110 protein-coding genes and 1 pseudogene (1 of these 111 only partly in view) are annotated in these 110543 nt (G+C 68.9%); 58 read left to right on the top strand and 53 right to left on the bottom strand.

The annotated features are described in order from the left end of the window. Positions 1-187: 187 nt before the first annotated feature. Positions 188-886, bottom strand: coding sequence for a DUF1003 domain-containing protein (locus PARN5_RS0108225; protein ID WP_017999299.1), 699 nt, complete (start codon positions 884-886; stop codon positions 188-190). 132 nt (positions 887-1018) lie between these two features. Then, the gene (locus PARN5_RS0108220) at positions 1019-2200 is read right to left on the bottom strand and encodes an acetyl-CoA C-acyltransferase family protein (protein WP_017999298.1); all 1182 of its coding nucleotides are present in this window, start codon (positions 2198-2200) and stop codon (positions 1019-1021) included. A 106-nt stretch (positions 2201-2306) separates the two neighbouring features. On the opposite strand from PARN5_RS0108220, the gene PARN5_RS0108215 reads away from it, so the two are divergent. The 5 genes from PARN5_RS0108215 to PARN5_RS0108195 all read left to right on the top strand — a co-directional run bounded on the left by PARN5_RS0108215 (position 2307) and on the right by PARN5_RS0108195 (position 5866). After that, on the top strand, positions 2307-2663 hold the full coding sequence (locus tag PARN5_RS0108215; protein ID WP_017999297.1) for a LysR family transcriptional regulator: 357 nt from the start codon (positions 2307-2309) through the stop codon (positions 2661-2663). Between the two features lie 65 nt (positions 2664-2728). Then, positions 2729-3472: a molybdate ABC transporter substrate-binding protein gene (gene modA / locus PARN5_RS0108210; protein WP_085999852.1), complete on the top strand. Its 744-nt coding sequence runs from the start codon at positions 2729-2731 to the stop codon at positions 3470-3472. Next, positions 3469-4173 (top strand): molybdate ABC transporter permease subunit, encoded by a 705-nt coding sequence (modB, locus tag PARN5_RS0108205; RefSeq protein ID WP_017999295.1) that lies wholly within the window; start codon positions 3469-3471, stop codon positions 4171-4173. Before modA ends, modB begins: the two co-directional genes overlap by 4 nt. Continuing rightward, complete coding sequence (gene modC / locus PARN5_RS0108200; protein ID WP_017999294.1) at positions 4173-5213, top strand: molybdenum ABC transporter ATP-binding protein; 1041 nt, start codon at positions 4173-4175, stop codon at positions 5211-5213. The genes modB and modC overlap by 1 nt, the downstream gene beginning before the upstream one ends. Before the next feature lie 74 nt (positions 5214-5287). Then, the gene (locus PARN5_RS0108195; protein ID WP_017999293.1) at positions 5288-5866 is read left to right on the top strand and encodes a lytic transglycosylase; all 579 of its coding nucleotides are present in this window, start codon (positions 5288-5290) and stop codon (positions 5864-5866) included. A 33-nt stretch (positions 5867-5899) separates the two neighbouring features. On the opposite strand, the gene PARN5_RS0108190 is transcribed toward PARN5_RS0108195, so the two are convergent. Further along, positions 5900-6496, bottom strand: coding sequence for an outer membrane lipoprotein carrier protein LolA (locus PARN5_RS0108190; RefSeq protein WP_017999292.1), 597 nt, complete (start codon positions 6494-6496; stop codon positions 5900-5902). A 90-nt stretch (positions 6497-6586) separates the two neighbouring features. Next, positions 6587-7810 (bottom strand): UbiH/UbiF/VisC/COQ6 family ubiquinone biosynthesis hydroxylase, encoded by a 1224-nt coding sequence (locus PARN5_RS0108185; protein WP_026155277.1) that lies wholly within the window; start codon positions 7808-7810, stop codon positions 6587-6589. A 128-nt stretch (positions 7811-7938) separates the two neighbouring features. On the opposite strand from PARN5_RS0108185, the gene PARN5_RS0108180 reads away from it, so the two are divergent. The 3 genes from PARN5_RS0108180 (at position 7939) to PARN5_RS0108170 (ending at position 13251) form a co-directional block, all read left to right on the top strand. Next, positions 7939-9261, top strand: coding sequence for an amidase (locus tag PARN5_RS0108180; protein ID WP_017999290.1), 1323 nt, complete (start codon positions 7939-7941; stop codon positions 9259-9261). Between the two features lie 129 nt (positions 9262-9390). Further along, on the top strand, positions 9391-10584 hold the full coding sequence (locus PARN5_RS0108175) for an aminotransferase class I/II-fold pyridoxal phosphate-dependent enzyme (RefSeq protein WP_017999289.1): 1194 nt from the start codon (positions 9391-9393) through the stop codon (positions 10582-10584). Between the two features lie 3 nt (positions 10585-10587). Beyond that, positions 10588-13251, top strand: coding sequence for a DNA translocase FtsK (locus PARN5_RS0108170; protein ID WP_017999288.1), 2664 nt, complete (start codon positions 10588-10590; stop codon positions 13249-13251). Positions 13252-13433: 182 nt separating this feature from the next. On the opposite strand, the gene PARN5_RS0108165 is transcribed toward PARN5_RS0108170, so the two are convergent. From PARN5_RS0108165 to PARN5_RS0108135, 7 genes are all read right to left on the bottom strand, one after another. Continuing rightward, positions 13434-14312 carry an alpha/beta hydrolase-fold protein gene (locus PARN5_RS0108165; protein WP_017999287.1) on the bottom strand — a complete coding sequence of 293 codons (879 nt, stop codon included), beginning with the start codon at positions 14310-14312 and terminating at the stop codon, positions 13434-13436. Positions 14313-14598: 286 nt separating this feature from the next. Next, complete coding sequence (locus PARN5_RS0108160) at positions 14599-15681, bottom strand: HlyD family secretion protein (protein WP_017999286.1); 1083 nt, start codon at positions 15679-15681, stop codon at positions 14599-14601. Further along, positions 15678-17360 (bottom strand): MFS transporter, encoded by a 1683-nt coding sequence (locus PARN5_RS0108155; protein ID WP_017999285.1) that lies wholly within the window; start codon positions 17358-17360, stop codon positions 15678-15680. The genes PARN5_RS0108160 and PARN5_RS0108155 overlap by 4 nt, the downstream gene beginning before the upstream one ends. After that, positions 17357-17782: a MarR family transcriptional regulator gene (locus PARN5_RS0108150; protein ID WP_017999284.1), complete on the bottom strand. Its 426-nt coding sequence runs from the start codon at positions 17780-17782 to the stop codon at positions 17357-17359. Before PARN5_RS0108150 ends, PARN5_RS0108155 begins: the two co-directional genes overlap by 4 nt. 133 nt (positions 17783-17915) lie before the next feature. Next, positions 17916-22418 (bottom strand): translocation/assembly module TamB domain-containing protein, encoded by a 4503-nt coding sequence (locus tag PARN5_RS0108145; protein WP_017999283.1) that lies wholly within the window; start codon positions 22416-22418, stop codon positions 17916-17918. Beyond that, positions 22418-24304 (bottom strand): autotransporter assembly complex family protein, encoded by a 1887-nt coding sequence (locus PARN5_RS0108140; RefSeq protein ID WP_026155276.1) that lies wholly within the window; start codon positions 24302-24304, stop codon positions 22418-22420. Before PARN5_RS0108140 ends, PARN5_RS0108145 begins: the two co-directional genes overlap by 1 nt. Before the next feature lie 91 nt (positions 24305-24395). Further along, the gene (locus PARN5_RS0108135; protein ID WP_017999281.1) at positions 24396-25319 is read right to left on the bottom strand and encodes a glucokinase; all 924 of its coding nucleotides are present in this window, start codon (positions 25317-25319) and stop codon (positions 24396-24398) included. Between the two features lie 138 nt (positions 25320-25457). Here PARN5_RS0108135 and PARN5_RS0108130 point away from each other — a divergent pair, with 138 nt between their 5' ends. The 3 genes from PARN5_RS0108130 to PARN5_RS0108120 are packed head-to-tail and all read left to right on the top strand — an operon-like array spanning position 25458 to position 27845. Continuing rightward, positions 25458-25910 carry a hypothetical protein gene (locus tag PARN5_RS0108130; protein WP_017999280.1) on the top strand — a complete coding sequence of 151 codons (453 nt, stop codon included), beginning with the start codon at positions 25458-25460 and terminating at the stop codon, positions 25908-25910. Between the two features lie 57 nt (positions 25911-25967). Beyond that, complete coding sequence (gene ahcY, locus PARN5_RS0108125; protein WP_017999279.1) at positions 25968-27359, top strand: adenosylhomocysteinase; 1392 nt, start codon at positions 25968-25970, stop codon at positions 27357-27359. A gap of 48 nt (positions 27360-27407) precedes the next feature. Continuing rightward, positions 27408-27845, top strand: coding sequence for an HIT domain-containing protein (locus PARN5_RS0108120; RefSeq protein ID WP_017999278.1), 438 nt, complete (start codon positions 27408-27410; stop codon positions 27843-27845). A 6-nt stretch (positions 27846-27851) separates the two neighbouring features. Here the strand turns inward: PARN5_RS0108120 and PARN5_RS24130 are convergent. The 6 genes and pseudogenes from PARN5_RS24130 to PARN5_RS0108095 form a co-directional block, all read right to left on the bottom strand. Beyond that, positions 27852-28068: pseudogene (locus PARN5_RS24130) on the bottom strand (transposase); the annotation flags it as partial. 106 nt (positions 28069-28174) lie between these two features. After that, positions 28175-29275, bottom strand: a complete 1101-nt coding sequence (locus tag PARN5_RS23410) for a flagellar basal body P-ring protein FlgI (RefSeq protein ID WP_081614948.1) — start codon at positions 29273-29275, stop codon at positions 28175-28177. After that, positions 29272-30291, bottom strand: coding sequence for a flagellin (locus PARN5_RS0108110; RefSeq protein WP_017999276.1), 1020 nt, complete (start codon positions 30289-30291; stop codon positions 29272-29274). Before PARN5_RS0108110 ends, PARN5_RS23410 begins: the two co-directional genes overlap by 4 nt. Continuing rightward, entirely contained in the window at positions 30288-31745 is a 1458-nt protein-coding gene (flgK, locus tag PARN5_RS0108105) for a flagellar hook-associated protein FlgK (protein ID WP_026155275.1), read from the bottom strand. The genes PARN5_RS0108110 and flgK overlap by 4 nt, the downstream gene beginning before the upstream one ends. 57 nt (positions 31746-31802) lie before the next feature. Continuing rightward, entirely contained in the window at positions 31803-33143 is a 1341-nt protein-coding gene (locus PARN5_RS0108100) for a flagellar hook protein FlgE (protein ID WP_017999274.1), read from the bottom strand. Positions 33144-33228: 85 nt separating this feature from the next. After that, positions 33229-34029 (bottom strand): flagellar motor protein MotB, encoded by an 801-nt coding sequence (locus PARN5_RS0108095; RefSeq protein WP_017999273.1) that lies wholly within the window; start codon positions 34027-34029, stop codon positions 33229-33231. Here PARN5_RS0108095 and PARN5_RS24125 point away from each other — a divergent pair. From PARN5_RS24125 to PARN5_RS0108075, 5 genes are read left to right on the top strand one after another with little or no spacing between them, the layout of a single operon-like run. After that, entirely contained in the window at positions 34028-34297 is a 270-nt protein-coding gene (locus PARN5_RS24125) for a hypothetical protein (RefSeq protein WP_157403955.1), read from the top strand. The two genes, PARN5_RS0108095 and PARN5_RS24125, sit on opposite strands and share 2 nt — an antisense overlap. Then, positions 34291-34971 carry a paraquat-inducible protein A gene (locus PARN5_RS0108090; RefSeq protein ID WP_017999272.1) on the top strand — a complete coding sequence of 227 codons (681 nt, stop codon included), beginning with the start codon at positions 34291-34293 and terminating at the stop codon, positions 34969-34971. Before PARN5_RS24125 ends, PARN5_RS0108090 begins: the two co-directional genes overlap by 7 nt. After that, a complete protein-coding gene (locus tag PARN5_RS0108085) occupies positions 34968-35630 on the top strand; it encodes a paraquat-inducible protein A (protein WP_017999271.1) in 663 nt (220 codons plus the stop codon). Before PARN5_RS0108090 ends, PARN5_RS0108085 begins: the two co-directional genes overlap by 4 nt. Further along, positions 35627-37687, top strand: coding sequence for an MlaD family protein (locus PARN5_RS0108080; RefSeq protein ID WP_017999270.1), 2061 nt, complete (start codon positions 35627-35629; stop codon positions 37685-37687). The genes PARN5_RS0108085 and PARN5_RS0108080 overlap by 4 nt, the downstream gene beginning before the upstream one ends. A gap of 1 nt (position 37688) precedes the next feature. Beyond that, positions 37689-38339, top strand: coding sequence for a PqiC family protein (locus tag PARN5_RS0108075; RefSeq protein ID WP_017999269.1), 651 nt, complete (start codon positions 37689-37691; stop codon positions 38337-38339). 93 nt (positions 38340-38432) lie between these two features. Here PARN5_RS0108075 and PARN5_RS0108070 read toward each other — a convergent pair whose 3' ends face one another. The 4 genes from PARN5_RS0108070 to PARN5_RS0108055 all read right to left on the bottom strand — a co-directional run bounded on the left by PARN5_RS0108070 (position 38433) and on the right by PARN5_RS0108055 (position 42902). Continuing rightward, positions 38433-38981, bottom strand: coding sequence for a flavin reductase family protein (locus PARN5_RS0108070; protein WP_017999268.1), 549 nt, complete (start codon positions 38979-38981; stop codon positions 38433-38435). A gap of 69 nt (positions 38982-39050) precedes the next feature. Then, a complete protein-coding gene (locus tag PARN5_RS0108065) occupies positions 39051-39848 on the bottom strand; it encodes a 3'(2'),5'-bisphosphate nucleotidase CysQ (RefSeq protein WP_017999267.1) in 798 nt (265 codons plus the stop codon). Further along, positions 39835-41187, bottom strand: coding sequence for a metallopeptidase TldD-related protein (locus PARN5_RS0108060; RefSeq protein ID WP_017999266.1), 1353 nt, complete (start codon positions 41185-41187; stop codon positions 39835-39837). The genes PARN5_RS0108065 and PARN5_RS0108060 overlap by 14 nt, the downstream gene beginning before the upstream one ends. Before the next feature lie 92 nt (positions 41188-41279). Further along, complete coding sequence (locus tag PARN5_RS0108055; protein WP_017999265.1) at positions 41280-42902, bottom strand: DUF2125 domain-containing protein; 1623 nt, start codon at positions 42900-42902, stop codon at positions 41280-41282. An 81-nt stretch (positions 42903-42983) separates the two neighbouring features. On the opposite strand from PARN5_RS0108055, the gene PARN5_RS0108050 reads away from it, so the two are divergent. Next, complete coding sequence (locus PARN5_RS0108050; protein WP_017999264.1) at positions 42984-43601, top strand: enoyl-CoA hydratase/isomerase family protein; 618 nt, start codon at positions 42984-42986, stop codon at positions 43599-43601. A gap of 111 nt (positions 43602-43712) precedes the next feature. Here the strand turns inward: PARN5_RS0108050 and PARN5_RS0108045 are convergent, their stop codons facing one another. Next, positions 43713-44054, bottom strand: coding sequence for a DUF2853 family protein (locus PARN5_RS0108045; RefSeq protein WP_017999263.1), 342 nt, complete (start codon positions 44052-44054; stop codon positions 43713-43715). A 217-nt stretch (positions 44055-44271) separates the two neighbouring features. On the opposite strand from PARN5_RS0108045, the gene PARN5_RS0108040 reads away from it, so the two are divergent. From PARN5_RS0108040 to PARN5_RS0108005, 8 genes are all read left to right on the top strand, one after another. Further along, on the top strand, positions 44272-45447 hold the full coding sequence (locus PARN5_RS0108040) for an FAD-dependent oxidoreductase (RefSeq protein ID WP_017999262.1): 1176 nt from the start codon (positions 44272-44274) through the stop codon (positions 45445-45447). A 130-nt stretch (positions 45448-45577) separates the two neighbouring features. Continuing rightward, positions 45578-46900: a hypothetical protein gene (locus tag PARN5_RS21830; RefSeq protein ID WP_157403954.1), complete on the top strand. Its 1323-nt coding sequence runs from the start codon at positions 45578-45580 to the stop codon at positions 46898-46900. A gap of 17 nt (positions 46901-46917) precedes the next feature. Next, positions 46918-47439, top strand: a complete 522-nt coding sequence (locus tag PARN5_RS0108030; RefSeq protein ID WP_017999260.1) for a DUF2249 domain-containing protein — start codon at positions 46918-46920, stop codon at positions 47437-47439. Next, positions 47432-47716, top strand: coding sequence for a metal-sulfur cluster assembly factor (locus PARN5_RS0108025; protein ID WP_017999259.1), 285 nt, complete (start codon positions 47432-47434; stop codon positions 47714-47716). The genes PARN5_RS0108030 and PARN5_RS0108025 overlap by 8 nt, the downstream gene beginning before the upstream one ends. A 346-nt stretch (positions 47717-48062) precedes the next feature. After that, complete coding sequence (gene nirK, locus PARN5_RS0108020) at positions 48063-49139, top strand: copper-containing nitrite reductase (protein WP_232419376.1); 1077 nt, start codon at positions 48063-48065, stop codon at positions 49137-49139. Positions 49140-49202: 63 nt separating this feature from the next. After that, a complete protein-coding gene (locus PARN5_RS21825; protein ID WP_017999257.1) occupies positions 49203-50015 on the top strand; it encodes an SUMF1/EgtB/PvdO family nonheme iron enzyme in 813 nt (270 codons plus the stop codon). 92 nt (positions 50016-50107) lie between these two features. Beyond that, a complete protein-coding gene (locus PARN5_RS0108010) occupies positions 50108-50797 on the top strand; it encodes a Crp/Fnr family transcriptional regulator (protein WP_232419320.1) in 690 nt (229 codons plus the stop codon). 105 nt (positions 50798-50902) lie between these two features. Beyond that, positions 50903-51613, top strand: a complete 711-nt coding sequence (locus PARN5_RS0108005; protein ID WP_017999255.1) for a Crp/Fnr family transcriptional regulator — start codon at positions 50903-50905, stop codon at positions 51611-51613. A gap of 35 nt (positions 51614-51648) precedes the next feature. On the opposite strand, the gene ric is transcribed toward PARN5_RS0108005, so the two are convergent. Genes ric through PARN5_RS0107990 form a run of 3 tightly spaced genes read right to left on the bottom strand, consistent with a single transcriptional unit; the run spans position 51649 to position 54373 of the window. Then, positions 51649-52314 (bottom strand): iron-sulfur cluster repair di-iron protein, encoded by a 666-nt coding sequence (ric, locus tag PARN5_RS0108000; RefSeq protein WP_017999254.1) that lies wholly within the window; start codon positions 52312-52314, stop codon positions 51649-51651. Next, complete coding sequence (locus tag PARN5_RS21820) at positions 52311-52907, bottom strand: UbiX family flavin prenyltransferase (RefSeq protein WP_017999253.1); 597 nt, start codon at positions 52905-52907, stop codon at positions 52311-52313. Before PARN5_RS21820 ends, ric begins: the two co-directional genes overlap by 4 nt. Next, positions 52904-54373 (bottom strand): UbiD family decarboxylase, encoded by a 1470-nt coding sequence (locus PARN5_RS0107990; protein WP_026155272.1) that lies wholly within the window; start codon positions 54371-54373, stop codon positions 52904-52906. The genes PARN5_RS21820 and PARN5_RS0107990 overlap by 4 nt, the downstream gene beginning before the upstream one ends. A 103-nt stretch (positions 54374-54476) precedes the next feature. On the opposite strand from PARN5_RS0107990, the gene PARN5_RS0107985 reads away from it, so the two are divergent. The 4 genes from PARN5_RS0107985 to PARN5_RS0107970 all read left to right on the top strand — a co-directional run bounded on the left by PARN5_RS0107985 (position 54477) and on the right by PARN5_RS0107970 (position 58337). After that, on the top strand, positions 54477-55010 hold the full coding sequence (locus PARN5_RS0107985; RefSeq protein ID WP_026155271.1) for an SCP2 sterol-binding domain-containing protein: 534 nt from the start codon (positions 54477-54479) through the stop codon (positions 55008-55010). Then, positions 55010-56005 carry a peptidase U32 family protein gene (locus tag PARN5_RS0107980; RefSeq protein ID WP_026155270.1) on the top strand — a complete coding sequence of 332 codons (996 nt, stop codon included), beginning with the start codon at positions 55010-55012 and terminating at the stop codon, positions 56003-56005. Before PARN5_RS0107985 ends, PARN5_RS0107980 begins: the two co-directional genes overlap by 1 nt. 3 nt (positions 56006-56008) lie before the next feature. Next, a complete protein-coding gene (locus PARN5_RS0107975; RefSeq protein WP_017999249.1) occupies positions 56009-56899 on the top strand; it encodes a U32 family peptidase in 891 nt (296 codons plus the stop codon). A 334-nt stretch (positions 56900-57233) separates the two neighbouring features. Beyond that, on the top strand, positions 57234-58337 hold the full coding sequence (locus PARN5_RS0107970) for a pyridoxal phosphate-dependent aminotransferase (RefSeq protein ID WP_017999248.1): 1104 nt from the start codon (positions 57234-57236) through the stop codon (positions 58335-58337). Between the two features lie 48 nt (positions 58338-58385). Here PARN5_RS0107970 and PARN5_RS0107965 read toward each other — a convergent pair whose 3' ends face one another. Next, positions 58386-58868, bottom strand: a complete 483-nt coding sequence (locus PARN5_RS0107965; RefSeq protein WP_017999247.1) for an Lrp/AsnC family transcriptional regulator — start codon at positions 58866-58868, stop codon at positions 58386-58388. Between the two features lie 122 nt (positions 58869-58990). Between PARN5_RS0107965 and PARN5_RS0107960 the strand changes: the two genes are divergently transcribed. The 6 genes from PARN5_RS0107960 (at position 58991) to topA (ending at position 65645) form a co-directional block, all read left to right on the top strand. Next, positions 58991-59317, top strand: a complete 327-nt coding sequence (locus tag PARN5_RS0107960) for a DUF2849 domain-containing protein (RefSeq protein WP_017999246.1) — start codon at positions 58991-58993, stop codon at positions 59315-59317. Beyond that, positions 59310-60974, top strand: coding sequence for a nitrite/sulfite reductase (locus PARN5_RS0107955; protein ID WP_017999245.1), 1665 nt, complete (start codon positions 59310-59312; stop codon positions 60972-60974). The genes PARN5_RS0107960 and PARN5_RS0107955 overlap by 8 nt, the downstream gene beginning before the upstream one ends. Then, a complete protein-coding gene (locus PARN5_RS0107950) occupies positions 60967-61698 on the top strand; it encodes a phosphoadenylyl-sulfate reductase (RefSeq protein WP_017999244.1) in 732 nt (243 codons plus the stop codon). The genes PARN5_RS0107955 and PARN5_RS0107950 overlap by 8 nt, the downstream gene beginning before the upstream one ends. Next, positions 61695-62066: a DUF934 domain-containing protein gene (locus PARN5_RS0107945; RefSeq protein ID WP_017999243.1), complete on the top strand. Its 372-nt coding sequence runs from the start codon at positions 61695-61697 to the stop codon at positions 62064-62066. The genes PARN5_RS0107950 and PARN5_RS0107945 overlap by 4 nt, the downstream gene beginning before the upstream one ends. Before the next feature lie 52 nt (positions 62067-62118). Beyond that, on the top strand, positions 62119-62958 hold the full coding sequence (locus tag PARN5_RS0107940) for a ferredoxin--NADP reductase (protein ID WP_017999242.1): 840 nt from the start codon (positions 62119-62121) through the stop codon (positions 62956-62958). A gap of 125 nt (positions 62959-63083) precedes the next feature. Further along, entirely contained in the window at positions 63084-65645 is a 2562-nt protein-coding gene (gene topA, locus PARN5_RS0107935; RefSeq protein WP_017999241.1) for a type I DNA topoisomerase, read from the top strand. On the opposite strand, the gene PARN5_RS0107930 is transcribed toward topA, so the two are convergent. From PARN5_RS0107930 to PARN5_RS0107920, 3 genes are all read right to left on the bottom strand, one after another. Further along, positions 65646-66221 (bottom strand): hypothetical protein, encoded by a 576-nt coding sequence (locus PARN5_RS0107930; RefSeq protein WP_017999240.1) that lies wholly within the window; start codon positions 66219-66221, stop codon positions 65646-65648. Between the two features lie 78 nt (positions 66222-66299). Further along, on the bottom strand, positions 66300-66944 hold the full coding sequence (locus PARN5_RS0107925; RefSeq protein WP_017999239.1) for a 3-oxoacid CoA-transferase subunit B: 645 nt from the start codon (positions 66942-66944) through the stop codon (positions 66300-66302). Then, the gene (locus PARN5_RS0107920) at positions 66944-67672 is read right to left on the bottom strand and encodes a CoA transferase subunit A (RefSeq protein WP_017999238.1); all 729 of its coding nucleotides are present in this window, start codon (positions 67670-67672) and stop codon (positions 66944-66946) included. The genes PARN5_RS0107925 and PARN5_RS0107920 overlap by 1 nt, the downstream gene beginning before the upstream one ends. 110 nt (positions 67673-67782) lie before the next feature. Here PARN5_RS0107920 and PARN5_RS0107915 point away from each other — a divergent pair, with 110 nt between their 5' ends. Beyond that, entirely contained in the window at positions 67783-68133 is a 351-nt protein-coding gene (locus PARN5_RS0107915) for a DUF488 domain-containing protein (RefSeq protein WP_017999237.1), read from the top strand. A gap of 3 nt (positions 68134-68136) precedes the next feature. Here PARN5_RS0107915 and PARN5_RS0107910 read toward each other — a convergent pair whose 3' ends face one another. Genes PARN5_RS0107910 through rpe form a run of 3 tightly spaced genes read right to left on the bottom strand, consistent with a single transcriptional unit; the run spans position 68137 to position 70468 of the window. Further along, positions 68137-68553: a DUF1178 family protein gene (locus PARN5_RS0107910; RefSeq protein ID WP_017999236.1), complete on the bottom strand. Its 417-nt coding sequence runs from the start codon at positions 68551-68553 to the stop codon at positions 68137-68139. 17 nt (positions 68554-68570) lie between these two features. Further along, positions 68571-69779: a glycosyltransferase N-terminal domain-containing protein gene (locus PARN5_RS0107905; RefSeq protein ID WP_017999235.1), complete on the bottom strand. Its 1209-nt coding sequence runs from the start codon at positions 69777-69779 to the stop codon at positions 68571-68573. After that, a complete protein-coding gene (gene rpe, locus PARN5_RS0107900; protein ID WP_017999234.1) occupies positions 69776-70468 on the bottom strand; it encodes a ribulose-phosphate 3-epimerase in 693 nt (230 codons plus the stop codon). The genes PARN5_RS0107905 and rpe overlap by 4 nt, the downstream gene beginning before the upstream one ends. A 223-nt stretch (positions 70469-70691) precedes the next feature. On the opposite strand from rpe, the gene PARN5_RS0107895 reads away from it, so the two are divergent. From PARN5_RS0107895 to PARN5_RS0107870, 6 genes are all read left to right on the top strand, one after another. Continuing rightward, positions 70692-71735, top strand: a complete 1044-nt coding sequence (locus PARN5_RS0107895) for an Hsp33 family molecular chaperone HslO (RefSeq protein WP_017999233.1) — start codon at positions 70692-70694, stop codon at positions 71733-71735. Continuing rightward, complete coding sequence (locus tag PARN5_RS0107890; RefSeq protein WP_017999232.1) at positions 71732-72316, top strand: CoA pyrophosphatase; 585 nt, start codon at positions 71732-71734, stop codon at positions 72314-72316. Before PARN5_RS0107895 ends, PARN5_RS0107890 begins: the two co-directional genes overlap by 4 nt. Then, entirely contained in the window at positions 72313-73473 is a 1161-nt protein-coding gene (locus PARN5_RS0107885) for a CCA tRNA nucleotidyltransferase (protein ID WP_017999231.1), read from the top strand. The genes PARN5_RS0107890 and PARN5_RS0107885 overlap by 4 nt, the downstream gene beginning before the upstream one ends. Then, positions 73473-75329: an ABC transporter ATP-binding protein gene (locus tag PARN5_RS0107880; RefSeq protein WP_017999230.1), complete on the top strand. Its 1857-nt coding sequence runs from the start codon at positions 73473-73475 to the stop codon at positions 75327-75329. The genes PARN5_RS0107885 and PARN5_RS0107880 overlap by 1 nt, the downstream gene beginning before the upstream one ends. Beyond that, a complete protein-coding gene (locus tag PARN5_RS0107875; RefSeq protein ID WP_017999229.1) occupies positions 75326-76543 on the top strand; it encodes a class I SAM-dependent RNA methyltransferase in 1218 nt (405 codons plus the stop codon). Before PARN5_RS0107880 ends, PARN5_RS0107875 begins: the two co-directional genes overlap by 4 nt. 65 nt (positions 76544-76608) lie before the next feature. Further along, a complete protein-coding gene (locus PARN5_RS0107870) occupies positions 76609-77139 on the top strand; it encodes a L,D-transpeptidase family protein (RefSeq protein ID WP_026155269.1) in 531 nt (176 codons plus the stop codon). A gap of 213 nt (positions 77140-77352) precedes the next feature. Here PARN5_RS0107870 and PARN5_RS0107865 read toward each other — a convergent pair whose 3' ends face one another. Continuing rightward, on the bottom strand, positions 77353-77745 hold the full coding sequence (locus PARN5_RS0107865) for a GFA family protein (protein ID WP_017999227.1): 393 nt from the start codon (positions 77743-77745) through the stop codon (positions 77353-77355). Between the two features lie 221 nt (positions 77746-77966). Continuing rightward, positions 77967-78548, bottom strand: coding sequence for a CAP domain-containing protein (locus PARN5_RS0107855; RefSeq protein ID WP_036744794.1), 582 nt, complete (start codon positions 78546-78548; stop codon positions 77967-77969). Between the two features lie 225 nt (positions 78549-78773). On the opposite strand from PARN5_RS0107855, the gene PARN5_RS0107850 reads away from it, so the two are divergent. Further along, positions 78774-79430 (top strand): L,D-transpeptidase, encoded by a 657-nt coding sequence (locus PARN5_RS0107850; RefSeq protein WP_017999224.1) that lies wholly within the window; start codon positions 78774-78776, stop codon positions 79428-79430. A gap of 155 nt (positions 79431-79585) precedes the next feature. Here PARN5_RS0107850 and hemH read toward each other — a convergent pair whose 3' ends face one another. Together hemH and PARN5_RS0107840 are read right to left on the bottom strand one after the other, a co-directional pair. Then, positions 79586-80617, bottom strand: a complete 1032-nt coding sequence (gene hemH, locus PARN5_RS0107845; protein WP_017999223.1) for a ferrochelatase — start codon at positions 80615-80617, stop codon at positions 79586-79588. Next, entirely contained in the window at positions 80614-81453 is an 840-nt protein-coding gene (locus tag PARN5_RS0107840) for a methyltransferase domain-containing protein (RefSeq protein WP_017999222.1), read from the bottom strand. The genes hemH and PARN5_RS0107840 overlap by 4 nt, the downstream gene beginning before the upstream one ends. Before the next feature lie 31 nt (positions 81454-81484). On the opposite strand from PARN5_RS0107840, the gene PARN5_RS0107835 reads away from it, so the two are divergent. Genes PARN5_RS0107835 through PARN5_RS0107820 form a run of 4 tightly spaced genes read left to right on the top strand, consistent with a single transcriptional unit; the run spans position 81485 to position 83886 of the window. Continuing rightward, on the top strand, positions 81485-82222 hold the full coding sequence (locus PARN5_RS0107835) for a double zinc ribbon domain-containing protein (protein WP_026155268.1): 738 nt from the start codon (positions 81485-81487) through the stop codon (positions 82220-82222). Between the two features lie 34 nt (positions 82223-82256). Further along, a complete protein-coding gene (gene grxC, locus PARN5_RS0107830) occupies positions 82257-82514 on the top strand; it encodes a glutaredoxin 3 (protein ID WP_026155267.1) in 258 nt (85 codons plus the stop codon). A 38-nt stretch (positions 82515-82552) separates the two neighbouring features. After that, the gene (locus PARN5_RS0107825; protein WP_026155266.1) at positions 82553-83392 is read left to right on the top strand and encodes a carbon-nitrogen hydrolase family protein; all 840 of its coding nucleotides are present in this window, start codon (positions 82553-82555) and stop codon (positions 83390-83392) included. Next, entirely contained in the window at positions 83389-83886 is a 498-nt protein-coding gene (locus PARN5_RS0107820) for a helix-turn-helix domain-containing protein (RefSeq protein ID WP_017999218.1), read from the top strand. The genes PARN5_RS0107825 and PARN5_RS0107820 overlap by 4 nt, the downstream gene beginning before the upstream one ends. Before the next feature lie 46 nt (positions 83887-83932). Here PARN5_RS0107820 and ubiG read toward each other — a convergent pair whose 3' ends face one another. Beyond that, positions 83933-84685 carry a bifunctional 2-polyprenyl-6-hydroxyphenol methylase/3-demethylubiquinol 3-O-methyltransferase UbiG gene (gene ubiG, locus PARN5_RS0107815; RefSeq protein WP_017999217.1) on the bottom strand — a complete coding sequence of 251 codons (753 nt, stop codon included), beginning with the start codon at positions 84683-84685 and terminating at the stop codon, positions 83933-83935. A 108-nt stretch (positions 84686-84793) separates the two neighbouring features. Here ubiG and pip point away from each other — a divergent pair, with 108 nt between their 5' ends. The 6 genes from pip (at position 84794) to infB (ending at position 91818) form a co-directional block, all read left to right on the top strand. Then, positions 84794-85732: a prolyl aminopeptidase gene (gene pip, locus PARN5_RS0107810; protein ID WP_017999216.1), complete on the top strand. Its 939-nt coding sequence runs from the start codon at positions 84794-84796 to the stop codon at positions 85730-85732. An 84-nt stretch (positions 85733-85816) separates the two neighbouring features. Then, positions 85817-86197 (top strand): TspO/MBR family protein, encoded by a 381-nt coding sequence (locus tag PARN5_RS21815; RefSeq protein WP_346420481.1) that lies wholly within the window; start codon positions 85817-85819, stop codon positions 86195-86197. Between the two features lie 142 nt (positions 86198-86339). Next, on the top strand, positions 86340-86948 hold the full coding sequence (gene rimP / locus PARN5_RS0107800; RefSeq protein WP_017999214.1) for a ribosome maturation factor RimP: 609 nt from the start codon (positions 86340-86342) through the stop codon (positions 86946-86948). Between the two features lie 3 nt (positions 86949-86951). Beyond that, positions 86952-88628, top strand: a complete 1677-nt coding sequence (gene nusA, locus PARN5_RS0107795) for a transcription termination factor NusA (RefSeq protein WP_017999213.1) — start codon at positions 86952-86954, stop codon at positions 88626-88628. Between the two features lie 15 nt (positions 88629-88643). Beyond that, positions 88644-89264, top strand: coding sequence for an RNA-binding protein (locus PARN5_RS0107790; protein WP_017999212.1), 621 nt, complete (start codon positions 88644-88646; stop codon positions 89262-89264). A 7-nt stretch (positions 89265-89271) separates the two neighbouring features. Then, positions 89272-91818 carry a translation initiation factor IF-2 gene (gene infB / locus PARN5_RS0107785; protein WP_017999211.1) on the top strand — a complete coding sequence of 849 codons (2547 nt, stop codon included), beginning with the start codon at positions 89272-89274 and terminating at the stop codon, positions 91816-91818. Between the two features lie 132 nt (positions 91819-91950). Here the strand turns inward: infB and PARN5_RS25095 are convergent, their stop codons facing one another. The 4 genes from PARN5_RS25095 to PARN5_RS0107765 all read right to left on the bottom strand — a co-directional run bounded on the left by PARN5_RS25095 (position 91951) and on the right by PARN5_RS0107765 (position 94853). Continuing rightward, a complete protein-coding gene (locus tag PARN5_RS25095) occupies positions 91951-92082 on the bottom strand; it encodes a hypothetical protein (RefSeq protein WP_017999210.1) in 132 nt (43 codons plus the stop codon). Positions 92083-92205: 123 nt separating this feature from the next. Continuing rightward, positions 92206-92604, bottom strand: a complete 399-nt coding sequence (locus PARN5_RS0107775; RefSeq protein ID WP_017999209.1) for a (deoxy)nucleoside triphosphate pyrophosphohydrolase — start codon at positions 92602-92604, stop codon at positions 92206-92208. Then, positions 92601-94010: a bifunctional glutamate N-acetyltransferase/amino-acid acetyltransferase ArgJ gene (gene argJ, locus PARN5_RS0107770; RefSeq protein WP_017999208.1), complete on the bottom strand. Its 1410-nt coding sequence runs from the start codon at positions 94008-94010 to the stop codon at positions 92601-92603. The genes PARN5_RS0107775 and argJ overlap by 4 nt, the downstream gene beginning before the upstream one ends. Positions 94011-94013: 3 nt before the next feature. Continuing rightward, positions 94014-94853 (bottom strand): peptidylprolyl isomerase, encoded by an 840-nt coding sequence (locus PARN5_RS0107765; RefSeq protein ID WP_017999207.1) that lies wholly within the window; start codon positions 94851-94853, stop codon positions 94014-94016. Between the two features lie 207 nt (positions 94854-95060). Here PARN5_RS0107765 and secA point away from each other — a divergent pair, with 207 nt between their 5' ends. Further along, entirely contained in the window at positions 95061-97766 is a 2706-nt protein-coding gene (secA, locus tag PARN5_RS0107760; protein ID WP_017999206.1) for a preprotein translocase subunit SecA, read from the top strand. Positions 97767-97915: 149 nt separating this feature from the next. Here secA and PARN5_RS0107755 read toward each other — a convergent pair whose 3' ends face one another. After that, positions 97916-98632 (bottom strand): response regulator, encoded by a 717-nt coding sequence (locus PARN5_RS0107755; RefSeq protein WP_017999205.1) that lies wholly within the window; start codon positions 98630-98632, stop codon positions 97916-97918. Beyond that, complete coding sequence (locus tag PARN5_RS0107750; protein ID WP_026155263.1) at positions 98629-99147, bottom strand: MarR family transcriptional regulator; 519 nt, start codon at positions 99145-99147, stop codon at positions 98629-98631. Before PARN5_RS0107750 ends, PARN5_RS0107755 begins: the two co-directional genes overlap by 4 nt. A 151-nt stretch (positions 99148-99298) precedes the next feature. On the opposite strand from PARN5_RS0107750, the gene PARN5_RS0107745 reads away from it, so the two are divergent. Continuing rightward, a complete protein-coding gene (locus tag PARN5_RS0107745) occupies positions 99299-100168 on the top strand; it encodes a branched-chain amino acid aminotransferase (protein WP_017999203.1) in 870 nt (289 codons plus the stop codon). Positions 100169-100240: 72 nt separating this feature from the next. On the opposite strand, the gene PARN5_RS0107740 is transcribed toward PARN5_RS0107745, so the two are convergent. The 8 genes from PARN5_RS0107740 to PARN5_RS0107705 form a co-directional block, all read right to left on the bottom strand. Next, complete coding sequence (locus PARN5_RS0107740; protein WP_017999202.1) at positions 100241-100432, bottom strand: hypothetical protein; 192 nt, start codon at positions 100430-100432, stop codon at positions 100241-100243. A 62-nt stretch (positions 100433-100494) separates the two neighbouring features. After that, a complete protein-coding gene (locus PARN5_RS0107735; RefSeq protein ID WP_017999201.1) occupies positions 100495-100959 on the bottom strand; it encodes a PTS sugar transporter subunit IIA in 465 nt (154 codons plus the stop codon). 79 nt (positions 100960-101038) lie between these two features. Then, entirely contained in the window at positions 101039-101614 is a 576-nt protein-coding gene (gene raiA / locus PARN5_RS0107730; RefSeq protein WP_017999200.1) for a ribosome-associated translation inhibitor RaiA, read from the bottom strand. A 158-nt stretch (positions 101615-101772) separates the two neighbouring features. Beyond that, positions 101773-102510, bottom strand: a complete 738-nt coding sequence (gene lptB, locus PARN5_RS0107725; RefSeq protein WP_017999199.1) for an LPS export ABC transporter ATP-binding protein — start codon at positions 102508-102510, stop codon at positions 101773-101775. Next, entirely contained in the window at positions 102507-103010 is a 504-nt protein-coding gene (gene lptA / locus PARN5_RS0107720) for a lipopolysaccharide transport periplasmic protein LptA (protein ID WP_017999198.1), read from the bottom strand. Before lptA ends, lptB begins: the two co-directional genes overlap by 4 nt. A gap of 56 nt (positions 103011-103066) precedes the next feature. Beyond that, a complete protein-coding gene (locus PARN5_RS0107715) occupies positions 103067-103642 on the bottom strand; it encodes a hypothetical protein (protein WP_017999197.1) in 576 nt (191 codons plus the stop codon). A gap of 3 nt (positions 103643-103645) precedes the next feature. Further along, entirely contained in the window at positions 103646-104593 is a 948-nt protein-coding gene (locus PARN5_RS0107710; RefSeq protein WP_017999196.1) for a KpsF/GutQ family sugar-phosphate isomerase, read from the bottom strand. Between the two features lie 10 nt (positions 104594-104603). Further along, complete coding sequence (locus tag PARN5_RS0107705; RefSeq protein ID WP_017999195.1) at positions 104604-105218, bottom strand: ribonuclease H-like domain-containing protein; 615 nt, start codon at positions 105216-105218, stop codon at positions 104604-104606. A 222-nt stretch (positions 105219-105440) separates the two neighbouring features. Between PARN5_RS0107705 and PARN5_RS0107700 the strand changes: the two genes are divergently transcribed. After that, positions 105441-107462 carry a TonB-dependent receptor gene (locus PARN5_RS0107700; protein WP_026155262.1) on the top strand — a complete coding sequence of 674 codons (2022 nt, stop codon included), beginning with the start codon at positions 105441-105443 and terminating at the stop codon, positions 107460-107462. 112 nt (positions 107463-107574) lie between these two features. Here PARN5_RS0107700 and PARN5_RS25090 read toward each other — a convergent pair whose 3' ends face one another. Beyond that, positions 107575-107703 carry a hypothetical protein gene (locus PARN5_RS25090; RefSeq protein WP_276269676.1) on the bottom strand — a complete coding sequence of 43 codons (129 nt, stop codon included), beginning with the start codon at positions 107701-107703 and terminating at the stop codon, positions 107575-107577. A 194-nt stretch (positions 107704-107897) separates the two neighbouring features. Between PARN5_RS25090 and PARN5_RS0107695 the strand changes: the two genes are divergently transcribed. After that, complete coding sequence (locus PARN5_RS0107695; protein WP_017999193.1) at positions 107898-108155, top strand: helix-turn-helix domain-containing protein; 258 nt, start codon at positions 107898-107900, stop codon at positions 108153-108155. 66 nt (positions 108156-108221) lie between these two features. Beyond that, on the top strand, positions 108222-109892 hold the full coding sequence (locus PARN5_RS0107690; protein WP_017999192.1) for a SulP family inorganic anion transporter: 1671 nt from the start codon (positions 108222-108224) through the stop codon (positions 109890-109892). Between the two features lie 96 nt (positions 109893-109988). Here PARN5_RS0107690 and purU read toward each other — a convergent pair whose 3' ends face one another. After that, on the bottom strand, positions 109989-110543 hold the 3' portion of the coding sequence (purU, locus tag PARN5_RS0107685; RefSeq protein WP_017999191.1) for a formyltetrahydrofolate deformylase. 330 nt of this gene lie beyond the right edge of the window; 555 of the gene's 885 nt are visible here — the last part of the coding sequence; its start codon lies beyond the right edge, outside the window; the stop codon is at positions 109989-109991.

Below are 110543 nucleotides of genomic sequence, written 5' to 3'. Positions count from 1 at the left end.
CGCTTCATCGTAGCGGGTGGCGTAGCGGCGCGGGCATACGCCGGAACGCGGATTGCGCGCCTGATCGCTAAGCCAACTTGACGGGCCGCGCCTCGACTTTGAGCTCGGCCGTTTCTTGCCGGCAGGCTTCGCTTTCGCCCGCAACCACCGCATGTCGGCCGGTTATGCGCAGCTTTCGCCCGGGTCGTTATTGCTGCGCGCGCCGCATCTCGTGCAGCAGATAGACCTGGATGCGCTGGATCTCCAGCAGGCGCCGCCATTGATGCGTCAACTGGTGGCCGATCTTTTCATGCAGCTGGCGCAATTCCAGTTCGGCTTTCAGGTTGATCTGATAGTCGTTCTCGGCCCGGCGGCGATCCTGCGCCTCTTGCCGGCGCTGGCTCATCATGATGATCGGTGCCTGCAACGCGGCGATGCAGGACAGCACCAGGTTCAACAGGATGAAGGGATAGGGGTCGAAGGATCCGAACAGCAATCCCGACACATTGCCCGCCATCCAGAGCGCCAGCACCGCGACGAAGATCAGGATGAAGCTCCAGGAGCCGCCCCAATCGGCGACGCGATCGGCCATGCGCTCGCCGAAGCGCAACGCGCGGTCCCGCTCGACCGGCGCCGTCGAGGGCGTCAGCAGCGCGCCGCGCGACAGCACCTGCGCCACCTCGGCCTCGAGTTCGCCCAGTTCTCCGGTTTCGTCGGCCAGAAGCTGGGTCAGGTAAAGCTGCCGGTATTTCTGCAGGCAATCGGTGCAGATCCGCCCGCCCTCCTCCCAATCCCGCACATCCTCGCGGACGAGCCGCGACAGGGCCGGCCGCAGGTCCGCCGCCTCGGCAAGATCACTGGCATCCTTCGGCTTGCCGCAGACCTGACAGGGATGGGTTTCGGACATCACGCGCCCTCCAATTCCACCCGGCGGGCAAAGGCAGCGCCCCGCCGGGATGGTGCGGGGGTATTTGTCAAACGGTGAAACGGGGCGCCCTCTTCTGTCCTTTCACCGTTTTCCAAATACCCCCGCGGTATGTCAGATCCGCTCGATCGCCAGCGCAATGCCCTGGCCGCCGCCGATGCACATGGTGATCAGCGCCTTGCGGCCGCCGGTCCGCATGAGCTCATACATCGCCTTGACGGTGACGATGGCGCCGGTGGCGCCGACCGGATGGCCAAGCGCGATGGCGCCGCCGTTCGGGTTCACCCGGGCGGGGTCGAAGCCCAGGCCCTTGTTCACCGCCAGCGCCTGCGCCGCGAAAGCTTCGTTCGATTCGATCACGTCGAAATCGCCGGCCTTCAGGCCGGTGCGTTGCAGCAGCGCCTGGACCGCGGGCACCGGACCGATGCCCATGACGTCGGGGCGCACGCCGGCGACCGCATAGCCCAGCACGCGGAACAGCGGTGTCGCACCGGCCGCCCTGGCCGCATCGGCGCGGGCCAGCACCAGCGCCGCCGCACCGTCGTTGATGCCCGAGGCATTGCCCGCCGTGACCGTGCCATCCTTCTGGAACACGGTCTTCAGCGCCGCCAGCTTTTCCAGGTCGGTGGCCTTGGGATGCTCGTCGGTGTCGAAGGCCACCACGCCCTTGCGGGTCTTGATCTCGACCGGGACGATCTGCTCCTTGAACCAGCCCTGCGCGATGGCATGTGCGGCGCGGCGCTGGCTTTCCAGCGCGAATTCGTCCTGCGCCTGGCGCGAGATGTCATACTCGCGCGCGACATTCTCGGCGGTGACGCCCATGTGGCCGGTGCCCATCGGGCAGGTCAGCGCGCCGACCATCATGTCCAGCATCTGCACGTCGCCCATCTTGGCGCCGAACCGGGCCGCCGGTACCGCATAGGGCGCGCGGCTCATGGATTCCGCGCCGCCCGCGACGGCGAAATCGGCATCGCCCAGCATCAGCGCCTGCGTGGCCGAGACGATGGCCTGCGCGCCCGAACCGCAAAGCCGGTTCACGTTCATCGCCGGCGTCGTGTCCGGCACCCCGGCCTCCAGCATCGCGACGCGGGACAGATACATATCGCGCGGCTCGGTGTTCAGCACATGCCCGAAGACCACGGCACCGATGCGGTCCGCACCCAGGCCGGCGCGCGCGATGGCGGCACGGGTCACGGTGGCGGCCAGCTGGATCGGCGGCACGCCCGCCAGGCTGCCGCCGAAGGTGCCGATGGCGGTGCGGGCCCCCGACAGGATGACGATCTCGTTCGCGGACATGATTCCCCCCTTCGCTTTGGCGATTCCTGTCATTGGTAGCCGCGCTCCGGAACCTCGGAAAGCCCGATGCTCTTGCGACGCGGCGGAATCCGGGCAAGATGCGGGCATGAGCGACGATCCCCGGCTGAGCCTCCGCCTGCATTTCGACTCCGGCCTGACCTTCGGGCGCGGCAAGGCCGATCTCTTGCAATTCATCGACGAGGAGGGCTCGATCTCGGCCGCCGGGCGGCGGATGAAGATGAGCTATCGCCGCGCCTGGTCGCTGGTCGAGGAGATGAACGGCCATTTCGACGCGCCGCTGGTCGACAGTAGCCGGGGCGGCGCCAAGGGGGGCGGCGCGCAATTGACCGCGCGCGGGCGCGAGGTGCTGGCCGATTACCGGGGACTCGAGACGCTGCTGCGCGACCAGGGCGCCGAGGCGCTGGCTCGGCTGCGCGCCGGGCAGCGATCTGTTTCAACGTAAATAACGGTTGCCAGCGCCGGCAGGCGGCGGTTATGTCCGTTCGGACACATTGAATGGAGCTTTCCATGCGCCTGCCCCTGATTGCCGCCGCGCTGGTCGCGCTGGCCCCCGCTGCCCATGCCGACGAAATCACCATCTTCGCCGCCGCCAGCCTGAAGGACGCGCTGGACGGCATTGCCGCGCAATGGCAGGAAAGCCACAAGGACGACACCGTGGTGATCTCCTATGCCGGCAGTTCGCAACTGGCCAAGCAGATCCAGCAGGGCGCGCCGGCCGATCTGTTCATCTCGGCCTCGACGGAATGGATGGATGCGGTGCAGGAATCGGGCGACATCGACGCCGCCACGCGCAAGGACCTGCTGGGCAACACGCTGGTTCTGGTCGGCACCGGCACGCCCGCCGCGGCGCCGGTGACGGAACTGCCGACGCTTCTGGGTGACCACAAGCTGGCCATGGCGCTGGTCGATTCCGTGCCCGCCGGGCAATATGGCAAGCAGGCCCTGACCAAGCTGGGCCTGTGGGACAAGGTCGAGGGCCAGGTCGCCCAGGCCGACAACGTCCGCGCCGCCTTGAAGCTGGTCGCGACCGGAGAGGCGCCGCTGGGCATCGTCTATGGCAGCGACGCCGTGGCCGAAAAGGGCGTGGGCGTGATCGCCACCTTCCCCGAGGACAGCCACGAAAAGATCACCTATCCCGCCGCCGTGACCAAATCGGCCGACACGCCGCAGGCGAGCGCCTTCCTTGACAGCCTGTCGCAGGAGCCGGCAAAGTCGATCTTTGAATCGCAAGGCTTTACCGTCACGCAATGAACCCGACCGACTGGCTTGGCCCTCAGGAATGGCAGGCCGTGCGCCTGTCCCTGCGGGTGGCCAGCGTGGCGACGCTTGCCAGCCTGCCCCTTGCCGTGGCCGTCGCCTGGCTGCTGGCCCGGCGCCGGTTTCCGGGGCACGGGCTGCTCAGCGGCGTCGTGCACCTGCCGCTGATCCTGCCGCCGGTGGTCACCGGCTATCTGCTGCTGGTCAGCTTCGGCACCCAGGGCCCGATCGGCAGCCTGCTGAAGCCCTTGGGCATCGTCTTTGCCTTTCGCTGGACCGGCGCCGCGCTGGCCTGCGCCATCATGAGCTTTCCGCTGGTCGTCCGCGCCATCCGGCTGGGGTTCGAGGCGGTGGACCCCAAGCTGGAACAGGCGGCCGCCACCCTGGGCGCGCCGCGGGCCTGGATCTTCCTGACCGTGACCCTGCCGCTGATCCTGCCCGCGATCCTGGCGGGCGCCACGCTGGGCTTTGCCAAGGCGATGGGCGAATTCGGCGCCACCATCACCTTCGTCAGCAATATCCCGGGCCAGACCCAGACCCTGCCTTCAGCCATCTATGCGCTGCTGCAAACACCAACCGGCGATGCGGCGGCCTTGCGGCTGGTCGTGGTCTCGGTGGTGATCGCCATGGCGGCGGTGCTGGTCTCGGAAGGACTGGCGCGACGCATGGCCGCACGCATCGCCGGGGCGCGCTGATGCTGGAGGTCGATTTTCGCCGCGATTTTCCCGGCCTGGCGCTGGAGGTGGCCTTTCAGGCGCCGGTCGGGGTGACGGCTCTGTTCGGGCCGTCCGGCTGCGGCAAGACCACGACCATCAATGCCGTCGCCGGGCTGCTGCGGCCCGATTCGGGACGCATCGCGCTGGACGGGCGGGTGCTTTACGACGCCACGACCGACCTGCCCCCGCAAGCGCGACGCATCGGCTATGTGTTTCAGGACGCGCGGCTTTTTCCGCATCTGACGGTGGCGGCGAACCTGCGCTACCCCGCGCGCTGGCGGCGCGGCGCGGCGCGCGACTTCGACCGCATCGTCGAGATGCTGGCGCTGGGGCCCTTGCTGAAGCGCCGTCCCGCCACCCTGTCGGGGGGCGAGCGTCAGCGCACCGCCATCGGCCGCGCCCTGCTGTCGGACCCGGCGCTTCTGGTCCTGGACGAGCCGCTGGCCGCGCTGGACGATGCCCGCAAGGCCGAGATCATGCCCTGGCTGGAGCGGCTGCGGGACGAGATCCGCCTGCCGATGCTCTACGTCAGCCATTCGGTGCCCGAGGTGCTGCGGCTGGCCAATACCGTGGTGCTGATGGACCGCGGCCGGGTCGGCCATGCCGGGCCGCTGGCCGAAATCCTGGCCGATCCCGCGCTGGCGCCGCGCCTGGGCGCGCGCGAGGCCGGCGCCCTGATCCGGGCCCGCGTCGAGGGCACCGAGCCGGACGGCATGATCCGCGTCGCCACCGCCGCCGGGCCGATGCTGCTGCCCGGCCCGCTGCCGCAGGGAGCCGAGATGCGGCTGCGAATCCTGGCGCATGAGGTGATCCTGTCGCGGCATGTGCCGCAGGGGCTGTCGGCGCTGAACGTGCTGCCGGTCCGGGTGACGCGCATCGACGGCGGGCTGGTGCAACTGGCCGCGGGCGATGAGCGGATGCTTGCGCAGGTCACCGAACGCTCGGTCAAGGCCTTGGAATTGCAGCCCGGGCTTGTCTGCCACGCCATCGTGAAATCGGTCTCGGTCCTGCCCAGCTAGGGCGCGCGCGGCTTTGTCATTTGCGCGCCCGCCGCGAATCCGCTTATGCTGGCCGCAAAAAACATGAGGGCAGTATGAACAGGTTTCTCAAGCTCGCCATCGTCGGGCTGGTCGCCTCGTGCGGGGGCGGCGGGAACTACAAGGCACCGCGCAATCTGGAAAACGCCTGCCTGCTCGCCAGCGAGCGTCCGGCCTATATGCGCGCCATGAAGCAGACCGAGCGGCGCTGGGGCGTTCCGATCAACGTGCAGATGGCGACGATCCACCAGGAATCGAAATTCATCGGCGACGCCCGCACCCCGCATCGCTATGCGCTGGGAATCATCCCGATGGGGCGGCAGAGCTCGGCCTATGGCTATAGCCAGGCGCTGGACGGCACCTGGGACGAATACCGCAAGGAAACCGGCAACCGCGGCGCGCGGCGCGACAATATCAGGGACGCGACCGATTTCATGGGCTGGTACATGGACGGGACAGCCAAGCGGCTGGGCGTCTCGAAACAGGACGCCGGCGCGCAATACCTGGCCTATCACGAAGGGCGGAACGGCTTCGCCAATGGCTCGCATCAAGGCAAGCCCTGGCTGATGAGCGTCGCCGGCAAGGTCCAGGCCCGGTCCGAGCTTTACCGGATGCAACTGGCGACGTGCCGCTGATCCGGGGCCGCTGATCCGGGTCGCCCGCGCGCCCTAGCGGCGGCGGGCGATCTCGTTCTCGATGGCGAAGGTCGAGGGCTTGAATGACACGCCGGTCTTCATGTCGCCCAGGATCACCGTGGTGCGCTTGCCGGCCTGGTCGGTGACCACCCATTGCCGCAGCTGCGTCGGGTTGGCGGTGAACACCATCTGGATATTGCCGTATTCCGGATGCTGCGGATCCTGCGCGGTGACCACGGTGCTGTTCTTCTTCTCGCTGTAGCCGGTGACCATGCGGGCCTGGCCCAGGTTGATGTTCGGCGCCAGGATCAGCGACAGCGGCGTTTTTGACAGCGGATATTGCTGCGGCCCGCCGCGCGACTTGCCGTCGAAGACCGCGACCTGCCCGGCCGAGGCCAGCACCAGCGTGCGGTCGCCCTTGTATTCGAAGCGCACCCGGTTCGGGCGCTGGATATAGACCGTCCCGGTCGTGATGCTGCCATCGGCGTTGACCTGGGTGAAGTCCGACATGGCGGTCTTCAGGCCATTGAGATAGCGCGAGATCTCGTTCAGCGGGATCTTCTCGGCCATGGCGGGGAAGGCCATGGCAAGGGCAAGGACGGGCGCGAGGGCGAGCGATTTCAGTTTCATGCCGGGGATGATAGCGGTTCTCCAAGGACTTGCACATCACGATCGCCGGATGCGCGCCCGGCCCAACGCTGACGCCGGCGTGAGCGTTCCCTAAAGCGGCCGCCCGGTCAGCAGGCGCGGCATCGGCTCCAGCGACAGGCCCGCCGCCTGGCGCATGAAGCCGCGCCGCAAGGGCGGCAGCGCGTCGACCAGCCCCATGCCGATTTCCCGCGCCGCCCGCAGCAGCGGATTGCCGTTCGAAAACAGCGTGTTCACCCCGTCCATGCCCAGCGCCAGCAATGTCGCATCGGGCCGGCGCCAGTCCTGGTAGCGCGCCAGCACCGGCTCTGTGCCGATATCCTCGCCGCGGCGGCGGGCGGCGACCAGCACCTCGGCCAGGGCGGCCACGTCGCGCAGCCCCAGGTTCAGCCCCTGCCCGGCCACCGGATGCACGCCATGCGCCGCGTCGCCGACCAGCGCGATGCGCGGCGCGACATAGCGCTCGGCCAGGGTCAGGTTCAGCGGATAGCAGAATCGGGGACCGGCCAGCCGGATCTCGCCCAGGAAATCGCCGAAGCGCGGGCGCAGGACAGCAAGGAATTGCTCATCGGGCAGCGCCAGGATCTCGCGCGCGCTGGCCTCGGGCTCGGACCAGACGATCGAGCTGCGGTTGCCGGGCAGCGGCAGAATCGCCAGCGGCCCGCCCGGCATGAAGAACTGATGCGCGGTGCCCTGGTGCGGCAGGTCGTGATCGACCGCCGCGACCAGCGCGATCTGGCCATAGTCGCGGCCCAGCCGCTTGATCCCGGCCCGCCGCGCCACGCCGGATTGCCGCCCGTCGGCGCCCACCAGCAGGCGCGAGACCAGCGCGCGCCCATCAGACAGCGTGCTGCGGATCGCCGCCGCCCCGGGCTGCTGGCCGGTCACCGAAACGCCCGGCAGATGCGTGACCCGCCCCGCCATCGCCGCCAGCAGGGCGCGATAAAGGAACCTGTCTTCAAGCATATAGCCCAGGCGGCCTTCCTCGATCTCGGCGCCGTCGAAATGCAGGCCAAAGGGGCCGGGACCGCTGCCCGGAACGCCCTGCGTCGCCTCGACCCTGCGGATCTCCTGCGCATGGCGGGCAAGGTCCGGCCACAGCCCCAGCGCCGCCAGCAGCCGCTGCGAGGCCAGCGCCAGCGCATAGGCCCGGCCGTCGAAGGCGTCGCCGGCGCGGGCATCGGCGGGCCGGGCATCGGCCACGGCCACGCTGAGCCCGGCATCGGCCAGGGCCAGCGCCAGGGCCGGGCCGTTCAGCCCGCCGCCGGCGATCACGATGTCGAAATCCGTCGTCATGGCGCGCATAATGCTGCTTGGCCGGGCAATGTCCATCGGTCATTGCGCCCATGTCTGCGGCATTGCGGCAAGCCCCTGGCCGGGCTAGCTTGTGCCATATTGCAAACGGGTTTTTCAGGGGTAATGGCATGGACTGGCTCAAGGCATCGGCGGCGGAACAGGGGCGGGCGATCCTGGCCGGGCTCATCAGCCCGCTGGGGCAGGTCGAAGCCTATCTCGATGCCATCAGCCGCCATCCCTATGGCCGGCGGATCTATGCCCGGCTGACCCCCGAACGTGCCCGGGCCGAGGCCGTGGCCGCCCATGACCGCGCCCGCGCCGGGCTGCGGCGCGGGCTGCTGGACGGCGTCGCGATCAGCTGGAAGGACAATATCGACAGCGCCGGCACCGCGACCGAGGCCGGCTCGCGCCTGCTCGCGGGCCGCATCCCCGAACGCGACGCCGCCATCCTGGCCGGCGCCACGCTGGACGGGCTGGTGTGCCTGGGCAAGACCCACATGACCGAGCTGGCCTTTTCCGGGCTGGGCGTGAACCCGATGACGGCGACGCCGCCGAACAGCATCGACCCCGCGCTGGCACCGGGCGGCTCCAGTTCCGGGGCGGCGGTCTCGGTGGCGCTGGGGCTGGCGGCGGCGGCCATCGGCAGCGACACCGGCGGCTCGATCCGGGTGCCGGCGGCCTGGAACGGGCTGGTGGGTTTCAAGCCGACCACCGGCGCGGTGCGCGCGGACGGCGTGCTGCCGCTGTGCCGGCAATTCGACGTTGCCGGCCCCATCGCCCGCACCGTCGAGGATTGCGCCGAGCTTTTCGCCGTCCTGCGCGGCGAGCCCGCCCCCGACCTTTCGGAACCGCCGCGCGGCCTGCGGCTGATGGTGCTGGAAGGCGTGCCCTTCGACGACGCGCGCGAGGCGCCGGTCGCGGGCTTCGAGGACGCGCTGCGCCGCCTTGCCGCCGCGGGCATGCGCATCACCCATGCCGCGCCGCCCTGCGTGGCCGAGGCGATGGCGCTGTCGCCCACGCTTTTCGCCCCCGAGGCCTATGGCATCTGGCGCGACCAGATCGAGGACGCGCCCGAGCTGATGTATCCGCCGATCCTGGAACGGTTCCGCGGCGGCAAGGACGTGCTGGCCGCCGATTACGTCGCCGGCTGGGAAGAGCTGCACCGCCTGCGCGCCGACTGGCAGCGGCTGGTCGCGGGTTTCGACGCCGTGGTCCTGCCCACTGCACCGATCCTGCCGCCGGCGGTGGACCGGCTGCTGGCCGAGCCCGAGTTCTTCGCGCGCGAAAACCTGCTGACGCTGCGCAACACCCGGATCGGCAACCTGCTGGGCCTGCCGGCGATCAGCCTGCCCACCGGCCATCACGCCTGCGGCATCATGCTGATGGGGCGCGCCGGGGGCGACCGCGCGCTCTTGGTCGCGGCCAGCGCCGCCGAGGCCGCGCTGCGCTAGCGACCCGGATTTTCCGGGCAAATCCGGGCAAAACACCCGGGCGCGGCCCGCGAAACTCTGGACGCATCCGGGGAATGCCGGTAGTCTTGCCGCAAACGGGGCGCAACGACCCCGACGAGAGAGGCAGTCATGGCAATACCCGAGCGGTTCTCGAACCTGCCGGATTACGCGTTTCCGCGCCTGCGGAAACTGCTCGCCGGGATCGAACCCGGCGGCGATCCCCTGATCCTGACCATCGGCGAGCCGCGCCACGACATGCCCGCTTTCGTCGGGCCGATCCTGCAGGACAGCCTGGCGGAATTCGGCAAATATCCCGCGAACGAGGGCACGCCGGAACTGCTGGCAGCGATCTCGGGCTGGCTTGCACGCCGGCACGGGCTGGATGTCGTGCCCGAGCGGATCATGGCGCTGAACGGCACGCGCGAGGGGCTGTTCAACGCCGGCTTGGCGCTGTCGCCCGAGACGAAGAACGGCCAGCGCCCGGCGATCCTGATCCCGAACCCGTTCTACCAGGTCTATGCCGTCGCCGCCGCCGCCGTGGGCGCCGAGCCGGTGTTCGTGCCGGCCACCGCCGCGACCGGCCACATGCCGCGTTTCGCCGACCTGGCCCCCGAGGTGCTGGACCGCACGACCATCGCCTATCTGTGCTCGCCCGCCAATCCGCAAGGCGCCATCGCCGGCGAGGACTATCTTCAGGAACTGATCGCGCTGGCGGATCGCCATGATTTCCTGGTGTTTTCCGACGAATGCTATTCCGAGATCTGGCGCGATGCCCCGCCGCCCGGCGCGCTGGCCGTGGCCACGCGCATGGGGCTGGCCGACCGGGTCGTGATGTTCAACTCGCTGTCGAAACGCTCGAACCTGCCGGGTCTGCGCTCGGGCTTTGCCGCCGGCGGCGCGGGGCAGATCGCCCAGATGCGCCGGCTGCGCAGCTATGCCGGCGCGCCGCTGCCGCTGCCGCTGCAGCGCGTCAGCGCCGCCGCCTGGGGCGACGAGGGCCATGTCGAGGAAAGCCGCGCGCTCTATCAGCAGAAATACGCCATCGCCGACCGGGTGCTGGGCAATGTGCCGGGCTATCAGCCGGTCGCGGGCGGGTTCTTCCTGTGGCTGCCGGTGCCCGAAAGCGTCGGCGACAGCGAGGATGCGGCCAGGAAGCTCTGGGCCGAGGCCGGCATCCAGGTCCTGCCCGGCGCCTATCTGGCGCGGGACGGCGCGGGTGGAAATCCGGGGCGGAATTTCATCCGCGTCGCATTGGTGGCTGCGGCCGACCAGACCGAGGCGGCGCTGAACCGCCTGAAAAATTGTTTGTATCAAGGGGGTTAACGCATGGCGAGCTGGCAGGCGAAACACCGCGATCCGCTGTTTGACCAAAGCACGCAGGCCGCGCTGGAGCGGCGCGGCAAGGAATTGCTGGGTGCGGGCCTGGTGATCCTGGGCGTGCTGATCGCGATGATGCTGCTCAGCTATTCGCCGGACGACCCCAGCTTCATGTCAGCGACCGACCAGCCGGCGCAGAACTACCTGGGCCGCTTCGGGGCCTATGTCGCCTCGGCGCTGTTCATGATTACCGGCTATGGCACCTGGGTGCTGGTCGTCGGCGCCGTGGCCTGGGGCCTGCGGCTGATGCTGCACCGGGGCGAAGAGCGGCTGATGCGCGGCATCTTCCTGCCCATCGCCATGGTGCTGGTCTCGATCTACGCCACCTCGCTGACGCCGCCCGCCGGTTGGACGCAGAGCTTTGGCCTGGGCGGGCACCTGGGCGACATGCTGATGGGCGGCATGCTGTCGGCCATGCCGATGAAGGCCTCGATCGCCATCAAGTTCCTGGCGCTGCTGACGGCGACCGGCGCCGCGGCCTTTCTGGCCTTCGTGCTGGGCTTCGACCGCAAGGAGCTGACGGTCATCGGGAATTTCCTGCGCGAGGGGCTCTCGACCGCGCGCATCCTGGCGCTGCATGCCGTGGATCGCGGCGCGCGGCTGTCCTCGGGCGCGGCGCAGCAGATCAAGACCCGCGCCGAGGCCCGCCGCGACCGCGTCAGCCGCGCCGGCTCGGCCGCGCTGCCGCAGGCGGCTGCCGGACGCTCGGCCATTCCGGCGCCGGCGCCGCATATCGCGCCCTATCGCGATGATTTCGCGCCGGAATCCGAGCTGATCGAGCCCGAAACCCATTATGCCGAGGATGACGAGCCGCCGCCGGCCGAGGAGATCAGTGCCCGCATCAGCGACGCGATCCGCAGCCGCAGCGAGGGCAAGGCCTCGCTGCTGTCGGCCGTGACCGCGCGCCTGACAGGGGCCCGGGCGCCCCTGCCCCGGGCCGAGCCGCCGCTGAGCGCCGAAGACGACGAGCTGCCCGAGCCGGTCACCGCCAACCCCTTTGGCGCCGAGACGCCGCGCGTGGTGGTGCCGCCGAAGAAGCCCGCGCCCTCGCGTCAGGCGCAGGCCGAGGCCGAGCCCTCGATGCGTTTCGACGAGGTCTCGAATCCCTATGAGCACCCGCCGCTGTCGCTGCTGGCCGCGGCCGAAACCGTGCAGCGCCATCAGCTGAGCCAGGAGGCGCTGATGGAAAACGCCCGCATGCTGGAGGCGGTGCTGGACGATTACGGCGTCAAGGGCCAGGTGACCGAGGTGCGGCCGGGTCCGGTGGTGACGCTGTACGAGCTGGAGCCGGCGCCGGGGCTGAAGGCCAGCCGGGTGATCGGGCTCGCCGACGACATCGCGCGGTCCATGTCGGCGCTGTCGGCGCGGGTCTCGACCGTGCCGGGGCGTAGCGTCATCGGCATCGAGCTGCCGAATGCGCGGCGCGAAAAGGTCGTTCTGCGCGAGATCCTTGCCTCGAAGGCCTATGGCGACGGCACCCAGCCGCTGCCGCTGGCGCTGGGCAAGGACATCGGCGGCGGGCCGGTGGTGGCGAACCTGGCCAAGATGCCGCATCTGCTGATCGCCGGGACCACCGGCTCGGGCAAGTCGGTCGCCATCAATACCATGATCCTGAGCCTGCTCTACAAGCTTTCGCCCGAGGAATGCCGGCTGATCATGATCGACCCCAAGATGCTGGAACTGTCTGTTTATGATGGGATTCCGCATCTGCTGAGCCCGGTCGTCACCGATCCCAAGAAGGCGGTCGTCGCCCTGAAATGGGTCGTGGGCGAGATGGAGGAACGCTATCGCAAGATGTCCAAGATGGGCGTGCGCAACATCGAGGGCTACAACGGCCGCGTGCGCGAGGCGCTGGACAAGGGCGAGCTGTTCAAGCGCACGGTGCAGACCGGCTTCGACGAGGATACCGGCGAGCCGGTGTTCGAGACCGAGGAGTTCCAGCCCGAAACCTTCCCCTATATCGTTGTGATCGTTGACGAAATGGCCGACCTGATGATGGTGGCGGGGAAAGAAATCGAGGCCTGCATCCAGCGGCTGGCGCAGATGGCGCGGGCCAGCGGCATCCACCTGATCATGGCGACGCAGCGGCCCTCGGTCGATGTGATCACAGGCACGATCAAGGCGAACTTCCCGACCCGGATCTCGTTCCAGGTCACGTCCAAGATCGACAGCCGCACCATCCTGGGTGAGCAGGGCGCCGAGCAGTTGCTGGGCCAGGGCGACATGCTCTACATGGCCGGCGGCTCCAAGATCACCCGTGTGCATGGGCCTTTCGTTTCCGACGAGGAGGTCGAGGAAGTCGTCAATCATCTCAAGAGCTTCGGCCCGCCCAGCTATATGTCGGGCGTGGTCGAGGGACCGGACGAGGAGCGCGCCGACAGCATCGACATGGTGCTGGGGCTGTCGACCGGCGAGGGCGGCGATGCCGAGCTTTACGACATGGCCGTGGCCATCGTGGCCAAGGATCGCAAATGCTCGACGAGCTATATCCAGAGGAAACTGGCCATCGGCTACAACAAGGCGGCGCGGCTGGTCGAGCAGATGGAGGAGCAGGGCGTCGTCAGCCCGGCGAACCATGTCGGCAAGCGCGAGGTGCTGGTGCCGGAAGTGTGATCACAGATTTCGCGGAAATGGGGGCCGGGCATTTTGCCCGGCCTTTTTCATGGCGCAACGGCAGCGTGCGTTGCGCGGTGCACGGGGGCGCTGCCATGTCGGGAAAAACCAGCAAATGCTGGGGTTTTCGCTGTGATATGCGTACACGGGGCGTACACCGCGCGTACACAGGACGTATGCCGTCAGGGGGTCAGCCGGCCGAGATGCAGCGCCAGGGCCTCGGCCGCGGCGGGGCGGATCAGCGAGCCGTGGGTTTCGCCCGGATGCGGACGGTGGATCAGATCGAGCCCCGGCAGATCGGCGAGCGCGTCGAGGATCGGCGGGCGGCGGTCGCCGGAGTTGGCGACCAGCAGCGGCCGCGCCGGGTCGAGCCGGCCGCCCGCCGCCAGCACGCCGCCGCGAAAGGCCGCCGCCTCGCGCAGGGGCTCGCCGGCGTTCCACCAGGTCGAGGGATCGGCCGCGGCATAGCGCGCGAAAAGCCCCGGCCGGGTGAAGAGCGTGTGCAGCACGAAAAGCCCGCCCAGCGAATGGCCGAAAAGCGTCAGCGCCGACAGGTCGACGAGGTGGTCGCGCCGGAGGCGCGGCAGCAGGTCGTCTGCGATCAGGGCGAGGAAGGCATCCTGCCCGCCGGTCGGCCGCTCGCCCGGGCCACGCAGGCCGGGTTGCGCCGGCACCGGCGCCTTGCCGGGCGAGGTCAGGTCGAACCAGCGCCGGGTGGTATCGTTGCGGGTCTCGACCGGATAGCCGATGCCGACCAGCATCACCGGATCATGCGCGGCGGTCTCCTCGCGCAGGTGCCACAGGGCGGGGAAACTGGCGTTGCCGTCCAGCGCCAGGATGGCGGAATAGCCGGCGGCGGGCGGCGGCACGGCGGGCAGGCCCAGGAAGATGCGCCAGGGATTGCCCGCGGGACCGATCTCGAACTGGATGGCGCGGGGATCGACGATGCGCTCGGCCGGCTGCTGGCCGCGCGGGCGCCGGTCCTGCGCCCGCGCCATGCCGGCGGCAAGCGCGGCGGCAAGGACGCCGGCGATCACGCTGCGGCGGGGAATTCGGGTCATCTTGGCCTCCGTTGCTTCGGTCGCCGGGCTGGCGGAAGCGGAGGCTGGCACCGGGCAGGATTGGTTAACCAGCCCTGCGGCCGGGCACAAGCCGAAGGGCGTGGGGCCGCTGTTGCGGGGACCGGGCGGGCCGAGGCGGGCTGCGCCGCGTAGGGTTGGTGAACCGGCTGCGGCGGCCGGTCCGACCGGAAGGCGTGGGTAAACCCTGCTGTTGCGGGCACCGGCAGGCCGAGGCGGGCTGGCGCCGGGCAGGGTTGGTTAACCGGCCCGGCAGCCGACGGGCGGATCAGCCCTCATGCCCCATGACCAGCGCGCCGGCGTTGGCGGAACGCTCGCCCGAGCCCTCGTCCACCGTCACCACCACGGACAGCCCGGGCTCCAGATATTCCGACATTTCCTGCCCCGGGTCGATCGCGATCCGCACCGGCAGGCGCTGCGCCACCTTGGTGAAGTTGCCGGTGGCGTTCGAGCCCGAGAGCAGGCTGAATTCCGAGGCGGTGGCGGGCGAGAAGGCCTCGACCCGGCCGGTGAAGCTGCGGTGCTGCATGGCGTCGACGGTGAATGTCGCGCGGTCGCCGATGCGGACGCCGTGCAGCTGGGTTTCCTTGAAGTTCGCGATCACCCAGACGTCGGGGCCGACATGGCTGACCAGCGCGGTGCCGGCGGTGACATATTGCCCCTGCCGCACGCCGAGCTGGCCCAGCCGGCCGTCCGAGGGCGCGCGGATCACCGTGTTGTCGAGGTCGATCTGCGCCAGTTCCACCGCCGCCCTGGCCGAGGCGATCTCGGCGCGCTTGGCGGCCAGCCCGACCTCGGCGCCGTTGACGGTCTCGCGCGCGACGGCGATGGCGCTTTCCGCTTGCGTCACGCCGGCCTCGGCCTGGCGCAGCGCCAGTTCGGACTGGTCGGCCGAGCTTTGCGCGGTGACACCGCGCGATTGCAGGGCGCTCGCCCGGTCCCAGGTCGATGTCGCGGTGTCGCGGGCGGCCTCGGCGGCGGAAAGCGCGGCCTCGGCCGATTGCAGGCTGGCCTGGGCGGAATGCACCGATTGCTGCTGGATCTTCAGCGCCGCCTCGGCGCCCTCCAGCGCGGCCTGGGCCTGCGCCAGCTTCTGGCGGTATTGCCGGTCGTCGATGCGGGCGACGACCTGGCCCTGGCGCACGGTCTGGAAGTCCTGCACCTCGACCGCGGCGACATAGCCCGAGAGCTGCGGCGCGACGGTGGTGATCTTGCCGCGGATATAGGCGTTCTCGGTCTGCGGATGCGCGGACTGGAACGGCGGCAGGTGCCAGGCGTAGAGCACGATCAGAAGGCCGGCGAGGCCGGCGACGAGGGCGATCAGCGTGGGGATCAGGTGGTTCTTGGTCATTTCGCGGGCTCGGGGTTGGCGGGCGGGACGGCGGGCTGAGGCGCGGGCTGGCGGCGCGCGACCAGCCAGTCGCGGAAGATGTGCAGCAGCAGCGCCGAAAGCGCCATGGCCGCCACCAGGAAGGTCAGGAAATAGGCGTCGTTATAGGCCATGACATAGGCCTGGTTGCTGGCGTCCTGGGCGATCAGCGCCACCGCCTGCGCCTTGCGCGCGGCCGCGTCGGGGATCTGCGCCGCCAGCGCCGCCATGTTCTGTGCAATGGCGGCGGTGGTCTGGGGATCGGCCGCCGTCAGCTCTTCGCGCAGGACCTGCAGGTGCAGGGCCTGGCGGTGGTTGATGAAGGTCGTGAACAGGCCCGAGCCCATGGCCCCGCCCAGCGACTGGGTCGAGATGAAGATCACCACGAAGGAAAGCAGGTAGTTCGGCCCCTTGGCCAGCGCCACGACCAGCCCCTGCATCATCGCCGGCGCCAGGTAGAAGCTGCCGGAAAAGGCGATCAGCGCCTGGCTCAGCATCATCTGCGCCGGCCTCGTGTCGATGGTCGAATGGCTGTCCATGAAGGCGCCGGTGCAGAACAGCGCCAGCGCGATCAGGTGCAGCACCGGCACGCGCTCGGGCTTGATCACCGGGATCAGCGCCAGGCCGCCCAGCACGGTGGCGGCGGTGATCATGGCGAACAGCGGCGCCAGCTGGCCCTGGGTCACGCCGAGGATCTGGAACATGCGCGGCGCGCCCGAGCTTTGCTCGGACAGCACCAGGCGAAAGATCAGCAGGGTGACGGTCAGGTGCACCATGGCCGGGCTGGCGAGCCAGCGGATGTCGAGAAGCGGCGTCTTGCGGTGCAGCTCGATCACCACGACGCCGGTCAGGGTGACGGCGGCCAGGGCCAGCACCCAGCCGATCCAGGGCGTGTCGGTCCACCAGAAGGTGGCGCCCATGGTGAAGGCCGCGGTCAGGCTGCCGAAGCCGATGGAGATCAGCACCCAGCTGACCAGGTCCATGGCCGCGATCACCTTGACGCGCGGCAGCGAGCCCAGCGGCAGCGCATAGACCACCGCCAGCGACACCGCCGCCAGCCCCAGCGACATCAGGTGCAGGGGACCCCAGCCCAGGTCTCCCATCAGGCTGGGCGAGATCACGCGGGCGAGCGACGGCCCGGCCGAGAGCATGGCCATGACCATGGGCAGGCCGAGCCGCATCTTCCAGGCCGGGGGCAGCGGTTCCAGCATATACATGAAGGCGAGCGTGGACAGCGGCGCGGCGGCGGCGCCGGCGAAGAACTGCACCACGATGGCCGAGCGCAGGTCCGAGATCGCCAGCGCCGCCAGCGAGACCAGCAGGTAGAGCACGATGGCCACCTCGGCAAAGCGGCGCAGGCCGAATTGCGTGCGGATCTTGATGAGCATCAAGGGCAGCGAGGCGCGCGGGATCAGGAAGGCCGCCATGAGCCAGGCGGCCTGGGTCTGGGTGGCGCCGAGATCGCCGGCGATCTGCGGGATGTTGCTGCTGACGAAGCCCGGCGCCAGCCCCTGGGTCATGCCGATGGTCAGCGAGGCGCCGATATAGCCCAGCGTCATGGGCAGGGATTTCGGCACGAAGGGCGGCGGGGCGGCCGGCGTGGCAGAGGCGGTGGTGGCCGGAGTGCCCGGGGCAGCGGCCGGGGTGGCGGCGTCGCTCATGACTGGCGCAGCTTTTCGGCGTTCTCGGCCATGCGGGCCAGCGTGCGGCGCGTGGCGGCGAGATCGTCCTCGGGGATGCCCTCGGAGAGCGCGGCATCGACCTCGGCGCGGAAGCCGAGCAGGGGCTCGATGCGGGCGGCCTCGGTCAGGTGGACGGCATGCTTGCGCGCGTCGCCCGGCAAGGCGCGCCGCTCGGCCAGGCCCTGCTGTTCCAGCGCGTCCAAGAGCCGCTTCAGCGTCGGCGTCTCGATGCCCAGCGTGGCGGCGAGCTTGGCCTGGCTTGCGCCCTCGTCGCGGCCGATGGCGGTCAGCAGGCGGGCGCGGGCGAAGGTCAGGCCGTAACGCTCGACCCGCATGTCGAAGGCGGCGCGGATGCTGCGGGTCAGCGCGGTGAGCGTGTCGAAGATCATGGTTTCGGGCATGGCAGGATCCGGCCCCCGGGGTGAGTCGTTTTCATTAGTTAGCTAACTAATGAAAACCGCCGCCAAGATCAAGGCCCCGCCTGCGGATTTCGCGGGCGGGGCCTTCTCTGGCCGAACGGGCGCGGAGCGCGCGTCAGTAGTCGCGTTCGTAGAACAGGCCGATCGCGCTTTCGCCCTCGCTGTCCACCGAGCCGCGCGCGGTCAGCGCCTTGTTGATGTCGAGGTTCAGGTTCAGCTCCGTCTTGCCGTCGCCGCCGACCTGCACGTCGGTATAGAGGTTTTCCGACAGATACTTGCCGGCACGGACCGAGACATTGCCCTCGTCGTCGGTGGCGAGGTCGAGGTCGTCGAGCCCGGTCGAGGCGCGCAGCCGGCCGATGATGCCCTCGCCGCCCTTGCCGGCCAGGGTCGCCACGGCGCTGGCGAGCTGCGCCGCCTGCAAGGCGCTGATATTGTCGAGCCCGCGCCCGAACAGCAGCTGCGACAGCACCTCTTCCTGCGGCATCTCGGGCGAGGATTCGAAGGTGATCTCGGGGTCATAGGCCTCGCCGTCGATGATGATGCGGGTGGTGATGTCGTCCTGCTGCGTCTCGGCCACCAGGCGGATCACCGGGATCAGGCTGCCCTGCAACTCGATGATGCCCTCGGTCATGTCGAAACGCTTGCCGAGCAGGTCGACGCGGCCGCGGATCAGCTCCAGCTTGCCGATGGGGATCGGCTGGCGGGCGTTGCCGGTCAGGCGGATCTCGCCGCCCAGTTCGGCATCGACGCCGCGGCCGCGCACGAAGACCTGGTCGGGGGCCGAGATCAGCAGGTCGAAGCGCGCCGGATTGGCCGGCGGGATCGCCGGCGGCGAGGTCATGCCGGCGGCGGTCGCGTCGGGGCTGGGGAATTCCAGCAGCCCGGCCTTGGCCCGGGTCTGGCGCTGCGGCGGCCGTTCCGAGCGGTGGATGATGTCGGGGATCGCCCGCGCGCCGCCCAGGCCCGTCGAGGGGATGCGCAGTTCCGTATGGCCGACGTCGATGCGGCCCGAGACCAGCGGCCCCTGCCCCACCGTGCCGGCGACGCTGATCGCGCCATTGACCCGGGTTTCATAGAGGTTCGGGTCGCGCAGCACGACATTGGCCAGCCGCACGTCCAGGTCCATCTGCCGGCTGCCGGTCAGGTTGACCGGGCCGGTGACGGTGATGCTGCCCCCGGCTTCGACCGCGCCGCGCACGTCCACGTCGATACGGCCGGCGTTGAAATCGGCATTGGCGTTCAGGCTGCCCACGGCCAGGCCGAAGCGCGGCTCGGCCAGCCGGCCGCCCGTCAGCGCCACCCGGCCCGAAAGCGATTCCAGCGCCGGCTTGCCGTTCAGCCGCAGGTCGAAGCTCAGCGGCCCCTCGACCGAGCGGGTGCGCAGGAAGGGGTTGGCGGCGGCGGCATTGCTGGTGCCCTCGATGCGGATGTCGGCGGTCGCCAGGCTGGTCGCGGCGGTGCCAGTGACGCGGGCCTGGGTATCGCCCGGCCCGGTCGCGGTCAGATTCACGTCGTAGGTCGGACCGGTGTTGCGGATGGTACCCGTGACCGTCGCCGGCCCCGGGAAGCCCTGCACCAGCAGGCCAAGGTCGGCGAGCCGGGCGTCGAGGTTCAGCCCCTCGGACGGGCTGCCGTCGCCGGTGACCGAGAGCTGCGGGTTCTGCGCCCGCAGCCGGCTGACGGTCAGGCTGCCGTCGGCGCGCTGGGTCGCGGCCAGCTCGATCCGGGTCTGGCCGGCCAGCACGGCATCGGCCTGGGCATTGCCGACGGCAAGGTTGCTGGCATCGCCGGTGGCGGTGATGGCGCGGGTGCCATCCGGCTGGTCCTGCACCCGGCCCTGGGCCTGCACCGCGCCGCGGAAGCCGCGGCCGAGGAAGCGCAGGTCGTCGGCGCGCAGGTTGGCGGTCAGGTCGGTGGCGCCCTTGCCGAGCTTGCCGGCGGCGTCCACGTTCAGGCGCGGGTTCTCGACCGTCGCGGTGTCGATGGTGAAGACGCCGCCGCGCTCGGTCCCCTGCACGGCGAGCCGGGTCTGGCCGGCCAACGCGCCATCGACCTGGGCCTGGCCAAAGGACAGGTCGGTGCCGGTGCCGGTCACGTCCAGCCGCCGCGCGCCGTCGCCCGCGTCCCTGAAACTGCCCTGCGCCTGCAGCGAGCCGCGCCAGCCGCGGCCGAAGCTGGCCAGCGACTTGATGCTGACCGCGCCGGTCATGTCGGTCGCCTGGCCGATGGTGCCCTGCGCCGTGGCCTGCATCTGCTGGTTCTGCAGGTTGAAGCTGTCGATGGTGAATTCGCCGCCCTGCTCGCGCGCGGAGAGCTTCAGGTCGGTGACGCCGGTCAGCGCCCCGTCCACGTCCTGCTGGCCGAAGCGCAGGTCGGTGCCGCGCCCGGTCAATTCCAGCCGGCGGGCATTGCCCTGTTTCGAGGCGGTGCCTTGCAGCGTGACCCCGCCCGAGAAGCCGCGGCCCAGCACCGAAAGGTCGGGCATGGCGACGGAAAGCTCGCCGTCCAGCGTCTGCATCGAGAAGCTGCCCTTGCCCTGGGCGTCGAGCTGCGGGTTTTGCAGGCTGAATTGCTGCAACTGATAGGCGCCGTCGCTTTCCAGCAGTTCGATCACCAGGTCGGTCTCGCCCTTGAAGGCGCCGTCGATCTCGGGCCGGCCCAGGGCCAGGTCCTGCGCCTTGCCCTCGAGCGCCAGCTTGCGGCCGCCCTGCGGGCCGGTCAGATGCGCCCGGGTCTGCACCGCGCCCGCATAGCGCGGGTCGGCGACGGACAGGTCGGGCATCGAAATCGTCGCCGTCACGTCGCTGGCATTGCTGTTCAGGTAGCCCTGCGCCTCGGCCGTCAGGTTCCGGGCGTTGACGGTCAGGTTGCGCAGCTGGATGCCGGTGCCGTCGCGTTTGGCCGACAGGTTGATCGCCGATTCGCCGGCCAGCATGCGGTCGGCCTGGTCCTGGCCGATGCGGATGTCATGGCCCTTGACCTGGGTGTCCAGGTCGAAGGCCTTGCCCAGCAGGACATAGCGGCCCCTGATCGCCGCCTCGGCCCGTCCGCCCAGGGCGCGCCCGGCCAAGCGCGAGAAATGTGACAGGTCGTCATGCGTGGCGGTGATGTCGCCGGCGATGGCAAGGCCGCTTTTCAGGCCCGAGACCTCGGCCTCGCCCTTGAAGCCATAGCCCCTGCCGTTGATGTTCATGCCCCAGAATTTCAGCGCATTGCCGGGGGTGAAGGCGAAGTTCAGGCCGCCGTTCAGCGTGTCGCCCAGCGCCTCGGCCAGGCCGGGGTCGGTGGGCTTCACCGCGTCCATGCCGAAGGCGACCCAGCCGCGCACCTCGGACAGCGCCTGGGCGTCGGTCAGCACCACCCGGCCGCGGCCGTCGAGCCGCAGCTCGGACAGCGTGAGGTCGGGCCGGGTCATGTCGCCGACGCGGCCTTTCAAGACCCAGCCCGCGCCCTGCGCCGCGTCATAGTCCAGCCGCAGGTTGCCCGAGGTCACCGTCATCGGCTTGTCGCCGAAGGGCACCGCGACCGGCAGCTGCGTGGCGCCAGCGTCCTGGCCCAGAAGCAGCGTCAGATGCGCGCTTTCCGGCGCCCCCTGGGCGGTGGTCGCGACCGAGCCCGCCAGGTCCAGCGCCCCGGTGGTGACCTTGAGTTCCGGCACCAAGAGCCGGCCGTCGGCGCCGCGCCAGCCCTCGGCGCGGATCTGCGAGGTGCCCGCGAAGAACTGCTGGTTCTGCGGCGCGGTCAGCGAGGCGATGTCGCCGTCGAGCTGCGCCAGGAAGGCCGTGCCGGCGGCGCCGTCGCGCTGTTCGGAACGCACCGCGACGGTGCCCTGCACCCGCGGCTCTCCGTCGGTCATCAGCGCGATCTTCGCGGTGTAATCCGACAGCGGCCCGGTGCCCGAGATCTGCGCCTGCACGGCCGGGCGGCCGTTCATCTTGACGATATTGGTGAAAAGGCCGTTCCTGTCCTCGTCCAGCCGCAGGTCCAGCGCCAGCACCCGGGTTTCGTTGGAAAAGCCCGCGTCCAGCAGGAACTGGCCGCGCGGGCCGTCGACGCGGTCGATGGTCAGCTTGGTCTGGCCCTCGCCGTTTTCCAGGTTCATGGCGCCGTCGATGGCGATCACCGCCTCTTGCCCGATGATCGGCTGGCCCAGTTCGACCCGGCCGACCTGGATCTTGTCGATGTTCACGCTGACCGGCAGTTGCGGCAGCGAGAATTCCCGCGCCTCGGCCTTGGGCGCGCTGTCGCCGCCGCCGGGCAGGCGGGGCAGGATGATGCGTTCGGCCGACAGCTCGTCGATCTGGATGCGGCGCGACAGCAGCGCCGAGCGGCTCCAGCTCATGGCGCCGTTTTCCAGGGTGATCCAGACGCCGTCATCGTCGGCGATGGTCATGCGGTCGAAGGTCGCGCGGGACGACAGCGCGCCGCGGAAGCCGTCGATCTGCACGTCGCGGCCGGCGCCGGACAGCTTTTCCTGCAGGAAGCGGGTGATGAAGCCCTTGTCGTCCTCGACCTGCTGCGAGATCTCGGCGGCGCTGTCCTGCGCCACGGCGACCAGAGGCGCGGCCAGCGCGAGGCAAAGGGCGAGGAAGAGACGGTAAGCCAGATCGCGCATCAGAATGCCTGCCCCAGACCGATATAGACCTGCACCCCGCCGTCGTCGCCATCGCCGCCGCCGACCGGCGTGGCGAGGTCGAAGCGCAGCGGGCCGATCGGCGTCTTGTAGCGGATGCCCGCGCCGGCGCCGGCCTGCCAGCCGCTGGCGCCGGACCAGGTGCTGTCCTCCCACACCCGGCCGGCGTCGGCAAAGATGGCAAGGCCGATCTTTTCGCGGACCTGGATGCGGGTTTCGGCGGTCAGGGTGACGATGGACATGCCGCCGGTCTTGACCGGGCCGTCGGGGCCTTCGATCACCTCGACGCCCAGCGATTCATAGGAATGGCCGCGCACGGTGCCGCCGCCGCCCGACCAGAACAGATAGTCGCGCGGGGTTTCCTCGATGTCCGGCCCGGCGACGGTGCCCAGCCGGGCGCGGCCGGCCAGCGTGAAGCGGTCGTCCTGGCCGAAGCTGTAATAGGCCCGGCCCTCGGCGGTGATCTGCGCGCCCGAGCCGGTCTCGTCCTGCAAGCCCACGAAGGAGGTCACGCCGCCCGACAGCCAATAGCCGCGCTTGGCGTCGTTCTGGTCGTCGCGCTTGTCCCAGGTGATCGAGGCCGGCAGCGCGAAGAGCCGGAAATCGGTCTGGCCCGAATCGTCGTCCACCCGCAGCGCGCGATATTGCAGCGCCACGTCGGCGGTCAGCTCGTCGCTGGGCAGCCAGGTGAAGCCCAGGCCGAAGGTGCCGGACTTGAGGTCGTAATCCTCTTCCTGCTGGCTGACGACCTGGGCCAGCACATAGCCGGTGGTGTCGGCGGTGATCGTCGCCGGCCGGTCGATGCGCACGCCCAGGTTGTAGTCGCGGCCGGTGTCGCCGCCAATGTCGGAAACGCCGGCATCGACGCGCAGCCGCTCGCCGCCGCGGAACAGGTTGCGGTTGATCCAATAGGCGGTCAGCGCCAGCCCGTCGGTGTTGGAATATTCAAAGCCCGCGCCCAGGCGGCGCAGCTTCTGTTCGACCACCAGCAGGTCCACGTCCAGCGTATTGCCGGGGCTGATATAATCCGCCTCGGTCAGGGTGATGGCCGAGAACACGCCCGAGCGGCGCAGGCGCTTCCTGACATCCTCGAGCTTTTCGGGGTCGAATTTCTCGCCCTCGGGGAAGCCGGCGATCTTGCGCAGCCGGCGCGGGTCCATGCGCTTTTCGCCGCGGATGGTCAGCTTGCCGAAGCGCAGTTCCGGGCCGGGCGCCAGCAGGATGCGGCTGTCGATCTTGTTGGTGGCGTGATCGGCGATGATCCGGGTTTCCGCCACGTCGGCCTTGGCATGGCCCACGTCGCGCCAACCCGAGACGGCGGCGGTGGCGGCGCCCTTCATGTCGCTGGTGCGGGCGATGGCGCCGGTGTGGTATTCGCTGGGCAGTTCGGTGCCCGGCGCCACCGGCGCGATCTCGGCCCGGCTGTAGCGGAAGCGCGGCCCGGGGTCGACCTGCACCACGACCCTGCGCACCAGCTTCGGCGCGTCGAGCGGCGCGATGGTCGCGGCCTCGGTCCCGTCCAGGGTGATGTCGATCAGCGCCGAGAAATAGCCGTTGTCATAGAGCACGCCCAGGATGCGGGCATAGTCGCCGCGCGCCGCCGCCAGCATGTCCTGGCCGGTCACCCGCCCCTCGTCCTGCGCGCTGACCAGCAGAGAGGTGGCGCGGATCTGCGGCAAGAGCTCGTCGTCGCCGCCCCGGATGCTGAAATCGACATCGACGGGCGAGCCGGCATTGCCGCCCTTGCCGCCGAAGAGGCCCGAGAAGGGCGAGGAGGACGAGGGCCCCGAGGATTGGGCCAATACCATGCCCGCACCCGCGCCCAGCACGATTGCGGCCGATACGCCCGCCCTGATCCAGCTTTTCATGGCCTGCCCGTCCTGCTTTTTCGCATTTTGCGGCAGCATTGCAGGGAGTGTTAACAAAATCCAGCGCGAGCGGCCCGGATTCGGGCAATTTTCAGCGGATTGCGGCAAGACAGCCATGCAGCGCGGCCATGTCGTCGCGGATCACCCCGACCGGAACCGCCTGCGGAATCCGCGCCATCAGCGGGTCGGACAGGAAGGCCGCCTCGAAGATCGCGAAGCGGTCGGCGCAGGTCCGCGCCACGCTGCCGGTCAGGAACATCCCGTCCATCGGCATGAATCGCAAGGCAAGTTCCCGGCACAAGAGACCCAGGAGCCGGGCGTAAAGCGCCAGCGTGCGCAGCGCCTCGGCGTCGCCCTGGGCCGCGGCATCGGTCACGGTCTCGGCCCGCGCCGGCGCCGTGCCGCTGCGCAGCGCGTGCAGGCGCGCGAGGCCGCGGCCGGCGAAAAGCTCCTCGACCGAATCGACCTGACCCGCCTTGTCGCCCAGCACCTGCGCCAGCGGCTCTGCGACCGACAGCGGCAGGCGGGTGTGGCCTTCCTCGGCCTCGAGGCAGGCGATGCCGCCCCCGGGCAGCACCTTGACGGCGCAGACGTTGAAGCCGGTGCCGGCATTGACCACCAGGCGCTGGCCGTTCGACAGCGCGGCCCCGGCCGGGGCGCGCAGGAAGCCCGCCGACGCACCGTCCAGCGCCGGCGTGGCATAGCCCAGCGCGATCAGGTCGTTGATGAGCCGGGCGCGCGGCGCGCCGGTCAGCGCGCAGAGCCGCGATTCCGAGAAATCCCAGTCGCGGTTGGTCAGCCGTGCCTCGTGGCCCCAGACCGGGCCGGCGACGGCGACGCAGACCGCCTCGATCTGCGGGCTGCCCTGCTGCGACAGATAGGCGGTGACCACATCGTCGAAACTGGCGTGGTCGTCGCCGCGAAAGCGGGTGATCGACGCCGCATCCAGCGCACCGTCCCGCGCCAGCGCCATGCGCGCATTGGTGCCGCCCACATCCGCCAGCAAGATCGCCATTCCGTCCCCCTTGGTCCTGGCCCCGGTCCGGTTCTAGGCCATCCGCGCCCGCGCCGCCAGCATGGAACCTTTGCGGAACCTTGCCGCGCGGGGCGGCGTTTTGCCCGCGAACCCGCTGCCAAGCGAAAGGTTGATCCGATGACCAAGACCCTGCTGACCCGCCTTGCCCCCGCCATGCTGGCGCTGGCCGTCGCCGCCCCGGCGCTGAGTGCCGCCCCGGCCATGGCCACCACCATGAGCCGCGAGCAGAACCTGGCCAATCCGCGCGGCTGGTCGGCGGTGGCAGGCATGGACCCGCGCGCGGTGCGCGAGATGGCCCGCACGCTGCCGCTGTCCGACACTGTCGTCGCCGACCAGCCCTGGTGCGACCGCAAGGCCGAGGTGGAAGCGACCCTGAGCCACGATTTCGGCGAGGAAAAGGTCGCCGCCGGGCATGAGGGCAGCACGCTCTGGGGCTCGGCGCTGATGGGCACCTGGACGGTGGTGCTGGAGCGGCCGGATGCGACCAGTTGCGTCATCGCCTCGGGCATCGGCTTCAGCGACGGCGCCAATCCGGGGGTGTTCTTCACCAAGGCGGGGCTCAACGGCTGATTTGCGCCGCAGCGCCGCGAATGGTATGGCCGCGGCGACAAGCTGCGCGAGGCATCCATGACCGACCACATCATCCGTGACATCTCCCTGGCCGAATTCGGCCGCAAGGAGCTGGACATCGCCGAGACCGAGATGCCCGGGCTGATGGCCCTGCGCGCCGAATATGGCGAAGCGAAGCCCTTGGCCGGCGCGCGCATCGCCGGTTCGCTGCACATGACGGTGCAGACCGCGGTGCTGATCGAGACGCTGGTGGCCCTGGGCGCCCAGGTGCGCTGGGCGTCCTGCAACATCTTCTCGACCCAGGACCATGCCGCGGCGGCGATCGCCAAGGCCGGCATCCCGGTCTTTGCCATCAAGGGCGAGACGCTGCCGGAATACTGGTCCTATACCGACCAGATCTTCCAGTTCGCCGAAGGCACCGCCAACATGATCCTGGACGACGGCGGCGACGCGACCATGTACGTCCTGCTGGGCGCGCGGGTCGAGGCCGGCGAGACCGGGCTGATCGACGTGCCGACCAGCGAAGAGGAAGAGGCGCTGTTCGCGCAGATCCGCAAGCGGCTGGCGGCCTCGCCCGGCTGGTTCACCCGCCAGCGCGCGGCGCTGCGCGGCGTGTCCGAGGAAACCACGACCGGCGTGCATCGCCTCTATGACCTGCACAAGAAGGGGCTGCTGCCCTTCCCGGCGATCAACGTGAACGACTCGGTCACCAAGTCGAAATTCGACAACAAATACGGCTGCAAGGAGTCGCTGGTCGACGGCATCCGCCGCGCCACCGACGTGATGATGGCCGGCAAGGTCGCCGTGGTCTGCGGCTATGGCGACGTCGGCAAGGGCTCGGCCGCCTCGCTGCGCGGCGCCGGCGCCCGGGTCAAGGTCACCGAGGTCGACCCGATCTGCGCGCTTCAGGCCGCCATGGACGGGTTCGAGGTCGTGGTGCTGGAGGACGTGGTCGCCAGCGCCGACATCTTCGTCACCACCACCGGCAACCGGGACGTGATCCGCATCGAGCACATGCGCGAGATGAAGGACATGGCCATCGTCGGCAACATCGGCCATTTCGACAACGAGATCCAGGTCGCCGCCCTGCGCAACCACAAATGGACGAATATCAAGGAGCAGGTGGACATGATCGAGATGCCCTCGGGCAGCCGCATCATCCTGCTGTCCGAGGGGCGGCTCTTGAACCTCGGCAATGCCACCGGCCACCCGAGCTTCGTCATGTCCGCAAGCTTCACCAACCAGGTGCTGGCGCAGATCGAGCTGTGGACCAAGGGCGACGAATACGCGCCGGGGGTCTATATCCTGCCCAAGGCGCTGGACGAAAAGGTCGCGCGGCTGCACCTGGACCGGATCGGCGTCAAGCTGACCCGGCTGTCGCGCGAACAGGCCGACTATATCGGCGTGACGCCCGAAGGCCCGTTCAAGCCCGAGCATTACCGCTATTGATCCCGGCCGCGCGGTCCCTGCGGCCGCGCCCCGCCAAAGAGGTTGCCCATGTCCGGAAACGATTGCCTGTTCTGCCGTATCGCGCGCGGCGAACTGCCCGCGCATCGCGTGCATGAGGATGACCATATCCTGGCCTTTCTCGACCTGCATCCGATCCGCCCCGGGCATTGCCTGATCATTCCCAAGCAGCATTACCCCTGGTTCGAGGATCTGCCCGAGGATCTGGCCAGCCGCATCACCACCTGCGCGCAACGTCTGTCGCGGCAGATGAAGGCGCTCTACGGGGTCGAGCGGGTGGCGCTGCTCTATACCGGCATCCATGTCGCCCATGCCCATGCCCATGTCGTGCCGATGCATCATGTCCACGACGTGTCGTCCCAGGCCTATCTGAAGGACGGGATCCTGGAGTTCACCCAGCCGCCGCAACTGCCCGCAGAGGACGGCACGCGGATCGCGGGCGATTTGGCGGCAGCTTTTCAAGCCTGAATGGGCGGAAGTGTGACGAAGCATCATGCCAGACATTTGATGGTCAGACAGCCTGGATCGCGGCATCATTGTCGTCGGGCCGGCGACCACGCTTGCCGGTGGAAGCGGCTTCCCAACTCATGGCCGGGCCGAACCAGATCGTGAGCGAGCCGCGGCGCCCGAGCGTTCCGTTGCAGGCTGGCCCTTTCCGGGTCTTGCAGGTCGGCGGTGCCGGTCTGTTCATGCCATCCACCTGCCACGCTGGATTCGAGAGCTGAATTCCTCTCGGGATTTGGGTGACAGAGCCAATAGAGCCCGTTCGCATTCCCTTAACCATGGGGATCGTCCTTTTAGTTCACGACAAATTCCGCATGCAATGCCCCCGCCGCATGAATGGCTTTCAGGATATCAATCATGTCTCTTGGCCGAATTCCCAACGCGTTAAGTCCCGCGACAACCTCTGACAAGGACGATTCACCCGATACTTCCGCAAATCCGATACCGGGCTCTTGCGTTATCTCGGCCTGTGTCCGCGGCACAACCACGGTTTCCCCAGGAGCGAACGGATTGGGCTGAGACACGACCGGTGCCTCGCGAACGCGGAGAGTCAGATTGCCTTGTGAAACCGCCACGCGGGAAATCCTGACATCCTCTCCCATGACGATGGTTCCCGATTTGTGATCGATAACGACCCTGGCCGCAGCTTCCGGTTCCACGGTAATATTCTCGATCTGCCCCATAAGGCGCGCGGGATTGACATTGCCCAGAACGGTGGAGTTGATCGAAATAGTTCCAGAATCGACAAGCTCTGCCAGTCCGCGGCCAAGCTTGCGATTTATCGCGGCTTCCACACGTGCAGCCGTTGTAAAGTCCGGATTTCGCAAGGCCAGCCGCAAATTGGTCATCTGCGAAAAGTCGAAAGCTACCTCTCGCTCCACCCTTCCACCCGAGGGTATCGTACCCGTTGTGGGAACGCCTTGAACGACCGAAGCAGCCGCTCCGGAAGCCTCCGCGCCCGCGGCAAGAACAGCCCCTTGAGCGACAGCATAGATTTCACCGTCGGCCGCATTCAGCGGCGTCATCACCAGAGTGCCGCCAAGCAGGCTTTTTGCATCACCGATAGCCGCCACATTGACATCAATCTGGGAACCTGCGCGCGCGAAGGGCGGCAGCGCAGCTGTGACAATCACCGCCGCAACGTTCTTTGGCCGGAACGCTTCGTCGGTGACATTGACACCCAGACGCTCGAGCAATCCGGCCATGATCTCTTCTGTGAATGGCGCGTTCCGCAAGCTGTCGCCCGAACCATTGAGGCCGACGACCAGGCCGTAGCCCACGAGATCGTTTCCCCGCACCCCGTCCACATTCGCGAGATCCTTGATACGGACGGGCGCAGCGACAGCGATTTGTGCAAAGCCAAGGGCCGCCAGAAGGATGAATAGAAATCTCATGACAGGTAATCGGTCAGATTGAGACGCGAGAGACGCGCGGTAAGCGCATATAGGCTTTCGATCTTGGCTTCCACTTCCTCGAGAGCCGTGGCTGTCTCGTAAGGATCGGCATTTATCAGGTTTGATCGGGCGACAGACAGCGCAGTGGCCTCGGCGCCATTTCGGGTCTGCGCTTGCGTGACGGTGGCCTGCCTTTGACCAAGATCGGCAGCGGCGCTGATCAATCCGGTGCTTCCTTTCACCAGCCGTGAACCTGCTTCGGTAAACAGATCCCGCAGCATCGCCCCGTCGACGCCCGTTCCGGCTTCCGAGGCATATGCCATGATGGCCATGCCCTTCAGCGTATCGCGCAATGTCGAAGAGTTTGCGGTCAAACTCATGCTGACCTGGCTGTCGGGGGATACTGCCAAGGAGGTGCTGCCGCTGTCGCTGCCCTGGAATGTGGAGTCCAGGAAGCCGCCTGCACCGGCCGGAGCATCGAACCATGCGTCGATGCGCGCTGCGATATCCGAGGCCGTCGTGGCGCCAGAGACCGCCGTGCCCAAAGCGGACATCATGTCATCAAAGCTGCCGAGCGGCGCCGTATCGGAACGGGATCCGGAAAACAGGTAGCGCCCTGCGACATTGGTGTTCAAGGTGTTGAACATCGAGCGGAAGTTCTGTTCGATGCCACCAAGTTGTGACCGAAGCTGGTTCTCATCCGAGGCCCCGGCCTGGGTGAGCAGGCTTGGTCCAAGATCGTCCACGGTGTCCTTGATGCTTTCCAGCGCAGTCTGCATGGCTTGAAACTGCGCTTGTGCCTCGGAGGCATTCAGCTGAAAGGAACTCAGCATGGCCAGCCGCCCCTCGATATGCGAGATCTTGTGCAGATCTCCGCCCAGCGCTTTGGGGACATCCGTCTTGATGCCCGTCATCATTTCCTGGGTCAGCTGATCAAGCCGGCTTTTCAGCGAGCTTTGACCAAGGCGAAGCTGGAAGGTGCGCGAAAGATCACCGATCGAATTGAAGGATGTCATGTCAACCTCAGAATAGCATCAAGCATGTCGTTTGCGGTCTGGAAGACCTTCGCATTGGCGGAATAGGCTCGCTCCAGCGCCAGGAGACTTTCCATCTCCTTGTCGGTATCCACGCCGTCTGCCAGCAAGGCCGTTTTCAGACTGTTCTGATGCGCGCTGTCCTGCAACGCGGCGGCTTCAGCCTGAATTCGATTGGTGGAGGCAAAGGACGAAAGATGCGCGGCCAAGGTTTGCAAGCTTCGCGATTGTTGGGTCAGGTTTCCCGAGGCGGGCAGCCGCGTTGTCGAAAGGGCGGAGCTCAGGCGGCCCAGCAGGCCGCTATCCCCGGAATCTCCGGAGTTCGCGGCGTTCACGCCGGCACGGATGCGCCATAGATCACCGCCAGCTGCGGGGTCGATGAGCGCGGTTACCGAGATGCGACCGGCAAAGCCAGTTTCATCGGCGGGATCCAAGGCACCTTGCGCATCCGTGAAAATCCCGGGCCCGCCGGCATTCAGGGACGGATCGATCGCCGGATCGGCCAATCTGTCATAGATTTCGCGCGCAAATCCATCGATCTGCTGCTGATATTCGGGCGCGACCTCATCCCGGATGGCGAAATTGGCGCTGATGGTGCCACCGCTGAACATGCTCATCTGCCCGGCGCTCAGTTCCTTGCCATTGAACGTCAGCCTTGCCAGCGCGCCATTGGCCAGAGACATTTGCGGCGTGATGTTTCCGGCACTTTCAAAGCTGATGCTCGCGGGTTCGGTACCGTCAAGCAGGATGGCACCGCCGACGGTGAAAAGCGCGATGCGGCCATTTTCCCGGGGCACCTCCTTGAGAGGCACGATATCCGCGATCCCGTCGATCACCGCCTGCCGGGTGTCCACAAGGGAAGATGCATCCTTGCCTTGCGCCGAAAGGCTGACGATCTGCTTGTTGAACAGGGCGACCTGCTCAAGCGCCGTATTGAGGCGCGCGACATCCTTGCTGATGGCGCTGTCCGCCGCCGTGCGCTCGGCCTGGATGCTTTCGGACATGGTGTTCAGCTTATCAGCCAGGCCGCTGGCGGCCGTCAGCACATTGTCCAGCTGCGTCTCGTTGTCGGGACGAGCGGCCGCGCTGGTCAGGGCGGATTCAAAGGCCGTCAGCATCTGACCCAGCGAGGACGCCTCTTGGCCGGTGCCAAACAGTTGCTCCATGGCGACATGGAAGGCCGATGTCGTTCCCGATGCACCGACATCGGCTTGCGTAAGACGGCTGTCGGCGAGCAACCCGGCGTTCAGAATGCGATCGACACCTGCCACGTTGACGCCGCCGCCACGCTCGGACGGGCGGGATGCAAGCTCGAGTTCGCGCCGGGCATAGCCGGGCGTGAGTGCGTTCGCGATGTTGGAGGACACCAGCTCGGTGCCCCGCGAGACTGCGGTCAGGCCCGAGACGGCATTGGAAATTGCGGACGAAATACTCATGCAACAGCTCCGATTGGCGGTGCGCCGGGGCAAGGCCTTCTTGCCCCGGTGGCGTTATCAGCGTTTCAGGTTGGCGGTTTCCTGCAACATTTCGTCGACCGTCTGGATGACCTTGGCATTCGACGTATAGGCGCGCTGGGTCTGGATAAGGTCGGTCAGTTCGGCCGCCACGTCAGTCGTCGATGCCTCGCGCGCGTAGCCGGCGATCTCTCCGGTCGGACCGTCACCCGAGTTCCACAGATAGAAGGCACCCGAGTCGGGGGAAACCTTGTAGGTCTGGTTGTTCAGCGCGATCAGGCCGTTCGGGTTCGGAACGTCCACCACCGGCACCTGATAAAGGGTGCGGGTGAAGCCGGTGTCATAGGTCGCGCGGATATAGCCATTCTCATCGATTTCAAGCGCGGTCAGGCTGCCGACGGGAGAGCCGTTCTTGGTCGCATTGGCCGGAGAGAAATCCGAAGCCAGCTGCGTGATGCCCTGGCTGGCGCCGTAGCGGCCGAGGTCGATGGTCATGGGGCCGTTCGCACCGGTCACGGTCAGCGTACCGGTGGCCGGATCAAAGGCGCCGCCCGAGCCGGTCGTGACGTTCATCAGCCGGCCGCCGGTGGTCGCGCTGCTGTCGAATTCCAGCGTATAGCTGCCGATGAGCGATTCATCCGCGGCGGTCGCCGGGTCGTCGATGATGGCGGAATCGCGCACCTCCATCGTCCAGCTGTTCGACCGGCTGCCCGTGGTGCCCGAAACATCCGGGGTGAAGGTGAAGATCATCTGTTCGGAATTGCCGAGGTTGCCGAAGTATTCGACATTCATCTCATGCGCGTCGCCCGTGGCGCCGCCGACCGCAGCATTGGCCGGCAGGTTGATGCCCAGGGTGATGCGCGTGGTGGGATCGGCGGCGGTCTGGCTGCCGTCGATGCGGATCGGTTGCAGCCCGATCGCGGAATCGCGGGGCTGCGCCGGGATCGTGCCGTCGGCATTCGCCGGCCAGCCCATCAGCACCAGGCCGGAGTTGGTGCGCAGATAGCCCTGGTCGTCGGTGTCGAACGAGCCGGTGGTGGTCATCATCAGGTCGCGCGGCGTGCTGTAGCCCGAGGCCACCGCGGAGGAGGTGACGACCGGCAGCATGCCGCGGCCGGTGATGGCGATGTCCAGCGCGTTCGAGGTGGTGACCAGGTTGCCGCGCTGGTTGACGTCGCGCGAGGTGGCAGCGCGCACGCCGCCGGCGGTGTAAAGACCGCCGCCCCGACCCTGGTTGATCACCATGCTTTCGAATTCGGTATCCACGCGCTTGTAGCCGTAGGTGCCCGAGTTCGCGATATTGTCCGAGATATTGGCCAGCCGGGTCGAGTTGGCGGCCAGGCCGGAAACCCCGGCGCTGAGGGCGGAAGAGATGGACATTCTGCAGTCATCCTGTCTGAGTCGTTCCTGGGAATTCTGCCGGAGAGGGATTAACAGCGCCCTAATGCGCCCCGGCCAGCGGCGGTCATCTGAGTAAAATCACTTCGATCCGGTTGTTGTTCGGATCCATCGGGTTGACCGAGCGGTTGCGGCGGTCGGCATAGGCGGTCACACGCTGGATGCGGGTGCTGTCGAAGCCGGTCCCCTCGAGCAGGTTGCGCAGCGCATGGGCGCGGGCATCGGAGAGCGCCCAGACCGGCGACTGGATCAGCATCTCGGGGTAAGCGCGCACATGGCCGGTCAGCGCGATCTCGTTCTTCACCCGCTGCAGCACGCTGGACAGCACCTCGGCCAGTTCCTTCATCGCCGGGGTGGGCTGGGCGCTGTCGCCGACGAACAGCGGCTCGTCCATCAGGTCGGTCAGCTCGATCACCAGCCCCTCGTCGGTCATGCGGGTGACGACATGGCGCAAGAGATTGACCTTCTGCATCGATTCGGCGCCGCTGCCGGTCAGCTGGTTCTGGATGCTGCGGGCCACTTCTTCGAAGCCGGCCTGCTGCCCCTCGCGCGCCTGGGCCATCAGCTGGTCGCGCGAGGCGCCGGCGCCCTTGCTGCTGTTGGTGTCGGAATCCTGCACCTCGCCGCCGAAGGGGCCGTCGCTGCCGCTGGCCGGCGACTGCACGATGGTGGGGTTGAAGTAATCCGCCAGGCCCTGGCGCTGCTTTTCCGTGGTGGCATTCAAAAGCCACATCAGCAGGAAGAAGGCCATCATCGCGGTCACGAAATCCGCATAGGCGACTTTCCAGGCGCCGCCGTGATGACCGGCTTCGCCCCCGCCCTGCACCCGCTTGATGATGATCGGGGCGCCGCCCCCGTTGCCGGCCATGGCCAAACCTTTCCTGTATCCTGCCTCCAAGCTCTATGCGCGGCGCGCTAATATCCAGTTAACGGCTCAAATGCGCCGCATTTCCCGCCGCCGGGGCAATGCGGATCACGCCATGAAATTGGGCAACACAATGGAAATGAAAGAATTTCCAGGGCGCTGCGCTCGACCGGCCTTCGCAGGCTGCCCGCGCATCAAACTCTTCTGCAAGGCGAATCGGACGCCGCATCTTGCGCCGGCCCCCGGCCCCGATATTCTGGCCGGATGTTGACCGAGGGCGCATATGACCTGACCACCGGCGCTGGGCTGATCGCCTGCCCGCGCTGCGATGCGCTGCATGTCGAGCGCGAGCTGGAACCCGGCGAGACCGCGCGCTGCGTGCGCTGCAACACCGTGCTCGCCAGCCCGCGTGCCGGTGCCTTCACCCGGATCATCGCGCTGTCCTTTACCTCGCTGGTGCTGATGGTGGGGGCGGTGTTCTTTCCCTTCCTGGAAATCTCGCGCATGGGCTTCGGCAACCAGACCTCGCTTTTCGGGGTGGCGCTGGCCTTTTCCCATGGCGCGCTGATGCCGCTGACCGTGGCGCTGCTGGGCTCGATCGTCGGGTTGCCGGTGCTGCGGGCGGTGCTGCTGGTCTATACGCTCTTGCCGCTCAGCCGGAATCGCCGGCCCTTTGCCCATGCCGTGCCCGCCTTTCGCCTGTCCGAGGCGCTGCGGCCCTGGTCCATGGCCGAGATCTTCGTCATCGGCACCGCAGTCGCGCTGGTCAAGGTCGGGGGCCTGGCCAATATCAGCTTCGGCCCGGCCTTCTGGGCCTTCTGCGCGCTGATCCTGGTCAATGCCGCCAGCAATGCCTTTACCAGCGCCGCCACGATCTGGGATGCGATCGAGGACGCGGGCCTGGCCACCGACGGGCGCGAGATCGTGCCGGAGCATCGCGCGTGACCCTGCCGCAGGACCAGCACGCCCCGGTGATGACCGCCCATCGCGCCGGGCTGGCCGGCTGCCGCGGCTGCGGCCGGGTCTGGCCGGAATCCGAGACCATTTGCGCCCGCTGCGGCGGCGCGCTGGTGCCGCCCGACCGGCGCTGCCTGAACGCGGTCTGGGCCTGGCTGGCCGCGGGATTCATCTTCTACATCCCCGCGAACCTGTTCCCGATGCTCAAGACCTCGGTCTTCGGCGGGCTGAGGGGCAGCAGCGAATCGACCATCCTGGGCGGCGTGGTCGAGCTGATCCACTATGGCAATTACTGGGTCGCGGCGGTGATCTTCGTCGCCTCGATCGTGGTGCCGCTGGGCAAGTTCATCGCGATCAGCTGGCTGGCGCTGGTGGCGGGCCGGCCGGCGACGGTCAGGGCGGCGCACAAGCGGCTGGTGCTCTACGAGATCGTCGAATTCATCGGCCGCTGGTCGATGATCGACGTCTTCGTGGTCGCGATCCTGTCGGCGCTGGTGCAGCTGGGCTTCGTCGCCTCGATCCATCCCGGGCCGGCGGCGGTGTCATTCGCGCTGTCGGTTGCCTTCACCATGCTTTCCGCGCAAAGCTTCGACCCTCGACTGATCTGGCGCGGCCTGCCGCTGCGCAGCCGCAAGGACCCGGAATGACGGATACGCCGCCGCCCAAGGACAGCCCCCTGAAACCCGCCGAACCTGCCCGCAAGCCCGCCGCCCGCGCGGTCCGGGCCGGGCTGCCGCTGATCTGGCTGGTGCCGATCATCGCGCTGGTCGTCACCCTGGGCGTCGGCTGGAACATGATCGCCGGCCGCGGCACGCTGATCTCGGTCGCCTTCAAGGACGCGACCGGCATCACCCCCGGCGAAACCGCGCTGAAATTCCGCGAGATCACCGTCGGCAAGGTCGAATCCGTGCGCTTTACCGAGGACCTGCAACAGGTCAAGGTCGAGATGCGGGTCGACAAGGACCTGGCGCCCTATATCGACAAGGATGCGCAGTTCTGGATCGTGCGGCCGCAGGTCTCGGCCCAGGGCATCTCGCGGCTCGACACCGTGCTGACCGGGTCTTTCGTCGAGGGCTACTGGGACGACAAGGTCGACCAGCCGCAGACCGAGTTCAAGGGCCTCGACAAGCCGCCGCTGACCAGCTTCGGCGAAAAGGGCACCTGGATCATGCTTTCGGCCGAACGCTCGCGCGGGATGACCGAGGGCGCGCCGGTGCTGTTCCGCGGCCTGCCGGTCGGGCAGATGCAGAACCTGCGCCTGGCCGAGAATGACGAGGGCGTGCTGACCGATGTCTTCATCGCCGCACCCTATGACAAGCTCCTGACCACCCGCACCGTGTTCTGGGACACCTCGGGCTTCTCGGTCTCGCTGGGGGCGCAGGGGCTGTCGCTGAACGTGAATTCGCTGGCCTCGGTGCTGCAGGGCGGGGCGGAATTCGCCACGCTGAACTCGGGCGGCGCACCGGTCGAGGACGGCCATGTCTTCTCGCTGCAGCCCGACCAGGCCTCGGCCGAGGCCAATCTCTTCGACGACCAGGGCCAGGCGCTGCGCCTGACCATGCTGGTCGATGAATCGGTCAGCGGGCTGGAAACCGGCGCCAATGTCCAGTTCATGGGCCTGACCGTCGGCCGCGTCACCAGCCTCGCGGCGCGCACGGCCAAGGACGACCAGGGCCAGGACCATGTGGAACAGGAAGTGACGCTGGCCCTGACCCCCGAGCGCCTGGGCCTGCCGGCGGGCTCGACGCCCGAACAGGCGCTGGACTTCATCGACGGCCAGGTCCGCCAGGGGCTGCGCGCCCGCCTGGCCAGCGCCGGCTTCTTCGGCACCTCGCTGGAGGTCGAGCTGGTCGCGCTGCCCGACGCCGCGCCGGCGGAACTGGACCGCGACGCGCAGCCGAATCCGGTCATCCCCTCGGCGCCGGGCGACATCTCGGATTTCACCGGCACGGCGCAGGGCTTCCTGGCCCGGGTCGGCAACCTGCCGATCGAGGAGGTGCTGAAATCCGCCAGCGACATGATGAACTCGGTCACCGCCATCGCCAGCAGCGAGGACACCCGCGCCATCCCCGCCGCGCTGCGCGGCACGCTGGAGAACGCCGGGTCCGCCGCCGAGGAAATCAAAAGCGCCACCGCCGAGCTGCGCGAATCCGGCGCCCTGACGCAGATCCGCGGCATGGTGGACGAGGCCCAGGCCGCGGCCGAGGCGGTCAAGCTCGCCGCCGCCGACGTGCCGCAGATGGTCGACCAGATCGACGCCGCCGCCGCCAAGGTCGAGGCGGTGGACTTCGCCGCCATCGGCACCGAGGCCGAGGGCATCCTCGGGGACGTCCGTGCGCTTCTGGGCACCGAGGACGCCGAGCAACTGCCGAAGAACCTGTCCGAGACGCTGAAATCCGCCACCGGCCTCTTGAACGACCTGCGCGACGGCGATGCGGCGGGCAGCCTGAACACGGCGCTGGCCTCGGCCAGCACGGCGGCGCAGGACGTCTCGGACGCGGCCAGGCGCCTGCCGCAGCTCTCGGCCCGGCTCGAGACGCTGGCCGCGCGTGCCGACGCGGTGCTGGCGGCCTATGGCGACCGCTCGAGCTTCAACACCGAAACCATCAACCTGATGCGCGAGATGCGCCGCGCCGCCAATGCCTTCGGCAGCCTCGCGCGCACCATCGAGCGCAACCCGCAAGCCTTCATCCTGGGACGATAAGATGCGCCTGATCCTTGCCTCCGCCGCCTGCCTCGCCCTGCTCGGCGCCTGCTCGAACGGCGAAAAGACCGCTCGCTACCTGATCGACCCGCCCGACAGCGGCCAGCGCGTCGCCGACCGGCTGGGCACGGCGGAGTTGAAGGACGTGTCGCTGCCGGACTATGCCGCGGGCGACGAGGTCAGCTGGCAGACGGCGGACGGCGCCGTGCGCTCGAACACGAAACAGCTCTGGGCCGACGATCCGCAGCGCGCCTTCACGCTGACGCTGGCGCGGACGATCTCGGACATCTCGGGCGCGACGGTGATCGCCGAACCCTGGCCGCTGTCGGAACCGCCGCGCCGCACGCTGGAGGTGCGGGTGGAAAAGGCGCTGGCCCTGGCCGACGGCAGCTATCGCCTGTCGGGCCGCTATTTCGTCGGCGATTCCGCCGCCGGCGGCGCCAACCAGGCGCGCAGCTTCGACATCAGGATCCCCCTGGCCGACGCGGGCCCCGCCGCCATCGCCCGCGCCCAATCCCAGGCCATCGCGCAGCTCGCCGGCCAGATCGCCACGCTCTCGGGTCCAGGCCGGTCGATCCGCACCAGCAGCGCGCCCATGCCCCGCATCGATGACATCTTCTCGCAGCCGCTGCCGCCGCTGGAAGGCAGCTGATCGCCTTCACTGTTTCGAAAATACCCCGGGGGAACGTCTTGCGTGCCCCATCGAGGGGCGCGCAAGACGTGGGGGCAGAGCCCCCCTTGCGCCTCAGCCGCCCTGGTCGGGTTCGAACTGCCCGAAACGGCCGGCGGCAAAGACCAGTGGATGGTCGCCCGGCCCCGCCACCGTCACCCGCAGCACCCGGCCGATCAGCACGGAATGGTCGCCCGCCTCATGCGCGGCATGGCCGGCGCAATCGAAACGCGCCGCGACCCCCGGCATCACCGGCACGCCCTCGGGCGTCAGCACCGGCTCCAGCCCCTGGAACTGCCGCCCGCCCTTGGTGAAGCGCAGGCAGGTTTCCAGCTGCTCCGAGCCCAGCACATGCACCGACCAATGCGCCGCCTGCGCGAAGACATCGTGCCGGGTCGAGGCCCGGGCCGGGCACCACATCACCAAGGGCGGCTCCAGCGAGACGCTGGCGAAGCTGTTCACGGTCATGCCCACCGGCCCCAGCGAGCCGGCGGTGGTCACAACCGTCACCCCGGTCGCATAGCGGCCCAGCGCCTCGCGCAGCAGCCGGGCCTCGGCATTGGCGGGCTGGAAGGTGATCTCGTCGGCCAGCCGGTCGCGGGCTGCGGGGGGAAGGCGGCTCATGACTGGCCCTATCTGCGGGATAAGGCCGTCAGGCCCTTGCCCTCTTCTTAGCCGCGACGCGGCATGGCATCAAGTTGGCTCGCCCGGCGCGGTGAAGGGCGTCATGGCGCGCAGCATCGCGCCATGCAGCGCCGGCCCGGCCACCACCAGCCCCGGCGTCAGGGCCTCGGGCGTGTTGAAGCGCATCGGCGCCCCGGCCAGGTCGCTGACCCGGCAGCCGGCGGCCTGCGCGATCAGGCTGCCGGCCGCCACGTCCCATTCCCAGGCCGGCCGGACCGACAGCGTCGCGTCGAACTGCCCATCCGCCACCAGGCAGAAGCGCCAGGCGAGCGACGGCCGGAACACCCGGCGCAGCGGCGGCGCCACGCCGCGCCAGTGCCGGGGGTCAAGGCCGGGCTTGCCGGTCAGCACCCGCGCGTCCTGAAAACCGTGGCTCGAGGCCGCGATGGGCCGGCCGTCGCGCAGGGCCGGACCGCCCTCGGCCGCGGCATAGGTCACGCCCATCGCCGGCAGATGCACCACGCCCGCCACCACCCGCCCGGCCCGCGCCACGGCCAGCGAGACCGAAAAGCCCTGCTGCCCGTCGATGAAGGCCCGCGTGCCGTCGATCGGATCGACGATGAAGCAATGCTCGGCCGCCAGCCGCTCGGGCGTGTCGGCGCTTTCCTCGCTGAGCCAGCCATAATTCGGCCGCGCTTGGCGCAGCACGGCTTCCAGATGGGCATTGACCGCCAGGTCGGCCTCGGTCACCGGGCCGGCGCCCTCGGGCTTGTCCCAGGCCTGCGGCGCCTGCCGCCAGAAGCGCAGCGCGATCTCGCCGGCCTCGACGGCGGCCTGCTCCAGCAGCGCCAGATCACGCGCCGGCAAGGGTCATCCCTTCGACCAGCAGGCTGGGCACCCGCATGCCGCGCCAGTCCGGCAGGTCATTCGCCGCCGTCAGCCGCAAGAGCATGTCGCGCAGGTTGCCGGCGATGGTGCATTCATTCACCGGATAGGCGATCTCGCCGTTCTCGACCCAGAAGCCGCCGGCGCCGCGCGAATAATCCCCGGTGGTGCCGTTGATCGAGGCGCCCAGCATCGAGGTCACCAGCAGCCCGCGCCCCATCTCGCGGATCAGCGCGTCGCGGGTCTGCTCGCCCGGGGTCAGTTCCAGGTTCGTGACCCCGGGCGAGGGCGGGCTGCCGGCGCCGCGCATGGCATTGGCGGTCGAGGGCATCCCGAGCTTGCGTCCCGTGGCCAGGTCCAGCGTCCAGCCCTGCAGCACGCCGTCCCTGACCAGCAGGCGCGGCGCCGTGGCCAGCCCCTCGGCATCGAAGATGCGCGAGCTGCCGTGGCGTGGCAGATGCGGGTTTTCCAAGAGGTCGAAGCCCTTGGGCAGCACCTGCTCGCCCAGGGCGTCGCGCAGCCAGCTGCCGCCGCGGGCGATGGCGGCCCCGTTCGCGGCGCCGACCAGATGGCCGATCAGCCCGCCCGCCACGCGCTCGTCGTAAAGGATCGGGAAGGCGCCGGTCGGCGGCTTTCGCGCACCGCGCCGCGCCACCGTGCGCTCGGCCGCGAGCCGGCCGATCTCTTCGGGCGCGGGCATGTCGGCGGCATGGACCCGGCTTTCCCCGGCCCAGTCACGCTCCATCCCCAGGCCCTCGCCGGTGATGACGACGGCGGAAAGCCCGTGGCCGCTGCGGCCGTAGCCGGCGGAGAACCCGTTCGAGCCGGAAATCCACATCCGCCGCCGCGAATGGTTGGCGCTGGCGGATTCGATCTGTGACACGCCCTCGACCGCCAGCGCGGCGGCCTCGGCGCGCAGCGCCAGCTCTTGCAGCACCTCGGGGCTGGGCTCGGGCCCGGGGTCGAAGAGTTCCAACCGGCTGCTGTCGGTGTCGCGGGCCAGCTGGCCCGGCTCGGCCAGGCCCAGGGTGTCGTCGACCGGCGCCTCGCGCGCCATGGCGACGGCGCGGGCCGCCATCTCGGCGATGGTCCGCTCGGAACGGTCCGAGGCCGAGACGCAGGCCTGCCGTCCGCCGATCAGCACGCGCAGCCCGATCTCGACGCCTTCGGCGCGCTCGGCATGTTCCAGCCGGCCGCCGCGCACGTCGACCGAAACCGCCGCCGCCTCCAGCGCCACGGCATCGGCCTGGTCGGCGCCGGCCTGCCGGGCGGCCGAGAGCAGCCGGTCGGTCAGCGCCTGAAGCTGCGAGAATTCGGACATGCGTTCACCCTTCATATGTGCCGGGGGCCGGGACGACTGCCCGGCCCCCGCAATTCCGTCCCGAGACGCGGCCGCCAGCGCCGCGCCGCCGCTTACTTCATCTGCTGGCCGTTGACGAAGATCGAGCCGCCTTCCTTGAATTCGACCTTGCTGACCAGCTTGTCCTCGCCCTCGGCTTCGGGCTTGGCGAACATGGCAAGCATCATGCGCACGCCCATGATCTGGTCCTCGGGGATCAGGCCCATGGTGCCCAGCTTGTCGATCAGCCCGTTCAGCCCCTCGGCATGGGCGTCGATCTGGCCGATGGGCGCGGTCATGTCGCCGTTTTCCGGCGCCTTCAGCGCACCCTCGGCGGTGACCTTGGCGCCCAGCGCGTTCAGCGCGAACTGGTTGATCGCCAGGTCGACGGGGACAAAGGGCTGTTCGGCCGCGGCATCCGCTTCGGCATCAGCCTCGGCCGTGGCCTCGGCACCGTCGGCCGGGGCGGCGTCCGCCATGCCCTCGGCGGTGGCGTCGTCGGTCGCATCGGCCGGGGCGGTCGCGTCATCGGCTGCGGCGTCATCCGCGGCGGTCTGGTCGAACAGATCCTTGGTCACCCTGGCGGTGCCGGTCACGTCGATGTCCAGCGAGGCCGGATCGCGCGGCAGCTGGCCCTGGGCGTCGAACAGGTTCCAGATCGCATCGCCCAGCGTCAGCCCGGCCAGCGAATAGGCGAACTTGAACGGCTGCGCCTCGTCCGACTGCATCACCGGCATCTGCATGTCGAAGCTGCCGCTTTCGATGGCATAGTTGATCGGGAAGGGCACGTCGCTGGTGGTCAGCTCGAAACGGCCCGCGTCCGAACCGGCCTGATAGGACAGGCCGTCCTGCGACAGCGCGAAGCTCAGATCGAAGCCCTTGCCGTCGTATTTGCCGGCGCCGGTCTGCGGCTGGCCCTCGTCGCCGGTGCCGGCGAAATCGAAGCTGGCGGCCAGCGCGCCGGCCTTGACGGTGCCGCTCATGGCAAGCCCGGCCTTCAGCGCGGCATTCATGTCCTCTTCCGGCTTCACGCCCTGCGGCAGCGCCATCTCGCCCAGGATCTCGGCCCCGTCCAGCGTGCCGTCGAACTTGACCTTCTCGCCCTCGGTCTCGGGGATGTCGCCGCTGAAGGTGATCTGGCCGGATTTCATCGCATAGTCGTATTTCGCCGGCGCGCCGGCGACGACATGGAAGGTGCCGGTGGAATCGGCCAAGCCCAGCTTGATCGGCAGCGGCTTTTCCGTGTCGCCCGATTTCATCGTGGTCAGCGTCAGGTCGATCTGCGGATAGTCGAAGGCATGCGTCATGTCCTCGGCCGCGCCCGAGGTCACGATCCTGTTGCCCGGCATGGCGACGGCAAAGGGCACCTCATAGGCCTCGCCGGCCTCGGTCTTGCCGGTGGCAAGCCCGGTGATCGTCTCGGCAAAGACCGTCGTGACCTTGCCGTCGTCGCCGGTCAGCGCGATCTGCGGCACGGTCATGCTGACGCGGCTGTCCTCGGGGCCGCCGGTGAACTCGACATCCGAAAGCGTCAGCGTCTCGCCGGCGGTGTCCTGCTTGCCGGGGGTGACGGTATAGCCCATCGACTGATAGTAATCGAGCCAGGACTGCCAGACCTGTTCCGGGGTCACATCGGCGAAAGCCGGCGCGGTCATCGCGGCCAGTGCCAGCGCAGAGCTTGTCAGTCGCAGGTTCATGTCATTACCTTCCGGCGAGTATGCATAAGAAACGTCTGCGGGGTTTTGCCACAGCCGGCGGGCGGCTCCAAGGAGGGATTGATGATCGCAAGGGAATTCGCAGGCGGAATCGGCCGCATCACCATCGCGCGGCCGGACAAGGCCAATTCGCTGACCGCCGAGATGCTGGCCGCGCTGACCGAGGCTTTCGAGGCGCTGGCCGCCGAGCCGGGCCTGCGCGCGGTGATCCTGACCGGCGCCGGCAAGGTGTTCTCGGCCGGCGCCGATCTCGAGGCTGCGCGCGCCGGCCTGGCGCTGTCGCCGGAATGGGAGCGGCTGTCGTCCCGCATCGCCGCGATGCCCTGCCTGACCATCGCGGCGCTGAACGGCACCGTGGCCGGCGGCGCCATGGGCATGGTGCTGGCCTGCGACCTGCGGCTGGCGGTGCCGGATGCGAAATTCTTCTATCCCGTCATGCGCTTGGGCTTCCTGCCCCAACCCAGCGACCCGGTGCGGCTGCGCGCGCTGATCGGTCCGTCGCGGGCCCGCATGATCCTGATGGCCGGACAGAAGATCCCCGCCGACGAGGCGCTGGCCTGGGGGCTGGTCGACCGGCTGGTCGCGCCCGAGGCCCTGCTGGCCGAGGCCGAGGCGCTGGCCGGCGACGTGCTGGCCGCCAGCGCCGAACAGGTCGCGGCGATCAAGCGCATGCTGGACTGAACGCGTGCGGCCCCGCGGCGCGCACCCTTTGCGCCGCAGGGCCGCGCCCGGTCAAATGCGCGTGATCTGCGACCTTGGGCCGCAGTCGGCCATCAGGCTCGGGCGCCCGGATCAGCCATAGGCGGCCTGTTTGCCGAAATGCGTGCACAGCATGTAATAGATCACCGCGCGATACTTGTTGCGGTTGGAACTGCCGTATTTCGCCACCACGTCCTGGATCGCCGCCATCAGCTCGGGCCCGTCGGGCAGGCCCAGTTTCTTGACCAGGTAATTGGTCTTGATGCGCTCCAGTTCCGACTTGTCCGAGGCCGCCACGGTCTCGGCATCGGCGTCATAGATCGAGGGGCCGCAGCCGATCACCACCTTGGCCAGCAGATCGGCATCGGCCGTGACGCCCAGCTTGTCCTTCAGATCGGCGGCATATTTGGCGATCAGGTCGTCGCGCTTGCTCATGCTCTGTCCCTTCCGGATTTGTCCCTGTGCTCGAAAGCCTAGCGCGAGACTGATAAATATCAACTGAAACCCTGCGTTTGCATCCGGTGCCCCGTGATCGGCCAGCCTTGGCGCGCCGGCCCGACAGCATCGGCCGAAACCGGCGCGCGCTGCGTTAGAAAACGCCGCGGCATCCGGTTAGAAGACAGGCAGGCAACGCAGGATACAGGAGAACGGCATGCCCGCGACCGCGGATTTCATCGTCATCGGCGGCGGCATCGCCGGCGTCTCGGTGGCCCATGAGCTGTTGCCGCACGGCAGCGTGATCGTGCTGGAACAGGAAAGCGCGCCTGGCTATCACGCGACCGGCCGCTCTGCCGCCGTCTTGACCGAGAACTACGGCACTCCGATCTGGAGCCGGCTGGTCAGCGCCAGCCGCGGCTTCCTGGAACACCCGCCCGAGGGCTTTGCCACCGCGCCGCTGCTGACCGACCGGGGCGCGCTGTTCCTGGCCCGGGCGCATGAGACCGGGCAGCTTCAGGCGCAATATGACGACCTGATCGTGCGCGGCGCGCGCGTCGAACTGGTCCCGGCCGCCGATGCCCTGCGCTGGTGCGAGGTGCTGCGGCCCGAGACATTCGCCACCGCCATGCATGAGCCCGACTGCAAGGACATCGACACCAACGAGCTGATGATGGGCTATCGGCGCGGCATCCGCGCGGCGCGGGGCGTGATCGCGACCGGCGCCCGCGTCACCGCGATCCGCCGCGACGCGGGCGGCTGGCAGGTCGACACGAGCGCGGGCGCGTTCCAGGGCGGCACCATCGTCAACGCGGCCGGAGGCTGGGCGCAGCAGGTGGCAGGCATGGCCGGCCTTGGCCATCGCAACGTCCTGCCCTTCCGCCGCACCGCCGTCACCTTCGACGCGCCGGCCGGCAGCAACCTGCACCGCTGGCCGATGACCTTCGACCTGGCCGAGACCTTCTATTTCAAGCCCGAGGCCGGCCGGGTCATGGTCTCGCCCGTGGACATGGCGCAAACCGCGCCCTGCGACGCCCAGGCCGACGAGCTGGAGGTCGCGCTGGCCATCGACCGGATCGAGACCTTCACCACCATGAAGGTGCCGCGCATCTCGCATAAATGGGGCGGGCTGCGCACCTTCGCACCCGACCACGAGCCGGTGATCGGCGCCGATCCGCAGGACGCGCGCTTCGTCTGGCTGGCCGGCCAGGGCGGCAACGGGGTCATGGCCTGCGCCGCTGCGGCCCGGCTCGCGGCGGCGCTCGCGACCGGCCAGGGCGTGCCCGCCGATCTCGCCGCGCTTGGCATCACCGAAGGGGCGATCTCGCCCGGCCGCGACTGCGTCGTCGACCGCATGGCCGAGGATGTGCCGGCCGGGACGCTCGGCGGGTGACAGCCGGGGCGGCGAACGTCTGAACCGGCGCGGGCAGGGCAGCCGATCACAACCGCGGCCTGTTTGACCGAAAGCAAGGAAGCCCGTCCCGGATCCTGTATCGTGACCGGATCAATTCGGAGGGGCGGCGATGCCGGGGAAACATCTCTCGCGCTGGACATTGGCCTGGTTCGGCTCGGCCCTGCTGGCCCTGCTGGCGGCCTGCGGGCTTGGCCTGCTGGGAGCGGCGGGGCCGGGAGAATGGGCGCGGGGCAGCGGTCTGGGCGTGGTGCATGTCTTTGCGCTCGGCTGGCTTTGCCAAGTCATGATGGGCGCGCTGGTCCAGTTCGTGCCGGTGCTGGCGGCGCGGCCGCTGGCCCTGCCCATGCTGGCGCTGCCGGCGCTGCTGGTCTCGTCGGCGGGCACCGTGGCGCTGGCGCTGGGTTTCCTGGTGCTGGAGGGCCGCGCGGCGCCGCAGCCGCTGTTCCTGGCCGCACCGGCCCTGGTCGGGCTGGGGTTCGCGATGGTCGCGGCGATGGTCGGCGCCACGCTGTTTCACCGCGACAGCCTGCGCCTGGCCGAGGTCAGGATGGTGCTGCTGGCGCTGCTCGCCATGGCCGGGCTGTGGCTCAGCGGCGCCATGATGGTCCTGACCCTGTCCGGTCGCGACCCCGCCGTGGACCTGTCCCAGGCCCTGCCGCTGCACATGCTCATGGGCATCGGCGGCTGGCTGAGCCTGGCGGCCTTCGGGGTCAGCTACAAGCTGTTCGCCATGTTCCTGATCGCCCCCGACCAGGGCGGGCGGCTGCGCGGCGCGGTGTTCCTCGCCGCCGGCCTGCTTGTCGCGGTGCTGCTGGCCGCGTTGGCCTTGGTGCTGGCCGGCCGTCCGGCCACAGGAGCCACGACCGTCGCCCTTGGGCTGATCCCCGTCCTGATCCTGCTTTACCTGGCCGAGATCGCCCGGATCTGGCGCAGCCGCCGCCGCGTAGCGCCCGAGGTCAACATGCTGTGGAGCCGGGCGGCGCTGGCCTTCCTGGGCCTTGCCATGGCGCTTTCCGTGCCGGGATGGCTCCGGGGCGGGCCCTGGGCCGAGGCGGCGGCCTTTGCCGCGCTGGTGGGCTGGCTCTCCACGCTGACCCTGGCGCAGCTGGTCAAGATCGTCGGCTTCCTGACCTGGATCCAGGTCTTTGCCCCGCGGATCGGGCGCCAGCCGGTGCCGATGGTGCAAAAGCTGATCGACGCCAGGGCGGCGACGCTCTGCCTGGCGCTGTGGTCGGCCGGCACGCTGGCCGGCTGCCTGGCGCTGCTGGCCGCCAGCCCCGCCGGCTTCCGCCTGGCGGCCGGGCTGCTGAGCCTTGCCGCGCTGGGGATCGTGCGCGAGCTGATCGCGGTCCGCCACCTGTCGCATCTGGCGGCCGAGGAGCGCCCCGCACCCCTGCCGCCCCTCATCCTTCCCCTGCTTCAGCCCCGATAATGCGCGGAGTCCAGACCATGACACAGCCCCTTGAGTTCGACGTCCGCCCGATCATGCAAAGCGGCGACGACCCGTTCGGCGCCATCATGGCCGCCGTCGACGCGCTGACCCCCGGCCAGGCGCTGCGCCTGCTGGCCCCGTTCCGGCCGATGCCGCTGTTCACCGTCATGGCCAATCGCGGCTTCGGCTTCAGCGACCGCCAGCGCGCGGACGGCGTCTGGGAGGTGCTCTTCACCCCGCTTGCGGACCGGCCCGAGGCGTCGGGCATGGCGCCCGGATCGACCCCGACCGCGGGCTTCTGGCCCGATGCGGTCTGCGAGCTGGACCTGACCGGGCTGATGCCACCCGAGCCAATGGTGCGCATCCTGGAAGAGGTCACCCGGCTGGCCCCGGGCGAGGTGCTGTTCGCGCTGCTGGACCGCGAGCCGATGTTCCTGTTCCCCGAACTGGCGCATCGCGGCCATGAATGGGCGGGGAATTTCGCCAGCTCCGGCCAGGCCTACCGGCTTCTGGTCCGGGCAGGGGCGCAGGATGACTGACCGGCTGCCCGAGTTGCGCCAGGCCCTGCGCGGCGTGCTCGACCCGGAAACCGGGCGCGACCTGATCGCCATGGGCATGATCTATGACCTGCGGCAACAGGCGGGCACCGTGCATGTCACCATGACCACCACCACGCGCGGCTGCCCGCTGACCGACATGCTGCGCATGGGCGTGCAGGCGGCGTTGCTGTCGGTGCCGGGCATCGCGGCGGTCGAGGTCACGCTGACCTGGGAGCCGCCCTGGTCCCCCGACCGCATGGAGCCGCCGGCGCCCTGAGCCGGCCTTTCGCCCGTCCCCCGCAGACGACCGCCGGCATCCCGGCCGCAGCGGCGCTGCGGCCGTCTTGATTCGACCAGGGCGAGGCCTTCGCGGCCGCATCGGCCGTTCGTCCCGGCGCCGGTGCGGAAATCGTTCCGCTCTTTGCGCTGCCGCAAGCAAGGGGCGGTTTTCCCCGATCCTGCTTGATGCGGCTCAACGACGGCGGGTCCGCGGCCGGGGTAATATTTGCGTGGCGGATCAAAGAACCGTCCCGACACCAAGCCACGAGCGAAAGGAACCTGTCATGACCTCCCTCTCCATCAGCCGACGCACCATCCTGGCCGGCGCGGCCATCGCCGGAGCCATGACCCAGGTCCGCCAGGCCGTGGCCGAGACCAGGGAGGTGCTGACCCCCGCCGCCGCGGCCGACATCGCCAGCCTGCCGCGCCAGAAGGTGAAGCTGGTCGATCCGCCCTTCGTGCACGAGCATGAACAGGTCGCGACCGGCGGCCCGAAGGTGGTCGAGTTCGAGATGACCATCGGCGAGAAGAAGATCACGCTCGACGACAGCGGCGCGACCTATTGGGCCTCGACCTTCAACGGCACGGTGCCGGGCCCGCTGATGGTGGTGCACGAAGGCGATTACGTCGAGCTGACGCTGATCAATCCCGAAACCAACGAGCTGATGCACAACATCGACTTCCACAGCGCGACCGGCGCGCTGGGCGGTGGCGGCCTGACCCAGGTGAACCCTGGCGAGAAATGCGTGCTGCGCTTCAAGGCCACGAAGCCGGGCGTCTTCGTCTATCACTGCGCGCCTCCGGGCATGGTGGCCTTCCACGTCGTCTCGGGCATGAACGGCGCGATCATGGTGCTGCCGCGCGAGGGGCTGAAGGGCCCCGAGGGCGAGGCGGTGACCTATGACAAGGTCTATTACGTCGGCGAGCAGGACTTCTATGTGCCGCGCGACGAGGCCGGCAACTGGAAGAGCTACGACACCCCCGGCGAAAGCTATGAGGATGTCGTGGCCGTCATGCGCAGCCTGACGCCGACGCATGTGGTCTTCAACGGCGCCGTCGGCGCGCTGACCGGCGACAATGCGATGAAGGCGAAGGTCGGCGAGACCGTGGCCTTCGTCCATTCCCAGGCGAACCGCGACACCCGGCCCCACCTGATCGGCGGCCACGGCAATTACGTCTGGGCCACCGGCAAGTTCAACAACCCGCCCGAGCGCGGCCTGGAAACCTGGTTCATCCCGGGCGGCACGGCGGGCCTGATGGTCTATACCTTCGAGCAGCCGGGCGTCTACGCCTATGTGAACCACAACCTGATCGAAGCCTTCGAACTGGGCGCCGCCGCGCATGTGGTGGTCGAGGGGAACTGGAACGACGACCTGATGAAGCAGGTGCTCGCTCCCAGCCCGATCGGGTCGGGCGTCTAAGCCCGGTCCGGCCCGCCGCGCGGGGGACGTGCGCGGCGGGCGCCTTTTCCAGGGGATACCACCATGCATTTCGCCGAGTTGCTTGTCGCCAGCGCCACCGTCGCCGTTGCCGGGATCCTGCATCTGGCCGGGCCCGACCGGGACCCCTCGGTCGATATTCCGGCCATGGTCCGGCTGGAGCCGGCGCCGTTCCAGCACCGGCTGGACGGCGACTGGCAGCGCAGGGGCCTGCCCGTCGATGCGCCGATGGCCACCGTCTCGATGCCCGCGCCGGTCGAGGTGATGGCGACCCAGGTCAGCAACCGGCAGTGGAACGCCTGCGTCGAGGCGGGCGCCTGCGCGCCGCTGGTGCAGCCGAACGCCCGGCCGGACCTGCCGGTGGTCGGCGTGAACTGGTATGACGCCCAGGCCTATGCCGCCTGGCTCTCGGACCGGACCGGCGCAACCTGGCGGCTGCCCACCGATGTCGAATGGGCCCATGCCGCGGCCGAGCTGTTTCGCGACGACGCGCTGGGGGTCGAGAGCGATCCGACCAACCCCGCCGTGCTGTGGCTGGCCGAATATGCCGCCGAATCCGCGCGCAGCCGCGAGCTCGACCGCGAGATCCGCCCGGTCGGGCAGCTGAACGTCAATTCGCTGGGCATCCGCGACATCGGCGGCGCGGTCTGGGAATGGACCTCGACCTGCCTGCGCCAGGGCGAGATCGACGACCACGGCACCATCCTGCGTGAAAGCGAAAGCTGCGGCATCTATATCGCCGAGGGGCTGCACCGCGCCGCCATCGTCGATTTCGTGCGCGACCCGAAATCGGGCGGCTGCTCGGTCGGGGTGCCGCCCGCCAACCTGGGCCTGCGCCTGGTGCGCGAAACGGGCTGACGCGGCATGGGGGATGCGACACGGGGGATGCTTTGCTTTCACCCGCTTTTGCGGCACTCAGGGGACGACCCCTTGCTGGAGGCGACCCCGTGGTGATCGACATTTCCCATGTGCGCAACCTGCCGCTGTTTCGCCATATGGAGCCGGCGGCCCTGACGCGGCTGATGGCGCGGGCGACGCCGCAGCGGTTCCCGCAAGGCGCGATCGTCTTCGAACAGGGCGCCGAGGCGGTGGCCTTCTATGTGCTGCTGCACGGACGGCTGAAGGTCAGCCAGGTCACGGCGGACGGCCAGCAGGTCATGGTGCGCGTGGTCCATCCCGGCGACCTGTTCGGCTTTGCCCGGGCGCTGACCCGCAACGACTATCCGGGCACCGCCAAGGCCGCCATGGATTCGCTGGTCATCTCCTGGCCGATGACGGATTGGGACGCGGTGGTCGAGGGCCATCCGCGCCTGGCCATGAACGCCATGCAGGCCATCGGCCAGCGCCTGGACGAGGCCCATACCCGGCTGCGCGAAATGTCCACGCAGGAGGTGGAGCGCCGCGTCGCCCATGCCGTGCTGCGCCTGGCCGAAAAGGCCGGCTGCGTCGAGGAAGCCGGCACCCGCATCGACTTTCCGATCTCGCGCCAGGACATCGCCGAGATGACCGGCACGACGCTGCACACCGTCTCGCGGCTGCTTTCGGCCTGGGAAAGCCGCGGCCTGGTCGAGGGCGGCCGGCAGAAGCTGATGGTCACCGACGCCGAGGGGCTGGCCCGGATCGCCGACCCCGAGGACTGAGCGCCATGCCATGATCCCGGCGGACAGCACCCGTCAAGGCGCCGCCCGTCCGGGTCCGCGCCCCCGAAACGCGGGCCGATCCCGGCCCTGTCCGAAAGGCCCGCCATGACGCGCCGGATCCTGACCCCGCTGCACCGCCGGATCGCCGGCGAATCGCGGCTGTTCGCCGGCCTGCCGCCGGGGATGGCCGAGCGGCTTCTGGATGCGTCCCGGGTCCGGCGGCTGACGCGCGGGCAGGCGCTGTTTCATCACGGCGACATCGCCCAGGCCATCCACATCGTCGCCGAGGGCTGGGTGAAGCTCTATCGCATCGCCCCGAACGGGACCGAGGCCGTGGTCGGCGTCATGACTCGCGGCCAGAGCTTCGGCGAGCCCATCGCCCTGCGCGGCGCCGCCTATCCGGTCGCCGCCGAGGCGACCACGGATTGCGAGGTGGTGGCGGTGCCGGCCCAGGCCTTCCTGAACCTGCTGCAGGCCCATCCCGAGGCGGCGATCTCGGTCCTGTCGGCGACCTTCCTGCACCTGCAGCGGCTGGTCGAGCAGATCGAGCAGCTCAAGGCCCGCTCGGGCGCGCAGCGGGTGGCGGAATTCCTGCTGGACCTGTGCCCGCCCGATGCCGAAAGCGCCACGGTGCTGCTGCCCTATGACAAGGCGCTGATCGCCGGCCGGCTGGGCATGAAGCCCGAAAGCCTGAGCCGCAGCTTTGCCCGGCTGCGCAAATGCGGCGTGCGGATCGACCAGGCCAGCGCGGTCATCGACTCGGTTTCCCGGCTGCGCGGGCTGGCGCATGACGACGGCCCGGGCCGCGCGCCTTAGGCGGCGGGCGACCGCGGCCGCCCGCCCGCTGTTGCTCAGGCGGCCAGCGCGCGCGGGAACAGCACCGTCTCCTCCAGGTGGATATGCGCGACGACATCGTCGCAGAGCTTGCGCAGCCCGGTATAAAGCGCGGTCCAGGACCCGCAGGCGCCCTCGGGCAGGGTCAGGCCGTGGGTCACATGCTCGATGCGGCGCAGCAGGTCCGAGGTCACGGCGTGTTCTTCGGCCATCACCCGCACCGGCTCGGCCAGCACGGCGCCCGCGCCTTGCAGCATGGCCGGGAACAGCAGGTTCTCCTCTTTCGACATATGCGTCTCGAGGTCGTCGCGCAGCGCCAGCAGGATCTCGGTCAGCCCCAGCGGCGCCTCGTCATGGTCGCCGTGCACCGTCTCGACCCGGTTGGCGAGTTGCACGAGGAAGTTCATCTCCTCGCGATGGGTGGCGTGATAGCGGTCGAGGATATGGGCGATCAGCTCGGGCGTGGCCTGCGGCGCGTCCCGGCCGGCACGGTCGATCAGCGCCTGCAATGCGGCGGTCAGCGCGGCCAGGTCCAGCCCGGCCTTGGCGGCGGCATCGGCCAGGCTCAGCGCGCCGCCGCAGCAAAAGCTGATGTCGGCGTCGCGAAAGATCTGGGCGGCGCCAGGCAGCCGGGCGGCGATGTCGCGCACGGTGGTTTCAGGCGCAAGCAGGGGGTCGGTCATCGGGGGTTCTCCGGTTGGTCGGGGGTTGGGGCGGGTTCCGGCATCCAGGCCTGCGCCTGCGGCGGGGCCAGATGCAGAAGATCGACGGCGCGGGCGGCGATCTGGGCGGTCGCCTGCGCCAGCGTGGTGTGATGCAGATAGAAGGCCGGGACCGGCGGCAGCACCGTCGCGCCCATCTCGGTCACCGCCTGCATGTTCTTCAGATGCGCCAGCGTCAGCGGCGCCTCGCGCGCCAGCAGGACCAGCGGCCGGCGCTCTTTCAACTGCACCCCGGCGGCGCGGGTCAGAAGGTTGTCGTCGAACCCATGCGCAATGGCGGCAAGGCTGCGCATCGAGCAGGGCGCGACGATCATCCCCGCCACCGGGCACGAGCCCGAGGCGATGGCGGCGCCCAGATCGCCCAGCGGATGCCGGCGGGCGGCCAGGGCCGCAAGCGCGGCCTCGGCATCGGGGCCCACCTCCTCGGCCAGGGTGCGCGCGGCCATGGCGGACAGCACCAAGTCGATGTCCACCCCGGCCCGCACCAGCGCCCGTGCGCAATCCAAGGCCAGCGCCGCGCCGGATGCGCCGGAGACGCCCAGCACCACCCTCACGGCAGGATCTCCGCCAGCAGCGCCTCGGCCCGGGCCTCGTGCGCGGGGTCGAGGTGCATCTCGCGGCCCCAGTCGCGGCTGGTTTCGGTGCCGATCTTGGTGGTGGCGTCGATGCCGATCTTGCCCGCCAGCCCCTCCAGCGGCGAGGCGAAGTCGAGATAGTCCATCGGCGTGCGGTCCAGCAGCATCACGTCGCGGCCCGGGTCCATCCGGGTCGAGATCGCCCAGGCGATGTCGTCCCAGTTGCGGATGTCCAGATCGCCGTCCACCACCACGATCATCTTGGTATAGCTGAACTGCGGCAGCATCCCCCACAGCGCCAGCATCACCCGCCGGGCCTGGCCGGGATAGCGCTTGTCGATCCGGACCACCGCCATGCGATAGGAGCAGGCGGCGGCGGGCAGCCACAGGTCCAGAACCTCGGGGATCTGCGCCCGGATCACCGGCAGCGCCAGGTCGTTGAACACTTCGCCAATGACCGAGGGCTCGTCCGGCGGGCGGCCGGTCACGGTGGACAGGTAAAGCGGGTTGTCGCGGCAGGTGATGGCGCTGACCCGCAGCACCGGAAAGGGTTCGACGGCGTTGTAATAGCCGGTATGGTCGCCGAAGGGCCCCTCGGGCGCGGTCTCGCCGGGGTGGACCCAACCCTCGACCACGATCTCGGCCCGGGCGGGCACCATCAGCGGCACCGAGCGCGCGGGCACCAGTTCGGTCCGCGCGCCGCGCAGCACGCCCGAAAACCCCAGTTCGGAGACGGTTTCCGGCAGCGGCAGCGCCGCCGCCAGCAAAAGCGCCGGGTCCGCGCCCAGCGCGATCGCCACCGGCATCGGCTCGCCCGCGCGCAGCCAGCCGCGGTGATGCGCCGCGCCGCCGCGATGGGCGAGCCAGCGCAGGATCAGCCGGTCCGGCCCCAGCACCTGCGCGCGATAGACGCCCAGGTTATAGCGCGACAGATCCGCCGCCGCGCTGTCCTGCGGCCGGGTCATCACCACCGGCCAGGTGATCAGCGGCCCGCCGTCCTCGGGCCAGGGCACCTGCACCGGCAGGGCGTGCAGGCCGGGCAGTTCCGCCGCCTGCACCGGCGCATGGCGCAGGATCCGCGGCCGCGCCCGCAGCGCCGCCCGCAGCGCCGGCCAATGCGACAGCGCATCGCGCAGGCCGGCCGGCGGCGCGGGGCTGCGCAGGCTGGCGAGAAAGGCGCCGAAACCCGGGATCTGGTCGATCTCCAGCCCCAGCCCGGCCGCCACGCGGGCCTTGGTGCCGAACAGGTTGGCGATCACCGGCATGCGCGGCCCGTCATGGGCCTCGAAGCGCAGCGCCGGCCCGCCCCGGCGCAGGACCGCCAATTGCACCGCCGTCATCTCGTGGCGCAGCGAAACCGGGCTTGCGACCCGCGCCAGATCGCCCCGCTCGCCCAGGTCGGCAAGAAAGGCCCGCAGGTCGGGAAACACGGGCAGGCGGCGCATCATCGGCTCCAGAGGCATCAGGCCCGCAACCTGCCCCGGAAAAACCCCGCATCCCTTGACAATGATCAAGCAACCCGCGGTTTTTTCATGGCAGGAAACGGCCATGACTCAACCGCCTACCCTGCCCCGCCTGCTTGGCCCCCTTGCGCTGTTGCCGCTGGCGACACCGGCGCTTGGCCTGGCCTTCACCCGCCTCTTGCGCCGGATCGCGCGGCAAAAGCCCGCGATCCTGGCGCGGCTTGGCGAAAGCCGATCCGCCCGCTTCCTGATCGACGTCACCGACGGCCCGGTGATCCTGCTGATGGAGCCCGGACCGCGCCGCATCACCGCCAGCCGGCGCGGCCGCCCCGAGCCCGCGCATGACGCGGCGATCCGCGGCCGGCTCGCTGCCTTCCTCGCCATGCTGCATGGCAGCGAGGACGGCGACGCGCTGTTCTTTTCCGGCGATCTGACGATCACCGGCGACACGGCGGCGGTGCTGGCGCTGCGCAATGCGCTGGACGATGCCGAACTGGACCTGACCGAAGAGCTGGCGGCGCTGTCGCGCCCGCCCTTCGACCGCTGGCTGCGCCGGGCATCGGGCCTGGTGGCGCGGCAAAGCGGTTATGTGCTGTCACGAGAGGAGCCCCGGCCATGATGGAACTGGTTTGTCCGGCCGGCACGCCCGCGGCCCTGCGCGCGGCGGTCGATGCCGGGGCGCATACCGTCTATTGCGGCTTTGCCGACGAAACCAATGCGCGCAACTTCCCGGGCCTGAACTTCTCGCGCGAGGAAATGGCGGCCGGGGTGGACTATGCCCGCGCGCGCGGCGCCAGGGTGCTGGTCGCGATCAACACCTTCCCGCGCGCCGGCGCGCAGGCGGTCTGGCACCGCGCCGTGGCCGATGCCCGGGCGGCCGGCGCCCATGCGGTGATCCTGGCCGATCCCGGGCTGATCGCCCATGCGGCGCAAACCCATCCCGACCTGCGGCTGCACCTGTCGGTGCAGGCGGCGGCGGCCAATCCCGATGCGATCAACCTTTACGCCGAGGCTTTCGGCATCCGCCGCGTGGTGCTGCCGCGCGTGCTGACGGTCGAGGAAATCACCGCCATCAACCGCGAGATCGACATCGAGACCGAGGTCTTCGTCTTCGGCGGGCTCTGCGTCATGGCCGAGGGCCGCTGCTCGCTGTCGTCCTGGGCCACCGGCCTGTCGCCGAACATGAACGGTGTCTGTTCGCCCGCAAGCCACGTCGCCTATGCCGAGACCGCGGGCGCGAGCGAGGCGCGGCTGGGCGGATACCTGATCCACCGCACGCCCAAGGGCGGCCCGGCCCCCTATCCGACGCTTTGCAAGGGCTGTTTCACCGCCCCCGCGACCGGGACCGCCGCCGCGCAGACCGGCCATATCTTCGAAGACCCGGTCAGCCTGGACGCGACCGAGCTGATCCCGAAGCTGCAAAAGGCCGGTGTCACCGCGCTGAAGATCGAGGGCCGCCAGCGCTCGCGCGCCTATGTGGCGCAGGTCGTGCGCGCCTTCCGCGCCGCGGTCGAGGCCGCCGAGGCCGGCGCGCCGATGCCCTCGGGGCTGTTGGCGAAGCTGACCGAGGGCCAGGCCGCCACCACCGGCGCCTATGCGAAAACCTGGAGGTAAGCCATGGAGCTGACCATCGGCCCGATCGCGTTTTTCTGGACCGCCGAACAGGTGCGCGACTTCTACCGGCAGATCGCCGCCGGCCCGGCGCGGCGCGTGGTGATCGGCGAGTGGGTGTGCTCGAAGCGGCTGCCGTTCTGGCAGCAAGAGATCCCGGCCGCGGTCGAGACGCTGCAGACCGCCGGCAAGGAGGTGGCGCTGTCGACGCTGGCGCTGATCACGCTGAAGCGCGAGCGCCGGCAGACCGCCGACCTGTTCGCCACCGGCATCCCGGTCGAGATCGCCGACCTGGGCGCGCTGAAGCATCTGCCCGAGGGCGCGCCCTTCCAGGTCGGCCCCATGGTCAACGTCTATAACGAGGGCACGCTGGAATGGCTGGCCCGCAAGGGCGCGACGCGGATCTGCCTGCCGCCCGAGCTGCCGCTGGCCTCGGTCGCGGTGCTGGCCCGGGCCGGGCGCGATGCCGGCGTCGCGGTCGAGGTCTGGGGCCACGGCCGCGCGCCGCTGGCGATCTCGGGGCGCTGCTATCACGCCCGGCTGCACGACCGCGCCAAGGACAGCTGCCTGTTCGTCTGCGGCGACGACCCGGACGGGCGCGCGGTGCAGACGCTGGACGGGCAGAGCTTCCTGACCGTCAATGGCGTGCAGACCATGGGCCACGCCCATACCACCGTGGCCCGCCAGATCGAGGCGCTGCGCGAGGCCGGGGTCGGCGCCATCCGCCTGTCGCCCCAGCACGGGGATTTCGCGGCGATCACCGGGATCTACGACAAGGCGGTGCGGCAGGCGGCGGCGCCGGACGATACGGTGGCCGCGCTGGCGGCGGCCATGCCGGGCGCCGCCTTCGCCGACGGCTTCCTTGCGGGGGCGCCCGGGTTGCGTCCGGTCATCTGAGCAGGGGCCGCCAAAGCCGTCCGCCCATGCCCTGCCGCTGCCGGCGCGGCCCATCAGATGTTCCTAGCAACCAGTGGACGGGGCGACGGGACGGCCGGCGACAGCCAAGTGATCCGCCCCTATGGATTGCTGAATGCGGGACGCGAGGCACCGGCCTGGGATTCCATCAGCAGAGGGCGCCGAGCCAGAAGCTCTGGGTCTTCCATGTCGAAGCGGTCCCGCGCGCGTGCCGGGGCGGCGACGGTGAAGGCGGAAGCCGCACATTATCGCAGGGCCTCCAGGCCGACGCACGCCCCCTTGCGCAGCCCCCGCCTTTGCGGTTTCTCATGACGCCATGACCCGCTTCCGCTTCGCCCCGATCCCGGCCGCCCTGCCCGCCACCGTGCCCTTCACCGGCCCCGAGACGCTCGAGCGCCAGAGCGGCATGCCGTTCCGCGCCCGGCTCGGCGCCAATGAGAACGGCTTCGGCCCCTCGCCCCGCGCCGTCGAGGCCATGGCCCGCGCCTCGGCCGAGATCTGGAAATACGGCGACCCGGATAGCCACGACCTGCGCCACGCGCTGGCGGCGCACCACGGCACGGCGCCGGAAAACATCATGGTCGGCGAGGGAATCGACGGCCTTCTCGGCCTGCTGGCGCGGCTCATGCTCGGCCCCGGCGAAACCGTGGTCACCTCTCGGGGCGCCTATCCGACCTTCAACTACCATGTCGCGGGCTTCGGCGGCCGGCTGGTCAAGGTTCCCTATCGCGACGATGCCGAAGACCCGCAGGCGCTGACCGACGCCGCCCGCGAAAACGACGCCCGGCTGGTCTATCTTGCCAATCCGGACAATCCGATGGGCAGCTGGCACCAGGGCACGCGGATCGAGGCGATGCTCGCCGACCTGCCGCGGACCAGCCTTCTGGTGCTGGACGAGGCCTATGCCGAATTCGTCCCCGCGGATGCCATCCCCCGCATCGACCCCGAGGACGCGCGGGTGATCCGCTTGCGCACCTTCTCCAAGGCCTATGCCATGGCGGGGGCGCGCGTGGGCTACGCCATCGGCCCGGCCGAGTTGATCGCCGGCTTCGACCGCATCCGCAACCATTTCGGCATGAACCGCACGGCGCAGATCGGCGCGCTGGCGGCCTTGCAGGACCAGGACTGGCTGGCCCATATCCGCACCGAGACCGCCGCCGCCCGCAGCCGCATCGCCGCCATCGCGCAGGAAAACGGCCTGGCCGCCCTGCCCTCGGCGACGAATTTCGTCGCCATCGACACCCGGCGCGACGGCGCCTTCGCCCGCGCCCTGCTGCAAGCCCTGGGCGCCGAGGGCGTCTTCGCCCGCATGCCCGGCACGGCGCCGCTCGACCGCTGCATCCGCGTCTCCTGCGGGCCCGGGCCGGAGCTCGACGCCTTCGCCGAGGCGCTGCCCCGCGCGCTCAGGGCGCTGGCCTGAGGCCTTCACCGTTTTCCAAATACCCCGGCGACCGCGCCGCCGGCACGACTATTCCAGGGCAAGCGCCGTCGTCGCCTTCAGCTCCTCCATGGACAGCAGCGCGGTGACATTGTGGATCTTCACCTCGGAAATCAGCGCCTGGTAGAAGCGGTCATAGGCGCGGGCATTGCGCACCCGCACCTTCAGGATATAGTCGATGTCGCCGGCCAGCCGATGCGCCTCGATCACCTCGGGCCGGGCGCGCACCGCGGTCAGGAACTTGCGCGCCCATTCGGGATCGTGCTCGCTGGTGCGGATCAGCACAAAGAAACAGGCGTCGAGCCCCAGCGCGTCCGGGTCCAGAAGCGCCACCTGCGCCCGGATCACCCCGGCCTCGCGCAGCTTGCGAATCCGGTTCCAGACCGGGGTCTTCGAGGCCCCGACGCGGGCCGCAATGTCGTCCAGCGACAGAGTCGCGTCCTCTTGCAGCAGGGACAGGATTTTGCGGTCCGTGTCATCCAGCCGGATGGGTGTTTGTCGCTCGTCGCTCATCGTGAAATCCCTTCCTACGCTTTCCCGGAACCGCGGGAGATGTTTCTTATTTCTTCGCCCCACTCGTCAATATGGGGGATTATTTTCTATATTGCAGGGACGGAAAACGAAAGGCAAAGGCCATGTCCAAGGGCTTCACCCCATCCCCCGCAACCCCCGGCGTCATCACGGCGAATGACCTGCGCATGGGCCATTGCGTGTGGATGCGTAACGGCCAGTGGACCGCCGACCCGCGCGAGGCCGAGCTGTTCGAGGACGAGGCCATCGCCGAGCTGGCCCTGCTCGACGCCATCGCCCAGGCCAACCTGGTCGTCGGCGCCTATCTGGTCGAAGCCAAACGCGGACCCGACGGCCGCCCCGAGCCGGCCCATTTCCGCGAGGCGTTCCGCCGCAGCGGCCCGACCCACAAGCATTTCCGGCAAGCCGAAGCCGAGGCCAGCCATGTTTGACGCGCGTCCCCAGCACAACGACCAGCATCGCGAATACCTGCGCCACCGCGCCGAGCAGTTCCGCCGCCAGGTCGAGCGCCGCCTGGACGGCAGCCTGACCGAAGAGGAATTCCGGCCGCTGCGGCTGAAGAATGGCGTCTACCTGCAGCTGCATTCCTATATGTACCGGGTGGCGATCCCCTATGGCGCGCTGACCCCGGACCAGATGCGCATGCTGGGCCATGTGGCCGAGCGCTGGGACCGCGGCTATGGCCATTTCACCACCCGCACCAATATCCAGTTCCACTGGCACAAGCTGATCGACATCCCGGATTCGATGAATGCGCTGAACTCGGTCGGCATCCACTCGATCCAGACCTCGGGCAACACCATCCGCAACGTCAACGCCGACGCCTTCGCCGGCGCCGCCGCCGACGAGCTGGAGGATCCGCGCCCCTGGGCCGAGCTGATCCGCATCTGGTCCACCGACCATGCCGAATTCCAGTTCCTGCCGCGCAAGTTCAAGATCTCGGTCTCGGCCGGCAAGCAGGACCGCTCGGCGGTCTCGGCCTATGACATCGGGCTGCGCATCGTCGAGCAGGACGGCCAGCGCGGCTTCCAGGTCTGGGTCGGCGGCGGGCTGGGCCGCACGCCCTATCTGGGCCAGGTGATCCGCGATTTCCTGCCGCAGGCCGACCTGCTGCCCTATCTGGAAGCGATCCTGTCGGTCTACAACCTGACCGGCCGGCGCGACAACAAGTGGAAGGCGCGGATCAAGATCACCGTGAACGAGCGCGGCCTGGACGTGTTCCGCGCCGATGTCGAGGAAGAGTTCAAGCTCCGCCGCCAGCAGTTCTCGGGCCTGGACCAGGAGATCCTGCGCGACCTGCGCGAGCGTTTCGCGCCGCCGGAGTTCCTGGACGCGCCGGTCGAGGGTTATGAGGCCGCGCGCGCCGCGAACGGCGCCTTCCGCTCCTGGACCGACACCAACCTGCACCCGCACAAGGTGCCGGGCTATGCCAGCGTCATCGTGACGCTGAAGGCACCGGGCGCCACGCCGGGCGACATGAGCGCCGATCAGATGCGGCTGGTGGCCGACCTGGCCGAGCGGCTGGCCCATGGCGACATCCGGGTGAACCACGACCAGAACCTGGTCCTGCCGCATGTGCGCAAGGCCGACCTGGCCGAGCTTTACGAGGCGCTGCGCGCGGTCGGGCTGGCAACGGCGAATTTCGGCAAGATCACCGACATCATCTCCTGCCCCGGCATGGATTACTGCACGCTCGCGACCGCGCGCTCGATCCCGATCGCGCAGGACATCGCCGCGCATTTCCGCGCCCGCGGCCTCGAGGACGAGATCGGCGAGATGAAGATCCGCATCTCGGGCTGCATCAACGCCTGCGGCCACCACCACCTGGGCCATATCGGCATCCTGGGCCTGGACCGGGCCGGGGTCGAGAACTACCAGATCACGCTGGGCGGCGATGGCTACGAGATCCCGACGCTGGGCCAGCGCGCCGGCGCCGGCTTCCCGGCCGATGAGGTGGTCCCGGCCATCGACCGGCTGGTCGACGCCTATCTGGAGCTGCGGGAATCGCCCGACGAACGCTTCATCGATGCCTATCGCCGGCTTGGGGTGGCTCCGTTCAAGGCGGCGCTGTATCCGGCCGATGCTTGACGACACGCTGGACGCGCGCGCCGCGCGGTTGAATGATCGCTACAAGCATCATGCCGCGACCGAGGTGCTGCGCCGCGCGTTGAAGGACCCGGACCTGGGTTCGACGACGCTGGTCTCGTCTTTCGGCTCGGAATCGGTGGTGCTCTTGCACATGGTCTCGGTGGTGGCGCCGGGAACGCCGGTGCTGTTCATCGACACGATGATGCTGTTCCAGGAGACGCTGGACTATCAGCTCGAGGTCACGAAGAGGCTGGGCCTGACCGACGTGCGGGTGATCCGCGCCACCGAACGCGAGGTGGCGCTGAACGACCCGGACGGCACGCTGCACCAGTTCAACACCGACGCCTGCTGCGATTTCCGCAAGACCATCCCGCTGGAGCGCGAGCTGTCCAAGTTCGACGCCTGGATCACCGGCCGCAAGCGTTTCCAGGGCGGCGAGCGGCAAGAGCTCGACTTCTTCGAATCCGAGCCGCCCTCGCGGCTGCGCATCAACCCGCTGGCGCATTGGCGGCGCGAGGACGTGCAGGATTACATGGCGGAAAACAACCTGCCGCGGCATCCGCTGGTCGCCAAGGGCTATGCCTCGATCGGCTGCGCGCCCTGCACCTCGCCGATCAAGCCGGGCGAGGATCCGCGCGCCGGGCGCTGGCGCGGCAGCAACAAGACCGAATGCGGCATCCATTTCATCGGCGGCAAGATGGTCCGCGCAGGAGCGAACACATGAGCGATTTCTTTCTGGTCCGCGACGACGGCTTCCATCCCGACGACGGCGCCGAGCCGGTCGTCCTGGCCCCCGACACCGCCCTGGCCACGCTGGACGACTACCTTGGCCACGAGCTGCTGGCCATCGATTTCCCGGCGATGACCGACGGCCGCGGCTTTTCGCTGGCGCGGCTCTTGCGGCAAAAGGGCTTCAAGGGTCGCCTGCGTGCCGTCGGCGGCCTGATCGCCGATCAATACGCCATGGCGCGCCGGGTGGGCTTCGACGAAGTCCGCATCCCGGCCGCACTCGCCGCCCGCCAGCCGCAGGAACAGTGGCTCTACCGCGCCGACTGGCAGGATTGGGACCATCGGTCGCGCCTTGCCGGCTGAGTCCGGGGGTTTCCCCCCGGCGCCCTTGTGATCTAGATAGACCGGAATCGACATGACCCTGGATGTGCCCTTGGCCGAAGTTGCCGCCAAACCCGCAAAGACCCTGCCCGACGCCCAGACCGTGACCGCGGTGCGGCACTGGAACGACCGGCTGTTCTCGTTCCGCGTGACGCGGCCGGCCTCGCTGCGCTTCCGCTCGGGCGAATTCGTGATGATCGGCCTGCCCGGCGACAACGGCAAGCCGATCCTGCGCGCCTATTCCATCGCCTCGCCGGCCTGGGACGACGAGCTGGAATTCTATTCGATCAAGGTGCCGGACGGGCCGCTGACCTCGAAGCTGCAGAACATCCAGCCGGGCGACGAGATCATCCTGCGCCCGAAGCCCGTGGGCACGCTGGTGCTGGACGCGCTGCTGCCCGGCAAGCGGCTGTGGTTCCTGGCCACCGGCACCGGCATCGCGCCCTTCGCCAGCCTGATGCGCGAGCCGGAAAGCTATGAGCGGTTCGAGCAGGTCATCATGATGCACACCTGCCGCACCGCCGACGAGCTGGCCTATGGCCGCGAACTGGTCGAGAACCTGAAGAACGATCCGCTGCTGGGCGAGCTCTATGGCAAGGAATTCGCCAGCCGGCTGCTCTATTACCCGACGACGACGCGCGAGACGACGCCCTTCATGGGCCGGATCACCGACAACCTGACCTCGGGCAAGGTCTTTGCCGATCTGGGTCTGCCGCCGATGGATGCGGCGAATGACCGCGCCATGATCTGCGGCAGCCTGGCCTTCAACACCGATGTGAAGGCGGTGCTGGAAGGCTTCGGCCTGCGCGAGGGCGCCAACAGCGAGCCCAAGGAATTCGTTGTCGAAAAGGCCTTCGTCGGCGACGGCATCTGACCCGCTGCCCGGGGGCTTTGCGCCCCCGGACCCCCGCAGGATATTTGGACAAGAAAGAAGCCCGGCGTTGACAGTCCGCCGGGCTGTGCCCATGTTCCGGCGCCGAATCATGCGAAGGAATTTTCATGCCTGTCGTCGTCGTTGAATCCCCGGCCAAGGCCAAGACGATCAATAAATACCTGGGCGACGACTATACGGTTCTGGCGTCCTTCGGCCATGTCCGCGATCTGCCGCCCAAGGATGGCAGCGTCGATCCCGATGCCGATTTCGCCATGAAATGGGAGGTTGCGGCGGACTCGCGCAAGCATGTCAAGGCGATCAAGGATGCCCTGGCGAGCGACCCGAACCTGATCCTCGCCACCGACCCCGACCGCGAGGGCGAGGCGATCTCCTGGCACCTGCTGGAAACCCTGGCGCCGGCGCTGAAGAAGGGCGCCGAGGTCAGCCGCGTCACCTTCAACGCCATCACCAGGAATGCCGTGACCGAGGCCATGGCCAATCCGCGCCAGATCGACCAGCCGCTGGTCGATGCCTATCTGGCGCGGCGCGCGCTGGACTACCTGGTCGGCTTCAACCTGTCGCCGGTCCTGTGGCGCAAGCTGCCGGGCGCCAAGTCGGCGGGCCGGGTGCAGTCGGTCGCCCTGCGCATCATCGTCGACCGCGAGATGGAGATCGAGGCCTTCAAGGCCCGCGAATACTGGTCGGTCCATGCCCGCCTGGCGACCCCGCGCGGCGACGAATTCGACGCCACCATGACCGTCTTCGGCGGCAAGAAGCTGGAGCGCTTCGACATCGCCGACGAGGAGGCCGCCAGGCTGGCCGTCGCCGCGATCGCCTCGCGCGACCTTGGCGTCGCCAGCGTCTCGGCCAAGCCCGCCAGCCGCAATCCCTGGCCGCCCTTCATGACCTCGACCCTGCAACAGGAGGCCAGCCGCAAGCTGGGCCTGGGCGCGCGGGCCTGCATGTCGGCGGCGCAGCGGCTCTATGAGGCGGGCCACATCACCTATATGCGGACCGACGGCATCGACATGGCGCCCGAGGCGGTCATGGCCGCCCGCGACGCCATCAAGGCCCGTTTCGGCGCGGAATACCTGCCGAAATCCCCGCGCATGTACAAGAACAAGGCCAAGAACGCCCAGGAAGCGCATGAGTGCATTCGTCCCACCGACATGGGCCTGTCGCCCGACAAGCTGCCGGTCGCGGACAAGGACCAGAAGGCGCTCTACGACCTGATCTGGAAGCGCACCATCGCCAGCCAGATGGAATCGGCGCGGATGGAGCGCACCACGGTCGAGATCGCATCGCCGGATGGCCAGGTCGGCCTGCGCGCCAATGGCCAGGTGATGCTGTTCGACGGCTTCCTGCGCGTCTATGACCAGGGCCGCGACGACGAGGACGACGAGGACGGCCGCCGCCTGCCGCTGATCCAGGAAGGCGAGGCGGCCGAAAAGCGCGCGGTCACGCCCGAGCAGCATTTCACCCAGGCCCCCCCGCGCTATACCGAGGCGACGCTGGTCAAGCGCATGGAGGAGCTGGGCATCGGCCGGCCCTCGACCTATGCCAGCATCGTCACCACGATCCAGGACCGCGACTATGTCCGCAAGGAACAGAACCGCCTGATCCCCGAGGACAAGGGCCGGCTGGTCACCATCTTCCTGCTGAAATACTTCCCGCGCTATGTCAGCTATGACTTCACCGCGCATCTCGAAGGCGAGCTCGACGACATCAGCGCCGGCGACCTGGCCTATCGCGAGGTGCTGCGCCGCTTCTGGCGGGATTTCACCGCCGCGCTGGAGGGCACCAGCGAGCTGCGCATCACCGAGGTGCTCGAGGCGATCGACGACGCGCTGGCGCCGCATCTCTACCCGCCGCGCGCCGATGGCGGCGACCCGCGCGAATGCCCGCTGTGCCACAAGGGCCGGCTGCATCTGAAGACCGCGCGCTCGGGCGGCGCCTTCATCGGCTGCACCAATTACCCCGAGTGCCGCTTTACCCGCCCGATCAGCAGCCCCGATGCCGAGGTGGTGGGCGACACCGTGCTCGGCAGCGACAAGGGCGACGAGATCAGCCTGAAGAACGGCCGCTTCGGCCCCTATGTCCAGCGCGGCGAGGCCACGGCCGAGCAGCCGAAGCCGCCGCGCGCCTCGATCCCCAAGGGCTGGGACCTGGCCGCGGTCGATCTGGAAAAGGCCCTGGCCCTGCTGGCCCTGCCGCGCGAGATCGGCCCGCACCCCGAGGACGGCGTCCCGGTCGAGGCCGGCATCGGCCGCTACGGCCCCTATGTGAAGCACGGCAGCAAATACGCGAACCTGCCGGAGGTGGACGAGGTCTTCACCATCGGCATGAACCGCGCCGTCGAGGTGCTGGCCCAGAAGGTCACCCGCGGCCGCGCCGCCGCCGCCGCACCGCTGGCCGAACTGGGCGAACACCCCGAGGGCGGCCCGGTGCAGGTCATGGCCGGCCGCTATGGCCCCTATGTCAAATGGGGCAAGGTCAACGCCACCCTGCCGCGCGACCTGGAGCCGGGTGCCGTCACCTTGGAACGGGCGCTGGAACTGATCACGGAAAAGGCCGGCAAGGCCAGGAAACCGGCCCGGAAGACCGCCGCCAAGGCCGAAAAGGCCCCGGCCGGGAAGGCCGCCGCCAAGAAGCCCGCCGCGAAGAAAACCGCGAAAAAATCCGCGTAATCAGGCCAGGGACGCCCGCGCCGCCAGCCGCAGCGCATGCGAGGCGTCCCGCGCCACCACCGGCAGCGCCGGATCATAGGCGGCGCGGATCACCCGCGCCAGCGCGGCCGAGGGCTGCACCTCCCGCGCGAATGTCAGCATCGAGCGCACCGCCAGCGCCTCGGCCAATTGCCCCGGATGCGCCTCGGCCAAGGCACCGCCCATGGCGACCAAGGTGATGCAGGCCCGGATCCCGCCGTCGCCGTCAAAGCGGAACACCCGGTACTGGTCCGCCTGCTGCGCCTTCAGCCGCGCCGCCAGGCCGGGCTGCCCGACCAGCCGGTCGAAATCCGGCACGCCCTCCAGCTCGTCCCAATCGCGGACCAGGAAGCTCAGCATATTGGCGCCCATCTCGGGATCGGTCTCGGCCAGGGGATGGCCGGCATGGGCCAGCACCGCCGCCGTGGCGGCCCGGAACACCGCCAGGCTCTCATCCGCCAGGCCGAAGATCACCGGCGCCACCGGCCGCCCCCACCTCGCGCAAAGATACTGCCCGTCGCGGGTGAACAGTCCCGCGATCTCCTCCGCCTGCATCATTCTTTCTTGCCCAAATATCCTCGGGGGTGAATTGCGGCGTCAGCCGCAAGAGGGGGCAGACAGCCCCCCCCTGAAAGCTCAGCCGACGATCGCCGCCTCGGTCGCGGCGCGCAGCTCGGCCTCGCTGACGCCATCGGCCAGCTCGACGATCTTCAGCCCGCCCTCCACCACGTCCAGCACACCCAGGTTGGTGATGATGCGATTGACCACCTTCTGCCCGGTCAGGGGCAGCGTGCAGGCCTTCAGCACCTTCGATTCGCCATGTTTCGAGGTATGGTCCATCACCACCACCACCCGCTTCACCCCGGCGACCAGGTCCATCGCCCCGCCCATGCCCTTGACCAGCTTGCCCGGGATCATCCAGTTCGCCAGGTCGCCGTTCTCGGCCACCTCCATCGCGCCCAGGATCGCCATGGCGATCTTGCCGCCGCGGATCATGGCGAAGCTCTCGGAACTGTCGAAATAGGCGGTCTGCGGCAGCTCGGTCACCGTCTGCTTGCCGGCATTGATCAGGTCCGGGTCCTCCTCGCCCTCATAGGGGAAGGGGCCGATCCCGAGCATGCCGTTTTCCGATTGCAGCGTCACATGCACCCCCTCGGGGATATAGTTCGCCACCAGCGTCGGGATGCCGATGCCCAGGTTCACATACCAGCCGTCCTGCAGCTCCTGCGCGGCCCGCGCCGCCATCCGGTTGCGGTCCCAGCCCTTGGTTTCGGCGGCCATCAGACGGTCTCCTTCTTCCGGGTCGTGTCGGAGACGCGCGAACGGGTCGTGCGCTGCTCGATGCGCTTCTCATGCTGCCCTTGGATCAGGCGGTGGACATAGATGCCCGGCAGGTGGATGGCGTCGGCATCGAGGCTGCCGGTCGGCACGATCTCCTCGACCTCGCAGACGCAGACGCGGCCGCATTTCGCCGCCGGCACGTTGAAGTTGCGCGCGGTCTTGCGAAAGATCACGTTGCCCGACTCGTCGGCCTTCCAGCCCTTGACGATGGCCAGGTCCGCGACGATGCCGCGTTCCAGGATATAGGTCTCGCCGTCGAAATCCTTGTGGTCCTTGCCCTCGGCGATCACCGTGCCGACGCCGGTCTTGGTGTAGAAGCCCGGGATGCCGGCGCCGCCGGCGCGCATGCGCTCGGCCAGCGTGCCCTGCGGGTTGAACTCCAACTCCAGCTCGCCGGACAGGTATTGCCGCATGAACTCGGCGTTCTCGCCGACATAGGAGGAGATCATCTTGCGGATCTGCCGCGAATCCAGCAGCTTGCCCAGCCCGAAGCCATCGACGCCGCAATTGTTGGAGGCGATGGTCAGGTCCTTCGTGCCCGCCTTCAGGATCGCCTCGATCAGCAGCTCGGGAATGCCGCAAAGCCCGAAACCCCCGGCCGCGATCAGCATCCCGTCCCGCAGCAGGCCGTCCAGAGCGGCACCCGCGTCCGCATAGACCTTCTTCATGCAAACCTCCCGTTGTTGGCGCGGCAAGTCTTGGACATATTCCCGAACCCTGTCAACGCGCCGGGAACCGGAACCGCCGGCTCGGGATTGGCCTGCTGAAAGGACCAGCCATGGCAAGGATTTCGCTGCGCCGCGCCTATGACCCGCCCGCCCCGGACGAGGGGCGCCGCATCCTCGTCGACCGGCTCTGGCCGCGCGGCCTCAGCCACCAGACACTGGGCGAGGCGCTGTGGCTGCGCGAGATCGCGCCCTCGGATGCGCTGCGGCACTGGTTCGGCCACGATCCGCAGAAATGGCCCGAATTCCGCCGGCGCTACGCGGCCGAGCTCGACGCCAACCCCGCCCCGGTCGAGGAACTGCGCCGGATCATCGCGCAGGGCCCGGTGGTGCTGCTTTATGCCGCCCATGACCGCGACCACAACAATGCCGTGGCGCTGCGCGATTATCTCGGCGCGCCCTGACGGTCAGTTCACCCGCTGGCGCGGGCGGAAGGGCAGCGGCGCCACCGGAATGCCGTCCTCGATGAGCTTCCTGGCATCCTCGAGCTTCGCCTCGCCATGGATGGCGCGCTCGGGCGCCTGGCCCTCGTGGATGGCGCGGGCCTCGGCGGCAAAGGACATGCCGACGTAATCGGAATGCGCCTCGACATGGCGGCGCATCGCCTCCAGCGCCGCCTCGCGCGGATCGCGGGGCGCGCTCAGCGGAGCCGCGTCCTCGCCCTTGGCGACACGCGGCGCCATCACCGCCTTCTCGACCGCCACCGATCCGCATTGCGTGCAGGCAACCTGGCCCGCCTTCAGCAGGCTGTCGAAGGCGTCGGAATTGCGGAACCAGCCGTCGAAGTCATGGCCTTGGTCGCAGCGCAGGGCATATCGGATCATCGCTTGTCCTTTCCCTGTCACATATCAGGATGCCGGCGGCTTTGCGCAAGATGCCGGATCCGCGCCAGCAGCGGCGCCGGATCTCCCGCCCGCGCCAGCAGAAGCGCCCGTGCCGCATCGCCCATGCCGCGCCGGCGGGCCGCGTCGCCGGCCAGTTCCGCCAGCACGCCGGGCAGCGCGGCCGCGTCGCAGCCCAGCGCCGCGCCCGCGCCGTCCAGCGCGGCATAGGCCTCGGCCTGGTTCGCCACATGCGGGCCATGCAGGATGGCGCAGCGCCAGGCCGCCGGCTCCCAGGGCGTATGGCCGCCGTGATCGACGAAGGAACCGCCGGTGATGCAGATCCCGGCCGCCGCATACCAGCCCGCCATCTCGCCCAGCGTATCGGCCAGCAAGAGCTCCGCCGCCGCCGTTCCGCCCGCGCTGCGCCGGGCAAAGCCCAGACCGCGCGCCGCGATCAGCGCGGCCACGGCATCGCCCCGCTCAGGGTGGCGCGGCGCCAGGATCAGCCGCAGCCCCGGCACCGTGGCGCGCGCGGCGGCCCAGGCGTCCAGCACCAGCGCCTCCTCGCCCGCATGGGTCGAGGCCGCCAGCACCACCAGCCCGCGATCCGCCGGCTCCGGCCCCGGCCGGGTCTGCGCCGGCGCCAAGAGCTTCAGGCTCAGCCGCCCGGCCAGCGCCTCCGGCCGCAGCCCCAAGGCCAGCAGCCGCGCCTCGCTGGCGCCGTCCTGCGCCGAAAGCGCGTCGATCCGGCGCAGCATCGGCCCGATCAGCCCCGGCAGACGCGCCCAACGCGCGGCCGAGCCTTCGGACAGGCGCGCCCCCACCACGACCTGCGCCATGCCCTGCGCGGCAGCCAGGGCAGAGCGGTTCGGCCAAAGCTCGTTCTCGACCGTCACCATGACGCTGGGCCGCACCCGGTCCAGAAAGCGCGCCACCGCCTGCGGCACGTCCAGCGGCGCCAGCGCGCAGGGATAACCCAGCCGCCGCGCCAGGTCGCGCCCGGTCAGGCTGTTCGTGGTCACCACCAGGGGAAAGTCGCGCGCCAGCGCCTCGGCCAGCACCCGGGCCGAAGTCAGCTCACCGACGCTCGCCGCATGCAGCCAGATGCCGCCGGGCGCGACCCTGGGCCCGGCCAGCGCCAGCCGCTCGCGCCAATCCGCCCCCGCCAGCGGCGCCGCCAGCCCCAGCGCGGCGCCTGCCAGGGCCGAGGCGCCGCGCCAGATCAACGCCGGGCAGCCTCGGCCGCCTCGCGGATGGCGCGGATATTGGCGCCATAGGGCGCGGGCTCCGCGACCGAGCCGCCCTTGAACACGGCCGAACCCGCCACCAGCACATCCGCCCCCGCCGCCGCGACCAAGGGCGCGGTGACCGGATCGACGCCGCCATCGACCTGGATATGGATCGGCCGGTCGCCGATCATGGCGCGCAGCCGCGCGATCTTGGCCGTCTGCGAATGGATGAACTTCTGCCCGCCGAAGCCGGGGTTCACCGTCATCACCAGCACCATGTCGCACAGGTCCAGCAGATACTCGACCGCCTCGGCCGGCGTGCCGGGGTTCAGCGCGATCCCGGCCTTCCTGCCGGTGGCCCGGATCGCCTGCAGGGTGCGATGCGGATGCGGCCCGGCCTCGACATGGGCGGTGATCATGTCGGCGCCGGCCTCGGCATAGGCCTCGATAAAGGGATCGACCGGCGCGATCATCAGATGCACGTCCATGAAGCTGGCCACATGCGGCCGGAACGCCTTCACGGCCGGCGGGCCGAAGGTCAGGTTCGGCACGAAATGCCCGTCCATGACATCGACATGCACCCAATCGGCGCCTTGCGCCTCGATGGCGCGGATCTCGCGGCCGAAATCGGCGAAATCCGCCGACAGGATGGAGGGCGCGATCTTGATCTTGCGGTCGAATGTCATGGCGGGCTCCTGCAAACGCCCGCCCCGGTTACCGCCACAACCCGCCAGCCGTCAACACGCGCGAAACGCCGGCTTTCTTTCTTGTCGAAATATCCCGGGGGGGCCGCGCGGCACGCGCGGCGGGGGCAGCGCCCCCTTGGGCTTTCGCGCGCAGGGCCTATATTGAAGGCCAAAGCGCGCCGCCGCCCTCGGCCCCGCGCATCCGCATTCCGAAGGACATAGGATGACCGAAACGAAGGAAATCTCCTGGGACGACAGCGTGCTGCCCTTCCAGCTCGAACGCTCCGGCATGCGCGGCCGCGTCGCGCGGCTCGGCGCCACGCTGGAACATATCCTGTCGCGCCACGACTATCCGGTCGCGGTCAGCGCCATGCTGGCCGAACTGACCACGCTGACCGCGCTGATCGGCCAGACCATCAAGCTGCGCTGGAAACTCTCGCTGCAGGTGCGCGGCAACGGCGCCATCCGCACGCTCGCCACCGATTATTACGCCCCGGAATCCGAAGGCGCCCCCGCCCGCATGCGCGCCTGGGCCAGCTTCGACGCCGAGCGGCTGAACCCGGACGCGCCGGGCTTCGACCAGCTCGGCCAGGGCTATTTCGCCGTGCTCATCGACCAGGGCGAGGGCACGACGCCCTACCAGGGCCTGACGCCGCTTTCGGGCGGCGCGCTCGCCGCCTGCGCCCAGACCTATTTCGAACAGTCCGAGCAACTGCCGACCCGGTTCGAGCTGACCGTGGGCCGCGCCCGCCTGCCCGGCACCGCGGGCGAGCATTGGCGCGCCGGCGGCGTCATGCTGCAGACCCTGCCCGCCGCCAGCCACGCCGCGCCGCAGGGCGAGGCGCTGGAATCCGCCGACATCCTGCAAGGCGCGCAATCCGAGGACTGGACCCGCTCGACCATGCTGATGGCCACGGTCGAGGCGATCGAGCTGGTCGATGCCGCGCTGCCGCTGCCGAACCTGGTCTTCCGGCTGTTCCACGAAGAAGAGCCGACCTCCTTCGCGCCGCAGCACCTGGTCTTCGGCTGCTCCTGCAACGCCGACCGGGTGCGCGGCACGCTGTCGATCTATTCGCAGAAGGACATCGGCCACATGACGAACGAGGACGGCATCGTCACCGCCGATTGCCAGTTCTGCGGCGCGCATTACGAATTCGACCCGAAAAGCCTCGGCTTCGAGGCGACGGTCGATGCCGAAGGCCAGCCGCTGCCGCCGAAAAGCCGCGCCCCAGAAAACCGGGCTCCAGAAAACCGGGCCGCGCATTGAGCAGCATCCGCCAGCAGCTGCTGCGGGCCCTGTCGGGAACGACGGGGCCTTCGTCCGACTACGACTTCGGCGCCGCGCCGCCGGGCGAGGCGCCGCTGCGCCCGGCCGGCGTGCTCGCCGCCTTCGACGCCGAAACCGGCCGGCTGATCCTGACCAAGCGCGCCTCGGGACTGCGCCACCACCCCGGCCAGATCGCGCTGCCCGGCGGCAAGGTCGATCCGACCGACGCCGACGAAACCGCCGCCGCCCTGCGCGAGGCGCATGAGGAGGTGGGCCTCGACCCCGCGCAGGTCGAGGTGCTGGGCACCATGCCGCCGCATCGCACCGTGACCAATTACGCCATGACCCCGGTGCTGGCCTTGGTCCATGGCCCCTTCACCCCGGTCCCCGAACTGGGCGAGGTCGAGGAGGTCTTCACCGTGCCCTTCGCCCATGTCGCGAACCCGGCGCATTACCATGTCGAGGGCCGGATCTGGCGCGGCGCCCGGCGCGACTATTACGTCGCCCCCTGGGGGCCCTATTACATCTGGGGCGCCACCGCCCGCGTGCTGCATTCCCTGGCCCGAAGGCTCGTCCCATGACCCGCATCACCGCGCCCTTCCTCGACGACCCGGCGCTCATCGCCGTCATGGCCGCGCTCTCGGCCGACGGCGCGCAGGCGCTGGTGGTCGGCGGCGCCGTCCGAAACGCGCTTCTGGGCGAGCCGGTCGCCGACATCGACCTCGCCACCTCGGCCCGGCCCGAGCAGGTGATCCGCCTGGCCGAGGCCGCCGGGCTGCGCGCCGTCCCGACCGGCATCGAGCATGGCACCGTCACCATCGTCGCCGAAGGGCGCGGCTATGAGGTCACGACCTTCCGCCGCGACGTGGAAACCTTCGGCCGCCGCGCCGTGGTCGCCTTTTCCGACCGGATCGAGGATGACGCGCAGCGCCGCGACTTCACCATGAACGCGCTCTATGCCACCGCCGAGGGCGCGGTGCTGGACCCGGTCGGCGGCCTGCCCGACCTGGCCCGGCGCCGGCTGCGCTTCGTCGGCGATGCCGAGACCCGCATCCGCGAGGATTACCTGCGCATCCTGCGCTTCTATCGCTTCCTCGCCCGCTATGGCCGCGAGGCCGATTTGCACGCGCTTGCCGCCTGCGCCGCGCTGCGCGGGGGCTTGCGCGGGATTTCCCGCGAACGCATCGGGCACGAGATGCGCAAGCTTCTGGACGCGCCCGACCCGTCGCGCGCGCTGGCGCTGATGGCCGAGGCGGGCGTGCTGCCCCTGGTCCTGCCCGGCGCCGATGCCGGCGACATGGCCGAGCTGGTCGCGGCCGAGCATGATTTCGGCACCGGCGCCCTGCCCTGCTGGCCGCGCCGGCTGGCGCTGCTGGCGGCCGACGACCCCGCCGCCGCCCTGCGCCTGTCGCGCGACGAGGCGCGCGAACAGGACCGCATCGCCCAGGCACTGGCGCTGCCCGCCGCCGAGGCCGCCTATCGCCTCGGCCGCCGCGCCGCCGCGCAATCGGTGCTGATCCGCGCCGCCCGCGGCGCACCGCCGCCCTTCGGCTGGTGCCATGCCGTGGCGAAGGGCGACCAGGCGCAATTCCCGCTGGCCGCCCGCGACCTGATGCCCGATCTGTCGGGCCCGGCGCTGGGCGCCGCCCTGAAACGGGCCGAGACGGCCTGGATCGACCACGATTTCGCCCTGGGCCGCGACGCGCTGCGCCGCATCGCCCTGGAACAGGACCGCTGATGCACAATCTTTTCGCCCGCCTGATCGACGCCTTCCGCCCGGCCGAGGGCCCGCCGCCGCGCACGCTGCTCGCCTTCTTCCGCTGGTGCCTGTCGGGCGCCTGGCCGGGGCTGGTGATCGCGGCCGTCGCCTCGGCGCTCAGCGGCATCGCCGACATCGTCTCGGCGGTGATGCTGGGCTGGGTGATCGACGCGGTGACCACGACCACGCCCGACAGCCTGCTCGCGGACAAGGGCGCGCTGATCGCGGGCTTCGTGATCTTCTTCCTGGTGGTGCGGCCGGCGATCTTCGGGCTCTCGACCGCCAGCTCGTCCGTCATCATTGGCCCGAACCTGTTCCCGCTGGTGCTGTCGCGGCTGCACCGCTGGACCATGGGCCATTCGGTGACCTTCTTCGACAACGACTTCGCCGGCCGCATCGCCCAGAAGCAGACCCAGACCGCCCGCGCCGTGACCGACGTCGCCTCGGAATTCGGCAACGTGGTGGCCTTCGCGCTGGCCTCGATCCTGGGCTCGGCCGCCTTCCTCGTCTCGGTGGACGGCTGGGGTGCGCTGGCGATGCTGGTCTGGCTCGCGAGCTATGTCCTGCTGATCCGCTTTTTCCTGCCGCGCATCCGCAGCCGCTCGGCCAGCCGCGCCTCGGCCCGGGCGCTGGTCACCGGGCAGGTCGTCGATACCATCACCAACATCAAGACCGTCAAGCTCTTCGCCCATGCCGAGCATGAGGAAAACGTCGCCCTCGGCGCCATGGCGGGCTTTCGCGAGCGCGCGCTGGACTTCGGCCGGGTCAGCACATGGTTCCGCTTCTCGCTGATGTTCGTTGCCGGCGCCCTGCCGGTGGTGCTGATCGGCGGCACGCTGCTTCTGTGGCGCGACGGGCTGGCGACGGCCGGCGACATCGCCGCCGCCGGCGCCATCTCGATGCGGCTGGCGCAGATGACCGGCTGGGTCAGCATGGCGCTGATGGGCGTCTGGGGTTCCATCGGCGAGGTCGAGGACGGCATGAAGACCCTGTCGCCGCCCCATGCCCTGACCGACAAGCCCGGCGCCATGGGCTTGGGCCGGGTGGCGGGCCGCATCGACTATGACCATGTCAGCTTCGCCTATGGCCGCGACACGGGCAGCGGCGGCATCCGCGACCTCGACCTGCACATCGCCCCGGGCGAGAAGCTGGGCGTGGTCGGCGCCTCGGGCGCGGGCAAGTCCACCATGGTCTCGCTGCTCTTGCGGCTCTACGACGTCGAACAGGGCGCCGTCCGCGTCGACGGCCACGACCTGCGCGACGTGACCCAGGAAAGCCTGCGCCGCAACATCGCCATGGTCACGCAGGAAACCGCGATGTTCAACCGCTCGGCCCGCGACAACATCCTCTATGGCCGCCCCGACGCCACCGAGGACGAGATCATCGCCGCCGCCCGCGCCGCCGAGGCGCATGACTTCATCCTGTCGCTTCAGGACCACATGGGCCGCAAGGGCTATGAGGCGCATCTGGGCGAACGCGGCGTCAAGCTCTCGGGCGGCCAGCGCCAGCGCATCGCCCTCGCCCGCGCGCTCTTGAAGAACGCCCCGATCCTGGTCCTGGACGAGGCGACCAGCGCATTGGACAGCGAGGTCGAGGCCCAGGTGCAAGAGGCGCTCTCGCGCGCCATGCAGGGCAAGACCGTGCTCGCCATCGCGCACCGCCTCTCGACCATCGCCGAACTCGACCGCATCGTGGTGCTCGAGGCCGGGCGCATCGTCGAACAGGGCAGCCATGCCGAACTGCTGGCCCGCGGCGGCACCTATGCCCGCTACTGGAACCGCCAGTCCGGCGGCTTCCTCGGCACCGACGACGATCCGGCGGAGGCTGCCGAGTGATCTGGGACATCGCGCGGCTGGGCCGCAAGGGCGACGGCGTCGCCATCTCGGGCGAGGCGCGGGCGCTTGCCGCCCTGACCCTGCCCGGCGAGACCGTCGAGGGCGAGGCCCAGGACGGCCGCATCGCCGCCCCGCGCATCCTGACGCCCTCGCCCGACCGGGTGCGCGCGGCCTGCCCGCATTACCGCGCCTGCGGCGGCTGCACGCTGATGCACGGCTCGGATGCTTTCGTGAAGGCCTGGAAGGTCGGCGTCGTCACCGAGGCCCTGCGCGCCCAGGGGCTGGCCGCGCCCATCGCCGGCGTGCATATCTCGCCACCGCGCTCGCGCCGCCGCGCCGTGCTCTCGGGCCGGCGCACGAAAAAGGGCGCGCTGGTCGGCTTCCATGCCCGCGCCTCCGAGGTGATCGTCGACCTGGCCGATTGTCCCGTCCTGCGCCCGGCGATCCTTGCGGCCCTGCCGCTCTTGCGCGAACTGACCGTGACCGGCGCCTCGCGCGCGGGCGAACTCGCGCTGACCGTGACCGAGACCCCCGCCGGCCTCGACATCGCCGCCAGCGGCGGCAAGCCGATGGACCCGGCGCTGTTCTCGGCCCTCGCCGCACTGGCCGAGCGCGGCGACCTGGCGCGGCTGACCTGGAACGACCAGCCGATCACCCGCCGCCCGCCGGCCCTGGCCATGGGCCGCGCCCAGGTGGTCCCGCCGCCCGGCGGCTTCCTGCAGGCCACGGCCGAGGGCGAGGCCGCGCTGCTTTCCGCCGTGCGCGACATCACCCGCGGCGCCGGCCGCCTGCTCGACCTCTTCGCCGGCTGCGGCACCTTCACCCTGCCCTTGGCCGAGACCGCCGAGGTCCATGCCGTCGAGGGCCTCGCCGCGCCGCTCGCCGCGCTGGATGCCGCCGCCCGCCGCGCCCCCGGCCTGCGTCGAATCACGACCGCGGTCCGCGACCTGTCCCGCCGCCCGCTGCTGCCCGACGAGCTGGGCTATGACGCAATCGTGATCGACCCGCCGCGTGCGGGCACCGAGGCGCAAGCCCGTGAAATCGCCCGCATCGGCGCGGCAAAACTGGCCTGGGTCAGCTGCGATCCGGTGACTTTCGCAAGGGATGCGCGGATTCTCGCGCAGGGCGGCTGGACGATCTCCCGGCTTTTCGTGATCGACCAGTTCCGCTGGTCGCCGCATGTCGAAACCGTGGCGGAATTCCGCCGACGCTAGCGAAGTTTTAACCTCTGTGGTATTTCATAGCAAAACGAGGCGCATAACGCGCACAGAGGGCAGTGATGATTCAGGCAATACGCGCCTTGATCGCGGTGGTATCCATCGCGCTTCTGGCAAGTTGCGGCGGCGACAGCAGCCAGCCCGCACCCAGCAAGTTCAAGTCCTATTCCGGCCCGCCCGTGACCCAGGTCGTGGTCAAGAAGGGCGAGCGCAAGCTTTACCTGATCTCGGGCCGGACGGTGCTGAAAAGCTATGACGTCGGCCTGGGCAGCCAGCCCGTCGGCGCCAAGGTGTTCGAGGGCGACGGCAAGACCCCCGAGGGCGTCTATTTCATCGACCGCAAGAACCCGGCCAGCCGCTATCACCTGTCGCTGGGCATCTCCTACCCTTCGGCGCAGGACGTGGCGCATGCGGCGATGCTGGGCCTGCGCCCCGGCGGCGACATCATGATCCACGGCCTCGGCCCCGAAGGGCGGGCGCTCTCGAAGCAGCGCCGCGACTGGACCGCCGGCTGCATCGCGGTGACGGATGAAGAGATCGAAGAGATCTTCGCCATGCTGCAACCCGGCGTGCCGATTTTCGTCTATCCCTGACGCGACCGACACGGCCCCGCCCGCGCGGGGCCTTTTTCATCGGGCGCGCGTCCCGTTGCAGGCGGGCTGCCGGCCGTCCGATGACCGCGTGCAGGGCGGCAGGCGGCCCTGGGCCGGATCAGCCAGGCCGCACCCCGCGCTGCCGTCCATGCGATTCCGCAGCGCCTGCGCCCCGCCATGTCGCAACCCGCACCCTCCTTCGCAACGATCCGATCACCGCTGCGCCGCATTGCCATCCTCGCGATCCCGCGCATAGCAGCGCCCGACCGGGAATGCCGGCAGCCAGCTTTCGCGGCGGATGGTCCAGGCTTCATACTCCGGCACCAGCAGGTCCGGCGCATCCAGCGCGCCCAGATGGACCTCGATCTCCTCGCCGCTGCGGGCAAAGACCGACGAGCCGCAGGTCGGACAGAAGCAGCGCCCGCGCCAGTCGCGCGCCTCGCCCGTGACCGTCACCGCCGCGCGCGGAAAGATCGCGGCGGCATAGAACAGCGCGCCGTGATGCTTGCGGCAATCCAGGCAATGACAGATGGCGACCCGGTCCGGCCGGCCCCGCGCCACGACGCGCAAGGCGCCGCACAGGCAGCCGCCGTTGAATTCCTCCATGCCGCGCCCCTCCCCCGGCCATCTTGGCACAGGAGGCAACCGGCTGCACGCGCGCTGCACGGCCGGTGTACGCGCGGTGTACGCCTGTCACACCCGGTTTTCCGGCGAAATCAAGGGCATGATGGCCGCGTTGCGCGACCGGCGCACGCCGCTGTTGCGGACATGGAAAAAGGCGCGCGGCCGGTCCCCCGGCACCGCGCGCCCGAATCGCTTTGCCGTGGTCAGAGCGTGCTGACGCCCACCGGCGCCGGCGCATAGCCGCCCGCCATCGGCATCGCCATGCCGCCGCCCGCGCCGCCGGTGATCAGCACCCACCAGATCTTGCCCGAGGGCTCCTGATACCAGCCGGCGCCGAACTCGCTCGCCTTCGGATCCATGATGACGTCGCGGGTGTCGCGGTTCTGCATCCAGGCGTTCAAGGTGGTGATTTCGTTCTCGTAAGTCTCCGAGATGTTCTCGCCCACCAGATGGCCCGAATAGCCCTGGCGCCGCACCCGGTCCAGCGGCGACGAGCCGTCCGAGCCGAAATGCCAGGCCCGGTTCTGCGCCGCCATGTCGCGCGCATGCACCTTGGCGGCGGCGTCCAGCATCGGGTTCTGCACCAGCCCGGCGGCGCCGGAATTGGCGCGTAGCGCGTTGATCTGGCCGACCAGCCGGGCGGGGATCTGCGCCTCTTCCTTCGGGGTGATCTTGTAGGCCACCGGCAGCGGCTGCCCGTCGGGGCCCAGCTGCTGCTGCGGCGCCCGCTGGCAAGCGGTCAGCGCCAGCACCGAAACCAGCGCCAAGGTCGTGAATTTCAGCATGATGTCCTGTCCCAGATATTTTGCGCCAGCCATACAAAAGCCCGGCCCCCGCTTCAAACCCAAGATTGCGTGAGCGCCACAGTCTGCGACTCTGTTGCGACAATGACGCTTGTTTGAATTGCAAGCCGCCCGCCCGGGGCGTAAGCGCGGCCTTGTAACGACCTCTCGCAAAACTCGGGCAGAGAAGGCCGCGTCAAGCGGCCCGTCATATATCAGGAGCGACAGATGATGACGCCGAAGAATCCGATCTCGCGTCGGACATTCCTTTCCACCTCGGTGGCGCTGGGGGCTGCGGGCCTTGCCGCCCCGGCCATCGCCCAGCAGATCGACCCCTATACCGGCCAGGTGCTGCAAGGCAGCGGCGGCGGCGCCACGCCCGACGCCGGCATGGTGCAATACGACGCCAACCAGGATTCGCGCCGCAATATCTCCAGCTTCCGCATGCAGGACTGGCAGCCCTATTTCAGCACGCTGACCAATGGCGCCATCCTCGTGGACCTGCCCTCGCGCTGCCTGCATTTCTGGTCCGAGGACCAGTCGGTCTACAAGCTGTTCCCGACCTCGGTCCCGGTCAGCCCCGACCTGACCCGCACCGGCCGGACCGAGATCATCAAGAAGGTCGAAGGCCCCAGCTGGGCGCCGACGCCCGAGATGCGCAAGCGCAACCCGGAATGGCCGGAATTCGTCAAGCCGGGCGACCCGCTGAACCCGATGGGCACCCATGCGCTGTGGCTGTCCTGGCAATATTACCGCATCCACGGCACCCACGACACGCGCAAGATCGGCCGCAAGTCCTCGAACGGCTGCATCGGCCTCTACAACGAACACATCAAGCAGCTCTACGACCTGACCAAGGTCGGCACGCAGGTGATGCTGATCTGACGAAAGGCCCCGCGCGGGGCCTTTTTCACAGCTTCTTTCTTGTGAAAATATCCCGGGGGCTTTCGAGCGCCCGGAAAAAGGTCCGCCGGACCTTTTTCAGCGAGAAAGGGGCCGGCAGGCCCCCGGGGGCAGCGCCCCCGGCAGCAGCGGTCCCCTCAGACCCAACCGCCCAGGTTCTCGGCGATCACCGCCGCCAGCACATCGATATGCGCCGGCTCGGCGTTCAGGCAGGGGACATAGGTGAATTCCTTGCCGCCGGCATGGATGAAGGCCTCGCGGATCTCGCCCTGGATCTCTTCCAGCGTCTCGATGCAATCGGCGGAAAACGCCGGCGAGATCACCGCGATCTCGGTGATGCCCTGCCGCGCCAGTGCGGCCACATGCTCGACGGTATAGGGCCGCAGCCATTCCTCGGTGCCGAAGACCGACTGGAAGCTGGTGTCGATCACGCCCTCGGGCCAGCCCAGCCGCTCGCGCAGCAGGCGCGAGGTCTTCTGGCACTGGCAATGATAGGGGTCGCCCTCCATCAGATAGCGCCTGGGCATGCCGTGATAGCTGGCGACCAGCTTTCGCGGCACCTTGCCGCCCAGGGCCCGCTCGACCGAGCCGGCCAGCGCGTCGATATAGTCGGCGCGGTCGAAATAGGCCGGCACGGTGCGCGATGCCGGCTGCCATTTCTGCGCCATCAGCGCGCGGAAGAACTGGTCGTTCGCCGTCGCCGTCGTCGCGCCCGCGTATTGCGGATACAGCGGGAAGAACAGGATGCGGTCGCAGCCGGCCTTGACCATGCGCTCGACCACGTCCGGGGTCGAGGGATTGCCGTAGCGCATGCAGAAATCCACCATGACCCGGTCGCCCCACAGCGCCGAGGCCCGCTCGCGCAGCGCCGCCACCTGCTGCCTGGTGATGGTCATCAGCGGCGATTCATTCGCCTCGTTGTTCCAGATCAGCCGGTAGTTCGCGCCCGAGGTGAAGGGCCGCTTGCTCAGGATGATGGTCTGCAGCAGCGGCTGCCATTTCCAGGCCGGATAGTCGATGACGCGCTTGTCGGACAGGAACTCGCTCAGATAGCGCCGCATCGACCAGTAGTCGGTGGCATCCGGCGTGCCGAGGTTCGCGACCAGCACGCCGATCTTGCGGGCCGGGATCGAGGGGTGGCTGGCGGGGGCGTGCTCGGGCAGGGTCATCGGGGCTTTCTCATGCTGGCAAGGGCCTCGGCCAGGGGAACCTTGGCCGAGCCCGGGCGGAGCGGTTGCTGCTGACTGGCATCGGGCGCCCAGCCGGTCAGGAAGACCAGTTCGAACGTCGCCCGGATGCGCGTCGCGTCCTGCGGGTCGGGATGCGTTTCGGCATAGATCTGCGCCGCGCGCAACAGGACATCGCGTCGCGTCGGGTGCCGCAGCCGGCCGGCCAGCGCATTGCCCTCGCCCATGGCGCGCAGGTCGCGGGCCAGGTGGAAAAGGCTCTGATAGCTGACGGTCTGGGTGATCTGGTCGGCCACCGGCAGCGCCAGGCCGGCGCGCGGCAAGAGCCCGCCCAGGTCGCGGATCTCGGCCATGGGCAGGACGCGGGGCGAGAGGCCGCCGGCGACCTCGGCCTCGGCCCGGGTCAGGGCCTCCCGCAACTCGTGCAGGCTGCGCCCGCCCGGGCAGGCGGCAACGAACAGCCCGTCGGGACGCAGCGCGCGGGCGGATTGCGCGATCTGGCCGACCGGGTCTTCGGCCCAATGCAGCGCCATGGCGTGGATCACCAGGTCATGCGCGCCGGGCGCCAGGTCCAGCACCGGCGTGTCGGCGACGATGCGGGCCTCGGGCAGGACGGCGCGCCAGAAATCGGCATGGCCGGTCACCACGGCGGGGGCGGTAAACCTTCTGTTAACCTCGGAGAGCCTATCCTGGATCTCGTCGGCGGTGATTCGATGCAGGAAATCCACCAGGCCCAGCGCTTCGGCCCGGGTCCGGTTCCGGTCGAGTGCGGCGCGATCGGTCAGGCTGGGAACGGGATGGGGACTGTCGGACATCATGGGGGCGCAACATAGGGGGCTTCGCGGCCTGATGAAAGGCGCATTGCGGCTGGTCTATCCGCCGCAATGCCTGTGCTGCGGCGCCCCGGTCGGGCAAGAGGGCGGGCTCTGTCCCGGGTGCTGGCGCGAGGCCGAATTCATCCCGTCCAGCTGCTGCTCGCGCTGCGGCGTGCCGCTGCCCGGCGACGGGCTCAGCGAGGAGGCGGATGCGGCGGCGGGGCTTCTGGTCTGCGACGACTGCCTGGCGGTGCAGCGGCCCTGGCTGCGCGGTCGGGCGGCGCTGGTCTATCGCGGCACCGGGCGCAAGCTGGCGCTGATGCTGAAGCACGGCGACCGGCTGGACCTGGCACCGGCCTTGGGCGACTGGGTGGCGCGCGCCGCCCTGCCCCTGGTCCGGCCCGAGATGCTGGTGGTGCCGGTGCCGCTGCATCTGCGCCGGCTCCTGAAGCGCAAGTACAACCAGGCCGAGATGCTGTCGCGCGCCGTGGCCCGCGCGCATGGCCTGCCGCACGAACCGCGGCTGCTGCGCCGCATCCGGCATACGCCGATGCAGGACCACGGCTCGGCCGGCGACCGTTTCGCCAATCTCGACGGCGCCCTGGCGGTGCCGGCTCGGATGGCGCCGCGGGTGCAGGGTCGCGCGGTGCTGCTGGTCGATGACGTGATGGCCTCGGGCGCGACGCTGGCGGCGGCGGCCGCGGCCTTGCGGGCGGCCGGATCGGGGCCGGTTTCGGTCGTGGTGCTGGCGCGCGCGGTCAAGGATACCTAGATAGAGGGTCCAGACATGAACACGGGACCCCATGATGGCCAAGGTCGAGATCTATACCACGCCCACCTGCCCCTATTGCATGACCGCCAAGGCGCTGTTGCGCAAGAAGGGCGTCAGCTATGAGGAAACCGACGTCAGCCGCGACCCGGAGTTGCGCGCGGCGATGACCCGGCGCGCCGGTGGCCGTCGCACCGTGCCGCAGATCTTCATCGACGGCCAGCATGTCGGCGGCAGTGACGACCTGCATGCGCTGGAGCATCAGGGCAAGCTGGACGGCATGCTGGCCGCATGACGGACCCGGTGGGCGGCCCCCTTGCCGGATCCGGCCCGCTGACCGCCGGGCTGGTGCAGCTGTGCGTCTCGGACGACCCGGCGCGCAACCTGCCGGTCACGCGCGACCTGATCCGCGCCGCGGCGGCCGGCGGCGCGCAATGGGTGCTGACGCCCGAGGCCACCAACCTGCTGGGCGCCAGCCGCGCATTGCAGGACCGCATCCTGCATGTCGAGGCCGAGGATCCGACGCTCGCCGCGCTGCGCGACGAGGCGCGGGCCTTGGGCATCTGGCTGCTGATCGGCTCGCTGTCGCTGAAGACCGGCGTGGCGGGCGAGAACCGCTTTGCCAACCGCAGCTTCCTGATCGCGCCCGATGGCGGCATCCGGGCGCGCTATGACAAGCTGCATATGTTCGACGTGACGGTCTCGGACCGGGAATCCTATCGCGAATCGGCGGCCTTCCGTCCCGGCGACCGTGCCGTGCTGGCCGAGGGGCCGATGCCGGTCGGCATGACGGTCTGCTACGACTTGCGTTTTCCCTATCTCTATCGCGCGCTGGCCAAGGCCGGGGCGCAGGTGCTGACCGTGCCCGCCGCCTTCAACGACACCACCGGCGCCGCGCATTGGGAGGTGCTGCTGCGCGCCCGCGCCATCGAGACCGGCTGCTTCGTGCTGGCCCCGGCGCAATGCGGCACTCATGCGACGCATTTCGACCCCGACCGCCGCCCGCGTCGCAGCCACGGCCATTCGCTGGCCGTCGATCCCTGGGGCGAGGTGCTGGCCGATGGCGGCACGGAGCCCGGCGTCACCATCGTCACGCTTGACCCGGAGGCGGTCCCTGGGGCACGGTCCCGCATCCCGTCGCTGACGCATGACCAAGACTTCACCGGCCCATGATCGACAAGACCCACGACAGCCCGCACGGCGCCGAGGCCTCGGCCGATTCGCTGGCGGCAAGCCTGTTTTCCGAGGTGTTCATCGCCGACCAGCTGGCGCGTGACCTGATCGGCAAATCGCTGCCCAAGGGCATGCAGATCTCGCATTTCTCGGTGCTGAACCTGCTGGCGCATCTGAATGTCGAGCGCACGCCGGCCGAGCTGGCCGAGGCGTTCCACGTCACGCGCGGCGCCATGACCAACACGCTGTCGCGGCTGGAATGGGCCGGGCATATCCATATCCGCCCGGACTGGGACGATGCGCGGCGCAAGTTCGTGGCGATCAGCCCGGCGGGGCGGGCGGCGCGGGACGCGGCGCTGGCGGCCTTCATGCCGCGAATCGCCGATGTGGTGCGCGATGTCGGCGCCGACCGGGTGCGCGCGGCGCTGCCGGTGCTGCGTTTGCTGCGCAAGCAGCTGGAAGAGACGCAACGTCAGGTCACCCGCTCCCGCTGAATGCGCCGATTGCGCGGTCGCGGGGGTATTTGCAAAACAGAGAAGATCAGGCGCCGCGCAGCGCGGTCATCGCGTAATTGACCGAGAGGTCGCGATGCGACAGCGACCAGCTCCAGCCCAGCGGGTTGAAGACCATGCCGCAGCGGTCGACGACGCTCAGGCCGGTGGCCTCGGTCATCTGCGCCAGCTCGTCCGGGGTGATGAAGCGGCGCCAGTCGTGCGTGCCCCTGGGCAGCCAGCGCATCACCCATTCCGCGCCGAGGATGGCCGCCGCGAAGCTGCGGGCGGTGCGGTTCAGCGTGGACTGGATCAGCATGCCGCCGGGCTTCACCAGATTGCGGCAGGTGGCGATGAATTCGGCGGGCTCGGCGACGTGCTCGACGATCTCCAGCGCCATGACCACGTCATAGGCCCGGCCCTCGGCCGCCAGCGCCTCGGCCGTGGTGGCGCGGTAGTCGATGGGCAGGTCCTGTTCCTGCGCATGCAGGCTGGCGATGGCGATGTTGCCTTCCGCCGCGTCGGCGCCGGTCACGGTGGCGCCCAGCCGCGCCATCGGCTCCGCCATGAGCCCGCCGCCGCAGCCGATGTCGAGCAGCGTCAGCCCCTGGAACGGCAGCGGCGCCGCGAGGTCGCGGCCGAATTGCGCCGCGATCTGGCGGGTGACATAGTCCAGCCGGGTCGGGTTAAGCATGTGCAGCGGCTTGAACTTGCCCTGCGGATCCCACCATTCCCGCGCCATGGCCTGGAACTTGGCGACTTCGGCGGGGTCGATGCTGCTGGGGGCTGCTCTTTCGGTCATCTGGCCGTCCTTCATGTGGCGGGCGCGCGCGAGGCGTTATATAGTGGGGGCATGGACAGATTGGCAGGGCAAATCGGCGGCACGCCGTCGCATGGCAGGTTGCATCCGATGGTCGAGCCCTTCGACCGCCGCATGGTCGAGGTCGGCGACGGCCACCGCCTGCATGTCGAGCAAAGCGGCAATCCGCAGGGCGTGCCGGTCATCGTCCTGCATGGCGGTCCGGGCGGCGGTTGCAGCCCGTTCATGCGCCGCTTCTTCGATCCGGCGCATTACCGGGCGGTGCTGTTCGACCAGCGCGGCTGCGGCCGGTCCGAGCCGCATGCCTCGGTCGAGGCCAATACCACCCAGCACCTGATCGCCGACATCGAACGGATCCGGAGCGAGCTGGGCATCGGCCGCGCGATCCTGTTCGGCGGCAGCTGGGGCGCGACCCTGGCGCTGGCCTATGCCCAGGCCCATCCCGAGGCGGTGCTGGCGCTGGCGCTGCGCGGCGTCTTCCTGGGCCGGCAGAGCGAGCTCGACTGGTTCTATGGCGGCGGCGTCGCGCGCTTCTTTCCCGACCGCTGGGCCGAGTTCCAGGCCCCGATCCCCGAGGCCGAGCGTGGCGACATGATCGCCGCCTATCACAAGCGGCTGTTCGGCGGCGACCGCGGTCAGGAAGGCCGCTATGCCCTGCCTTGGCTGGTCTGGGAAAACGCCCTGGCGGGGCTGGAGATCAGCGGCCCCGGCCATGCGCCGCCGGACTATGCCCGCGCCTTTGCCCGGCTGGAAAACCATTATTTCGTCAACGGCTGCTTTCTGGACGAGGGGCAGTTGCTGCGCGACCGTGATCGCATCGCGCATATCCCGGCGGTGATCGTGCAGGGCCGCTATGACATGGTCTGCCCGCCGGCCAGCGCCTGGGAACTGGCCCAGGACTGGGACCGGGCCGAGCTGCGGCTGGTGCCCGCCTCGGGCCATGCGCTGAGCGAGCCGCGAATCGCCGCGGAACTGGTGCGGGTCATGGATGGTTGGCGCGATGCGGCCCGCGAGGGTGGCCGCGCCTGAATCCGGGGCCGCCATGAGTTTCGTGTTTTTCCTGCTCGCCTGCACCGCCGCCGGGGCGACGGAAATCTTTTTCCAGCCCGGCAGTTGGTATGCCGGCTTGCAGAAGCCGGCTTCACCCCGCCCGGCTGGGTGTTTCCCGTCGCCTGGACCACGCTTTACCTCCTGATGGCCTGGTCGGCGGCGCGGCTCTCGGGCCTGCCCGGTGCCGGGACGGTGCTGGCGCTGTGGGCATTGCAGATCGCGTTGAATACATTGTGGACTCCGGTCTTTTTCGGCGCGCATCGGCTGGGCGCGGCCATGCTGATCCTGGCGGCGCTGTGGCTGGTGGTGGCCGTGCTGATGGTCATGGCCTGGCGGCTGGACCGGCTGGCGGGGGCGCTTCTGCTGCCCTGTCTGGCCTGGCTGACGCTGGCCGGAGCGCTGAATTTCAGCATCTGGCAGAACAACCCGGACACGAACGGATAAAGGCGCGGCGGCTTTTCCTTGCAAATCGCCGCGACCGGGCCTATATGCAGCTTCAACAGCGGCGCAGGTGTCCACAGCCTGCCCACCGGTAAGACGCACGGGCCGCCCAATCGGCCCGTTTTTTCGTTCTGGGGTATCAGCAATGTCCGACCTCATCGCCAAGACCGCCATCGACCGGCGCCTGGCCGAGATCATCGCTCCGGTGATCGAGGATCTGGGCTTCGAACTGGTCCGCATCCGCCTGCAAGGCGGCAAGACCGCCACCTTGCAGATCATGGCCGACCGCCCCGAGGGCGGCATCAATGTCGACGATTGCGCCGACATCTCGACCGCCGTCAGCGCCATCCTCGACGTCGAGGACCCGATCGAGGACAATTACCACCTCGAGGTCAGCAGCCCCGGCATCGACCGCCCGCTGACCCGGCTGAAGGATTTCGCCACCTTCGAGGGCTATGAGGCGCGGCTGGAAACCAACCAGCCCATCGACGGCCGCAAGCGCTTCAAGGGCGTGCTGGCCGGGGTCGAGGGCGACGAGGTGCTGCTGAACATCGAGGAAGCCGGCGCAGAGCATACCATCGGGCTGAACTTCGACTGGCTCTCGGATGCCAAGCTGGTGCTGACCGACGAATTGATTGCCGAGATGCTGCGGCAGAAAAAGGACGCGGGCGTGCAGATCGACAATCTGGACGAGACCGCATTTGACGAGATCGAAACGGAAGCCGGCGAAGACAACGCCGCCGCGAAGGAGTGAGCAATGGCCATCACCTCTGCCAACCAGCTTGAACTGCTGCAAACCGCCGAGGCTGTCGCGCGCGAGAAGATGATCGACCCCGATCTGGTGATCGAGGCGATGGAGGACAGCCTGGCCCGCGCCGCCAAGTCCCGCTATGGCAGCGAGATGGACATCCGCGTCCACATCGACCGCAAGACCGGCAACGCCACCTTCACCCGCGCCCGCACCGTGGTCGAGGACGAAGAGGTCGAAAACTACCAGGCGCAATTCACCGCCGACCAGGCCCGCGCCTATTTCGAGCCCTCGAAGAACGGCAATGCGCATTGGCTGCGCGACGGCCAGGTGCTGACCGATTTCGCCGGCAAGCCGCAGCCGGGCGACGTGTTCCAGGAACAGGTGCCGCCGGTCGATCTGGGCCGCATCGCCGCGCAATCCGCGAAACAGGTCATCCTGCAGCGCGTCCGCGAGGCCGAGCGCGACCGCCAGTATGAAGAATTCAAGGACCGCGCCGGCACCATCATCAACGGCGTCGTCAAGCGCGAGGAATACGGCAACATCATCGTCGATGTGGGCCGGGGCGAGGCCATCCTGCGCCGCAATGAGAAGATCGGCCGCGAGAGCTATCGCCCGAACGACCGCATCCGCGCCTATGTCAAGGACGTGCGCCGCGAGGCCCGCGGCCCGCAGATCTTCCTGTCGCGCACCGATCCGCAGTTTATGGCCGAGCTGTTCAAGATGGAAGTGCCGGAAATCTATGACGGCGTGATCGAGATCAAGGCCTGCGCCCGCGATGCGGGGTCGCGCGCCAAGATCGCCGTGATCTCCTATGACAACTCGATCGACCCGGTCGGCGCCTGTGTCGGTATGCGCGGCAGCCGCGTGCAGGCCGTGGTGGGCGAGCTTCAGGGCGAAAAGATCGACATCATCCCGTGGTCCGAGGATCAGGCGACCTTCCTGGTGAACGCGCTGCAACCGGCCGAGGTGGCGAAGGTCGTCTTCGACGAGGACGCCACCCGCATCGAGGTGGTGGTGCCGGACGAGCAGCTTTCGCTGGCCATCGGCCGGCGCGGCCAGAACGTGCGGCTGGCAAGCCAGCTGACCGGGCTCGACATCGACATCCTCACCGAAGAGGAAGAATCGAAGCGCCGCCAGGCCGAGTTCAACGCCCGCACCAAGCTGTTCATGGATGCGCTGGACCTGGACGAATTCTTTGCCCAGCTGCTGGTGGCCGAGGGCTTCACCAACCTGGAAGAAGTCGCCTATGTCGATCTGGACGAGCTTCTGTCCATCGACGGCGTGGACGAATCGACCGCCGAGGAATTGCAGACCCGCGCCCGCGAGCATCTGGAGGCGGCGAACAAGGCCGCGCTGGAAAACGCCCGCGCGCTGGGTGCCGAGGACAGCCTGATCGAGTTCGAGGGCATCACGCCGCAGATGGCCGAGGCGCTGGCCAAGGACGGCGTCAAGACCCTGGAAGACTTCGCCACCTGCGCCGACTGGGAACTGGCCGGCGGCTGGACCACGCAGAACGGCCAGCGCGTCAAGGACGACGGCCTGCTCGAGCCCTTCGGCGTCAGCCTGGAGGATGCGCAGAACCTGGTGATGACCGCGCGCGTCATGCTGGGCTGGGTCGATCCGACCGAGCTGGAATCGGCCGAGGCCGGCACCGGCGAAGAAGAACAGGAGGCCGGGGTGTAACGCCCCGGGAGGCTGATGACACGCGGGGGCCGTATCAAGGACCGCGAGACGCCCGAACGGCGCTGCATCGTCACGGGCGAAGTCCAGCCGAAGGCTGGGCTCATCCGCTTTGTCGCGGGCCCCGATGACGCGGTCGTGCCGGACCTGGCGGAAAAGCTGCCGGGGCGCGGCTTCTGGGTCGTGGCCGACCGGCAGGCGCTGGACAAGGCGGCTGCCAAGGGCTTGTTTTCGCGCGGCGCCAAGGCGCGCGTGACGGTGCCGCCCGAGCTTCTGGCGATGATCGAGGCGGGGCTGGCGAAACGGGTGACCGACACGCTGTCCCTGGCCCGAAAGGCCGGGCTCGCGGTGGCGGGATTCGAGAAGGTCAAGGACTGGCTGGCCGGCGGCAGGGCAAAGGTGCTTCTGCAGGCCAGCGACGGGTCGGACCGGGGCAAGGGAAAGCTGTGGACGCCGCCCGGCGGACGCTGGTTCGGCTGCATGACTGCAGCAGAATTGGGTTTGTCCTTTGGGCGCGATCATGTCATACACAGCGCGCTTGCGCCGGGGGGCCTGACCGAAAAATTGATCAGGGACGCGAGCAGACTGACGGGTCTGCGCGGGCATGACGGTGGCGCTTCGGCCGCCGGGAAGGAATGAAGATCGGATGAGCGATACTGACGGAAAGAAACCCCTGGGTCTTGGTGGCGGCACTGGTCGTTCGGGCCAGGTGAAGCAAAGCTTCAGCCACGGCCGGACCCATAATGTCGCGGTCGAGGTCAAGCGCAAGCGCGTCATCGTGCCGGCCAAGCCCGGCGCGGCGTCGGGCGGTGCGCGCTCGGGTTCGCCTTCGGCCGTGTCGGGCGACCCGTCGAAGCGCCCGGCCGGGATCTCGGATGCGGAAATGGAGCGGCGCATGGCCGCCCTGCGTGCCGCCAAGGCCCGCGAGGTCGAGGAAGCCGCGCAACGCGTCGCGGATGAAAAGGCCCGCGAGGAAGAACGCGAGCGTCGCCGTCTTGAGCTGGAAGCCAAGGAGCGCGAGGAACGCGAACGCGAGGAAGCCCTGCGCCTGAAGGCCGAGGAAGACGAGCGCCGCGCCCGCGAAGCCGAGCTGCGCGAGAAGAAGAAGGCCGAGATCGCCAAGCCCAAGGCCGATGCCCGCCCCGCCGCGCCCGCCGACCGGGCCGCCGCCGAGGCCGCGGCCGCACGCGCCGAGACCAAGGGCGTCAGCGCCGCCGCGCCGCGCCGGACCGACCGCGACCGCGACAACCGTGGCCCGGCCGACGACCGCGACAGCCGCAAGAAGGCCGACGACAACCGCCGCACCGGCAAGCTGTCGCTGAGCCAGGCCATGGACGGCGAAGGCGGCCGCCAGCGGTCGCTGGCCGCGATGAAGCGCAAGCAGGAAAAAGCCCGGCAGAAGGCCATGGGCGGCAGCCAGCGCGCTGAAAAGCAGGTGCGCGACGTGCAGCTGCCCGAGACCATCCTGGTCTCGGAACTGGCGAACCGGATGGCCGAGCGCACGCCCGACGTCATCAAGTCGCTGATGCGCATGGGCCTGATGGTCACCGCGAACCAGGCCGTCGATGCCGACACCGCCGAGCTGGTGATCGACGAATTCGGCCACCGCGCCGTCCGCGTCTCGGATGCCGACGTCGAGCAGGTCATCGACCAGGTCGAGGACAAGCCCGAGGATCTGAAGCCGCGCGCCCCGATCATCACCATCATGGGCCATGTCGACCACGGCAAGACCTCGCTTCTGGACGCGATCCGTCACGCCAATGTCGTGGCGGGCGAGGCCGGCGGCATCACCCAGCACATCGGCGCCTATCAGGTGAAGGCCTCGAACGGGGCGCTGCTGACCTTCCTCGACACGCCTGGCCACGCGGCCTTCACCTCGATGCGGGCCCGTGGCGCGCAGGTGACGGACATCGTCGTGCTGGTGGTGGCGGCGGATGACGCCGTGATGCCGCAGACGGTCGAGGCGATCAACCACGCGAAAGCGGCGAAGGTGCCGATGATCGTGGCGATCAACAAGATCGACAAGCCGGCCGCCGACCCGCAGAAGGTCCGCACGGCCCTGCTGCAGCACGAGGTGGTCGTCGAGGCCATGTCGGGCGACGTGCAGGACGTCGAGGTTTCGGCCAAGACCGGCCAGGGCCTCGACCAGCTGCTGGAAGCCATCGCGCTGCAGGCCGAGATCCTGGAGCTGAAGGCCAACCCCGACCGCCCGGCGCAAGGCGCGGTGATCGAGGCGCAGCTGGACGTCGGCCGCGGCCCGGTCGCGACCGTGCTGGTGCAGAACGGCACGCTGAAGCGCGGCGACATCTTCGTCGTCGGCGAACAGTGGGGCAAGGTCCGCGCGCTGATCAACGACAAGGGCGACCGCGTCGACGAGGCCGGTCCTTCGGTTCCGGTCGAGGTGCTGGGCCTGAACGGCACGCCCGAAGCCGGCGACGTGCTGAACGTGGTCTCGACCGAGGCGCAGGCGCGCGAGATCGCGGATTACCGCGAGCAGGCCGCCAAGGACAAGCGCGCCGCCGCCGGTGCCGCGATCACGCTGGACCAGATGCTGGCCAAGGCCAAGGCCGACGAGAATGTCGCCGAACTGCCGGTGGTGGTGAAGGCCGACGTGCAGGGCTCGGCCGAGGCGATCGTCCAGGCGCTGGAAAAGATCGGCAACGACGAGGTGCGCGTGCGCGTGCTGCATTACGGCGTCGGCGCGATCACCGAATCGGACATCGGCCTGGCCGAGGCGTCGCAGGCGCCGGTCATCGGCTTCAACGTCCGGGCCAATGCCCCGGCGCGGAACGCCGCCAACCAGAAGGGCGTCGAGATCCGCTATTACTCGATCATCTACGACCTGGTGGATGACATCAAGGCGGCGGCCTCGGGCCTGCTGTCGGCCGAGGTGCGCGAGAACTTCATCGGCTATGCCGAGATCCGCGAAGTCTTCCGCGTCACCGGCGTCGGCAATGTCGCCGGCTGTCTGGTGACCGAGGGCGTAGCCCGGCGCTCGGCCGGCGTGCGCCTGCTGCGCGACAACGTGGTGATCCACGAAGGCACGCTGAAGACGCTGAAGCGCTTCAAGGACGAGGTCAAGGAAGTGCAATCCGGCCAGGAATGCGGCATGGCCTTCGAGAATTACGACGACATCCGCAAGGGCGACGTCATCGAGATCTTCGAGCGCGAGGAAGTGCAGCGCCAGCTGTGACTTCTGCCCGCGCGGCGATCTGGAAAGGGGCGGGTCATCGACCCGCCCTTTTGCGTCCGCGGTTCGCCGAAACGATAGACGGGGCCCCGATCCGGGACCCCGTCAGTTTACTGGGCACATTTTCTGTTACTTTCAGGCCAGGCCGACCGGCTTGCCCTCGTAGGTCTTGCTTCCCACGCGGACGACGATGTTTCCGTTGGCCTGCTGGCGCTCGAAGACGCCTTGGACAGAAATGCAGCTGCCGATCGTGATCGTGCGAATCATGTCCTCGTTCCTCCTTCTCCTCAGGATTTCAGAATTGCCACAAAACTGTGAAAAGTTAATTAATATTGTCCAATAATACGGCTAATTTCTGAGGCGTGGTAACGAGGTGACGGTTCGCGACGGCTAGAGCCAGTCGCGCAGGATCGGGATCAGCGGCACATCCGCCGGCGGCATCGGATATTGGCTCAGGTCGGCGGCGCGGGACCAGGCCAGCACCTGCCCTTCGCGCGGGATCGGCACGCCCTGCCAGCGCCGGCAGGCGTAAAGCGGCATCAGCAGGTGGAAATCCTCGTAGCTGTGGCTGGCGAAGGTCAGCGGCGCCAGGCAGGATTGCCAGGTGTCGATGCCCAGTTCCTCGTGCAGCTCGCGGATCAGCGCCGTCTCGGGGGTTTCGCCCGGCTCGACCTTGCCGCCGGGGAATTCCCACAGGCCCGCGAGGGTCTTGCCCTCGGGGCGCTGCGCCAGCAGCACGCGGCCGTCGGCGTCGATCAACGCCACGGCCGCGACAAGGATGATCTTCATGAGCGGTAATCGGCGTTGATGTCGATGTAGCGATGCGTCAGGTCGCAGGTCCAGACCGTGCGCTTGCCCCTGCCCAAGCCCAGGTCGACGCCCAGCATCAGGCTGTCGCGCTTCATATAGGCGCTGGCCGCGGCCTCGTCATAGCTGGGCGCGCGCCAGCCGTTCTCGGCCAGCACCATGTCGCCGAAGCGGATGGTCAGCCGGTCGCGGTCGGCCTGGGCGCCGGACTTGCCGACGGCCATGACCACGCGGCCCCAGTTGGCGTCCTCGCCGGCGATGGCGGTCTTGACCAGCGGCGAATTGGCAATGGCCATGGCGACGCGATGCGCGTCGGCGTCATCCGCGGCGCCTGTCACCCGCACCTCGACGAATTTCGTCGCGCCCTCGCCGTCCCGGACCACCTGCTGCGCCAGGTCCAGCATCACCTGGTCCAGCGCCCGGCCAAAGGCCCGCGCGGGCGCCGCGCGCAGGTCGCTCAGCGGCGCCGCCGGCGACTTGCCTGTCGCGGCCAGGATCAGCGCGTCCGAGGTCGAGGTGTCGCTGTCCACGGTGATGGCGTTGAAGGTCCGGTCCATGCGTGCCGACAGCATCTTCTGCAGTGCCGCGGGCGCGATCCTGGCGTCGGTGAAGATATAGACCAGCATCGTCGCCATGTCGGGCGCGATCATGCCCGAGCCCTTGGCGATGCCGACGACATTGATCGTGCCGCCGTCGCCCTGGAAGCTGACCGCAGCACCCTTGGGGAAAGTGTCGGTGGTCATGATGGCCCGCGCTGCCGCCGCCGCGCCGCCCGCGTCCAGCGCCGCCTTCAACTCGCCGATCACGGCGGTGATGCGTTCGGCCGGCAGCGGCTCGCCGATCACCCCGGTCGAAGAGGAAAACACCCGCTCGCGCGGGATCTCCAGCGCCTCGGCCACGCCGCCGGTGACCTTGTCCACCGCCTCCTGGCCGTTCCGGCCGGTGAAGGCATTGGCATTGCCCGAGTTCACGATGATCGCCGCGCCCTGTTGGTCATCCTGCGGACCGGCAAGCTTTGCCTGGCAATCCAGCACGCAGGCCGCCCGGGTCGAGGAGCGGGTGAAGGCGCCCGCGATGGCGGTGCCCGGCGCCAGCCGCACCAGCATGACATCGGTGCGGCCCTTGTATTTCACCCCCGCCGCGGCCGAGGCGAATTCCACCCCCGCGACCACCGGCAGCTCGGGAAAGCCGGCCGGCGCCAAGGGCGAGACCGGGTTCTTGGGCTTGGTCACCGCCGCCACAGCCGCCTCGGCGCCCTTTTCGACGCGCGACTCGACGCTGGCCGCGGCCTGCTTGAAGGCGGATTTCAGCTTTTTCAGCTTCTTCTCCAGTGACTTCAGCTTGTCGGCATCCGAAAGCTTGGGCTTCTTGTCCAGGGCCTTGGCCATCGCTCACTCTCCCAGCAGGTCGGTCTTGTTCAGCAGGTCGGGGGCCAGCCCCTCGGTCTTTTCGATCTTGGAATCGGCCACGCGCTTCTCGATGGCGGCCTGGACCTTGTCGCGGCGCACCTGCACGGCCAGCTGCTCCTTGACCTCGTCGAAGCTGGGCGGCGTCACCTCGCGCGAGTCGACCAGCTTGATGACATGCCAGCCGAACTGCGTCTCGACCGGGGCGGAAACCTCGCCCTTCTTCAGCGCCTTCACCGCCTCGGCAAAGGGCGCGACCATCTGCTCGGGCTGGAACCAGCCCAGGTCGCCCTTGTTCGGGCCGGAATTGTCGGTCGATTTTTCCTCGGCCAGCTTGCCGAAATCGCCGCCGTCGGCGATCTCTTTGGCGATGGCCTCGGCCTCTTCCTTGGTCTTCACCAGGATATGGGCGGCATTGTATTCGGTCTTGGGCTCGGTCTGGCCGCCGAAGGCCTGGTCATAGGCGGCTTTCAGCTCGGCCTCGGTCGGCTCGGCGCTCGCGACCTTTTCCAGCACGGCGCCGGCCAGATAGGCGCGCTTCTCGATCTCGATGGCGGCCTGGTTGCGCTTGCTCAGCGGCTCGGCCTGTTGCGCGACGGCGGTCTGGCGCACCATCTGATCCAGCATCAGATCCCACAGCGCCGTATCCGGCAGGCCCTGCGTGGTATGCGCGTCCAGCCCCTGGCGCATGGCGATCATCTGGCCCAGGGTGATCGTCTCGCCATTGACCGTGGCGACGACGGTATCGGCATCCTGCGCCGACGCGGGCAATCCGCCCAGCAGGACAGAGCTCAGGGCGGTCGCGGCAAGAAGCGGTCGGAGCATGGTTTTCCCTTTCGTGGGAGCGCGCGTCCACGCACAGGTGAACGGGCGAAAACATTGACACTCAAGCGCCCGGCGCATACATCCGGCCCAACCGAAAATGCGCGCCCGTCGCCTTTTTCCGGCCCAAGTGATAGGGCAAGGCGAATGGTGGCGGCAAGTAGGCGGAACGTCCCGCGCACCCCCAGATACGCGATTTTGAAGGCTCACATGCTCGGCATCGGAAACTTGGCGAAACTGGTCTTTGGCACGCCCAACGACCGCAAGGTGAAATCGGTCCGCCCGCTGGTGGCCCAGATCAACGCGCTGGAAGAGAAGTTCCGCGCCCTGTCCGACGCCGACCTGATCGGCAAGACCCGCGAATTGCAGGGCCGGGCGCAATCGGGCGAGGATCTGGACAAGCTGCTGCCCGAAGCCTTCGCCAATTGCCGCGAGGGCGCGCGCCGCGCGCTTGGCCTGCGCGCCTTCGACACCCAGCTGATGGGCGGCATCTTCCTGCACCAGGGCAATATCGCCGAGATGAAGACGGGCGAGGGCAAGACCTTGGTCGCGACCTTCCCGGCCTATCTGAATGCCTTGGCGGGCAAGGGCGTGCATGTCGTCACCGTCAACGACTACCTGGCGAAACGCGACGCGCATTGGATGGGCAAGGTCTTCGCCCATCTCGGCATGACCACCGGCGTGGTCTATCCCTTCCAGGAGGACGCCGAGAAGCGCGAGGCCTATCGCGCCGACGTGACCTATGCCACCAACAACGAGCTGGGCTTCGATTACCTGCGCGACAACATGAAGGGCTCCATCGACCAGATGACCCAGCGCGGGCATTTCTTCGCCATCGTGGACGAGGTCGACTCGATCCTGATCGACGAGGCGCGCACGCCGCTGATCATCTCGGGCCCGTCGCAGGACCGCAGCGAGCTTTACATCACGCTCGACAAGTTCATGCCGGAACTGGCGCCCGAGCATTACAAGCTGGACGAAAAGGCCCGCAACGCCACCTTCACCGAGGAAGGCAACGAATTCCTTGAAAAGCGGCTGCAGGCGGCAGGCGTGCTGCCCGAGGGCCAGACGCTCTACGACCCGGAATCCACGACCATCGTGCATCACGTGAACCAGGCGATGCGGGCGCACAAGCTGTTCATGCGCGACCAGCACTATATCGTCCGCGACGGCGAGATCGTGCTGATCGACGAATTCACCGGCCGGATGATGAAGGGCCGCCGGCTGTCCGACGGGCTGCACCAGGCCATCGAGGCGAAAGAGGGCGTGGCGATCCAGCCCGAGAACGTGACGCTGGCCTCGGTCACCTTCCAGAACTATTTCCGGCTCTATGCCAAGCTCTCGGGCATGACCGGCACCGCCGCCACCGAGGCCGAGGAATTCGCCGAGATCTACAAGCTGGGCGTGGTCGAAGTGCCGACGAACCGCCCGGTGCAGCGCATCGACGAACACGACCGCGTCTATCGCACCGCGGCCGAGAAATACGCCGCCGTGATCGAGGCGATCAAGGAGGCCCATGCCAAGGGCCAGCCGATCCTGGTCGGCACCACCTCGATCGAGAAATCCGAGATGCTGTCGCAGATGCTGACCAGGGAGGGCATCCCGCACAACGTCCTGAACGCCCGCCAGCACGAGGCCGAGGCGCAGATCGTCGCCGATGCCGGCAAGCTGGGCGCCGTGACCATCGCCACCAACATGGCCGGCCGCGGCACCGACATCCAGCTCGGCGGCAATGTCGAGATGAAGGTGATGGAGGCGCTGGCCGCCGATCCCGAGGCGAACCCCGACGAGCTGCGCGCCCGCATCGAGGCCGAGCACGCCGCCGACAAGCAGGCGGTGCTGGACGCCGGCGGTCTGTTCGTTCTGGCCACCGAACGCCACGAAAGCCGGCGCATCGACAACCAGCTGCGCGGCCGCTCGGGCCGCCAGGGCGACCCCGGCCGCTCGCTGTTCTTCCTGTCGCTGGAAGACGACCTGATGCGGATCTTCGGCTCGGAACGGCTGGACAAGGTGCTGTCCACGCTGGGCATGAAGGACGGCGAGGCCATCGTCCACCCCTGGGTCAACAAGTCGCTGGAACGCGCCCAGGCCAAGGTCGAGGGCCGCAACTTCGACATCCGCAAGCAGCTGCTGAAATTCGACGACGTGATGAACGACCAGCGCAAGGCGATCTTCAGCCAGCGCCTGGAAATCATGCATACCGAAGAGGTGGCCGAGGTCGCGGCCGACATGCGCGCCCAAGTCATCGACGACCTGATCGACGAATACCTGCCGCCCCGCGCCTATGCCGAGCAATGGGATGTCCAGGGCCTGCACAAGGCGGTGATCGAGCGGCTGAACATGGACCTGCCCATCGCCGACTGGGCCGCCGAGGAAGGCGTGGACCAGGACGCGCTGCGCGAGCGTGTGCAGCGGGAAACCGACACCTACATGGCGCAAAAGGCCGAGCAGTTCGGCCCCGACAACATGCGCCAGATCGAAAAGCAGGTGCTGCTGCAACAGATCGACGGCAAGTGGCGCGAGCATCTGGTGACGCTGGAACATCTGCGCTCGGTGGTGGGCTTCCGCGGCTATGCGCAGCGCGACCCGCTGTCGGAATACAAGACCGAGGCCTTCCAGCTGTTCGAAACCATGCTGGACGGGCTGCGCTTCGACGTGACCCAGCAACTGGCCCGCATCCGGCCGCTGACCGATGCCGAGCGCGAGCAGATGCTGCGCGAATACCAGCAGAGCCAGGCGGAAACCGAGGCGCAGATGCACCCCGAGCACGAGGAAGCCGAGGGCGGCGAGGTCTCGGGCCGCGTCGCGGGCTTCGACGCCACCGACCCCACCACCTGGGGCAACCCGTCGCGCAACGACCCCTGCCCCTGCGGCTCGGGCCAGAAATTCAAGCATTGCCACGGCGCATTGGTATAACCTGGGGGCCTTCGGGCCCCTTTTTCATGCGCCGCGCGGATGGCACGTCCGGCATGGGTATTTGAACAACGAAGAAGCACGGGGCGCCGCGCTCGGCCCTTCTCTGTTGCCCAAATACCCATTGCGGCCGCGAAGGCCGCGCGGGGTTCCTAGTCGGGCACCAGCATGTATCCCGTGCCGCGCACGGTCTGCAGATAGCGCGGCTCTTTCGGGTCCGGCTCGATCTTGCGGCGCAGGCGGGTGATCTGCACGTCGATGGCGCGTTCGGAGTTCTCGCCGGGTTCCTCGACCGGATTGCGGCCCAGGTCTTCGATCAGTTCAGCGCGGCTGACCGGCTGGCGCGGCGTATCGGCCAGGCGCTTCAGCAGCGCCTGTTCGGTGCCGGTCAGGCGCAGCGGCGCCTCGCCCTGCCACAATTCGCCCTTGTCGGCATCATAGCGCAGCGGGCCCAGCGACAGGAATTTCGGCCCGCGCGCCTCGGCCGTCGGCATGCGGCGCAGGATGGCGGCGATGCGCAGCAGCAGTTCGCGCGGCTCGAAGGGCTTGGGCAGATAGTCGTCGGCACCGCTTTCGAAACCCTCGATGCGGTCGCCGGTCTCGCCCTTGGCGGTCAAAAGCAGGATCGGCGTCGCCAGGCGCTGGCGCAGGTCGCGGGTCAGGGTGAAGCCGTCCTCGCCCGGCATCATCACGTCGAGCACGATCAGGTCGAAGTCGAGCCCGCCCAGCAGCCGCCGGGCCTGCGCGGCATCGCGCGCCGTTGTCACCAGGAAGCCGTTGCGCATCAGGAAGCGGCGCAGCAGGCTGCGGATGCGTTCGTCGTCGTCGACGACCAGGATATGGGCCGCCGGCTGCGGATCGGGGGTCATGGCGTCTCCGGCAGGTCTTTCAGCGCGCGATACTGGCGCAGCGTGTCGCGGTCCATCATCGCCTCGAGCACCTGGCGAAAGCCCGCCACCGCCTGCGGCCCGGCGGCGCGATAGGCGGCGCGCATGCGGGCGCGCTGGGCCTCGGTCAGGCGCCGTTCCAGCGCCGCGCCCTGCTCGGTCAGGTAGAGCTGGCGCTCGCGCCGGTCGCGGCGGCCGATGCGGCTTTCGACCAGCCCGTCCTCGATCAGCGTGCGCAGCACCCGGTTCAGCGACTGCTTGGTCACGCCCAGCACGTCCAGCAGCGCCGTCACCGTCAGCCCCGGCTCGCGGTTAATGAAATGGATCGCGCGGTGATGGGCGCGGCCATAGTCCAGCTCGGCCAGGATCAGGTCGGGATCGGCCGTGAAGGCGCGATAGGCGAAGAACATCGCCTCGATCCCGCGCCGCAGCTGGTCGTCGGTCAGAAACAGCAGGCTTTCGCCCCCCGCCCCCGATACGCTCACCTTGTTTTGCATGACATCCCCGTAACGCATGGCTCTTATTACGTCAGGCTTGTTGACTTTCCAACCATGAATGGATAGCCAAAGGCCCAAGTTGCGCAATTTTCTTTGCCGGATGCGACAAGGACACGCAACATTCCGAAAACAGAACCGGCCGGAGGGAAAAATGGCAGGCGCGTATGACGATCGTGACGGCAAGATCTGGATGGATGGCAAGCTGGTGGAGTGGCGCGAGGCGAATGTCCACATCCTAACCCATGCGCTGCACTATGCCAGTTCGGTGTTCGAGGGCGAACGTTGCTACAGCGGCAAGATCTTCAAGGGCCACGAGCATTCGCTGCGGCTGATCGAATCGGCCCGGCTGCTGGACATGCAATCGCCCTATAGCGCCGAAGAGATCGACGCGGCGAAAACCGCCGTGCTGGAGGCCAACGGCTTCAAGGACGCCTATGTCCGCGCGGTGATGTGGCGCGGCTCGGGCGAGGACATGGGGGTTTCGGCCCGCCGCAACCCGGTGCGCATGGCCGTCGCCGCCTGGGAATGGGGCAGCTATTACGGCGACGCGAAATGGCAGGGCGCCAAGCTGGACATCGCCAAGTGGAAGCGGCCCAGCCCCGAGACCATCCCCACCGCCGCCAAGGCCGCCGGGCTTTACATGATCTGCACCATGTCCAAGCACGCCGCCGAGGAGAAGGGCTGCTCGGACGCGCTGTTCATGGACTGGGAGGGCTATGTCGCCGAGGCCACCGGCGCGAATATCTTCTTCGTCAAGGACGGCGAGGTGCATACGCCCCTGGCCGACCGCTTCCTGAACGGCCTCACCCGGCAGACCGTCATCCAGATGCTGAAGGACAACGGCACCCCGGTGCATGAACGCCGCATCAAGCCCGAGGAGCTGGACGGCTTCCAGGAATGCTTCCTGACCGGCACCGCGGCCGAGGTCACTCCGGTCGGGCAGATCGGCGACTGGCATTTCCAGGTCGGCGACCACACCCGCAAGATCGCCGCGGATTACGAGGCGCTGGTCCGCGCCTGAGCATCGCCCAGGGGCAAAAGCAAACCGGCCGGGCAGCGATGCCCGGCCGGTCTCGATTCGGCTGTTCCGGTATCAGGCCTGGCGCCCGCGTTCGATGCGGGCGAATTCGGCGGCCCGGCGGTTGCCCGATTCGTCGCGCGACCGCGGCCGCATGCGCAGCGCCGCGATGGCGGGATGGGTGCCGGATTCCCGTTCCTGCCGGGTAAAGTTGCGGGCGCGGCTGCTGCCGCTTTCCCGCGCGTGATCCGCGATATGTCTGGTCATGCGATAGTCCTCCCGCGAGGACTATAGCCTGTTCGGGGGCGGATTTCACCCCCCGAAGGCGGTCAGGCGGCCTTGATGCCCGGGGCCGCCGCCAGCATGGCATGCAGCGCAACCGGGTCGTCATTGGCGCGCAGCTTGGCGCGCAGGTCCTGGTCGCGCAGGGTGCGCGACACCAGCGCCAAGGCCTTGAGATGATCCACGCCCGAGCTTTTCGGGGCCAGCAGCGCAAAGATCAGGTCCACCGGCTGGCGGTCCACCGCGTCGAAGTCCAGCGGCTTTTCCAGCCGCAGGAACAGCCCGACCACCCGGTCCAGCCCATGCAGCCGGGCATGGGGCAGCGCCACGCCATGGCCGACGCCGGTCGGCCCCAGCGTCTCGCGTTCCTGAAGCGCGTCCAGCGTCTGCGGGGCATCGACGCCATAGACGGCGCGCGCCTGCTCGGCGATTTCCTGGAACAGCCGCTTCTTGCTGGTGGTCTGGCTCATCGTCCGCACCGCGGCGGGAGAGAGAATGTCGCTGATCTGCATGTCGCCCGAAATTGTGCTAGTCCCGGCCGCAGATACCACGGCCGGGACGTTTGGTTTTCTCAAGACTGTTCCGTGCAGTCTAGCCCAGGTTGCGGGGGTCGATCCAGCCCACGTTGCCGTCATCGCGGCGGTGAACGACGTTCACGCCCCCATGTTTCTCGTTGCGAAAGACCAGCAGCGGGCTGCCGGCCAGTTCCATCTGCATGACCGCCTCGCCCACCGACAGGGTGGGCACGCGGGTTTCCATCTCGGCGATGATCATGGGTTGCAGGCCGTCGTCCTGCGTTTCCCATTCGTCCTCATCGGCGGCCAGCACATACATGCCGGCGGCTTCGAAGGCAACCGGCTCGACCCGGTCCTTGTGGTGGTCCTTCAGCCGGCGCTTGTAGCGGCGCAGCTGCTTGTCCATGCGCTCGCGGCATTGCTCGAAGGCGGCGTAGACCTCGGTCGAGGCACCCTTGGCCGAGACGTTGAGCCCGGTCGACAGATGCACCACGGCATCGCAGATGAATTCATGCGCGTTGCGGGAAAAGATCACCGTCGCGTCGGTGGGACGCTGGGAATACTTGTCGATGGTCTCGCCCAGTTCGGTCTTCACATGCGTCGAAAGCGCGTCGCCGACGTCGATCTGTTTTCCGCTGATCTGGTAGCGCATGGGTGTCCGTCCTTTCGGTTGCCCGGTGTGGTCGCGGCCCTCGCGCAGGCGCCGCCCGGGTTTGTCGGGCCGGGCGTTCTTGCCCCGCCGTCCCTTCATTTGGTGACAGCCGCGGGCCTGTGTCAACGGCTGCGCGAAGGGAACGCGCGAAGCCGCCGTCAGTTCATGCGGAAGGCTTCGCCCAGGTAGACGCGGCGGACCTGCGGATCGGCCACGATCTCGGCCGTGGTGCCCGACATCAGCACATGGCCGTCGTGCAGGATATAGGCGCGGTCGACGATCTCCAGCGTCTCGCGGACGTTGTGATCGGTGATCAGCACGCCGATGCCGCGGCTTTTCAGGTCGTGGACCAGGCTGCGAATCTCGCCCACGGCGATGGGATCCACGCCGGCGAAGGGTTCATCCAGAAGCAGATAGGCCGGATCGGCCGCCAGGCAGCGCGCGATCTCGACCCGGCGCCGCTCGCCCCCCGACAGCGCCATGGCCGCGGCGCCCCGCAGATGCCCGATCGAGAAATCGCCCAGCAGCTCCTCGAGCCGCTCGCGGCGCTGATGCACATGCGGCTCGACCAGTTCCAGCACGGCCATGATGTTCTGCTCGACCGTCAGCCCGCGAAAGATCGACATCTCCTGCGGCAGGTAGCCGATACCCATCTGGGCGCGGCGATACATCGGCAGCCGCGTCGCGTCCTGCCCGTCGATCAGCACCTGCCCCGAATCGGGCGAAACCAGCCCCGCGACGCAATAGAAACAGGTCGTCTTGCCCGAGCCGTTCGGGCCCAGCAGCGCCACCACCTCGCCGCGGTCCAGCCGCAGCGCCACGTCGCGGATCACCGGACGGTTGCGATAGGATTTGCGCAGGCCGCTGACGCGCAGCCCCTGTTCCGGCTGGCTCATCGCTGGCTTCCCGGTTGCAGCACGCTGCGCACCCGGCCCGAGGCCTGGGCCGTGCCGGTGGCGAGGTTCACCGTGACCTTCTCGCCCGCCAGCACATTGCCGGCCTGGGTCACCAGCACGTCGCCGGTCAGCACGACATTGCCCGATTCGACGTCGTAATCGGCGGCCCCGGCCTCGGCCGCGTCCGCGCCGCTGACCAGGGTGACGTTGCCCTCGGCATGCAGCGCGCTGATGCGGTTTTGCCCGCCCTGGGCATAGGTCACGGTGACGCTGTCGGCGGAAAGCCGCATCGCGCCCTGGCCGATCAGCACATTGCCGCTGAAGGTCGCCCGGCCGGTCTTCTGGTCCACCGACAGCGCGTCGGCGGTGACCTCGACCGGCTGCTTGACGTCCTGCGCATTGCCGAAGCCCGAAGTCGCCTGCGCGCCGGCCGCGCCCGCTTGTCCGCACACCAGCGCAAGCGACAGGATCACGGGCAAAAGCGGTCCGGGCCGGATCATCGGGTTTCCTTTCTGGCGCATGAGAAGCCCCGGAATGCGGCGGAGGGGCGCGAGGGTCATGGCCGGTATATCAATCGGACTCCGCCGCTCAAATCAAGAACGTGATCGCCGCTGCCGTCGCCCGAGGGGCGCAATTCGGCCCGGCCGGCGGTCAGTTCGCCGAAGGGGGCGCGGACATTGACCTCGTCGTCGGACACCACGGTGCCGGCGGTGGTCGAGGCCAGGAACTCGGGCGCGGTCAGCACCCAGCCGTCGGCGGTGGTCATGCGCGCGCCCTCGCCCAGCCGGACCTGGTCGCCGGCCAGCGAGGCGGCCCCGGCGCTGACGTCCGCCGCCCGGCCGTCGCGGGCGCGCAGCGTCATGCGCACCGCCGTCGCGCTGCCGCCGCCATCCTTGCCGGGCACCGCCTCGTCGCCGGTGACGCTGATCTGGGCGCCGTCCTCGGTCACGCCGGCATAGCTGGGACTGGTCACCACCTGCCGCTCGGCCAGTTCGCGCGGATCGACGTCGGCATAGGGAATGCTCGCCTCGGGGTCGGGCTTGCGGCCCAGGAGGAACAGCACCGACAGGATCGCCAGCGCCGTCAGCGGCAGGATCACGCGCAGCAGGGCCACGATGCGCGAGCGGGTCATGGCCTAGACCATCCCGGTGCGCAGGAAGTCGTGGATATGGATCAGCCCGACCGGCTGGCCGTCCTCGCCCACCACGAACAGGCTGGTGATGCGGCGGTTCTGCATCTCGGCCAGCGCCGCCTCGGCCAGTTGTCCGGGGCCGATGGTGCGCGGGTTGCGGGTCATCACCTCGGCGGCGGTATGGTCCAGCAGGCCCTGCATGTGCCGCCGCAGGTCGCCGTCGGTGATGATGCCGGTCAGCCGGCCCTGCGCATCGGTGACGCCGGTGACGCCGAAGCTTTTCTGGCTGATGGTCAGCAGCGCGTCGGCCATCGGCGCGGTTTCCGGCACCAGCGGGATGTCCTGATGCATCAGGTCGGCCACGCGCGACAGCTTGGCGCCCAGCTTGCCGCCGGGGTGGAAGGTGCGGAAATGCTCGGGCGTGAACTTGCGGTGCTCCATCAGCGCCACGGCCAGCGCATCGCCCAGGGCCATGGTCATGGTGGTCGAGGTGGTGGGCACGATCCCCGTGCCGCAGGCCTCGGCCGCGGCGGGCAGCACCAGCGCCACGTCGGCCTGGCGCAGCAGGGTCGATTCGGCCCGGCTGGCGACGCCGATCAGCGGGATCTGGAAGCGGCGGGTATGGGCGATCAGGTCCGCCAGTTCCGGCGTCTCGCCCGAGTTCGACAGGACCAGCGCCACGTCGCTTTGCGTGACCATGCCCAGGTCGCCGTGGCTGGCCTCGGCCGGGTGGACGAATTGCGCCGGCGTTCCGGTCGAGGCCAGCGTCGCCGCGATCTTGCGCCCGACATGGCCGGACTTCCCCATGCCCGAGACGACGACGCGGCCGCGCGCGACCAGGATCGCCTCGACCGCGCGGTCGAAGCTGTCGCCCAAGGCCCCGGCCAGCTGCGCGAGGCCCTCGGCCTCGGTCAGGATCACCCTGCGGGCGGTGTCGAGATATGCGCTCATGCCCGGCACCCTAATGGCGGAAGATGTCGTTTTCATCCCCCCAGCCCAGCAGGTCCAGATGGGCCCGGGCGGGAAGGAAGTCGAAACAGGCCTGCGCCAGGCCCATGCGGCCCTCGCGTTCCAGCCGCTTTTCCAGCTCGGCCTTCAGCGCATGCAGGTGCAGCACGTCCGAGGCGGCATATTCCAGCTGCGCGTCGGTCAGCTCCGTCGCGCCCCAGTCGCTGGTCTGCTGCTGCTTGGAAATATCCACGCCGACCAGTTCCGAGAGCAGGTATTTCAGCCCGTGCCGGTCGGTGAAGGTGCGCACCATCTTACTGGCGATCTTGGTGCACCAGGCGGGCTTCGTGACCACGCCCAGGTTCGCCTCCAGCGCGGCGATGTCGAAGCGGCCAAAGTGGAACAGCTTCAGCACCTTCGGGTCGGTCAGCATCCGGGTCAGGTTCGGCGCCTTGCGCTGGCCCCTGGCGATCTGCACCAGATGGGCATTGCCGTCGCCGCTGCTCAGCTGCACCAGGCACAGCCGGTCGCGGCGCGGATCCAGCCCCATGGTTTCGGTGTCGATGGCCACGACCGGACCCAGGTCCAGGTCGTCGGGCAGGTCGTTCTGATAAAGGTTGATGCTCATCCTGCGCTTTCCGCGGTGCGAATTGCGCCTGCTCTAGCGCCTTTGCCCGGCTTTGGCAAAGCCAGGCTGCGGAAGGCCGCGCCCGGGCGACTGCGGCAGGAATGTCACAAACCCTAGCTTTTCTCTCACCCATTCGTGAGAATTGTTGAGGGATTTTATTGCCTATTGCGGCGACCGTCCTATGAAGTCGCGGCAAAGTTTCAACTGACGAAGGCCTCGCCCATGAGATTGTCGCAGCTTCTTCCCCTTGCCGGGGTTTCCACCCTGGCCCTTGCCTCGGCGCTTCATGCGCAGGATATCGCCGGCGACCAGGCCCAGGCCGTGGTGCTGAACCCGATCACCCTGGTCGCCGGCGGCCAGGAGAATGTCGAGGCCACCGGCGGCGTCACGGTCACGCCCGAGGATCTGGAGGCGATGCAGCCCGCCGACGTGTCCGAGCTCTTCGCCCGCGATTCCGCCATCACCGTCTCGGGCGGCGCGGGTCCGGCCAAGCGCATCCATGTCTTCGGGCTCGAGCAGTCGAACCTGGCGGTGACCGTGGACGGCGTGCCGCAGGGTCCGACCAGCTGGCATCACACCGGCTCGAACGTGATCGACCCGGCCTTCCTGAAATCGGTCGAGGTCGAGGCCGGCGCCGCCGCCGCCGATGCCGGTTTCGGCGCGGCAGCGGGCGCGGTGCGCTATGAGACCGTGGGCGCCAAGGACCTGCTGACCGAGGGCAAGACCCAGGGCGGCCGCGTCGGCCTGTCCTATGGCAGCAACGGCCGCGGCCTTTCCGCTTCGCTGGCCGGCTATGGCGTCTATGGCGGCTTCGACTGGTTCGCGATGATCCATGGCACCGAAGGCGACAATTACGAATCGGGCGACGGTCTTGAAATGGACGGCAGCGAGCCCGCGGTCCGCGGCGCGCTGGTGAAGCTGGGCTATGAATTCGACACCCACCGGGTCGAGCTGGCCTATGACCGCACCGAGGACGACGCCGACCGCACCATCAAGATGAACATGGACCTGTATCCGACCAGCCCGGCCCGGCCGGTCGATCGCGGCGTCTATCCGCTGAAGATCACCCGCAACACGCTGACGCTGAAATACAGCTCGACCGCGCCGACCGACGCCTGGGATCCCGAGGCGATGCTGTTCGTCAGCAACAACAAGTATGAGCGCCCGAACTATGCCACGGGCGAGCGGCCGATCAACGGCGACATGAATCTGGAAAACCAGACCATCGGCGGCAAGCTGCAGAACACCTATACGCTGGGCCAGGGCACCATCACCGCTGGCGTTGACTGGGCCTATGACGATTACGACATCGACAACTACGGCGACACCGACCGCCGCTACTGGTCGCTAGAGACGATGCAGATCGGCGCCTTCGTGCAGGGCCGGTTCGAGTTCGACAACGGCATCGACCTGTCCACCGGCCTGCGGCTGGACCACCACCGCTTCACCGATTGGAATGGCGGCAAGCACAACGACACCGGCGCCAGCGTGAACGGCACCCTGTCCTATGAATTCGCCGAGGGCTACGAAGTCTTTGCCGGCGCCTCGCATACCTGGCTGGGCCATACCTTCGGCGAATACGCGCTGCTGCATGCCCGCACTGCCGACCTTTACGTCGCTGACGATTACAAGGCGTCCAGCGCCCGCAACGTCAAGCTGGGCCTGAACGTCGACCAGGACAACTGGACCGGCAACCTGACCTTCTTCGACACCCGGCTGAAGGACATGGGCGAGCTGCAATATCCCGAAGATGCGCCCTATTACCTGGACAATGTCGAGGAATACCGCAGCAAGGGCTTCACCCTGCAAGCCGCCTACAGCTGGGGCAGCGGCCGGGTCGGCGGCAGCTTCACCAAGGCGGACGTGACCCAGGACGGCGAGGACCGGCTGCCGAATGGCGGCACCGCCGTGCCGGTCGGCAAGGTCGCCACGCTTTATGTCGACCAGGAACTTGCGCAATACAACGCCAAGGTCGGCGCCACGGTGGAATGGGCCGACAAGCTGTCGGGCGATTACCTGACCGAGGCCGGCTTCTCGGAGGCGCCGAGCTATACCGTGCTGAACCTTTACGGCGAATGGCGGCCCGCGAACTACGAGAACGTCGTGCTGCACCTTGGCGTGGATAACGTCTTCGACCGGAACTACTCCGAGCGTTCCAGCTATGTGCAATACGATGCCCGCGGCGTCATGCCGCTCTATGCCCCCGGCCGCACCGTCACGCTGGGCCTGAAGATGGACTTCTGATCCATCCGACCCCGAACAGGAAAGGGCCCCGCCGATGCGGGGCCTTTTTCATGGCGCAGCCCCGTCAGTGCCCCATGAACAGCGCGAGGCGCGGCGGACATGCAGGCGGGTCTCATCCCGGAAGCCCGGCTTCACCAGCGCCGGCAATCGAGCGGATCGCCACCGCCAGCGTGGCGCGGAGCACCCCCTCGCCGCGCTCGGACGGCTGCCCGCGCAGCTTCGGGATCAGGGACGTAACCAAGCCGAGATGCTCGGCGCAAAGGCGGACATGATGCGCTCCGGCAGGTCGGCAGGCTTCCATCCCGGATCTGGCCCTGCCGTCGTGCCGGCTCGACCCGGCTTGGCTGAACATGACAGATCAGATCGCATGAATGATATTTGAAATATCAATATGTCTATGATAGACATGCATCATCAAGGATTGGGAATCAGCGCATGATGACCTCGGCCCAGATGCGCGCGGCGCGTGCCCTGCTTGGCATCGACCAGAAGCGGCTGGCCGAGCTTTCCGGCCTGTCGGTCCCCACGATCCAGCGCATGGAAGCCAGCGACGGCAATGTGCGCGGCGTCGTCGAAAGCCTGACCCGCGTGGTCGAGGCGCTCGAGGCCGCCGGGATCGAGCTGATCGGCGAGGGCGCTGCCAGCGCCTCGGGCGGGCGCGGCGTGCGGCTGAAATCCGGTCCGACGAGTTAATCGCGACGGCGACCGCCGACGACAGCCGACGATCCCGCCGCCTCCTTTGCGAAGGTGCGGCCCAAGATGATGCAGCAAGCCCGCGCGAACCCCGGTTTCGCGCCGCTTTTCACCCCGAAACTGGTCACCGTCCTGCGCGAGGGCTATGGCGCGGCCCAGCTGCGCGCCGACGCGCTGGCCGGGTTGACCGTCGCCATCGTCGCGCTGCCGCTGTCGATGGCCATTGCCATCGCCTCGGGCGCGACCCCGGCGCAGGGGCTCTATACCGCCATCGTCGGCGGCTTCCTGGTCTCGGCGCTCGGCGGCTCGCGCTTCCAGATCGGCGGGCCGGCCGGGGCCTTCATCGTGCTGGTGGCGGGGATCGTGGCGCAATACGGCATGGAGGGGCTGATTCTCGCCACCTTCATGTCCGGGATGATGCTGGTCGCGATCGGGCTCTTGCGGCTGGGCACCTTCATCAAGTTCATCCCCTTCCCGGTCACGGTCGGCTTCACCGCCGGCATCGCCGTCATCATCTTCGCCAGCCAGCTGAAGGAGATCTTCGGCCTGGACATGGCGCATGAGCCGGGGGAACTGCTGGAGAAGATCCCGGCGCTGTGGAGCGCGCGGGGCACGCTGACGCCCTTGGCGCTGGTCCTGGCGCTGGCCACCATCGCGGTGATCCTGGGGCTGAAGCGCCTGCGGCCGCATTGGCCGGGCATGCTGATCGCCGTGGCGCTGGCGGCCGGGGCCGTGGCGCTGAGCGGGGCGGATGTGGCGACCATCGGCAGCAAGTTCGGCGGCATCCCCTCGACCCTGCCCGCGCCGGCGCTGCCGGATGTCTCGTGGCAGAAGGTGGCGGCGCTGCTGCCCGCGGCGCTGTCGCTGACGCTGCTTGGCGCCATCGAATCGCTGCTCTCGGCCGTGGTCGCGGATGGCATGACCGGACGCCGCCACCGCTCGAATTGCGAGCTGGTGGCGCAGGGGGTGGCGAACATGGGCTCGGCGCTGTTCGGCGGCATCTGCGTCACCGGCACCATCGCGCGGACCGCGACCAATGTGCGCTCGGGCGCGCATGGGCCGGTGGCGGGCATGCTGCATGCGCTGTTCCTCCTGGGCTTCATGCTGGTCGCGGCACCGCTCGCCGCCTACATTCCGCTGGCGGCGCTGGCCGGGGTGCTGGCCGTGGTGGCCTGGAACATGATCGAGAAGCCGGCCATCGCCATCCTGCTGCGCTCGGGCCGGGGCGAGGCGGCGGTGCTCCTGGTGACCTTTGCCCTGACCGTGTTCCGCGACCTGACCGAGGCTATCGTCACCGGCCTGGCGCTGGGATCGGTGCTGTTCATCCAGCGCATGAGCCAGGCCACCGGCATTGAGGACCAGACGCCGCTGGTCGCCCCGGACCGGCCCGACGGCGCGGCGCGGCCGGATCAGCCGCAGCCGCGCGACGTGGTGGTCTATCGCATCTCGGGGGCGCTGTTCTTCGGGGCGACGGCCAGCATCGGCTCGGTGCTGGACAATATCCACGACGGCGCGCGCCGGCTGGTGGTGGATTTCAGCGCCGTGCCCTTTCTGGACGCGACCGGCGCCAACATGATCGAGGGCCTGGCGCACAAGGCGCATCGGCGCGGGGTCGAGTTGTGGCTGACCGGAACCCGACGCGACATGCGCCGCATTCTGCTGACGCATGGGCTGCGCCGCCCGCTGGTGCGCTACGCCGCCAGCGTCGAAGCCGCGCTGGGTCAGCGCCCTGCGTGAACCCCGCCGTTGCCGGCCTCCGGCGGGGGGTATTGGAAAACAAAGAAGACAGGCGCTGGGACAAGGGCGGCTCGATGGCCGCTCTGCGTGGGCTTTTCACCCCATTCGCTCGGAGGCATAGGAACCCGGGGATGGCGGGAAGACGACGGTCTTGTTGCCATTGAGGAAGACGCGGCGGTGGATATGGGCGTGGATGGCGCGGGCCAGGACCTGGCTTTCGACGTCGCGGCCCAGCGAGACATAGTCGTCGGGCGACTGGGCATGGGTGACGCGGATAATGTCCTGCTCGATGATCGGGCCCTCGTCGAGGTCGGCGGTCACGTAATGCGAGGTGGCGCCGATCAGCTTCACGCCGCGCTCGAAGGCCTGCTTGTAGGGATTGGCGCCCTTGAACGAGGGCAGGAACGAGTGGTGGATGTTGATGATCCGGCCCGACATCGCCTTGCACATCTCGTCCGACAGGACCTGCATGTAGCGCGCCAGCACGATCAGCTCGGCGCCCGAATCGCGCACGATGCGCATCTGCTCGGCCTCGGCCTGCGGCTTGTTCTCCTTGGTGACCTTGATGCAGTGGAAGGGGATGTCGTGGTTCACCACCACCTTCTGATAGTCCATGTGGTTCGAGATCACCGCCACGATCTCGATCGGCAG

Source organism: Paracoccus sp. N5, assembly GCF_000371965.1.
Taxonomy (GTDB): Bacteria; Pseudomonadota; Alphaproteobacteria; order Rhodobacterales; family Rhodobacteraceae; genus Paracoccus.
This window is presented reverse-complemented; position numbering and strand designations above follow the sequence as displayed.

Bases quoted from the DNA above. Each gene is read 5' to 3' on its own strand.
- PARN5_RS0108225 (WP_017999299.1), bottom strand. From the start codon at position 886: ATGTCCGAAACCCATCCCTGTCAGGTCTGCGGCAAGCCGAAGGATGCC.
- PARN5_RS0108220 (WP_017999298.1), bottom strand. From the start codon at position 2,200: ATGTCCGCGAACGAGATCGTCATCCTGTCGGGGGCCCGCACCGCCATC.
- PARN5_RS0108215 (WP_017999297.1), top strand. From the start codon at position 2,307: ATGAGCGACGATCCCCGGCTGAGCCTCCGCCTGCATTTCGACTCCGGC.
- modA (WP_085999852.1), top strand. From the start codon at position 2,729: ATGCGCCTGCCCCTGATTGCCGCCGCGCTGGTCGCGCTGGCCCCCGCT.
- modB (WP_017999295.1), top strand. From the start codon at position 3,469: ATGAACCCGACCGACTGGCTTGGCCCTCAGGAATGGCAGGCCGTGCGC.
- modC (WP_017999294.1), top strand. From the start codon at position 4,173: ATGCTGGAGGTCGATTTTCGCCGCGATTTTCCCGGCCTGGCGCTGGAG.
- PARN5_RS0108195 (WP_017999293.1), top strand. From the start codon at position 5,288: ATGAACAGGTTTCTCAAGCTCGCCATCGTCGGGCTGGTCGCCTCGTGC.
- PARN5_RS0108190 (WP_017999292.1), bottom strand. From the start codon at position 6,496: ATGAAACTGAAATCGCTCGCCCTCGCGCCCGTCCTTGCCCTTGCCATG.
- PARN5_RS0108185 (WP_026155277.1), bottom strand. From the start codon at position 7,810: ATGACGACGGATTTCGACATCGTGATCGCCGGCGGCGGGCTGAACGGC.
- PARN5_RS0108180 (WP_017999290.1), top strand. From the start codon at position 7,939: ATGGACTGGCTCAAGGCATCGGCGGCGGAACAGGGGCGGGCGATCCTG.
- PARN5_RS0108175 (WP_017999289.1), top strand. From the start codon at position 9,391: ATGGCAATACCCGAGCGGTTCTCGAACCTGCCGGATTACGCGTTTCCG.
- PARN5_RS0108170 (WP_017999288.1), top strand. From the start codon at position 10,588: ATGGCGAGCTGGCAGGCGAAACACCGCGATCCGCTGTTTGACCAAAGC.
- PARN5_RS0108165 (WP_017999287.1), bottom strand. From the start codon at position 14,312: ATGACCCGAATTCCCCGCCGCAGCGTGATCGCCGGCGTCCTTGCCGCC.
- PARN5_RS0108160 (WP_017999286.1), bottom strand. From the start codon at position 15,681: ATGACCAAGAACCACCTGATCCCCACGCTGATCGCCCTCGTCGCCGGC.
- PARN5_RS0108155 (WP_017999285.1), bottom strand. From the start codon at position 17,360: ATGAGCGACGCCGCCACCCCGGCCGCTGCCCCGGGCACTCCGGCCACC.
- PARN5_RS0108150 (WP_017999284.1), bottom strand. From the start codon at position 17,782: ATGCCCGAAACCATGATCTTCGACACGCTCACCGCGCTGACCCGCAGC.
- PARN5_RS0108145 (WP_017999283.1), bottom strand. From the start codon at position 22,418: ATGCGCGATCTGGCTTACCGTCTCTTCCTCGCCCTTTGCCTCGCGCTG.
- PARN5_RS0108140 (WP_026155276.1), bottom strand. From the start codon at position 24,304: ATGAAAAGCTGGATCAGGGCGGGCGTATCGGCCGCAATCGTGCTGGGC.
- PARN5_RS0108135 (WP_017999281.1), bottom strand. From the start codon at position 25,319: ATGGCGATCTTGCTGGCGGATGTGGGCGGCACCAATGCGCGCATGGCG.
- PARN5_RS0108130 (WP_017999280.1), top strand. From the start codon at position 25,458: ATGACCAAGACCCTGCTGACCCGCCTTGCCCCCGCCATGCTGGCGCTG.
- ahcY (WP_017999279.1), top strand. From the start codon at position 25,968: ATGACCGACCACATCATCCGTGACATCTCCCTGGCCGAATTCGGCCGC.
- PARN5_RS0108120 (WP_017999278.1), top strand. From the start codon at position 27,408: ATGTCCGGAAACGATTGCCTGTTCTGCCGTATCGCGCGCGGCGAACTG.
- PARN5_RS23410 (WP_081614948.1), bottom strand. From the start codon at position 29,275: ATGAGATTTCTATTCATCCTTCTGGCGGCCCTTGGCTTTGCACAAATC.
- PARN5_RS0108110 (WP_017999276.1), bottom strand. From the start codon at position 30,291: ATGACATCCTTCAATTCGATCGGTGATCTTTCGCGCACCTTCCAGCTT.
- flgK (WP_026155275.1), bottom strand. From the start codon at position 31,745: ATGAGTATTTCGTCCGCAATTTCCAATGCCGTCTCGGGCCTGACCGCA.
- PARN5_RS0108100 (WP_017999274.1), bottom strand. From the start codon at position 33,143: ATGTCCATCTCTTCCGCCCTCAGCGCCGGGGTTTCCGGCCTGGCCGCC.
- PARN5_RS24125 (WP_157403955.1), top strand. From the start codon at position 34,028: ATGGCCAAACCTTTCCTGTATCCTGCCTCCAAGCTCTATGCGCGGCGC.
- PARN5_RS0108095 (WP_017999273.1), bottom strand. From the start codon at position 34,029: ATGGCCGGCAACGGGGGCGGCGCCCCGATCATCATCAAGCGGGTGCAG.
- PARN5_RS0108090 (WP_017999272.1), top strand. From the start codon at position 34,291: ATGTTGACCGAGGGCGCATATGACCTGACCACCGGCGCTGGGCTGATC.
- PARN5_RS0108080 (WP_017999270.1), top strand. From the start codon at position 35,627: ATGACGGATACGCCGCCGCCCAAGGACAGCCCCCTGAAACCCGCCGAA.
- PARN5_RS0108075 (WP_017999269.1), top strand. From the start codon at position 37,689: ATGCGCCTGATCCTTGCCTCCGCCGCCTGCCTCGCCCTGCTCGGCGCC.
- PARN5_RS0108070 (WP_017999268.1), bottom strand. From the start codon at position 38,981: ATGAGCCGCCTTCCCCCCGCAGCCCGCGACCGGCTGGCCGACGAGATC.
- PARN5_RS0108060 (WP_017999266.1), bottom strand. From the start codon at position 41,187: ATGTCCGAATTCTCGCAGCTTCAGGCGCTGACCGACCGGCTGCTCTCG.
- PARN5_RS0108055 (WP_017999265.1), bottom strand. From the start codon at position 42,902: ATGAACCTGCGACTGACAAGCTCTGCGCTGGCACTGGCCGCGATGACC.
- PARN5_RS0108050 (WP_017999264.1), top strand. From the start codon at position 42,984: ATGATCGCAAGGGAATTCGCAGGCGGAATCGGCCGCATCACCATCGCG.
- PARN5_RS0108045 (WP_017999263.1), bottom strand. From the start codon at position 44,054: ATGAGCAAGCGCGACGACCTGATCGCCAAATATGCCGCCGATCTGAAG.
- PARN5_RS0108040 (WP_017999262.1), top strand. From the start codon at position 44,272: ATGCCCGCGACCGCGGATTTCATCGTCATCGGCGGCGGCATCGCCGGC.
- PARN5_RS21830 (WP_157403954.1), top strand. From the start codon at position 45,578: ATGCCGGGGAAACATCTCTCGCGCTGGACATTGGCCTGGTTCGGCTCG.
- PARN5_RS0108030 (WP_017999260.1), top strand. From the start codon at position 46,918: ATGACACAGCCCCTTGAGTTCGACGTCCGCCCGATCATGCAAAGCGGC.
- PARN5_RS0108025 (WP_017999259.1), top strand. From the start codon at position 47,432: ATGACTGACCGGCTGCCCGAGTTGCGCCAGGCCCTGCGCGGCGTGCTC.
- nirK (WP_232419376.1), top strand. From the start codon at position 48,063: ATGACCCAGGTCCGCCAGGCCGTGGCCGAGACCAGGGAGGTGCTGACC.
- PARN5_RS21825 (WP_017999257.1), top strand. From the start codon at position 49,203: ATGCATTTCGCCGAGTTGCTTGTCGCCAGCGCCACCGTCGCCGTTGCC.
- PARN5_RS0108005 (WP_017999255.1), top strand. From the start codon at position 50,903: ATGACGCGCCGGATCCTGACCCCGCTGCACCGCCGGATCGCCGGCGAA.
- ric (WP_017999254.1), bottom strand. From the start codon at position 52,314: ATGACCGACCCCCTGCTTGCGCCTGAAACCACCGTGCGCGACATCGCC.
- PARN5_RS0107990 (WP_026155272.1), bottom strand. From the start codon at position 54,373: ATGCGCCGCCTGCCCGTGTTTCCCGACCTGCGGGCCTTTCTTGCCGAC.
- PARN5_RS0107985 (WP_026155271.1), top strand. From the start codon at position 54,477: ATGACTCAACCGCCTACCCTGCCCCGCCTGCTTGGCCCCCTTGCGCTG.
- PARN5_RS0107980 (WP_026155270.1), top strand. From the start codon at position 55,010: ATGGAACTGGTTTGTCCGGCCGGCACGCCCGCGGCCCTGCGCGCGGCG.
- PARN5_RS0107975 (WP_017999249.1), top strand. From the start codon at position 56,009: ATGGAGCTGACCATCGGCCCGATCGCGTTTTTCTGGACCGCCGAACAG.
- PARN5_RS0107970 (WP_017999248.1), top strand. From the start codon at position 57,234: ATGACCCGCTTCCGCTTCGCCCCGATCCCGGCCGCCCTGCCCGCCACC.
- PARN5_RS0107965 (WP_017999247.1), bottom strand. From the start codon at position 58,868: ATGAGCGACGAGCGACAAACACCCATCCGGCTGGATGACACGGACCGC.
- PARN5_RS0107960 (WP_017999246.1), top strand. From the start codon at position 58,991: ATGTCCAAGGGCTTCACCCCATCCCCCGCAACCCCCGGCGTCATCACG.
- PARN5_RS0107955 (WP_017999245.1), top strand. From the start codon at position 59,310: ATGTTTGACGCGCGTCCCCAGCACAACGACCAGCATCGCGAATACCTG.
- PARN5_RS0107950 (WP_017999244.1), top strand. From the start codon at position 60,967: ATGCTTGACGACACGCTGGACGCGCGCGCCGCGCGGTTGAATGATCGC.
- PARN5_RS0107945 (WP_017999243.1), top strand. From the start codon at position 61,695: ATGAGCGATTTCTTTCTGGTCCGCGACGACGGCTTCCATCCCGACGAC.
- PARN5_RS0107940 (WP_017999242.1), top strand. From the start codon at position 62,119: ATGACCCTGGATGTGCCCTTGGCCGAAGTTGCCGCCAAACCCGCAAAG.
- topA (WP_017999241.1), top strand. From the start codon at position 63,084: ATGCCTGTCGTCGTCGTTGAATCCCCGGCCAAGGCCAAGACGATCAAT.
- PARN5_RS0107930 (WP_017999240.1), bottom strand. From the start codon at position 66,221: ATGATGCAGGCGGAGGAGATCGCGGGACTGTTCACCCGCGACGGGCAG.
- PARN5_RS0107925 (WP_017999239.1), bottom strand. From the start codon at position 66,944: ATGGCCGCCGAAACCAAGGGCTGGGACCGCAACCGGATGGCGGCGCGG.
- PARN5_RS0107920 (WP_017999238.1), bottom strand. From the start codon at position 67,672: ATGAAGAAGGTCTATGCGGACGCGGGTGCCGCTCTGGACGGCCTGCTG.
- PARN5_RS0107915 (WP_017999237.1), top strand. From the start codon at position 67,783: ATGGCAAGGATTTCGCTGCGCCGCGCCTATGACCCGCCCGCCCCGGAC.
- PARN5_RS0107910 (WP_017999236.1), bottom strand. From the start codon at position 68,553: ATGATCCGATATGCCCTGCGCTGCGACCAAGGCCATGACTTCGACGGC.
- rpe (WP_017999234.1), bottom strand. From the start codon at position 70,468: ATGACATTCGACCGCAAGATCAAGATCGCGCCCTCCATCCTGTCGGCG.
- PARN5_RS0107895 (WP_017999233.1), top strand. From the start codon at position 70,692: ATGACCGAAACGAAGGAAATCTCCTGGGACGACAGCGTGCTGCCCTTC.
- PARN5_RS0107885 (WP_017999231.1), top strand. From the start codon at position 72,313: ATGACCCGCATCACCGCGCCCTTCCTCGACGACCCGGCGCTCATCGCC.
- PARN5_RS0107880 (WP_017999230.1), top strand. From the start codon at position 73,473: ATGCACAATCTTTTCGCCCGCCTGATCGACGCCTTCCGCCCGGCCGAG.
- PARN5_RS0107870 (WP_026155269.1), top strand. From the start codon at position 76,609: ATGATTCAGGCAATACGCGCCTTGATCGCGGTGGTATCCATCGCGCTT.
- PARN5_RS0107865 (WP_017999227.1), bottom strand. From the start codon at position 77,745: ATGGAGGAATTCAACGGCGGCTGCCTGTGCGGCGCCTTGCGCGTCGTG.
- PARN5_RS0107855 (WP_036744794.1), bottom strand. From the start codon at position 78,548: ATGCTGAAATTCACGACCTTGGCGCTGGTTTCGGTGCTGGCGCTGACC.
- PARN5_RS0107850 (WP_017999224.1), top strand. From the start codon at position 78,774: ATGATGACGCCGAAGAATCCGATCTCGCGTCGGACATTCCTTTCCACC.
- hemH (WP_017999223.1), bottom strand. From the start codon at position 80,617: ATGACCCTGCCCGAGCACGCCCCCGCCAGCCACCCCTCGATCCCGGCC.
- PARN5_RS0107840 (WP_017999222.1), bottom strand. From the start codon at position 81,453: ATGATGTCCGACAGTCCCCATCCCGTTCCCAGCCTGACCGATCGCGCC.
- PARN5_RS0107835 (WP_026155268.1), top strand. From the start codon at position 81,485: ATGAAAGGCGCATTGCGGCTGGTCTATCCGCCGCAATGCCTGTGCTGC.
- grxC (WP_026155267.1), top strand. From the start codon at position 82,257: ATGGCCAAGGTCGAGATCTATACCACGCCCACCTGCCCCTATTGCATG.
- PARN5_RS0107820 (WP_017999218.1), top strand. From the start codon at position 83,389: ATGATCGACAAGACCCACGACAGCCCGCACGGCGCCGAGGCCTCGGCC.
- ubiG (WP_017999217.1), bottom strand. From the start codon at position 84,685: ATGACCGAAAGAGCAGCCCCCAGCAGCATCGACCCCGCCGAAGTCGCC.
- pip (WP_017999216.1), top strand. From the start codon at position 84,794: ATGGTCGAGCCCTTCGACCGCCGCATGGTCGAGGTCGGCGACGGCCAC.
- rimP (WP_017999214.1), top strand. From the start codon at position 86,340: ATGTCCGACCTCATCGCCAAGACCGCCATCGACCGGCGCCTGGCCGAG.
- nusA (WP_017999213.1), top strand. From the start codon at position 86,952: ATGGCCATCACCTCTGCCAACCAGCTTGAACTGCTGCAAACCGCCGAG.
- PARN5_RS0107790 (WP_017999212.1), top strand. From the start codon at position 88,644: ATGACACGCGGGGGCCGTATCAAGGACCGCGAGACGCCCGAACGGCGC.
- infB (WP_017999211.1), top strand. From the start codon at position 89,272: ATGAGCGATACTGACGGAAAGAAACCCCTGGGTCTTGGTGGCGGCACT.
- PARN5_RS25095 (WP_017999210.1), bottom strand. From the start codon at position 92,082: ATGATTCGCACGATCACGATCGGCAGCTGCATTTCTGTCCAAGGCGTC.
- PARN5_RS0107775 (WP_017999209.1), bottom strand. From the start codon at position 92,604: ATGAAGATCATCCTTGTCGCGGCCGTGGCGTTGATCGACGCCGACGGC.
- argJ (WP_017999208.1), bottom strand. From the start codon at position 94,010: ATGGCCAAGGCCCTGGACAAGAAGCCCAAGCTTTCGGATGCCGACAAG.
- PARN5_RS0107765 (WP_017999207.1), bottom strand. From the start codon at position 94,853: ATGCTCCGACCGCTTCTTGCCGCGACCGCCCTGAGCTCTGTCCTGCTG.
- secA (WP_017999206.1), top strand. From the start codon at position 95,061: ATGCTCGGCATCGGAAACTTGGCGAAACTGGTCTTTGGCACGCCCAAC.
- PARN5_RS0107755 (WP_017999205.1), bottom strand. From the start codon at position 98,632: ATGACCCCCGATCCGCAGCCGGCGGCCCATATCCTGGTCGTCGACGAC.
- PARN5_RS0107750 (WP_026155263.1), bottom strand. From the start codon at position 99,147: ATGCAAAACAAGGTGAGCGTATCGGGGGCGGGGGGCGAAAGCCTGCTG.
- PARN5_RS0107745 (WP_017999203.1), top strand. From the start codon at position 99,299: ATGGCAGGCGCGTATGACGATCGTGACGGCAAGATCTGGATGGATGGC.
- PARN5_RS0107740 (WP_017999202.1), bottom strand. From the start codon at position 100,432: ATGACCAGACATATCGCGGATCACGCGCGGGAAAGCGGCAGCAGCCGC.
- PARN5_RS0107735 (WP_017999201.1), bottom strand. From the start codon at position 100,959: ATGCAGATCAGCGACATTCTCTCTCCCGCCGCGGTGCGGACGATGAGC.
- raiA (WP_017999200.1), bottom strand. From the start codon at position 101,614: ATGCGCTACCAGATCAGCGGAAAACAGATCGACGTCGGCGACGCGCTT.
- lptB (WP_017999199.1), bottom strand. From the start codon at position 102,510: ATGAGCCAGCCGGAACAGGGGCTGCGCGTCAGCGGCCTGCGCAAATCC.
- lptA (WP_017999198.1), bottom strand. From the start codon at position 103,010: ATGATCCGGCCCGGACCGCTTTTGCCCGTGATCCTGTCGCTTGCGCTG.
- PARN5_RS0107715 (WP_017999197.1), bottom strand. From the start codon at position 103,642: ATGACCCGCTCGCGCATCGTGGCCCTGCTGCGCGTGATCCTGCCGCTG.
- PARN5_RS0107710 (WP_017999196.1), bottom strand. From the start codon at position 104,593: ATGAGCGCATATCTCGACACCGCCCGCAGGGTGATCCTGACCGAGGCC.
- PARN5_RS0107705 (WP_017999195.1), bottom strand. From the start codon at position 105,218: ATGAGCATCAACCTTTATCAGAACGACCTGCCCGACGACCTGGACCTG.
- PARN5_RS0107700 (WP_026155262.1), top strand. From the start codon at position 105,441: ATGAGATTGTCGCAGCTTCTTCCCCTTGCCGGGGTTTCCACCCTGGCC.
- PARN5_RS0107695 (WP_017999193.1), top strand. From the start codon at position 107,898: ATGATGACCTCGGCCCAGATGCGCGCGGCGCGTGCCCTGCTTGGCATC.
- PARN5_RS0107690 (WP_017999192.1), top strand. From the start codon at position 108,222: ATGATGCAGCAAGCCCGCGCGAACCCCGGTTTCGCGCCGCTTTTCACC.